Raw genomic sequence first — 113,253 nt, 5'->3', positions numbered from 1 at the left:
TGCGTGCAGGCCTGCCCGACGGCGACGCTGCAGGAAAAGAGCGTGATCGAGATCGGCACGCCGGAGCGGGCCGTGGTCACCACTTGCGCCTATTGCGGTGTCGGCTGCTCGTTCAAGGCGGAAATGCGCGGTGACGAGCTGGTGCGCATGGTTCCCTACAAGGACGGCAAGGCGAACCGGGGCCACAGCTGCGTCAAGGGCCGCTTCGCCTGGGGCTATGCCCAGCACAAGGACCGGATCCTGAAGCCGATGATCCGCGAAGCGATCACCGATCCCTGGCGCGAAGTCTCCTGGGACGAGGCGCTGAGCTTTGCCGCCGGCCGCATGAAGGCGATCCAGGCCAAACATGGCCGCCAGTCGGTCGGTGTCATCACCTCGTCGCGCTGCACCAACGAGGAGACCTACCTCGTCCAGAAGCTGACGCGCGCGGTCTTCCGCAACAACAACACCGACACCTGCGCCCGCGTCTGTCATTCGCCCACCGGCTACGGCCTTGGCCAGACCTTCGGCACCTCGGCCGGCACGCAGGACTTCGACAGCGTCGAGCACACCGACGTGGTCATCGTCATGGGCGCCAACCCGACGGACGGACACCCGGTCTTCGCCAGCCGCCTGAAGAAGCGTCTGCGCAAGGGTGCCAAGCTGATCGTCATCGATCCGCGCCGGATCGATCTGGTGCAGTCGCCGCATATCAAGGCGGCGCATCACCTGCAGCTGAAGCCGGGCACCAATGTCGCCGTCATCTCGGCGATCGCCCACACGATCGTCACCGAGGGCCTGTTCGACGAGACCTTCATCCGCGAACGCTGCGACTGGGACGAGTTCCAGGACTATGCCGAGTTCATCGCCGATCCGCGCCACAGCCCGGAAGCGACGGCCGACCTCACCGGCGTGCCGGCCGAGGAGCTGCGGGCTGCAGCTAGGCTCTATGCCCGTGGCGGCAACGGGGCGATCTATTACGGCCTTGGTGTCACCGAGCATTCGCAAGGGTCCACCACGGTCATCGGCATTGCCAACCTTGCCATGATGACCGGCAACATCGGCCGCAAGGGCGTCGGCGTGAACCCGCTGCGCGGTCAGAACAACGTGCAGGGCTCCTGCGACATGGGCTCGTTCCCGCATGAGCTGCCCGGCTACCGCCATGTGAAGCATGATCATGTGCGCGAGATTTTCGAGAGCCTGTGGGGCGTGGAACTGGACAAGGAACCGGGCCTGCGCATCCCCAACATGCTGGACGCGGCCGTCGAAGGCACGTTCAAGGGCCTCTACTGCCAGGGCGAGGACATTCTCCAGTCCGATCCGGACACCAAGCACGTCGCGGCAGGTCTTGCCGCCATGGACTGCGTCATCGTGCATGACCTGTTCCTGAACGAGACCGCCAACTACGCCCATGTGTTCCTGCCGGGCTCTACCTTCCTGGAAAAGGACGGTACCTTCACCAATGCCGAACGACGCATCAACCGCGTGCGCAAGGTGATGGCGCCGAAGAACGGTTATGCCGACTGGGAGATCACCCAGATGCTGGCCAATGCCATGGGGGCGAACTGGACCTACACGCATCCGTCTGAGATCATGGCGGAAATCTCGCTGACGACGCCGTCCTTCGCCGGTGTCAGTTACGAGCGGCTGGAGGAACTGGGCTCGGTGCAGTGGCCCTGCAACGAGAAGAACCCGGAAGGCACGCCCCTGATGCACATCGACGGCTTCGTGCGTGGCAAGGGCAAGTTCATCCGCACGGAATATGTGGCAACGGACGAGCGCACCGGCCCGCGCTTCCCGCTGTTGCTCACCACCGGCCGCATTCTCAGCCAGTACAATGTGGGGGCGCAGACGCGGCGCACGGCCAACACCGTCTGGCACGAGGAAGACGTGCTTGAGATCCATCCGCATGACGCGGAAAACCGCGGCCTCAAGGACGGCGACTGGGTGCGGCTGGCCAGCCGCTCCGGCGAGACGACCTTGCGCGCGAAGATCACGGAGCGCGTTTCGCCGGGCGTGGTCTACACCACCTTCCACCACCCGACGACCCAGGCGAACGTCATCACCACGGACTTCTCCGACTGGGCGACCAACTGTCCGGAGTACAAGGTGACGGCGGTGCAGGTAGCGCCCTCCAACGGGCCGAGCGCCTGGCAGGAGGACTATGCGGCGCAGGCCGAACTGTCACGGCGCATCCTGCCGGCGGCGGAGTGATCGGCATGGGCACAGGAGCCTGGACCACGCCATGAGCCTCGCCACCGCAGCGCCCCGGCTGCGCCTGCGCGTGCGGGCGGGAACGGCCTGGCAGGAGGACGCCCTCCTGCCGGTGGAAGTGCCCGTGGCGATCGGCTACAACGGCACGACGCAGGCCGTGATGATGGCAACGCCTGCGGACCTCACCGACTTTGCGCTCGGCTTTTCGCTGAGCGAGGGCATCGCAACGCCTGAAGATATCCGCGAGATCGAGTCTGTCGACACCGAGGCCGGCATCGACCTCAGGATCTGGCTGAAGGACGAGGCCGGCAGCAGGCTCATGGCGCGGCGGCGCAGCATGACCGGCCCCGTCGGCTGCGGCCTTTGCGGTCTCGACAGCCTTGCCGAAGCCAAACGGCACCTGGATCCCGTTCCGCCCAGTCCGCTGCACCTCAAGCGCCAGGACATTGCCGAGGCGATGGCATCGCTGACACAACACCAGCCGCTGCATGACGTAACGCGCGCGGTGCATGCCGCCGGCTTCTGGCAGGACGGCAAGGGGCTCATCTGCGTGCGTGAGGATGTCGGGCGTCACAATGCACTCGACAAGCTCATCGGCGCGCTGGTCGGCGCTGGGACCGTCGTCCCCGGTCAGCCGGTCAATGGCGCGGTCGTGCTCACTTCGCGCATCTCGCTCGACATGGTGCAGAAATGCGCTGCCCTTGGCGCGCCCGCCATCCTGGCCGTCTCGGCGCCGACACTGGCGGCCATCGAGGCGGCGGAGGATGCAAACATTACGCTGATTGCCCTTGCCCGCAGCGAAGGCTTCGATCTTTACACCCACCCAGGGCGGATCACACTCGATCCCGCCCGCCATCCCGTCGCAGAGACCACCGATGTCCCCTGACAAGCTCGTCTATATGGCCAACCAGATCGCCCGGTTCATGGAAACCAAGCCGCATGCCGAGGGCGTTGCCGGTGTGGCCTCGCACATCAATGATTTCTGGGAACCGCGCATGCGCAAGCAGTTCTTCGAGATCCTGGAAACCGGAGGCGACGGCTTCCGCCCGCTCGTGCGCGAGGCGGCAAAGCAGATCCGCCGGCCAGTCTGATCCGGGCGACAAAAAAGCCCCGGAAGCAAAGAGCTCCCGGGGCAGCTGTGAACGAAGACCGGCTTCCTGAGGGTGGGCAGAAACCGGCCCGCACAGAAACTCGAACCAGATCCTTGCTGCCTCAGACGAAGCTGCGGATGGTCTGGAGCGCGCCGTCGAGCGCCTTGCCCTCCTCGTCCTTCAGCGCCGCCTCGCGCAGGCGCCGCGTCCAGTCGGCCGCATCAGGACGGCCTTCGACCATCCGGGCACCGTCCAGCACCTTGTCGAACTTGCTGAGACCGCGCGCGTGCGTGTCGGAGTAACCCTTCACCAGCCGGCGGCAGCGGATCACCTCCACGGCAAGGTCGTAGTCGCGCGGGGCGAGCGCCAGCGCGCGGTCGAGCCACACGACCAGATGCGCCATCTCCTGCGCATGACGCAAGGTGCGCCGGCGCCAGCCCTTCATGCCGCCCAGGACATAAAGCTGGAGGAAGGCGGTGAGACTGTCGGAGCGCAGCCGCTTGCCCTTGTCGAACAGCCGGCCGAGCAGCGCCATCCGGTCGGGATTAGCGGCCCAGCGGGCGCCCATGCGCGCGGGAAACAGCGAGACGATTTCCTCTGCACGCGGATGCAGGAACTCGGTCACCTGCAGCAGATTGCCGGACTTGGCGCCCATCTCCTTGGCAATACGGTCACGACGCCCGGCCTTGGTCTTGGCATCGGCTACGCGGATGATGTCGTCATAGGCCATGGCGTTGGCGATGTATTTGGCCGCCTCGCGGGTCAGGTCATGCGGCGGCCGGTCAAGACCGGCAACGCGTTCGAGCCGGTCCAGATATTCCCCGCCATAGGCAAGGTCCTGGAAGTCGACGACCTTGCGCAGGCCTGCGCAGGCCAGTTCCTGAGCGGGTTCAGGCAGACGGGCAATCCGGGCTTCAAGCGCTTCAAAGGCTGCCACCAGCTTTTTGGGTCCGCGCAGGCGCGGTTTGGCGGCCTCAGGCTGGGCAGGCGCCTCGGGAAGCGCTTCGCCGCTTGCTGCTGCATAGCCGGCGTTGAAGGCACGAAGCGAGCCCTCGACGCCCTTGCCGGAGCGGCGAATGGCGTCCTCGAAGGCTTGCTTGGGGAACGGCAGCGCCCCGCTTCCGGCCAGCGCACCGAAGAGACTTGCCGAGATCACCGACCCGTTACGGATCGCCAGCTGGTCGAAGTCGGCATGGATGAAGCGCTGCGCGGCGATATCTGCCGCCGCCAGAACTTCCTCGCTGGAGGCGATGCCGTCACCCGGCACCATCTTCTCGCTGACGGCCAGCGCGCGGTGGGTGGAGGCGATCAGCGTCGTGCGGTCCGGGGTAACGAAGCCGCGCATGATCGACCGGCCTGCTTCCATCAGTTCAGCCGCGATCATGATGTCGACATCACCGGCTGCCGGCATCAGCGAGAAGACCGGAGTACCGTCGCCCTTCGGCGCCATCTCGACGTAATAGACCGTCGCTCCTGTGCGCTGCGCGACGCCGGCAACGCTGGTCGCCTGGGCGTCATAGCCATTCGAGCGGGCGACATCCTCGATCCAGCTGGTGAGCACGCCGCCCCCCTGCCCGCCAACGGCCAGGGCCGCGAGCTTGATGATGCCGCCGAGGCGCGGATCCGCCGCGCGCCGTTCCAGAAGCCCGGCCATCGTCATGCAACTCCTCCAAAATCAAGACGGCGCGCCGTGCGGCGGCGAACCAGCCAACCGATGACGGCGGAACGTACGCCCGCCCACCAGGCTTCAAATCCGCCAGGATTGTGCACCACGTCGGCGCGGTAGAAACTCGGGCACAGGATCGCGGCATCGGCGACTTCACCGCAGTTGCCGCAGCCGACACAGCTCTGGTCGATCGAGGCCACAGGATCATCGCGCAAGGGATCATCCAGCCGCTTCAGCGACAACGACGGGCAGCCCGAGAGACGGATGCAGGCGTGATCGCCGGTGCAGACCTCCTCGTCCACGCCGAACTTCGGTGCCTCGACACGCCGGCCGGCCTTGATCGCCTTGGCGACCAGCGGCTTTTCGCGCCGCTGACGGTTCAGCATGCATTCCGACGAGGCGACGATGACCTTCGGCCCCTTCTCCGGCGTCGTCAGCGCTTCGCGGATCGTATCGCGCATCCGCGCCACGTCATAAGTGCGGTCGATCTCCCGCACCCAGTTGATGCCGATGCCCTTCAGGGCGCGGGAGATCGGGTTCTTCGTCGACTTGGTATCGTTGTCGGCCCGCGAGGACATGATGTCCTGCCCGCCGGTGGCCGCCGAATAGAAGTTGTCGACGACGATGGCGACGCCATCCGACTTGTTGAAGGCCATATTGGTGAAGGAGGAGGACAGGCCGTTATGCCAGAATCCGCCATCGCCGATGATAGCGACAGGACGGCGCTTGCCACCACCATCAAAGGCCGCGTTGGCAGCCGGCCCCAGGCCGTAGCCCATGGTCGCGCCGCCGATCTCGAAGGGCGGCAGCGAGGCAAACAGATGGCAGCCGATGTCGGCCGCAATCTGGTGCTTGCCGAGTTCCTTCTCCACCAGCTTCATCGCAGCAAAGATAGGACGTTCCGGGCAGCCGGTGCAGAACCCGGGCGGGCGGATCGGAACGGTCTTCGACAGGTCCGGGATCTCAGGGCGTTCCTGGTTGGGCGCGCGCACGGCCGCTGGCAGGGTCTCAGGAGCGACCTTGCGCAGGAAGGCCTCGATGGCATCCAGCATGACCGTGCCATTGTAATCGCCGGCCAGCGGGAACAAGCCCTTGCCATGCAGCTCGACCGAGGACCCGGCACGGTAGAGATAGGAGCCCAGCTGGGTCTCGATGAACTCCGGCTGGCCTTCCTCCACGACAAGGACGTGATCCTTGCCGGCGCAGAACTCCAGGAACTCGCCGGAGAGCAGCGGATAGGTGACATTCAGCACGTAGATCGGAATGTCCGACTGGCCATAGATATCCGCAAGGCCGAGGCGCTGCAGGGCACGGACGACCCCATTGAACATGCCCCCCTGCACGACGATGCCGATGCGCGGTCCGTCCGGGCCGGCAGCGGGGCCGAAGAACTCGTTCAGCTTGCGCTCGCGGATAAAGCGTTCGGCCGCAGGCCAGCGGTTCTTCACCTTGTCCTGCTCATGGGCAAAGGACATCGGCGGCAGCACGACACGGGCAAAGTCCGAGCGCGGATCGGCCAGCGCATCCTTGACCGTGAAGGCCGGAGGACGGTTGTCTCGGCAGGTAAAACTGCCCGTCACATGGCACGAGCGGATGCGCACCATGAGCATGACCGGGGTATTGGAAGCTTCTGACAAATCAAAGCCATCCGATACCATCTTTACAATTGAAGTGAGATTGGGGCGCGGGTCGAGCAGCCAGAACTGCGACTTCATGGCAAAGGCATGGGTGCGCTCCTGCATGATGCTGGAACCCTCGCCATAGTCCTCTCCGACGATGACCATCGCCCCGCCGGTGACGCCGGACGAGGCGAGGTTCGCTAGGGCGTCCGAGGCGACGTTGACACCGACGGAGCCCTTGAAGGTCACGGCGCCACGGATCGGGTAATGCACGGAAGCGGCCAGCATCGCCCCGGCGGCGGCCTCGTTGGCATTGGCCTCGAAACGCACGCCCAGCTCCGACAGCAGCTCCTCTGCGTCGGCCAGCACGTCCATCAAATGCGAGATCGGCGCGCCCTGGTAACCACCGACGTATCCGACGCCGGATTCCAGCAGGGCCTTGGTGATGGCAAGGATGCCCTCCCCGGTAAACACCTCGCCCTCCCCAAGGCGCAGATGCTCGACTTCGGCCTTGAAACTGCGTTCGGCCATTTCCCTCTCCTCCTCACCGCTCCGGCCCATGGGCCTGGCGAAAGACAAAGCTTTCCCGTTCCCGCCGGAAGCACCGGCAGGCTCAGTCACCCATTGCGCTTGTCACGTCCTAGATTTCGTGTTTGCGAATATTCGCCAGCATTTTCTGCAAGGTCGCCACGAAGGCGCGTTGCTCCTCGTCTGGTATGCCCTTGAACAGCCGTGCGGCCGAAGTCGCCATATGCGGCCACAGCGTCTCGAAGGTGGCGCGTCCGGCATCCGTCAGGAACACCCGCACGGCGCGGCTGTCGCTGGCGTCGGCCTCGCGCCGGATCAGCCCCTCGGTCTGCAACTGATCCAGAGCACGGCTCAACGTCGACTGCTCGACGACCGTATAGACGGCAAGCTCACGGATCAGCGGTCCCTCGACCACCGACAGCACTGCCAGCGTCCGCATCTTCGGCGTTGTCAGGCCGACATCTGCCATTTCCTCCCGGATCATCGCGTTGTACCGGCCCATGATCCGGTTCATCAGATAGGGGGCAAAATTGGTCAGGCCAATTTCGCCAAGCCTTGCATGGGTTTCGGTGTCTTCACTCATGCACCAAGCCTCTTTGCGGCGTTGAACCCGGATCCTCCTCCAAGACCCGGCCCAGGATGGGTCGAAGCACCGATATGGATAAGTCCTTTGACCCTGCCAAGACCATTGGTCGAATGGGCAAGAGGCCGCCAGATGAAGAACTGGTCGAGGCCGCAATGGCCGCCGTAAGGATCACCGCCGACGAGATTGACGTTCATCGCTTCAAGGTCCTTGGGCGAATAGGCGCGGCGGGCGAGCCGGATCGCGGCAAAGTCGCGGATGTGACTGGCAAGAATGGCCTCGATCCGATCGGCAAAGGCCTCACGCGTGGCCACATCCCAGCTTCTGCCGCCGATCTTGCCGGCCGCGTCGCCCTTGATCGACCGCGGTGCATCCGGGATCTGCAGCCAGAGGACCGCCTTGCCATCAGGGGCGCGCGAAGGATCCAGCGCGCTCGGCTGACCGACACAGATCGTCGGCACCTCCGGCAACATGCCACGCTCAGCCTCGTTGGCGGATTTGGACACGGCGTCGATGCCGTCGCTGAGATGGATCAGGGCCACTTTTTCAAGCCCGTCCGCAATCCAGTCTGGCGCGCGGTCGAGCGCGTAGTGCAGCTGGAAGTCGCCGCGGCCATGCCGGAACGTCTTTGCAGCGCCTGCATCCTCGGGCGGCGCATCCGACCCCAGCAGGCGTCCAAAGAGCTGTCCCGGCGCGACGCTGGCAAGCACGGAAGGTGCGGCGATTTCCTCGCCCGTGGTCAGGCGGACGCCGGTGACGCGGCCATCGCGCACCAGAATGCGCTCGACATCGGCACCACAGCGCATGACCCCGCCGCGTTCCTCGATCAGCCGGCGAAAGGCGTTCACCGCCGCCCCTGCCCCGCCCCGGACCACAGGTGCACCTGCAGCCTCGAGCGCGAAGGCGATGACCTGGCCCATCTTCGCCGAATAGGCGCTTTCCGGCGTCAGGCCGCAGTGCAGCACCCACGGCGCCCACAGCGCCTGCACCAAGGGGCTCTGGTAGCGGGTCTCGAGCCAGCCGCGTGCCGGGGCCAAGGCCTCGCCCATCCAGGCCGCAAGCCCGCGCAAGCCCCGCCGGCGAACCTGGCCGAACATCAGGCGGGCAGTGGCAAAGGACCACAGATCACCGCCGAGCAGCGAAAACAGGAACGGCGCCTCGGCACCGATTGCTCCGACATCGCGTCCATGCTGGTCACCGTCGCCGGCGGCCAGGGCGTTGAACGCTGCAACGTTACGGGCCTGATCGGTCGACAGCACCAGCGCCGACCCATCAGGCCGCAGCACGGCTGTCGGATGCGGCGTGTGGCAGTATTCCATGCCATGGCGGGCGAGATCCGGGGCAAGCAGCGCCCCGGCTGGCGACGTCATGAACAGGACGAAGGTGGCGGCCATCACATCATGGCTGAAGCCCGGCAGAGTGACCTCACCGGTGCGCATGCAGCCGCCGAAGTCTGCCTCGCGCTCGAGCACGAGCACGCGGCGGCCTTTTGCGGACAGCATCGCCGCTGCGACCAGGCCATTGATGCCTGAGCCGATGATGATGTGATCGACCGCCATCGGATCAGCCCCGCGGGACCAACGCCAGGGCGCGGATCGGCGATCCCGTGCCATTCTTGATCTTCAGGGGTGCCGCGATGAGGATCGCGCCCTTCGGCGGCAGCTTGTCCAGATTGGCAAGGCTCGCCAGACCATAGCGATTGTGCTTGTGCAGGAGGTTGTGCGCCGGGAACGGCGGCGTCATGCCACCGGCCTGCCCTGCGTCGGTGCCGATGCACTGGCTGCCCCAGCCGACAATGCCCTTGCCGATGAGGTACTCGATGGTCTCTGCCGTCGGTCCGGGCGTATGTGGTCCGGTCTCGTTGGCGTTGAGGAACAGGGCCTCGTCATGCGCACGGGCGTCCCAGTCGGAACGCAGCACGACCCATTCGCCGGCCCCAATCGCCCCGTGACGAGCCTCCCAGGCCTTCACGTGCTCGACGGTCAGCAGGAAATCCGGGTCAGTTGCGCATTCAGCCGAGAAATCCAGCACATTGACCGGCGCCACGAGCTTCTGGACGGGAAGCGTATCGGTGTAGCCGTCCGAATAGTCCTTGCCGGTGATCCAGTGATGCGGTGCATCGAAGTGGGTGCCTGAGTGTTCGCCCAGTTCCAGCCAGTTCCAGGCCCAGAACGGCCCGTTCTGATCGTACTCGCTGATGCGGTGGATCTTGATCGGCGGCGTGTCCTTGGCGAAGTCCGGCGGCAGCTTGATGAGGGGCGTCTCTGGCCCCAGCACGCCGGAACAATCCACCACTTCAACCCCTCCCGAGGCGAGCAATTGCCCGAGGTCCGCCAGCAAAGCTGCAGATGTCATGTCTCTCTCCCTTGATCGAGGTCCTCCAACCTCTGAAATCACTCTAGACAGAATTAAATGCAAATGCAAATATCCTTCTGTCATTGGGAGGTGGCAAAATGTCAGACAGTTTCGACGCGGTGCTGATCGGTGCGGGCCACAATGCCCTGGCTGCCGCATTTCATCTTGCCAAGCGCGGCTGGAAGGTCGCCGTCTATGAACAGGCCAAGGTGGCAGGCGGCGCGGTCAAGACGCAGGAACTGACCCTGCCCGGCTTCCGCCATGACTGGGCCGCGATGAACCTGTCGCTTTTCGCCGGAAGCGCCTTTTTCAAGACACATGCATCCGACCTGACCGCCCAGGGCGCAGCATTCGTTCCGATCAACCGACCGTTCGCCTCGGCGTTTTCAGGCGGCAGATGGTGCGGCGTTGCAACTGACATCGCGGAAACAACGCGCAACATCGCCCGTTTTTCAGCCCGCGATGCCGAGACGTGGCAGCGGCTGGTCAACGGCTTTGCCAAAGAGGCACCGCATCTGTTCGGCCTGCTCGGCAGCCGGATGAATTTAAGTGCATTTGCATATTTTATTCTCAAAACGCTGCGCGGCAAGGGCGTGGCCGGGTCGCTCGATCTCGCACAGTTCCTGCTGAAGTCGCCGCGCGCCTATTTGACCGAGACCTTCGAGGCGCCGGAAGTCCGCGCCATGCTGGGTGCCTGGGGAATGCATCTCGACTTCGCTCCCGATGTTGCGGGTGGCGCGCTGTTTCCCTACCTCGAGGGCATGGCTGGCCAGGCCTTCGGCATGGCCATCGGCCAGGGCGGCGCTGACACGATCATCCGTGCCATGGTCAAGGGGATCGAGGCCCATGGCGGGCGTGTCGAGACGGGTATCGCAGTCGCGCGAATCCTGAAGGATGGCGACAAGGCCAGCGGCATTGAACTGGCGGATGGCCGGCGGATTGCGGCCAGACATGTCATTGCCGGAGTTGCCCCGTCAGCCCTCGCCCGCCTCACCGGCGGGACAGAGCCGGCTTTCGACAAGGCAATGCAGGACTTCCGGCACGCGCCGGGCACCATGATGATCCATCTGGCCCTGGACAGCCTGCCCGACTGGGCGGCTGGCGATGCGCTGAAGTCCTATGCCTATGTGCATCTGGCCCCGAGCCTCGACCAGATGGCCCGGACTTACCAGGAGGCTGAGGCGGGACTGCTGCCCAGCGAGCCGATCCTCGTCGTCGGTCAGCCGACCGTGTTTGACCCCTCCCGCGCACCGGCGGGCAAGCATGTGCTGTGGGTTCAGGTCCGCATGGCACCCGGCACGATCCATGGTGATGCAGCCGGCGAAATCACGGCGACAAGCTGGCCCGAGGCCGCTGAGCCCTTCACTGAGCGCGCCCTGACGCTGCTCGACCACTACGCCCCCGGCATCCGGTCAAAGATCCTCGGCCGGCACGTTGTCACGCCGACGGACCTCGAAACGGACAACCCGAACCTTGTCGGCGGCGATCAGGTCTGCGGATCGCATCACATCGCCCAGAATTTCCTGTTTCGCCCGGCCCGCGGCCACACGGACGGGTCGACACCAATCAAGAACCTCCACCTCACCGGGGCAGCCGTCTGGCCCGGCGCGGGCACGGGGGCAGGCTCAGGCTTCCTGCTGGGCCAAAAACTCGCTGGCAAATAACAAATAATCCAAAGGGAACAGAAACATGGAACTGACACGCCGTACACTCCTGCAAGGGGCCGCCGCCGGCGCGCTGCTTGCTGTCTCGGGCCTGCCCACACTCGCCGCCATCGACGAGCTGGTCATTGCCTACAACGTCAACCTGCCGAGCTGGGATCCGACCGTCGGCCCCTCTGCCGTCAACCCGACCATCCAGGGCCTGTACCAGTCGGTTTTCGACCAGTTCATCCTGCAGCAACCGGACCTGAAACCCGCCCCCGGCATCCTGACCGAGTGGGGCTGGAACGAGGACAAGACCCAGGTCTGGATGATGGTGCGCGAGGGCGTGACCTGGCATGACGGCTCGCCGCTGACGGCCGAGGATGTGGCCTGGTCGCTGGCGCGCGCGGCCAACCCGGACAGCGGCAACCCGATCAACTTCATCTGGAGCACGCTGACCAACCACCGCACCGAAGGCAACATCGTGATGGCGGACGTGAAGCAGTTCGACCCGACCATCTTCAAGTGGATGTATTTTCTCACCGGCTATGTGATGCCGAAGGCCTATTTCGAGAAGGTCGGCGCGGACGGGTTTGAAGCCGCCCCGATCGGCAGCGGCCCCTACATGGTCGACAAGTTCGAGCGCAACGCCTTCGTCCGCCTGAAGGCTTATCCGAACTACTGGGGCACCAAGCCGGAGTTCGAGACGGTGACGATCAAGTTCGTCACCGATGCCACGGCCCGTGTCGCGGAAGTGGAATCTGGCTCGGCCCATGTCACGCTCGAAATGCCCTACGAGGAATACGACCGGCTCAAGGGCAAGCTCAACGGCGTTGCCGCGCCGATCTCCGACATCGGCATGATCTTCCTCAACGACACTGACGTGATGAAGGATCCCAACGTCCGCAAGGCCGCTGCACATGCCATCGACAAGCAGACGATCATCGACCGTCTGATGTCGGGCTACGGCGTCAAGATCGATACCCTGCAGACGCCGCAATACGACGCCTACGATCCCTCGATCACGGTCGCCTATGACCCCGCGAAAGCCGTCGAGCTTCTGGCCGCGTCCGGCTACTCGTTGGACAAGCCGGTCAAGTTCAAGATCCAGACCACGAAAGGCTTCAAGCCGAAGGACTACGAGGTCATTCAGGCCATTGTCGGTCTGTGGCGCAAGGTCGGCATCGAGGCAGAAATCGAAGTCTACGAAATCGCCAAGCATTACGAGCTGCGCGCTGCCGACACCCTCGCCCCGGCCGCCTTCTACAACTGGGGCAATTCGGTCGGCGACCCGACCACCTCGACCGGCTTTGCCATGTTCGGCCCCTCGCCGCACTCGGTCTGGGATGGCGAGGACCTGATCGCCAAGATCGCGCCGCTGTGGGGCGAGAAGGACGAAGGCAAGCGCATCCTCGGCTGGCAGGAGGTTGACCGGACCATCGCAGAAGACGCGCTGGTGATCCCGCTGCTGCAGTATGTGCAGCCGATCCTGTCGGCCAAGGGCGTCACTGTCACGCCGCATGCCTCCGGCGCCTTGTTGCCGCAGCTGATGAAGCGCGGCTAACCCTGCGCCACGAGGTTCGGCCGGCACGAGGAGAGCCGGCCGGACCTGCCATTTCGCGCTGGGGGACACGGGCGCATGCAGATTTTTCGGACGCTACTCTTGCGGCTTGCGACGACGGCGGTGACGCTTGTCGGAGCTGCCGTCATCGTTTTCTTTGTCATCCGCGTGGTGCCAGGCAATCCGATTGCCATGATGCTGCCGCCGGGGGCAACAGAGGACGACATCCGCCGGCTTACGGCTCTCTACGGCTTTGACAAGTCGATCCCGGAACAATTCGTCATCTGGGCCGGCGGTGTGCTGAGCGGTGACTTCGGCATGTCGATCACGGCGCGCCAGCCGGTGCTGGACCTTGTTCTCGGCCGCCTGCCGGCGACGCTGGAACTGTCGCTGATGGCCCTGGTCATCGCCGTGTTCATTGGCGGTGTCAGCGCCCTGACCGGAACGCGCGAGCGCGGCACCCGGATCGAGGCGGCCATTGACGTGTCGAACGGCATGGCGCTGTCGGTGCCGGACTTTCTCTGGGGCCTGATCCTGGTGCTTGTGTTCGGCGTTGCATTCCCGATCTTCCACATCTCCGGGCGGATCACGCCGTCGCTCGACCTGCCGTTTGCCACGAACTTCTATCTCATCGAAAGCGTTATCCGGCTGCGCTTCGACCTGTGGCTGGATCTTGTCAGCCACATGCTGCTGCCGGCCCTTGCGCTTGCGATCCCGCTGGCGGCGATCATCAGCCAGCTGCTGAAGCAGAGCCTCAAGGAAACGATGCACCTCGACTATGTCACCCTGTCGCGGACCAAGGGCTATGGCGAGACGCATGTGATCACGCGCGAGGCCCTGCCCAATGCCATCCTGCCGACGCTGACCCTGGTCGGCGTGCAGTTCACCTTCCTGATCGGCGGCACCGTCATCATCGAGCGACTGTTTTCCTATGAAGGGCTCGGCAACATGGCCATCGACGCGGTGATCAACCGCGACCTGCCGCTGATCCAGGGCATCGTGCTGCTGTTTGCCTTGATCTTCACCGGCGTCAATCTCGCCGTTGACCTCCTCTATGCCGTCCTGAACCCGAGGCTGCGCCATGCTTGACGGACGTTCCCTGATCAAACGGCGGGCCGGCGCGCGGCTCTGGCTTGCCGGACTGTGGCTGGGCGGGCTGTTCGCCGCCGCCCTCGCCGCGCCCCTGATCGCGCCGCAAGACCCGCTGGCGCAGGACCTGTTCCTCGGCCGGATGCCCCCCTTCTGGATGGCCGGCGCGGAACCGGGCTACTATCTCGGTACGGACAGCCTTGGCCGCGATGTGCTCTCGCGCATTCTGTACGGTGCCCGCATTGCCTTCCTCGTCGCAATCGTCGCCGGCAGCCTGACCTGTCTCATCGGCGCTGGCCTCGGCCTTGCCGCTGGCTTCCTGCGTGGCTGGGTCGACCTTGCCGTGTCGCGCCTGATCGACATCTGGATGGCGTTTCCGCCGGTGCTGTTCGCGATCCTCCTGATCGCCGTGATGGGACCGGGGCTGTTCTCGATCATCCTCGCCATCGTCGTCATCGACTGGACGCGCTTTGCCCGGGTGGTCCGGGCCGAGGCGATGGCCCAGGGGGCGATGGACTATGTCGCCTCGGCCGAAGTCGCCGGCCGCAGCCGGTTGTCGACGATGATCGTCGAGATCCTGCCCAACGTGCTGCCGACCATCGTCGTGCTGCTGACGCTGGAGATGGGCATTGCCGTGATCGTCGAGGCGATCCTCTCCTTCGTCAACCTGTCGGTCTCCACGGATGATCCGACCTGGGGCGGCATGATCGCCGAAGGGCGCACCTCGATCCATCAGGCCTGGTGGGTGATCGTGTTCCCGCTGATCACCCTGTTTCTCACCGTCCTGTCCTTCTCCCAGCTGGGCGAAGGCCTCAAGGACCGTTTCGATCCGGTGCTGCGATGAGCTTTCTGACACTTGAGGGCCTCTCGGCGCGGCTGAAAGGCACGGACCATCGGCTGTTGCGCAAGGTCTCGCTGTCGGTTGCGGCAGGAGAAGTGCGCGGTCTCGTGGGCGAGAGTGGCGCAGGCAAGTCGATGATCGGCAAGGCCATCCTCGGCATCCTGCCGCGTTCCGTCGAGATCGTGGCCGGCTCGATCGTGCTGGACGGTGTGGATCTTCAGTCCCTCTCCCCGCGCGAGCGCCGGCGGAAGATCGGGGCAAGTTGCGCCCTGATCCCGCAAGATCCGCTCACCGCGCTCAACCCGTCACGCCGCATCGCGCCGCAGATCACGGACCGGCTGGTGGACATCCTGGGCTGGGAGCGTAAGCGTGCCGAAGACCGGGCGCTGGAGCTTCTGGGCGAGGTCCATATCGCCGAGCCTGAACGGGTGCTGCGCTCCTATCCGCATGAGCTTTCCGGCGGCATGCGCCAGCGCATCCTGATCGCCTCGGCCTTTGCCGCCGAACCGAAGCTGATCGTCGCCGACGAGCCGACAACGGCGCTGGACGTGACCGTGCAGAAGCAGATCCTGAAGCTGATCGGCGAAATGCAGCGCCGGCATGGAACGGCGCTGCTGTTCGTCACCCATGACCTCGGCGTGGTGTCAAAGGTCTGCCAGACGCTCAGCGTGCTCTACGGCGGCATGGTGGTGGAGGACAGCGATGTGCGCTCCTTCTTCGCAGCGCCCGGTCACGCCTATTCGCGGGCCTTGCTGGCCGCAAGCCCGAAATACACCGACCCGGACGGCAGCCTGACCCCGGTTCCCGACGCCGTCATCGAGGCCGTTCGGCAGGAAGTCGCGGCAGCAGACAGGACATGGTCCCATGGCTGATCTTTATGAACTGACGGACGTGCGGCTTGCCTTGCCGGACATGACACGCAAGCCCTTTCTGGGTGCAGCGCCCCGTACCGAAATCCTGAAGGGTCTCAGCTTCTCCATCGGCCGCGGGGAGATCCTTGGCATCGTCGGCGGATCAGGATCCGGCAAGTCGACGCTCGGACGCTGTCTTGTACGCCTGCTCGAGCCGACCGGCGGACAAATCCGGTTTGACGGCGTGGACATCACGCATCTGGATGCTAGCCAGCTCAGACCGTTGCGGCGACGCTTCCAGATGATCTTCCAGGATCCGATGTCATCGCTGAACCCGCGCCACAAGGTGGGGCAGCTGATCAGCGCGCCGCTGCGCCTGCATGGTGCCCACCAGCCGGATCGCGAAGCCGTCCTGGCACTGGAGCAGGTCGGCCTGCCGCGCAGCTTTGCTGACCGCTATCCGCATGAACTGTCCGGAGGACAGCGCCAGCGGGTCGGCATTGCCCGGGCGATTGCGCTGAAGCCGGAATTCATTCTGGCCGACGAAATCGTGTCGGGCCTCGATGTCTCGTCGCAGGCGCAGGTGCTGAACCTGCTCGCTGAGCTGGTGCGGGACCTCGGACTGACCCTCGCCTTCATCAGCCATGACCTGTCGGTGATCCGCAGGCTCTGCAGCCGGGTGCTGGTGCTCTACAAGGGCGAGATCGTCGAGAACGCAGCCACCGCTGACGTCTTTGCCGCGCCGAAGGCCGACTACACCCGCGCCCTTCTCGACGCGATCCCCCTGCCCGACCCGGATCAGGTCTGGGCTTGATGGGAGTGGGACGCCGCCCGGGCGGAAGCGGCATTACACTTTCGACAAGTCCATCGGCGTCACCCCGGGCGCAGCGCAGCGGAGACCCGGGGCCTACTCGTTCGCAGAGCGGAAGGAACATGGGCTGCGCTGCAACTCGCTTGACGATGGTCTTGCTTGGGCAAGGCAGCGCGGTGCCCGCGTCAACGCTCTGCAAGCGAGTAGGCCCGGCTCGCGCTACGCTTGGCCGGGGTGACACGGAACACGTGTCAGTACACCCACACGATCTGCCGCCAACAAAAAAAACGCCGCCCTGAGGGCGGCGTTTTCATTTCACAGCAGATGATCAGGTCAAGCGACGGCGCGGGCCAGGGCGCAGCGGGACCACAGGTCGTTCAGCGCGCCGACCAGATGATCGATGTCCGCATCGCTGTGGAACGGCGTCGGCGTGATGCGCAGGCGCTCGGTGCCCTTGGGCACGGTCGGATAGTTGATCGGCTGGACATAGATGCCGTAGTTGTCGAGCAGGATGTCCGAGATCCACTTGCACTTGGCAGCGTTGCCCACCATCACCGGCACGATGTGGCTCGGGTTGTCCATGTGCGGGATGCCGCGGCGATCCAGAAGACTGCGCACGCGGGCGACACGATCCTGGTGCTGCTGGCGCTCAAATGAGCTGGCCTTGAGATGGCGGATCGCCGCCGTGGCACCGGCGGCAAGAGCCGGCGGCAGCGCGGTGGTGAAGATGAAGCCGGAGGCAAAGGAGCGGACGAAGTCGCACAGGTCCTTCGAGCCGGTGATGTAGCCGCCCATGACACCGAAGGCCTTGCCGAGCGTGCCTTCAATGACATCGATCCGGTGCATCAGGCCTTCGCGCTCGGCAATGCCGCCGCCGCGCGGACCATAGAGGCCGACCGCATGGACTTCATCGAGATAGGTCAGTGCGCCGTGCATCTCGGCGACGTCGCAGATCTCGGCGATCGGGGCAATGTCACCGTCCATCGAATAGACGCTTTCAAAGGCGACCAGCTTCGGGCGTGACGGGTCATCGGCCGACAGGAGACGGTCGAGATGCTCGGGGCTGTTGTGCTTGAACACACGCTTGTCAGCGCGGCTGTGACGGATGCCCTCGATCATCGAGGCATGGTTGAGCGCGTCCGAATAGACGATGCAGCCCGGGATCTGGGCCGCGAGAGTGCCAAGGGCAGCCCAGTTGGACACATAGCCCGAGGTGAAGATAAGAGCACTGTCCTTGCCATGCAGGTCGGCGAGCTCACGCTCCAGCGCGACATGCGAATGGTTGGTGCCGGAAATGTTGCGAGTGCCACCAGCACCGGCGCCGCAGCGGTCGATTGCCTCCTTCATGGCAGCGACCACATCGGGATGCTGGCCCATGCCGAGATAATCGTTCGAGCACCAGACCGTCACATCATGCGACGAGCCATCCGCGCGGTAGCGAGTCGCACGCGGGAAATTGCCGGAATGGCGTTCGAGATCGGCGAACACCCGGTAGTTACCGGCCTCCCGCAAGCCATCCAGCGCTTGCGCGAAGAAGCTGTCGAAGTTCATGCCCTCATTCCCTCTCATTCACGGCTGCAATCACCGCCCTCATCCGCCCACTTAAGGGGCCCTGCCCCGGCGCGGCCATGATCTCGATCAAATGATCCGATCCTCATGGAACTGCCACACCCGGCCTTTCAAGGAAGCGAGCTGCGCCATTGGGCTGCGAGAGCCCTGTCGCGATGACCGATACCGTATGCGTCCGACACAACACATAGTGTAAAACGCCGCAGGCTGTCATTATTCTAATTTCGAGTTTCCGAATTCTTTTTGGCGGCGCAGAATCTCGCTCCAGTCGGTGCCGCAGGCCCCGGCAACGTGCAAATCCGGACATTTCTTGTCATTGCATCCAGGAAACCTGCCAGCTTCATCGCTGAAGCGGAACCGTGTCCGGTGCGCCGCGTTAAACATTTGGCAAGACGCTCGCATAGCCGTGATCACGAAAGTATGAATGCAGGAGATCACCCCTGTCATTTTATCGGATCCCCAACGGAAGCCCCTGATTTGCTTTGATGGTTCCTGCAGTCCAACAAATCAACAGTAATAAAAATGGTTAAAACTTGAATGTTCACAACGCCAAAATGTGATGTGGACTACAGGTTTATTAGGAACTGTGGTGTAATGATGGTCCTCGCCAGGCGGCAAGGAGGCAAGGGGCCGGATACCAGCCCGGGACCATAACCCGGACAATCAGCTCCAACGCTGGAAACCCAGCGCAAGCAGACCCACCGCCACCTGGCAAGCCGGACGTGAATGTCATGCCGTGGGAGGCACAAATGACTGGTCCCATTCGAATCGCCGCGCTTGCGGCAACCGCATCGCTTTTCCTGTTCGCAAGCGCGGCACATGCCGGGCTCGCGGAAGAACGCCACATGCTGCCGGACGACAATCTGGCTGTCACCGTCGCCAGCGCCACGGCAACGGTTACGGAGGGTGAAGACCTGTCGATCTGGGTCGGGGAAGTCGAACTGGCGGGCCGATCGGCCATCTGGGTCGAACTCATCGATGCCGAGGGTGAGGTCATCTACAACGCCGAGATCGGCCAGAACGAGACCCATCTTTTGCCGGACGGGCGAGCGATCATGGTCACTGCGCTGAACACCGAGACGACCGTCGCCAAACAGGATGCTTCGCGCGTTCCCAGCGAAACCTCGATCCTCGTGACGCGGCGGATAGTCGATGACAAGGGCGACAAGACAGCTGTGGAGTTCATCGAGGAAACGCCGCGCGACACGCAACCAAAGCTGATTGAGGTCGCACATGTGGGCGAGGCGATCTGGGCGACCGTTGTGGCACTGTTCACTGGCGCTGCTGAAACTATGCGCGTTGCCTGGTCCTGGCTGGTCGAGACCCTGCAGGCCTGAGCGCGCACCCCGCCCCCTTCCACGCTGCCCGACCGTGGCCGCGGCCTTCTGGCTGCGGCCTTTTTGCTGTCCGCAGACCGGGGCAGAAGGGCTTTCAGAAAAGGTGCGACAAAAAGCTCGCTCCGTCTGATCCGGGCCCGGAGCTGTCGCGTAAGATCCGAAAATGCAAGGATATTCGGCGACGCTCCGCAGGCCGGACCTATCCGGACCGCTTAGAAGGACCATACATGCGCATTGCCATCATCGGCTCCGGCATTGCCGGCAACAGTGCCGCCTACGCCCTTTGCGATCAGTATGAGGTGGTCCTTTACGAAAAGCGCCTGCGCCCAGGCGGCCACAGCGCCACCGTCGACATCGACTATGACGGCGTGGAGATGGCTGTCGACACCGGCTTCATTGTCTATAACGAGTTGAACTATCCCAACCTGACCGCCCTGTTCGCCCATCTTGGCGTGAAGACGGAGGCCAGCGACATGAGCTTTGCCTTGTCGGTCGATGGCGGGGCGCGGGAATGGGCCGGAACCAACCTCGACACCGTCTTTGCCCAAAGGTCCAATCTCGTCTCGCCGCGCTTCCTCTGGATGCTGCGCGAAATCCTGCGCTTCAATCGCATCAGCCCCAAGGACCGGGCAGCCGGTGTCGTGACAGGGCTGTCGCTTGGGGACTACATGGCGCTGCGCAAGTTCTCCCGCGCCTTCATCGACGACTATCTCGTGCCGATGGGCGCGGCCATCTGGTCGACGCCGCCGAGCCAGATGCTGGCCTTCCCGGCGGAATCCTTCATTTCCTTTTTCGAGAATCATCGACTGATCAACTTTAACCGGCCGATCTGGCGCACTGTGTCGGGTGGCAGCCGGAACTACGTGCAGCGGCTGATCGATCCGCTGAAGGGCAATGTCCGGCTCGGAACGCCGGTGGCCGGGGTGCGCCGCGAGGGCGGCAAGGTGCATGTGCGCGATGTCTCGGGCCACACGGATGTCTTCGACCAGGTGATCCTGGCCAGCCACACCGACCAGACCCTGGCCATGCTGGAGGACCCGAGCGAGGACGAACGCCGGATCCTTGGCGCGATCCGCTATCGCCCCAATGCGGTCTACCTGCACCGGGACCTTGCCCTGATGCCGAAGCGCAAGCGGGTCTGGTCGTCATGGAACTACATGGCGCGCACGGATGCTGAAGCGAACACGGATGTGAGCGTCAGCTACTGGATGAACCTGCTGCAAAACCTCGACCGGAACCGGCCGCTGTTCGTCAGCCTTAATCCACCCGAGGCACCGCGCGAGGATCTAACCTTCGCCCGCTTCACCTATGATCATCCGCAGTTCGATGCCGCCGCACTGGCTGCTCAGACAGAATTGCCGCAAATCCAGGGCGTGAACCAGCTCTGGTTTTGCGGCGCATGGGGCGGACATGGCTTCCATGAGGACGGTCTTGTCTCCGGGCTCAAGGTCGCCCAGGCCCTCGGCGCAGTCTTGCCTTGGGACACCGTTACGGGCACGCTCGATCCGATGCGGGATGGCGCACCGGCTTCGGTGGCCGAAGCCGCAGAGTAAGGCGGCCCTGTGCCATGGCAGACACGTCTCATCATCAACGGGCAGGAAACGGCCCGCCGCCCCTTGTACCGGTCACGCTTTACACCGGACAGGTGATGCATGCGCGCATGAAGCCGGTGCCGCATCGGTTCACCTACTCCGTATTTTCGATGCTGATCGACCTAGACCAGTTGGACGCGGCCAACGCGACGTCCGCGCTGTTCTCCGTCGGACGGTTCAACCTGCTGTCGTTCCACCAGCGCGACCATGGTCCGCGCGACGGCAGTTCGCTGCGGGCTCATGTCGACCGGCGGCTAGCAGAGGCGGGTCAGGAACGGCCGGCCCGGGTGCTTCTGCTCGCCTATCCGCGGCTGCTTGGCTACGTGTTCAATCCGCTGGCGGTCTATTATGCCTATAATGGCGACGGAGCGCTCTCGGCTGTTATCTATGAGGTACGCAACACTTTCGGTGACCTGCATACCTATGTTGCGCCCGTCTCCGACGGACAATTGAGCGAAGCGGGCCTGCGTCAGGACCAGGTGAAGGCCTTCTATGTCTCGCCGTTCCTGGACATGCAGCAGCATTACCATTTCCGCCTGCTGCCGCCGGGACGCTCTGTCCGGATCCGCATCCTGGAAACAGATCCTGAGGGGCCGATCCTGTCGGCAACCTTCAACGGTACGGGCGAGGCGGCAACGAGCGCCGCAATTGCCAAGGCCTGTCTCCGGTTCCCGCTGATGACCCTCAAGGTGATCGCAGGCATTCACTACGAGGCCCTGAAGCTGTGGCTGAAGGGCATCCGCTTCCACTCCCGGCCCCGGACGCCGGAGATCGGCCCGGCCAGTCGGGCGAGCCCGGTCGCCCCAGACAGAAAACCCATGCCAAGCCCCCGCCCTGAACCTTACGGGCATGCCTGATGGAGGTTCCAATGACCCATGTTGCCGAAGCCGCAGCCCCGAGCGCGGCCCGCGCCGCCCCGCTTTCTTCCGCCATCAAGGTCACAGCAGACAACGCCAGGCAGGTGCTTGCCGGCCTGCCACGCTTCGTGCGCATGGGCATGCGCATCGTGCTGGGACTGGAGTATGGGCGGCTGACCATCACCACGCCGGATGGGCGCTGCTTTCTGATTGAAGGCAAGCACCCCGGCCCGGACGGGGTGGTCAGCGTGCATGACTGGCGCTTTGTCCGCATGGCGGTCGAAGGCGGCGATGTCGGGGTCGGCGAGGCCTTCATGCTGGGCTACTGGTCGAGCCCTGATGTGACGACCTTTCTGGAGCTGTTCTGTGTCAACCGGGATGCGACAGAGAAAAAGTTGCAAGGCAGCGCGCTGTTCCGCATCGCCATTTCGTTGCGCCACTGGTTCAACCGCAACACCCGCAAGGGCTCGCAGCGCAACATCTCGGCGCATTACGATCTCGGCAACGCCTTCTACCGCGAGTGGCTGGATCCTTCGATGACCTATTCGTCAGGCCTTTATGAGGGCCGCGCGGCGACACTCGAAGAGGCACAGACGCAGAAGTATCGCGCCCTGGCAGAAGCCGCAGACATCCGGCCCGGACACAAGGTGCTGGAGATCGGCTGCGGCTGGGGTGGCTTTGCCGAATTTGCGGCGCGGGAAGTCGGCGCGCATGTGAAGGCGCTGACGATCTCGCGCGAGCAGTTCGATTATGCGCGCGAACGCATGTTCAAGGCCGGGCTCAACGACCGGGTCGAGGTGGTGTTCCAGGACTATCGCGACGAGAGCGGCGTCTATGACCGGATTGCCTCGATCGAGATGTTCGAGGCCGTGGGCCGCGAGTACTGGCCGACCTATTTCGAGAAGCTGGCAACCTGCCTGAAGCCAGGCGGCATGGCCGGGCTGCAGATCATCACCATTCAGGACCGGATGTTTGCCGACTACGCCCGGCGGCCGGATTTCATCCAGCGCTACATTTTCCCAGGTGGCATGCTGCCGCCGCCGGGCAAGCTGACCGAAATCGGCGGCAAGACCGGACTGGACCTGAAAGCCCAGAAGATCTTCGGGCAAGATTACGCCCGGACGCTGGCCGAGTGGCGCGACCGGTTCCGCGAGGCCTGGCCGCGCATTTCCCCACTCGGCTTCGACGAACGCTTCAAGCGGCTCTGGGAGTTCTACTTCCATTATTGCGAGGCTGGCTTCCGCGCCGGGAACATCGATGTGCGCCAGATGGTCTATGTGAAGGCGGGCTGAGCCACTGGCTGCGCACTGACAGACACACAGGCTGAGGGACCGCAGGCAAGAGACTGCTTTCCTGCAGCCCTTCGCCTTGCAACCGACAGGGCGGCCAGCTAACAGTGACGGACATTTCGAACCTCACGGGAGTAGAAAATCCATGCGTCTTGCCTCCTCCTTTTTCCGTCTCGCCGGCGGTCTTGCAACCGTCCTCCTGCCCGTTCTCGCTGGCGGAGCCATGGCTTCCGAAGTGCCGGACCTGAAGGGACGCGAAGTGGTGGTGGTGACAGAGAACGCCTATCCGCCGCTGCAGTTCATGGACAAGACCGGTCAGGCGGTTGGCTGGGAATATGACGCGATGGCCGAAATTGCCAAGCGGCTCAACATCAAGGTCACCTACCAGAACTCCAGCTGGGACGCGATGATCCCGGCCGTGTCGGCCGGCGAATACGATATCGGCATGACCGGCATTACCATCCGCGACGACCGCAAGGACAAGGTGGATTTCTCCGAGCCCTACATGCGCTCGGAAATGATCATGCTGGTGCGCGCCGACGAGACACGCTTTGAAGATGCCAAGGGCTTTGCCGCCAATCCTGACCTGCTGATGGCGGCCCAGCCGGGCACGACGCCGTTCTATGTCGGTGTGTATGAAGTGCTGGACGGCAACGAGGCCAATCCGCGCATCAAGAAGTTCGAGACCTTTGGCGCCGGCGTTGCTGCCCTGCGCGCCGGCGATGTCGACCTGGTGCTGACCGACGGCACTGCCGGGCCCGGCTATGTCTCGACCTCGAACGGCACGCTGAAGATCGTCGGCGAGAAGCTCGGCACCGAGGATTTCGGCTTCATCTTCAAGAAGGGCTCGGACCTCGTCACCCCGGTCAATGCCGCCATCGCGGCCATGCAGGCCGACGGCACCATCGCCGCGCTCGATAAGAAGTGGTTCCTCGACTACAAGATGGGCCAGTAAGGTCGTAGCCTCAGAGGCTGCCGCATCCCGCCTTGAACATGCGCAGGGCGCGCCTGGGCTGAACCGGAACCCGATGGGAAACACCCGTCGGGTTCCGGTCTTTCGTGCAACAGCCCCTCTCCAGCCCCTCCGGAGCGCTTAAGCCATGGGCCCGTCCCGCAAGACATCAACGACCGATTTCCCCTGGTGGCTGGTGGTGCTTGGCCTGGCCGGTGCCTATGCCTTCGGCCAGGCGCTGACCAGTGAGGTGCATGCGCAGGTGCTCAGCGTGCTGTCGCAGGGCATCGGCATCACGTTGCTCGTCACCGTATCGGGGTTTGCGGGAGCCTCCGCGCTTGGACTGCTGCTCGCCGTCGGCGGGCTGTCGCGGTTCCTCGTAGTCCGTCAGGTGGTGAAGTTCTACATCGAGGTGATCCGCGGGATCCCGATCATCGTCCTGCTGCTCTACGTCGCCTTTGCCGGTGTGCCGTTGATGGTGGAGGCGTGGAACGCACTGACCGGGCCGCTCGGACTGGATCCGGTCAGGACACGGGACATCTCGCTGTTGTGGCGGGCGGTGACCGCGCTGGTGCTGGCCTATTCGGCGTTTCTGGCGGAAGTGTTCCGGGCCGGGATCGTCGCCGTCGACCCGGGCCAGATCGAGGCGGCCAAGGCGCTGGGGCTGAATGGCTGGCTGCGCTTCCGGCTGATCGTGGCACCGCAGGCCTTCCGCACCATCCTGCCGCCCTATGGCAACGACTTCATTGCCATGGTGAAGGATTCGTCGCTGGTGTCGGTGCTTGGCGTCACCGACGTGACCCAGCTCGGCAAGGTGACGGCGGCTGGCAATTTCCGCTATTTCGAGACCTACAATCTGGTGGCGCTGATCTATCTGACGCTGACCGTGACCCTGTCGCTGGGGCTGAGCCGGCTGGAACGGCACCTGCGCCAGAGCAAGGACTGAACCACCGGAAACCATGTCCGGCTCCACCCGCCCGGACAGGCTCCGGCTACCAGGGCGTCCGGGCAAACCCAATCGGGCGCAAGGCGACCCGGGTTCTGGCATCTCCGCAGCAACCGCCGTGCATGGCACCGCGGCCCGACCGGCGCTCCCTCCCTGCGCCTCAAGCGGAGAAATTGACGTGATCCATCATCGCCCCGTCCTCACCGGCCTTGCGCTCGGCCTTGGACTAAGCGTCCTTGCCCTGCCCGCCTTTGCCGCCGACCTTCAGGAGCCGGCGCAGCAGGGCTTTCCCGAGCTGACCATCGACGCGCCCAAGCCGGACTGGACGGTCACCGTCGGCGGCGGCGCGCTTTATGCGCCGGCGTTCCTCGGCTCCGGCAAGATGAAGGTCGTGCCAGTCCCCTATGTCGCGGTCAATTGGCGCGACACACTCCTGCTTGATCCGAAGGGCCTTACCATCAATGCCCTCAACACCTATGGATTCCGGGCCGGACCTGTCCTGCGCTACAGCATGGGCCGCGACACCAAGGATGACCGCAAGACGCTGAACGGCCTTGGCGACCTCGCGCCGACGCTCGATGCCGGCGGGTTCATCGCCTATGAGCCGCTGCCCTGGCTTGAGGCCGCAGTGGAACTGAGGCGCAGCGTCCTGAAGCTTAAGGACAGCCGGGACAAGAGCCTCAACCGCTTTGGCCTCAACGAAAAGATCAAGGCGGCCGAAGGCTGGACCGGTGACTTCACCCTCGGCGTCAAGGCCCCGCCGCTGCTGGACCACCGCCTGATGCTGGGCGCGGCCGCCAAGGCGACCTGGTTCGACGAGAGCTACATGCGCTCGGTCTTCGGGGTCAGCGCCGCCCAGTCCGGGCGCAGCGGCCTCAAGACGTTCAGGCCATCCGGCGGCATCGCCAGTGTCGGTATCTCGGCGGATGCGACCTATCTCCTGACCGAAAAGGCGGCCTTCACCCTGACCGGATCCTATGACCGGCTGGTGGGCGAGGCAGCCAAGTCGCCGATCGTGACCGGTGGCCGAGGCTCGAAGAACCAGTACTCGGTCGGTGCTTTCGTGACCTATCGCTTCGGCGGCTGACTTCGCCGTTTCCGCCCCCAGAGGTGTCCGGTCGGGCCCGTCCGGACGCCAGAAGCCTCTGGACATGGCACATCGGTGCCTGCTCCCGTCCCGTGTTCCTCAGCACGCGCCACAAGGCCACGGCCCCACCCGGCCTTGACGGGACCAGACCGCGCATGCGCAGATCACCCTGCGCATGCGCGCCTATTTTGCTGTTGCGGGGCGAGCCCCTGCGGAGTGCTGATCCTGTATACGAACGATCTCTTCATTCTTGCCCTTGGACTGGCAACGCATCTGGTCTTTGTCATCGGGCTCCTGCTGACCCGGCGCGAGCCGCGCAAGGATCATTCTCTGGCGATCTCCGCCTTCCTCGGACTGGTGCTGGCGATGGCGCTGGGTGACCTGACCGAGGTGATGTACAGCATCGGCGAATGGACATTGCCTGGCCCAAACCATGTCGTGGCGGTGATGACGCCGCTGCTGCTGCTGGAAGGCCCGGCGCTTTACTTCTATGCGCGGGCGCTGGCCAGCAAGGACCCGCTGACCTTCAATCGCAAGGACATCTGGCACCTAGCACCCTACGCGGCCATGCAACTCCTGACTATCCTGCTTTACGCGCTATCGCAGCCAGCCCCCCTGCATGGCCCAAGCCTGCACGACATTGGCACGACCCTGTCGACGCCCCTGCCGCCGGAACGCCTCATCACCATGCTGGTCTACCTGCCGGTGATGACGCTCTATGTGGCCATGAGCATCCGCGAACTGGGGCGGCACGAACGGCAGAAGCTCGACTATTTCTCAAACCTGGAAGGCAGCAGCCTGCGCTGGCTGCACTGGAACATTCCTCTGATGGGACTGTCCTGGGGCATCAACCTGGTGCTGCTTGGCGACAACCTGCTGTTCAACCAGCTCAATCCTTCCCCGATGGTCAGCGTGCTGATCTTTGCCGCCTGGATCTATCCCCTCACCTTCATGGCGCTATGGCAGCAGCCGATCTACGCCCCCGCCCGCCGCAGCCCGGCCGCCGAGGCTGAAATGGACGCCGGTGTCGTGCTGAAGGTGCCGCATGAGGTTCTGCAGATGAGCGGGGAGGCTGTGCCCGTGGCATTGAGCGAAGCGCGCTATCAACGCTCGGCGCTGGACGGCGAACGGATGAAGCGGATCGCCGGCAAGATCGAGCGGGCCATGGCGGAGGACAAGCTCTATCGCAACCACGCTCTCAACCTGCGCAATCTCTCCGACCACCTGAAGGTGTCGGAGAATTATCTGTCACAGGTGCTGAACGACTACATCGGCAGCAATTTCTACGAATACGTCAACCACTGGCGCGTGCGCGAGGCTTGCGAGTTGCTGACCAACACGACGAACCGGATCATCGACATCGGCGAGGATGTCGGCTTCAACGCCCGCTCGACCTTCAATGCCGCGTTCCGCAAGGAAATGGGCCAGACGCCGTCCGACTATCGTACTGCGGCCATGCGGGGGACTGCAGACCAGAACACAGCTCTCCTGCGCTTTCCGGCAGCGGACGGCTCAGGGTGAAGGCCCGCGGCCGGGTTCACAGCGGCTTTTTTGCCCATCCGGTGGCCCGGGCGACGAGCGGGAAATACAGGCTGTAAGGCAACAGACGCAGGAACTTCAGCTGACGGACAAAGGCGCGCGGAAAGGCAATCTCAAAGGCCTTGCCTTTCAGGCCCTCGGCGATGGCCTTTGCGGCCGCCTCGACCGACATCAAATGCGGCATCGGAAACGGATTGTCGGCGGTGGCCGGTGTGTCGACAAAACCGGGCGAGACCAGCTGGACGCGGATCCCGGCACGGTCCAGGTCGAATTTCAGGCTTTCGGTCATGTTGATCAGGCCGGCCTTGGTCGCACCATAGGCAGCAGAGGTTGGCAGGCCGCTGTAGCCGGCCACCGAGGCCACGACGGCGATCTGGCCCTTGCGCCGTGGCGTCATCGCCGCGATGACCGGCAGCAGCACGTTGATGGTGCCCTTGAGGTTGACGTCGATGGTCTGGGAAAAAGCTTCAGCAGACCCTGCAAGGCCGTCCTGTGGCAGGTAGATGCCGGCATTGGCAACACAAAGCGCAACGGGCGCAAGTTCGGCCTCAATGCGCGCGGCCATCGCCGCCATGGCGGGGGCGTCAGTGACGTCGCCAGGCATCGGCACGATGCGTCCGGCAAGATCCCTGGCGCCAGAGGCAAGCGTTTCGAGCGCTCCAGCGGAGCGGGCGGTTGCAACAACCGTCCAGCCGGCGCCGGCCAGTTCAAGCGCCAGGGCGCGTCCGATGCCGGAACTGGCTCCGGTGATCCAGGCAGCTCCATCGGCGGGGGTGGCGACATAAACGGTCAAGGCAACTCTCCTGCGGTTTCATACGTTTACGCAGGAGAGCCATCGACGGATTTCGTCACATGCGCATGAAGGGCTGGAACAGGCGCCCGACGGGGCCCGTCAGGCGCAGATGCCCTTCGGTGACGGCAAAGCAGATGCAATCCTCGTCGCGGTCGGCAATCGGCTTGTGGTCGATGTGATCATCGGCAATGGCGATGTCACCGCGCACGTAATGGCCATCCGCATCGGCAAAGCCACCCTGCAGCACCAAGGTCAGTTCGGTGCCATCGTGAGTGTGCGAGGGAACAGCCCGGCCTGCGCGGATCCACAGGAGGCTGGCGGAACAGCCATCGATCTCGCCCATGCGGTATTCCTTCACCCCCGGCATCAGGCCGCGCCAGGCAAGCCCCTCGAGCGAGGAGCGGCCCATCATGCGCCGAAGGCTGGCGGGAAGGCGCGGATCGAAGGATTCTTCCGGCTGCGGCGCGCGAACCGGCGTTACGCCCAGTCCGAAAATGGCAGCGAGGCGGGCGTCCCGATTAGTCAGGGCGACCGGCTTTGTCTGTTCCAGTTCCAGACCGCCAAGGGTTTCGAGCTGACGCACATAGGGCCGGTTGCGATCGGTCAGTTCCAGATGCGCGCTGACAAGGACGCGGGCCGGCTCGGCCAGCGTTCCGGCGACATAGCCCGCAAGCAATTCATCCAGTCCAGTGGTGTGTTCCATGTGTGTGCCCGACAGTCATTTTTATGGAGCGCGCTCTTTGTCGCGCTGTCGTTTGAACGGTCTTACGGCGATCAACACAAACCGGATCACGCCCATGTGTATTCCGCGAAAATTAGACAAGCAGACCGCTTCCGGCAAGAGTTCGCCCAGACAGATAAGGGCGGTTTCTGTTTCTGATTTGGCAAAGATCATCGCCGAGCGGACAAGGCACCATGGCTTCGGCTTGATCCTTCTGCCAAGGGCGTTTAGCGTCCGCACAAGGACGCCTCCCCCGCTTTTCTGCAAGATCGGACTTTTTTCATGACCCGCACCGCTTCTGTCGTTGAGTGCATCGGCAACACGCCGCTGATCCGCCTGAACCGCCTGTCGGACGAGACAGGCTGCGAAATCCTGGGCAAGGCCGAGTTCATGAACCCGGGCCAGTCGGTCAAGGACCGCGCCGGCAAGCAGATGATTCTCGAAGCTGAAGCCCGCGGCGACCTGAAGCCTGGGGGGCTCATTGTCGAAGGCACCGCCGGCAACACCGGCATCGGCCTTGCCCTTGTTGCCAGTGCCCGAGGCTATCGCACCGTCATCGTCATGCCGGACAGCCAGAGCCAGGAAAAGAAGGACATGCTGCGGCTGGCCGGTGCGCAACTCGTCGAGGTGCCGGTGAAGCCCTTCTCCGACCCGAACAACTACCAGCACGTCGCCCGGCGCCTTGCCGAACAGTTGGCTGCGCAGGAGCCCAATGGCGTGCTGTTTGCCGACCAGTGGAACAACCTCGACAACCGCAAGGCCCATTACGTCGGCACCGGACCGGAAATCTGGCGCGACACGGAAGGCAACGTCGACGCGTTCATCTGTGCGGTCGGCACCGGCGGCACGCTGGCTGGCACGTCCGGCTATCTCCGGGAGCAGAAGGCAAACATCGTTATCGGCTGCGCCGATCCTCACGGCGCCGGCATGTATTCGCTCTTCACCACCGGCAAGGCCGAAATGTCGCCGGGCGGGTCCGTTTCGGAAGGCATCGGCCTTGGCCGCGTGACGCCGATCATCGAGACCGCCAAGGTCGACAAGGCCTATATGATCCCGGACGAAGAAGCGCTGCCGCTGCTGTTTGACCTTGCCGAGCATGAAGGCCTGCTGCTGGGGGGATCCAGCGCAATCAACATCGCTGGCGCGCGGCGGCTGGCACGGGACCTGGGGCGTGGCCACACCATCGTGACGATCCTGTGTGACCACGGCTCGCGCTACCAGTCGAAGCTGTATAACCCGGACTTCCTGCGCGGCAAGTCGCTGCCGGTTCCGTCCTGGCTCGAGCCGAGGGCCGCTATCGCAGCGCCCTTCGCGTGATGACTGCGCCGCTCGCGGACGTCGCTCAGGCCGCACTGCCCGGTGGCACGCAAAGCGCCACCACCTTTGCCGGTTCCCTCGTCCGCGATGCGACGCTGGTCGACGTGATCCTCAACAACCTCGGCATCATCGCCGGCATCACGGCGCTGCTGTATCTCATCGCCGGAATCTGCGCCGTGCGGGAGGTCATGAACAGCCGCTCGGCTCAAGGCTCGATTGCCTGGCTGCTGTCGCTGTTCTTCCTGCCGTTCCCGACTGCGTTTCTCTATCTGGTGTTCGGCTGGAAGCAGTTTGACGACTATGCCGACGTGCAGCGCAAAATGGGCCGGTTCGAGCGACGCCTGCGCGCAGCCGAACTCGGGCTGGGTGACCGGGACGCCACCGACGACTGGCCGGTGCTGTCGAAGATTGCCAACCTGCCGTTCCTGTCCGGAAATGCCTGCGAGCTGCTGATTGACGGTGAGGCGACGTTTTCCTCGATCCTGAAGGGCATTTCGGACGCGCAGGATGTGGTGCTGGTGCAGTTCTTCATCATCCGCGATGACGTTCTGGGCCGGACGCTGGCCGATCTCCTGATCGAAAAGGCGCGGCAAGGCGTGCGCGTCTATCTGCTCTATGACGAGATCGGCTCCAAGGGCCTGCCGAAATCCTATATTCGGCGGCTGCGGCGCGGCGGCATCGCGGTTTCGGGTTTCAACGAGACCCACCACTACCTTCGGCTGCTTGGCCCGATGCGGATCAACTACCGCAACCACCGCAAGGTGGTCGTGGTCGACAACCGCCATGCCTGGGTTGGCGGACACAATGTTGGCGATGAGTATCTCGGCAGGGACCCGGCGTTCGGACACTGGCGCGACACGCATGTGAAGGTGTCCGGCCCGGCAGCCCTCGCCTGCACGCTCTCCTTTGCGGAAGACTGGCACTGGGGCAGCGGCCAGGCGCTGGACATCGTCTCGCCCGGCCCGTTTGAGCCGCAGGGCGACGAGCCTGTACTGGTGATGCCGACCGGGCCGGCGGATCCGCAGGAGGATTGTTCCATCGCCTTTACCGAGGTGATCTCCCGCGCCCGCCAGCGCTTGTGGGTCGTCAGCCCCTATTTCGTGCCGGGACCGGAAGTCCAGACCGCGCTTTATGCCGCAGCGATGCGCGGGGTCGACGTGCGGGTGCTGCTGCCGGAGAAGGCCGACCATCGCCTCGTCTGGCTGGCCAGCCACGCCCATGCAGATGATCTCGTCAATCGCGGCATCAAGGTTTATCGCTACCTGGACGGGTTCCTGCACCAGAAGGTCGTGCTGGTGGACGAGGACCTCGCCTCTGTCGGCACGGTGAACTTCGACAATCGCTCGTTCCACATTAACTTCGAGATCACGCTGTGGTTCACCCACAAGCCGTTCATCGCCAAGATTGCGGCGATGCTGGAGGCGGATTTCCGGCTGGCGCGGCGTACCGCGCCCGATGATCTTGACCAGCGGCCCTATCTGTTCCGTGTGCTGGCACAAAGCGCCCGGCTGCTGTCGCCCATCCTCTAAGCGGTGATTTCGGTGAGCTGGCGTAGTGGCGCCGGTCCTCGCGGCGCGATATATCTGTGTCCATCCTGTCGCAGCCGGAGCGCCGTGCGATGTTGTTTGTGCCCGATTTTGCCGTTCTTGCCAGTTTCACGCTGGCCGCCATCGTTCTGATCATCACTCCAGGCCCCGACATGACCTTGCAGTTGTCGAAAACGCTGGTGCATGGCCGCGTTGCCGGTTGGGTGTGCTTTGCCGGTGCCGTCGCCGGCATTGTGGTTCATACCGTTCTGGCTGCCATTGGCGTCTCGGTGCTGCTGGCAACTTCTCCGTCCGCCTTCCTGGTGCTCAAGGTTCTGGGTGCAGGTTATCTGGTCTGGCTCGCGTTCGACGCGATCCGCAACGGTTCGGCCCTGTCGCTGGAGGAAGGCACAGCACCGCACGTGCCCTTGCGCAAGCTGTTTGCCCAGGCAGTCCTCACCAACCTTCTCAATCCGAAGGTCGTGCTGTTTTTCGTAACGTTCTTGCCGCAGTTCGTCAGCGCGAGCGATCCGGCCGCAACCGGCAAGCTGTTCTTCCTCGGGCTCTATTTCGTGATCCTGTCGCTGCCGTTCGGGATCGGCATGGTGGCGAGCGCCGGAGCGATCTCCCGGGCGCTGAAGCGATCTCCCCGCGCGGTGCGCGCCTTTGACTGGCTGTTCGCCGGCGTCATGGGCACCTTTGCAGTCAAGCTGCTTGCCGCTCGCGCCGCAGTCTGAGGCGTGCCCGGCCGGTTGCGCTTCGGGCTGGCCATGCTAACGTCACTCCCCCGCCGCTTCGGTTCATGAGTTGAGGAGCACAGCATGACGGAACCCCTGTTCCGCGATGACGCCTATTTGCGCAGTTGCGAGGCCCGCGTGATCGAGATCACCGGCGACGGCGCCATCGTCCTGGACCGCAGCGTCTTCTACGCCACCAGCGGCGGCCAGCCTGGTGATACCGGCCATCTGGAGCGCGCTGACGGCAGCCGCATTGAGATCGCCGCGACCGTCTATGCGGACGGCAAGACCGGACACAGGCACCTGCCCGCCCCCGGCTCGCCCATGCCCGAACCCGGTGAGCTGGTTGTTGCCCATGTGGATTGGGCCCGGCGCTACAGGCTGATGCGCATGCACACGGCGCTGCACATCATCTGCGCTGTCCTGAAAACCAAGATCACCGGCTGCCAGATCGGCGAAGAGGAAAGCCGGATCGACCTCGACATGCCGGAACCACCGGAGCGCGAGGCCATCGAGGCGGAGATCCGCGCCGCCGTTGCGCGTGACATGGAGATCTCGACGTCGTGGATCACTGACGCCGAGCTCGACGCCAATCCTGGCCTCATCAAGTCGATGAGCGTGTCGCCGCCGCGCGGGACGGGTCAGGTGCGGCTTGTGCGCATCGGCGAGGACTTCGACCTGCAGCCCTGCGGCGGCACCCATGTCAGCCGCACCAGCGAAGTTGGCCGCATCGACATCACCAAGATGGAAAAGAAGGGGAAGCTGAACCGGCGGATCCGGATCCATCTCGCCGATTGATCCTCATCCCCATCAGCCCCTTTCCCACTCTGGAGTTTCCCGATGACCTCCCCGCTCGTTTCCACCGAATGGCTTGCCGCCCACATGTCCGCGCCGGATGTGCTGGTTCTGGATGCCAGCCTGCATCTGCCAGGCTCGGGCCGCGATGCAAACGCCGAGTATCTCGCCGAGCATATTCCCGGCGCCGTACGCTTCGACATTGAGGCAATCAGCGACACAGCCAATCCGTTGCCGCACATGATGCCGGCACCGCATGTGTTTTCGTCGATGATGCGCAAGCTTGGCGTGGGCGATGGCATGACCTTGGTGGTCTATGACAGTGCCGGCCTGTTCTCGGCCGCGCGCGGATGGTGGATGCTGAAGACCATGGGCGCCACGCGGGTCTTTGTGCTTGATGGCGGATTGCCGAAATGGAAGGCGGAAGGGCGGCCCGTCGAGGATGGCGCCGTGCGGCGGCCGGAGCGGCACTTCACCGCCCGGATGAACAACGGTGCCGTCGTCGACCTTGCGGACATGCGGCAGATCGTCGACAGCGGCGCGCGCCAGGTGGTCGACGCGCGCTCGGCCGAACGATTTGCCGGAACGGCTCCCGAGCCGCGTGCAGGCCTGCGCTCCGGCCATATGCCGGGTGCCTTCAACACGCCCATCAGCCGCCTTCTGAACAGCGACGGAACGGTGAAGCATGAGGCAGAACTTCGGACCGTCTTCGCTGAGGCCGGTGTCGATCTCGACAAGCCGGTGACAACCTCTTGCGGCTCCGGTGTGACGGCCGCCGCAGTGACGCTGGCGTTGACACTCCTCGGCCACAAGGACCTCAGCCTTTATGACGGGTCCTGGTCCGAATGGGGCGCCCTCGCTGACGCCCAGGTCGTGACGGATTGAGCAGGGACCCGGCGGGACTTCGCCGCCGGGAGCTGCATCTCACATCAATGTCAGGGTAACGACCGGTTCGGACTTAGCGTCCAGGAGGATCAGTTTGCCGCGTTCACTGCGATAGTCGGTGGCCGCGTTGAGGGCATCGACGAACTTGCGCTCCTGGTCCATCACGGCCGGCGGGCAAGCCTTGCGGGTGACCGCGAGAGGACCGATCTTCAGGACACCAGCGCCCTGCCGGATCTGGCCGAACATGGTGTTGCAGCCGGTCGAGCCGGCAACTGTGCCCGCTTCCTCGATTTCCAGAACGCTCTGGGCATAGTCAATGACGCCCTTGCCACCGATGTCCTCGGCCAGCCACTTGCCAACGAGATCCGCTGGCAGGCTGGCATCCTGGGCACGGGCCGCAAAGCCGAGCAACAGGAACACGGCCAGCGCCAGCGGCAGGCTCATGGCGACGAAACGGGCCAGCGCGCCGGGGGCTGTGTCGCGCGCAACGCTTCGGGCACATGTGACGGGCGCAGGAGTTGCGGGCAGCGCCGGGTCGGAAATGGTGACGGAACTCAAATTCATTTCGTGGGCGGATCTCAAATCGGGCCTCCTGGGCTTTCGCTTCGCCAGACGGAAGCAACGCTTAGCAGAGGAGCCGATAACGTTACGTGAATAGGGTCAAAGAAAGACCGCCACGTCTCGTGCCGACAAAAAAACGCGATGCCTGTGACACATCAAAAGGCGCGGGAGTTTCCTCCCGCGCCTCGAAGATGCTTGGCTGGCCGCCCTGTCAGTGATGCAGGATCTGGCTGAGGAACAGCTTGGTGCGCTCGTGCTGCGGATTGAGGAAGAACGGTTCCGGCTCGTTCTGCTCCACGATCTGGCCGGCATCCATGAAGATGACGCGGTTGGCGACCTTGCGGGCAAAGCCCATCTCGTGGGTCACGCAGAGCATGGTCATGCCTTCTTCAGCAAGGTTGACCATCACGTCGAGCACTTCCTTGATCATTTCCGGGTCGAGCGCCGAGGTCGGCTCGTCGAACAGCATGATCTTCGGGCTCATGCAAAGTGCGCGGGCAATGGCCACGCGCTGCTGCTGGCCACCGGACAACTGGCCCGGGTATTTGTGCGCCTGCTCCGGGATCTTCACGCGCTTCAGATAGTGCATGGCGATCTCTTCCGCCTGCTTCTTCGGCATCTTGCGCACCCAGATCGGGGCCAGCGTGCAGTTTTCCAGGATCGTCAGGTGCGGGAACAGGTTGAAGTGCTGGAAGCACATGCCAACCTCGCGGCGGATCTCGTCGATCTTCTTGAGATCGTTGGTCAGTTCGATGCCATCGACTGCGATCTTGCCCTTCTGGTGCTCTTCCAGGCGGTTGATGCAGCGGATCATGGTCGACTTGCCGGAGCCCGAGGGGCCGCAGATCACGATGCGCTCGCCGCGCATCACCTTCAGATTGATGTCACGCAGGACGTGGAAGTCGCCGTACCACTTGTTCATGCCGACAATCTCGACCGCCACATCCGTGTCGGAAACGGTCATCTTGCTGCGGTCGACCGCGATTTCAGTGTCGGAGACTGCGTTCTCAGTCATGGGTTTACTCCAGAATACGTCTTTTCAAGAGGCGGCGCGGACAGACCGCGCCTGCTGTGCGAAAGGCGGCGCGGATCGGCCGCGCCGGCCATTTGGCTGAAGCTAACGTTTGTGCCCGGTATGCAGCAGGTTCTCCATGTAGATGGAGTAGCGTGACATGCCGAAGCAGAAGGTGAAGAAGATCATCGAGGCGAAGAGATAGCCTGTATGTCCGGTGACAGGCGTCGCCCAGGTTGGATCCGAGAAAGCCGACTGGATCTGGCCGAGCAGGTCGAACATGCCGACGATCAGCACCAGGGTCGTGTCCTTGAACAGGCCGATGAAGGTGTTGACGATGCCCGGAATGACCATCTTGAGAGCCTGTGGCAGGATGATGAGACGCATCATCTGCCAGAAGCCAAGGCCAAGCGCCATTGCCCCTTCATATTGACCCTTCGGGATCGCCTGCAGGCCGCCGCGCACCACTTCTGCCATGTAGGCGGCGGAGAACAAGGTCACGCCGATCAGTACGCGCAACAGCCGGTCGAAGGTCATGCCGTCAGGCAGGAACAGCGGCAGCATCACCGAGGACATGAACAGCACGGTGATCAGCGGCACGCCGCGCCAGAACTCGATGAAGATCACCGAGAACATCTTGACGATCGGCAACTGCGAGCGGCGGCCAAGCGCCAAAAGGATGCCGAGCGGCAGGGACGCCGTGATGCCAGTGACCGCAATCACCAGGGTGACCAGCAGACCGCCCCAGATGCGCGTTTCTACGATCGGCAACACCACTTCGCCGCCAACCACCAGACCGGTCAGCAGGAAATAGGCGACAATCGGGAAAACAACCAGGAACAGGGCTGCATTCAACCGCTTGAACGGAACCTTCGGTATCGCCAGCGGGATCAGCAGCAAGGCGAAGAGCGCATAGACGATGTTGACCCGCCAGACTTCCTCCGCCGGATAGCGGCCATAGATGAACTGCGGGAAATAGGCCCGCACGAACGCCCAGCAGGCGCCCACATGTTCGCCGGAGCCTTCCGGGGCGAGGCAGGCCTGACGGTCTTCACCGGTCCAGACCGCGTCGATGAGCGCGAACTGCACCAGCGGCGCCAGCAGCAGCCAGGCCAGATAGAGACCGATGAGGGTGAGGACCGTGTTGCCGATCGAGGAGAACAGGTTCTGCCGCATCCAGCCGACGGCACCGGAGGTGGAAACCGGAGCCGGCAGTTTGGGTGCGTCCTCGGTGCGGATCTGAAAGACAGAGCTTTGAGCCATTGTAATCATCCTTACCGCTCCACCAGCGCCATTTTCTGGTTGTACCAGTTCATGAAAGCCGACGTGATCAGGCTCAGCGAGAGATAGATTGCCATCCAGACCGCTATGACCTCAATGGCCTGGCCGGTCTGGTTCAGCACCGTTCCGCCCATGGACACCAGATCAGGGAACCCGACGGCAACAGCCAGCGAGGAGTTCTTGGTCAGGTTGAGATACTGGCTGGTCAGCGGCGGGATGATCACACGCATCGCCTGCGGCACGATGACGAGACGCAGTGTCGGAGATGAACGAAGCCCCAGCGCACTCGCTGCCTCGGTCTGGCCGTGGCTGACGGCCTGGATTCCGGCGCGGACGATTTCGGCGATGAAGGCCGAGGTGTAGATCGTCAGCGCTAGGGTCAGGGCCAGGAATTCCGGGATCAGCGTCATGCCGGTGCCAAGCGTGAAGCCCTGACGCAGCAGCGGTCCCGTCTCGACAAAGACTGGATGCTCAAGCGTGATGGGCATACCAGCGGCCAGGAATGCGATCACGGGCAAGCCGATGATCAGCCCGATCGCGGTCAGGAAAACAGGGAACTGCTGACCCGTGGCTTCCTGGCGCCGACGCGACCAGCGCCCGATCCCCAGCGACGCGACGATGGCGCCAATGAGCGCGAAGCCCACGATGCCGGCGCCCGGGGCATAGATCGGTTCCGGCATCCACAGGCCAGCAACATTGAGATGGAATGTGTCGAACAACGACCACTTGCTGCGCTTGTCCGGAACGGCGCGCAGAACAGCGAAGTACCAGAAGAAGATCTGCAGCAGCAGCGGAATATTGCGCAGGATCTCCACATACCAGTAGGCCAGCTTGCCGATCACCCAGTTCTTCGACAGGCGAGCGACGCCGATGACGAAGCCAAGCAGTGTCGCCAGGCTGATGCCGATGACGGCGACAAGCAGCGTATTGAGAAAGCCGACCACAAGCGCATCGCCGTAAGTCGAGGATTCCGTGTATTCGATCAGGCTTTGGGATGTGCCAAAGCCGGCAGTCCTGTCAAGGAACCCGTAGCCGGAAGCAATATTCTGGCGCTGCAGGTTGCCGATCGTGTTGTTCACGATCGTCCAGCCGACGAAAATGATAATCGCCAGCAACAGCACCTGGAAGAAAATGCCTCGCGCACGCGGGTCGTTGACCAGCGATACCCTTGCTTCGGGCGCCGCTCCGTCGTTATCCCGAATTGTCATGTACCCTCGCCAAACACAAGCGGCATCGGCGCGTGATTGATGTCCGCACCCGTCATGCCGCCGGCCGTTTCATTTCCCCGTCGACGCGGAAACGGCCTTTGTCCCCTGAAAGCAAGCCCCGTTGTTGTTTTAGTGGCCTGCCTTATGACGCTCGTCCCGGCCGGTTTTATCGACCGGCCGGGACGGCGAGACGGAACCCGGACCCGGATGGGCCCGGTTCACCAGTCAGCAGCCCTTAGCGGACCGGCGGAGCGTACTGGATGCCACCCTTGGACCACAGCGCGTTCAGGCCACGGGCGATGCCCAGCGGAGTGTCCGGGCCGACGTTACGGTCGAAGGCTTCGCCATAGTTGCCAACGCCCTTGACGATGTTCACGACCCAGTCGTTGGACAGGCCGAGACCTTCACCAAAAGCACCGTCAACGCCGAGCAGACGCTTGATTTCCGGGTTGTCAGAGCCCTTCATCTCTTCGACATTGGCCTGGGTGATGCCCAGTTCTTCAGCGTTGACCATCGCAAACAGCGACCACTTGACGACGTCGAACCACTGGTCATCGCCATGACGGACGACCGGGCCAAGCGGCTCCTTCGAGATGATTTCCGGCAGGACGATGTGGTCACCCGGGTTGGTGAGCTTCAGACGCTCGGCATAGAGGCCCGAAGCGTCAGTGGTGAACACGTCGCAACGGCCGGCGTCATAGGCCTTGACCACTTCATCGGCCTTTTCGAAGGCGACGATTTCATACGGCATGTTGTTGCTGCGGAAGTAGTCGGCGACGTTCAGCTCGGTGGTGGTGCCGGTCTGGGTGCAGACGGAAGCGCCCGACAGTTCGAGAGCGCCGGCAACGCCGAGCGACTTGCGAACCATGAAGCCCTGGCCGTCATAGTAGGTGACGCCGGCAAAGTTCAGGCCGAGCGAGCTGTCGCGCGACGCGGTCCAGGTGGTGTTGCGCGACAGCATGTCGATTTCGCCGGACTGGAGGGCAGTGAAGCGCTCCTTGGCGTTCAGCGGCGAGTACTTGACCTTGCTGGCATCGCCAAACACGGCAGCTGCAACGGCACGGCAGACGTCGACATCGAGGCCGGTCCAGTTGCCCTGCGCGTCCGGATTGGAGAAGCCCGGCAGGCCCTGGCTCACACCACACTGGATGAAGCCCTTGGCCTTGACGTCGTCAAGGGTGCCGGCGGACGCGGAGGTCGCGGCAACGCCCATCGCGGCGCCGAGCAGAAGCGGAACGAGATTAGCTTTCATGGATTTGCAGCCTTTATTGTTACCCATCTGTATTTTTTCATCGGTCTTGCCGCCGCAACCACGTCACGCCCGCCTCCGGACCCCCTCCCCGGCCGTAACCGGGTCCCGGTCCTCCCGACAGCACTTCCGGCTGCCTTGCGGGGGACATGATTGAACGCCAATCCAATGAAGGCCATTCGATGGCATTTGACGGGGCGGGTCAAGGGGTTGCAGTTTGGTCTGAGGAAAATTTCCATTGGCGATTCCCCTGTTTCGGACAGAAACGCAACTGTGACGGTGAACATGAGCAAGAAAACGGCACCAACTGATCAGAAACCAGACACAATTATTGTCCACGCCGGACGGCATCCGGACGCATTTCATGGTTTCGTCAATCCGCCGGTCGTGCATGCCTCGACGGTATTGTTTCCCGATACCGCACATATGGCGCCGGGTGCCCAGAAGTATAATTACGCCAGACGCGGCAATCCGACAACAGATGCCCTTGAGGAAGCTCTGACAGCACTGGAGGGCGCCTCGGGGGCAAAGCTTGCCACGTCAGGGCTCAATGCAGTGGCGATAGCCTGCCTGTCCTGTTTGAAGGCCGGGGATCATTTTCTGGTCGCCGACACGGTCTATGGCCCGACGCGGCATTTCTGCGACACCGTTCTGCCACGCTATGGCGTTGAAGTGGAATACTATTTGCCGGACCTTGCCGGCGGAATCAGGTCGCTGTTCCGGCCCAACACGGCCGCCATCTATACCGAGGCGCCTGGCTCGCTGACGTTCGAGATGCAGGATATTCCGGCAATCACGGCGGCGGCGAAAGAAATTGGTGCCTTCGTGCTGATGGACAACACATGGGCCACGCCGCTTTTTTTCAAACCGATCGCGCATGGGGTGGATCTCTCCATCCAGGCAGGAACGAAATACATCGTCGGCCATTCCGACGTGACCATCGGCACCATCGCGGCCAGCGAGCGCGCCCTGCCCGGCCTGACCGAGTTGCACGGCACGATGGGCGTGCATATCGCCCCCGACGATGTCTATCTGGCGCTGCGCGGCCTGCGGACCATGTCGGTGCGGCTGGAACGGCACTACCGCTCGACACTGGCGGTGATCGACTGGCTCATGGCCCAGCCGCAGGTGGCGGCGATCCGGTATCCGGCGTTGCGACAGGACCCCGGCCATGCGCTCTGGGCCCGGGATTTTTCCGGAGCCAGCGGGTTGTTCGCCTTTGATTTCGCGCCGGACGTCACCCGGGCCCAGGCCAGCGCCTTCCTGGACGGCCTCAGTCTGTTTGGCCTCGGCTATTCCTGGGGCGGTTTCGAGAGCCTTGCGATCCCGGTCAAGCTGGCGGGCATTCGCAGTGCCGGTACACCGCTGCCGGGCGGCGAGAGCATTCGCCTCAACATCGGGCTGGAAGACCCGGAGGACCTGATTGCGGATCTGTCGCGCGGGTTTGCGGCAATGGCAGGATAGGCAGCAGTATGGGCGGGCTGCTGCAGCCCGCCCTCAGACGACTGACAAACCCTTCATAGTCCTCGCGGACGCAGCGAAGCGGAGATTCGGGACCGGAGAGCCAAGGTCTCTCCCGGGTTAGCTGATTGAAATATAGAGGCCTCGGCTCTCCGGTCCCGGCTCGGCGCTGCGCTTGGCCGGGATGACCGCGGTGAGGTCGAGGCTTGTCATGAACCTCTGGGCGGGCTGAAACACACCGTCCCAAACTCGGTCGGGTATGTCGGAAAAGCCTGTCAGATCGTTGGATCCTGACGCTTCTCCTTAAAGATCAGCCAGAGATTGCGGAAATAGATGATCAGGCCGAGCGCCTGGCCGGCGATGAAGACAGGATCCTCGCGCTGGATGGCATAGACCAGCAGCAACGAGCCGCCGCCAATGGAAAAGAACCAGAAGGCAACCGGCACGATCGACCGGCCAACGCGTTCCGAGGCGATCCACTGCACGATGAAGCGCATGGAGAACATGAACTGGGCGATGAAGCCCAGGATGACCCATAAATCGATCTGCTTGACGAAGACGTCGTGCAGCCACTGAAGCAAGTCAGTCATATCAGGTTTCCCGGCAAGAGCCGTCTGAAGGACGCGGTCAGGCGTTGTGGTCCGGCGCGGGCGCGATCTCGGACACCGCCGGAATGGCCTTGCGCCGGCGGCGCAGCCACCAGACACCAAAGAGATCAAGGGCGCCGATCAGCGCCCGGTCGAAGATGCCATACTTCGAGGTGCCATGCCGACGCTGCCGGTCGAGCACATCGACATGCACCACGCCATAGCCCTCGCGGATGACCAGCGCCGGCAGGAACCGGTGCCAGCTGTCAAAATAGGGCAGTTGCAGGAAGACATCGCGGCGCAGGGCCTTGAGGCCGCAGCCGCTGTCACGGGTGTTGTCCTGAAGCAGCGCGCCGCGCAGGCGATTGGCAAGCCTGGAGGCAAGGCGCTTCGCACGGCTGGCCTTGCGACCGATGCGCTGGCCGGCCGCGAGCGCGACCGCCGGTCCGCCGTCCTCGAGCGCTTTCAGCAGTTCGGGAATGTAGGCCGGGTTGTTCTCCCCGTCGCCATCAATCGTCGCGACGACACGTCCGCGCGCATTGAGAACGCCGGTGCGCACGGCCGCGCTCTGGCCGCAGGCGCGGGCATGGCGGAGCGGCCGGAGCCAGGTATGGGCGGCAGCATAGGCCGCCAGGACCTGGTCTGTGCCATCACTTGAGCCATCGTCAATGACCAGAACCTCGAAGGGGCGCCCCTCAAGCGCGGCCGCGATCTCGTCCAGCAGGATCGGGAGATTGTCCCGCTCGTCCTTGGCGGGAACGACGACAGTGACATCTGGCGTGTCGGTCATTTGGCGGTCTCCGCATCTGCTGCCGGGCGCAGGGCCGAGCGGCGGCCTGTCACGACCTGCCACAATGCCCGCAGGCCGGTCTGAGCCGAGCGCTGGCTGATGATCGGCACAATGCTGCCATTGGCGGACAGGGTGAAGCCCAGCCGGCGCCGGGCCATCCAGCGGGCGCAGAACAGGGTCACCGTCATGCCGAGCAAGGTGCCGGCGACGACGTCTGAAGGATAGTGTGCGCCGACCATGATGCGGCTGAAGGCGGTCCAGAAGGCCAGGACGATGATCAGCCAGCGCCAGGTCGGAAAAATCAGGGCAAGCGCCGTCGCCAGAGCCGCCACGGTCGTCGAATGGCCGGAGGGAAAGCTGGTGTAGGCCCCATGCAGGATGAAGGGATCGAAGGCGACGGGGCCGACTTCCTCATAGAGTTTTGGCCGGGCGCGGCCGAGGATCCACTTGAACACAAGTGCCAGAATGCCCGTCAGCGCAACGCTGTAGAAAACAAAGGCTGCATAGGTCCAGATCATCGCAAGGGTCAGCCGGACCCGACCGCAAAGCCGGTCAAAGTCGGCAAAGGCCAGATAGCCGAGGCAGAACAGGCCCGTCGACCACAATATCCAGTGCGACTTGCCGAAATCGGTGATGCTGGCGAAGAGATCACGGTAGCCCGGCGGCAGCGAGCGCAGCCAGGGATAGGTTGGAATATCAGCCAGAATCAACGCAATGCCGACTGTCAGCAACAGGATTGCCAGGATGTCCTGCGGCCTCTGGCCGGCCGGCAGCGGATCATGCAGCCGCTCGGCCCGGTGGCGGCGGTTGGCGACAATCGAGCGCACCTGCCGCCAGTTGCCGAGAAACCGCGCCTTGACCGCCGCAAGCCGGGATTTCCAGCCGGAGCTGTCCGTCTCATCCTTGTCCGTCATTGTGCTGCTGGTCCTGCCACATAGAGCCCGAGGTCGAGGGTGCGACCGCCGTTGATGTTGACGCCCTCTACCCTGCCCCGCAGTTCCGGCACAAGTCCGGTTGCAGCAGCGGCGGCAAGAAAGCTCTCCTCCTGTCGCTTCTCGATCACGGCAATACGGCAAGGATTGGGCATCTGAGCCGTCTCGGCGAGGAACCCCGCTGCCGCATCTCCGGGGATGAGCCGGGTTTGCGTGCCTTGCAGGAAGACAAAACTCGGCTCGCTGAAACCGCTGGACGCCACGTCCGGCGTCTCGCAAGAGGAGACTTCCGCAATGGCAGCTGCCAGGCGAGGGCTGACCCATATCGTTTCAAGGGCCGGGCCGGAAAAGCCCCAGACGCCACCGGTCATCAACACCATTGCGGCCACGGCACGCGGCAACGCCGCCAGCGCTTCGCCATGCGCAAGACGGATGGCGGCCCACAGGCCAAGCAGCGCGGCAAAGGCACAGAGCACAACGCCCGGAGGCGACGGCCACAGGCCGAGGGCAAACGGACCGGCGATCACAGCGCCAAGAACCGCCACGGGCAACAGCGCAACCAGCGCGGCTGATATCCAGCGCAGGGCGCGACCAGCGGTGGCCCCGGCGCCATCCACCAGCGCCGCTGCGGTGACCAGCGCCAGGGCCGGCAGCAACGGCATGGTGTAGTGCGGCAGCTTGGTCGCCACCAATTCGAAGACGATCCAGGACGGCAGGAACCAGGCGATGGCGAAACGTGTCAGCCGGCTGTGTCGCTCGGCCCAGATGCGCGGGGCAGCCAGCAGCAGAAAACCCGGCAGAGGCCAGAACACGGCCAGCATTGCCGTCAAATGGGTCAGCGGCGGCGCGCCGTGGCTTTCCTGGCCTTCGGATACCTTGCCGAGCAGATCGCGGCCGATGGCCTCCTGAAAGAAACTGCCTTCGGTGGCAATCCAGATCGCCACAAACCAGGGCAGGATCAAGAGCAGCATCCAGGGCACGCCAAACAGCGGCGCGGCGGCACGAAACCATGCGGCGCTGCGTGTCATCAGCATCAGGGCGGCAACGGTCAAGCCGACCACCATCAGGATCACCGGGCCCTTGACCAGCACGCCGCCGGCCATCGCGGTCCAGAAGACGAGGGCAAGGCCCCAGCGTGGTGCGGGACTGTTCGCCAGAAACAGGCGAGCAAGTGCGCCTTGCGCCAGAACGATCGTTGCAAACAGGGTTGCATCCGTCTTGCCGAGCCGCGCCTCGACGCCGAGAATCAGGGCGAGGGCCACAAGAAGACCGGCGACAAAGGCAACCGGCGGGCCGGCGAAGGCGCGGGCGGTCCAGTAGGTCAGGAGAACCACCGCAAGGCCGGCAATCAGGGACGGCAAACGGTAAACCCACAGCGGCGCTTCTGCGCCGTAGCCGGTCGCCTTGGCCGAAACCACCTGGAGCCAATAGATGCCAATGGGTTTCTTGTAGCGCGGCTCTTCCTGCAGGCGGATGTCGAGGTAATTGCCGGTCTCCAGCATCTGCTTGGACGCCTGGGTGAAACGGGGTTCATCCCTGTCGAGCGGCGGCACCGTCCATTGTCCGGGCACGAACAGGATGAGCGCAAGAAGCACGAGAACAGCCGGCGCAATCAGATCGTGGCCCAGAAGCCGCAACCAGACAGGACGCTTCACAGGCGCAGGGGCTGCGGAAACGGGAGACGGGCCATCGGCCGGGCTGTGCTGGTCGCTCATGCTGCTCATGGTTTGCCTGACGCATCGGGATGAACGCGGGCGGGCTCCCCAGGCCCGGACGCGTCTGCTCATTCAATCGCGCTTCCTACAGGAGTGCAGCGAAAAGGGAAACGGAAGACTTCCGCTTGAAGGGCCATGTGGCGGATGCAATGCCGGGCGCAAGAGCACAAAAGACCGGTAAAAGCCGCCCGACACCGCTTGGCCTTGCCGCTAAACTGTCCTACTGCGAAACGATCCGATCCGGACCGCCAGATGAGACCGCCGATGCAGACCCGTCGCCTGTTCCTTGCCAGCCTTGCCCTTGGCCTTGCCCTTGCCGGCTGCGCCGGGCTGGAACCAACGAAGCTTGGCCCTGCGACGGTCATCGAGCCCGTGCCGGTGAATGAACCGGCCATGCTGGCACAACTGAATGCCTATCGGGCCAGCAAGGGCGTGGCCCCTGTCTCGCTGGACCCTCGGCTGACGCAGGTATCGGCCGACATGGCCCGCTACATTGCCGAGCGCGACAGCATGAAGACGCGGCAGCACAGCGCCGAAGGACTGTCCGGGCGGCTCGATGCGGCCGGCTACCGCAATTATGCCGGAGCGGAAAACCTCGGCGCGGGCTATGCCTCGCAGGAGGCGGCTTTCGCCGGCTGGCAGGGATCGGCCGGGCACGACCGCAACCTGCTCAATCCCTATGTCACGCGGATGGGCCTTGCCCGGGTCCGGCGCTCGGACGGAACCTGGCGGCATTTCTGGGTGATGACCCTGTCGCGGCCGGAGGCTGATGGCAGGCCGGTGCTGGTGAACCGCTGACGGGCACAAAAAACCCCGGTACCTGGCCGGGCTGGGGTTCAACATGAACCTCGGGATTCGACAGTCTGCCGTCATTCCAGACAAGGTGAGCGTTCAGCGAACCGCAGATCCGGAATCCAGCACGTCTGTGCGAGCGCAAGCGAGCCCAAAGACAAATCAAAGCGATACAGCTCGAGTATGATCGGTCATGTCGCGCTTCGCGCGGCTGATGTCTGGATCCCGGCTCGGCGCTTCGCTCACGCTCAGCTGGGCCGGGATGACGGTGAGTTGGTCTGCCAACAGCCTGAGCCCGGCACCTGGCCGGGCTCCGCTTCATTGCACGCACGCTGGATCAGGCAGACACGCCCTGGATCGCGGAGAGTTTCCAGTCGCCGCCGCGCTTGCGGGCGAAGGTCCAGATCTCGGTGCTTTCCGTCGGCTCGTCCGGATGACCATCCACAACCGCGCCGGTCTCACGGTCGAGCATCACGTCGATGCTCTCGTAACGCATGGCAACGGTGGCATAGTCGGTGCCATCCTCATGCCAGGCTTCGGCAAGATCGCCCTGCAGCAACTTCACCTCGGTGACCTGGTTACGGCGGCCTTCGGTTGCCAGTTCGCCCAACTCCTCTGCGAGGTAGGACATGGCTTCCGGGGTCGCGAGACGGCGCAGCGCAGCAAAATCCTCGCGGCCGTAGGCTTCCTGCACTTGCGTCAGCATCTGCTCGAAGTGGTCGAAATCCGCCCCGTCGATCTCGATTGGTGTCCCGGTGGGCTGGGCAGCAGCTGCGCCGGACGACCCGCCGGAAAACAGACCACCAGCCAGGCCGGCAAGGCCACCGCCTGCCGTTGCGGCAGTGTTTGCGCCGATGTCGGAGCGGGCGTTCATTTCATTAGACTGGCCATTGAACTGGTCCGCGCCCGGACGCGGCCTTGCACCGCCGGCAGATGCATAGGCCGGCGCCGGGGTCGGCTGACGCCGGCTGGCCAGAAAGCGCATCACGAGCATCGCGATCAGGGCGATGATACCGATCTGCAGCAGCAGGCCGAAGAAGCCGGCCATGCCGCCAAGCCCCTGCCCCATCAACATGCCGATGAGACCGCCGACCATCAGGCCGCCCAGCATCGAGCGACCGAAGCTGCCGAAGAGGCCCGGCTGCTGTGCCGCCGGAGCCTGTGCGCCCGGGCGGGCCGCCTGGTTGACACCCGGATTGGTCGGGCCGGGGTTGGGAGTCATGGAGCGCTGGATCGGCGCGGCGGTGCCGGGCGCGGTCGGGGTTGCGGGGGTCGACTGGTAGGTGCGTGTGCCCCGGCTGCCGAAGCCGCCGCCACCACCCGCGCGGCGCGCTTCGGCATAGTCAGCGGCAATGAGCAGGGCAGCAAACCCGAGAATGGCAGCAGTCGTCGTACGGGTAAAACGGCGGGACACGGATGGCATTTCCTTCTCCGGTGACGGGCTCCGGTTGACGGGCTCCGGTTGATCACGGGCTTTTACAAACGGCCCTTTGGAGTGGATATGGAGTTTCCCGTAGGAGATTAAAAGACGCGTGGCGAAGGATTGGGAGAAATATTTCCGGACATTTCCCGACGGGCGCCCAGGCGGCAAAAAAGAGGCGGACCCGAAGGCCCGCCGTAAAGTCTGGTTTCCAGAGACCCCAAGAGGGGAACCGGCGAGAGCCGGTGAGAACGCCGCTCCAAAAGTGGAGTTTCAATCTCATCTTTTTTCTAGGCCGGCCGAGGCAGCGTGTCAAGCGCACAACGTCGCGAGGGCGGCGCCATCAGAACGGAAACGGCCGGCTGGAGAAATCCTTCTCTCTTTCAATGCCTTGCAACCTGCTTTCAGCCCCAATCGAGCCCTTGAGGCGGCAGCTTCCGAAGCGCGGCTGCCAGTCGATCAGGTCGGGACTGACAACTTTGGAACAGGCAAGGCCAATGTCCGGGCGGGTCAGGTCCAGGACATAAACCTTCATGCCCCGGTCCAGCAGACTGGTGGCCAACGCATCCGCTGTGAAGGCCTTCGGAAGGCTCGTCGCCGCCGCAGAACCGTCACGGTCAAGCCGGAACCCGGTTCGTATGTCCCGGTTGAGCGCCAGATCCAGCGCAGGCGGCAGGCCTTCGGCGCCGGGCATCTGGCCGGAAAGGGCTGCAAGCCGGAGATCGAGCATCCGCTCGCCCTGGACCAGTTCGGCAAAGGCCGAGCGCAAGGCTGCGGCCGCGTCGGGTGCGGCTGCAAAGCCGCCGACACCCATCCGCCCCTCCCCTGTCCAGGACAGGGCCATCACAACATGCTGCGCCAGATCGCTCGGAAGCAGGAAAAACCGGGTGGCGCGCTGACGGGCAGATATCCAGTTTGCACAAATTTCAGGCAAGACCTCCTCTGCCACCCCCATGGCAAGCGGAGTTATCCCCAGCCGGTTGTACCACCACAGGCCCACGGCGTCGCGCTCGCCGGCTTCGGCAAGGGCTCTGCGGCAGGCCCCCTCCCGGTCCCCCCAGACCGCTGTCCCGACCGAGGACGCCAGAGGCAGACCGGGCAGACCCGACCAGGCCCCTTCCCCGATCAGTTGCCCCAGGGCCGGAAGCTGAACGGACTTGCCTCCGTCAAGCGGCACCGCAGCCAGACGGCGGGGCGACAGGGCGTTCCAGTCAATCGCCGTGCCGGTCCAGTGCCGGGCAAGAACCGGGTAAGTGCGCACCAGAGCCTGCTCCTGCCCTGGGCTGAAGCGCAGCAAGGCGCCGGCCGCAATTTCGGCAAGCCCCTGATCATGAACATGAACGAGCGGATCCGTCAGGCCACGGGACACGAGACTGAGGCGTTCGGCCATCTCCCCGAGACAGGATTGCAGCGCTTCCAGCCGGCTTTCCCCCTGCCCGCCGCTGACAAGTGCCTGAAGGGTGTTCAAGGCATTGGCCCGCCAGCCATTTTCCGGTGCGGCCGTGGCACTGTTGGCCGGCGCATCCAACATCGCAGTCACCAGATGCAGACCGCTGCCGTCTTCAGGAAGTGCCCGGATTACCAGCGGCCAGGCCGCCAGAAGCGGCAGGAAGGACACGAGATCCGGCGGCAGCTGCGCGGTGCGGGAGACTGACCCGAAGACGCTTGGCTCCGTGTCCCGCAGACCCAGAACCTCGCCGATCTGAGCAAGATTTTTCCGGAGGCAAGACGAGGCTGTGCTGTCCGGCGCAAGCGGCCCACCCCCTCCGCTTAAGACAGTGTTAATTTTTTCCACAGCCCGGGACCATCCGCCAGTTGCGTTGGCGGGGAGCCTGACAGCCCCCCTTGCTGAACGCAATCGCGGCGATGAAGGTAAAGGGGCTAGGACGGGGACCAAGTGGTGCCAGCCCGGCAGCAAGGCCCTGAACTGCCGCCATGGACTGGTCCACCGGCATTGGCCAGGGCTCAACAACCAGACATCCGTTCCAACACCGGCCCGCAACGGGCCCAAAGACCTCACGGCAAACCGCGGCGCACCCTATGCGCCAGCGGCAAAGGGACAGATATGCCCGCCGCCTGGTCTTTGCGACTGACAGAGGTTCGACATGCGTCAGGAAATCACCCGTGACTCGCTCGTCAGCTTTGGCGCCCGCATCGGTCAGCTGGTCAACACCGGTGAGGCCAGCGAAGCCGCCGCGCTCGTTGAAGCCGCAACCTCCGGCACCACCGTGCTGGCTGACGGTGTCGACAGCGTGCATCTCGTCGTCCCAGCCGATCTGGACGCAGCCCGCGTGGAAGCTGGCGACGCGGCCTATTTCGCCGAACTCGGCCGCAAGGCTCTGGGCATCTGCTTCTACGAAATCCTGCCCGAGTAACCGAAGGCCGCGCCAGGACGCCCCGCTTTCCCAAGCGGGGCTGATGGCCAGACCTCATGCCAGGCCTCGTGCCCGACCTCAAGCCCGAACTCAAGGAGGAAAAGCGATGGCGCGCTTCCCGATGCCTGCCAGCAAAGTCGCGGCGCTCGGACGTGTCCTTGCCGAGGCCGGTACGGATCCGTCCAGGCGCCAGGCCCTCATCGACAACCCGAAGGCCGTACTGGCCAAGGCCGGGGTTCCGGCAGAAGTCATCGCACTGTTCGACTTCACCGTCGTCTGCGACACGTCCGCGAAACGGCACGTGGTGCTGCCCTATCGCTACAACCCGGCCAAGCTCGACCGGGTCGACGAAGACTATCTCAACGGCATCGCAAACAGCACCCTTGGAACGGCAACCCCGCCGGCTTCAGCTTGCGGGCGCAACTGATGCTGCCCGTCTGGCGGCGGTTACATCCGGCGCAAACCGAGTGTCTCGCGCAAGGTGTCGAGCGCCGCGTTGAATGTCGCCCGGTTTGCCGGTGCCTGGAACATGTTGACCTGCTCGAGCCAGGCCGTCAGTTCGGCTGAATGGGCCGACGGATCAAGCCGGCCGAACTGGGTTCCGATCCGCTGGATAAGCATGGCCCGTGTCGCCGCCGCCTCCTCCGTCAGACCGGCGCCATGCTGGGCGGCAAGACGGGTAGCAAGGACATGGATGTTGTCAATCGGCCCACGGCGGGAATACTCGGCCGCCTGGTCAAAGTCGCCCGAGGCAAAGAAGATGTTGGCCAGATAGCCGTAGACGATGCGCGGTGTCGTGGTCAGGCCCTCGAAGGCGCGCATGGCCAGATCGGTCGCCTTGCCGATGTCGCCAATATGCGCCAGAGCCTCGGCGGCGGAAATGGTGTTCATCGGATCGAGCGGGTTGAGCGCCAGAGCCTGCTTGAACGCCCGTGCAGCGTCATCAGCGCGGCCAGACTGGATCAGGGTCCAGCCGTTCATGCGGTGGTTGACCACCTGCCAGGGGTCCAGGGCAACGGCCTTTTCTGCAAGCGTCAATACCGCTTCCTGATCGAGGCTTCCGATGCCGGGATAGGGATAGCAGAGCGCCTGTTTCATCAGGATCGAACAGCGGCCGGCATAGATCAGGCTGAAATTGCCATGCGACTGCTCGAGTTCACTGAGGATCTGCAGGGCTTTCCTGTCCGAGGCGAGATTGAACTCCCAGATCAGCGCCTCCGCCTGACACCAGCGCGAAAACGCAGAGCGACCGGGACGCTGGCGCAGCCGGCCGATGATATGACCATAAACCCGGCTCACCGTGCGGTAGACGGCCTCGATCCGCTCGGAGCGCGACTGTGTGAGAGTCAGGTCGAGGACTTCGTTGAAGGCGATCTGGCCGCTGCTGCGGTTCTCAAGCTGGACGTAGATCCGGTTCAGCATACGGTCGCGGCGAAAGCGCAGCAGAAAACTGCCCAGTTCGCCGCCATCCACCCGCATCGGCGCCGTTCCGTCCTCGCCCATCCAGTAGGCCGCCTCGAACAATTCGAAACAGCGGTAGGCCGAAAGGCCGGCGACAATGTCGTCACGCAGCGACAGGGCAACATGATCGGCCTCGCGCTCGAAGGACAGGCTGGCGATGGACAAGACCGGCAGGGTGATGTCCCGGCGCAGCGCCGGAAAATCAACCATGGAGTCCGCCATGGATTGCCCGGAGGTGATCGTTGCGGCAGACGCAGTCAGGGACGCTGCGTCGGCCGGAAGATCGACCGGCGGCGGCAAACGCCCCGGATCCGCCACGACTTTGCCCTCCCCGGTCGACTGCTCCAACAGTTGCAGCGTCGCCGGATCCGGTTCCTCGTCCAGGAGATTGCGCAGTTCTCTCGTGCAGTCGCGCAACTGCTGCATTGCCCGTTCCCGCCGGCCCTGATCGAGAAAATGCCGGATCAAGGTCTGGTGGGCGAATTCATTGGCCGGATCGAGCCCAAGAAGAAATCCGGCTATGACCTCGCGCTGAGTTGCCGCGCCAGTGTCCGTCAACCGGCGCAGCCCCTCGAGCGCACTCACGGCCTTTTCGATGACGCTTGAGCGAACCCGCTCCTGCTCCAGCCCGAGCCATTCGGCAAAGGCGGGGTCGATCACGTCAAAGCCGCTGAGAAAGTCACCGCCCCAGAGACGGGCAAGCCGATCGCCGTCGAAGGGAACCTGGCCGGCGAGCAGTTGCTGCAAGAGGTCGAGGTCCGTCGTCAGGGAATCACCGAGCAGGCTGATCCCGGTAGGGGTTGCCTCGATCAACGGGATACCGCAGGCCGCCTCAGCCTGGCGGACATGCGAGACGGCCTGGCGCAAAGACACTGTAGCCCGATTGCGGTCGCCCTCGCTCCACAACAGCGCGGCGATTTCGGACCGGGTGGCAGAAAGACCCGGACGACGCAGGAGAAACCCGATCAACGCCAGCGACTTGCGCGTCTTGAACGACAACGGCTCGCCCCCCGGCGCGAACATGCGCACCGGGCCAAGGCTTTGCAGGAAAAGTCGTCCAGGCATTGTCACAGTGTTGCTGAGGCCCCGAATCCCCGGATGAACTTCAGCCTCCGGATCGCGCGGTGACAGCTTGACTCGCGCCCGCGTCCTGTCACCGTATCACGCAAGTTTCACGCTGCGAACGGATGATCGCGCCGCAGGATGCAGATGGTAGCCCTATCGGGGCGCGCCAAGCGGTCCAGTGAGGCCCAGTAGTAGAACGGTAGGATCCAGATGTCGAAAGCTGCCGATATCACCCACAGCCCGAGCGCAATGGCGGGCCATGACAGCGACCTGACGAATGAGTCGCTGAAGCGCATGATCTATTTCACGCGCCGGGAGGCGGAAAAGGATGGCCGCGCCTTCTGCGCCTATCTGCTCAGCCTGGCCCTGAAGGCCCTCGACGAGGAATCCGAGGAAATCAACGCGGCCATCAAGTCGAAATTCACGCCCGTCGACCGGGTGCAGGACATGACCGCGAACTGATCAACACCAGCTGAAAGCCTGCCATTTCGCGCGTCCCCGCCGCGATGGCAGGCTTTTTGCGATGGAATGCGGCCACCAGCCGCAGTGTCCTGCTGACATGACTTGCCGCGCCCGCCATCGCCCCGGTCTCCAGGTGTCTCCGAGCTGACCACAGCGGCACGTCACGCTCCCTGTTTATTGATCCCTCTTCCTGGGTGGTTTACGGCTGCGGTTGACGCGACAGGTCTCAGTCCCCACCTGCCCTGATCCGCTACGCTTGTCCTGGACGCGAACCGCCACACATCCCTGACAACCAGACACATCACCCGAAATGGTGCCCTAGTTCCTGCCGCTGCTCTGCGAAAAGTTGGCGGATGGACGCAATCAAGCGGGCCAGAGCTTCGCTTCAGACGAATCAAACCGGACACCAATCGAGCCTGACCAGACCAGATCTGTCGCAAGGTCATCTTTTGAATGAGGCGGCTAATTTGGAAATTCAGCTGTGGATAACAACGCACTGAACGATCAATGGATGTGGAGGTTCAGCGCGTCCCAACACTGGGGACCATGCACTTGATCGAGGCGGGCGCAACCGCAACTGAAGCGGTTTCGGCCTTACGCGCGCAGTTCGCAGAAACAGTCGAGAACAATCTCCAGTTTCTGTGGCTTGAGCACTTTGCGCGCTGTCGGTTGTAAGGCCCTGAGGCAACTGAGGCTTTCCCCGAAGCCTGCGTTCGCCATAGGTCTGCCCCGGGCATCGGCCGGTTGTAGCCGATGCCCCCAGCGGCGGAATGACCAGAGTGCCGCCCGCACAACGCGCGGACCGGCCACACCAACAATCAGATGCCAGATCACTCAGGCCCCGAGAGTGCCCGCGATGTAGGCTTCGAGGGTTGCTTCGGTGCCTTTGTGCCAGAGCGAGGACAAGGCGGCGGCAAACGCGCCCTGCAGTCGCGTGTCCTCGCCGAGGCGTCCGAAAATGTCATGCTGCGCCAGGAAAGCAGTTGGCTTTTCTCGGGCGGCCATTGCTGCGGCAGTCAGGCTGTCAGCCCGTTCGTCCGCAATCCGGATCGCCTCGCCTGCGTCCGTTGTCGCGGCGCAGTAGCGGCACCAGAGAGCCAGCTCCAGCGCCAGGCCTGTGATGCCTTTGCCTGCCGCGAGACGATCCGCAAGGGTCGGCAGGATGAACTTCGGTTGCCGGTTGGATCCGTCCAGGCAAAGCCGCGGGATCGTGTCGCCAACGGCAGCGTTGGAGAACCGGTCCTCGATCAGGGTCAGATAGTCGGCAAAGTTCACGCCTCGGATCGGCGCGAGCGTGGGAATGATTTCCTCGGTCTCCAGCTTGTGCAGATACGCGCGGATGAGTGGATGGGCCATCGCGTCATGCACGTAGTGGATGCCAAGCAGTCCGGCAGGATAGGCAATCGCCGCGTGACCGCCGTTGAGAATGCGCAGCTTCATCAATTCATAGAGGGCAACGTCCTCGACAAATTCGACGCCGACCTTCTCAAGCGCCGGGCGGCCTGCGGGGAAGTGGTCTTCCAGCACCCACTGGCGGAACGGCTCGCATGCCACCGGCACCGGATCGTCCAGGCCGAACTGCTCCTTCACCAGGGCACGCTCCCGGTCAGACGTCGCGGGCGTGATGCAATCGACCATGCCATTCGGGAAGGCAACCGTCGTGGCGATCCAGCTGGCGAGGTCGGGATCCAACGCCTCGGCAAGACCCAGGACCGTGCGACGGGTCACGGCCCCGTTCTCCGGCAGGTTGTCGCAGGACATGACGGTGAACGGAGCAACACCTGCCGCCCGGCGGCGGCGGAGGCCGGCAATCAGGAGGCCGAAGACGGTTCGGGGGGCGTCCGGATTGGCGATGTCGGCAAGGATCTCCGGATGGCTCCGGTCAAAGCCACCCGTCCGGGCATCGACGAAATAGCCACCCTCGGTGACGGTCAGCGAGACGATGCGGATTTCCGGCCGTGCCAGCGCCTCGATGAGGGCTGCAGGGTCAACGGCAAGAAAGTCGATCATCGCGCCGGTGACGCGGGCATTCAGGCCCTTCGGATCCAGTTCGACAACAGTGGTCAGGCAGTCCTGGGCCACCAGCTTCTCGCGCATGGCCGCATCATAGGGCTTCACCCCGGCGCCGATGATGGCCCAGTCATGGTCGAGGCCCATCGCAAACAGACGATCCAGATAGACCGCCTGATGGGCGCGGTGAAAGTTGCCGACACCGATGTGCAGGATGCCTGCCGAAAGGGATGCCCGGGCATAGCCGGGGCCGTTCACGCCGGCCGGGAGGGCGGCCAGCGCGCTGTCACTCAGTCTGATGGACATGCTCAGCTCATCCAGTTGCCGCCGTCGACGTTGTAAGTCTGCGCCACGACGTAGTCGCTCTCGCGGGAGGCGAGAAAGATTGCCATGCCGGTGAGGTCTGCGGCGGTGCCCATGCGCCCGAAGGGCACGGCCTCGCCAACCAGCTTCTTCTTTTCACCGATGGGGCGGTTTTCATATTTGGCGAAGAGGGCATCCACGCCATCCCAGTGCTCGCCGTCGACCACGCCGGGGGCGATGGCGTTGACGTTGATGCCATGGGAAATCAGGTTGAGCCCGGCCGACTGGGTCAGGCTGATCACGGCGGCCTTGGTTGCGCAATAAACCGCGACCAGCGCTTCTCCGCGGCGCCCTGCCTGGCTCGCCATGTTGATGATCTTGCCGCCACGCTCACGCTTGATCATGACGCGGGCGACGGCCTGCATCATGAACAGCGTACCGCCGACATTGATCGAAAACAGCAGGTCATAGCTCTGGCGCGAAATCTCGGTGAGCGGGGCAAGATCGAACAGGGCCGCGTTGTTGACGAGGATGTCGATGCCCCCGAAGGCCGCATCTACCTCCGCGACGCAGGTCTCGATCGAGTCCTGCGAGGTGACGTCGAGTGCGACCGCGATCGCCCCTTCGCCCAGTTCCGCGGCCGTCTGTCTGGCACGGGCGATATCAATGTCTGCAATGGCAACCCGCGCGCCTTCGCCAAGATAAGCCTCGGCAAAGGCCCGTCCGATGCCGCGCGCGGCTCCGGTGATGAGGGCGGATTTTCCCTTCAAGCGTCCCATTTCCATGTCCTATGCGATGGCGAGGCCGTTGGCGTTGAAGCGGTGGATGCGCTGCGGATCGGCCGAGAGATAGACGGTGTCCCCCGCCTTGAGCGCTGCCTCGCCTGTCAGGCGAACGGTCATGCTGTTGCCGGTGTCGATGTGCACGTGCAGAAAGGTGTCCGAACCAAGATGCTCGGCAACGCCGACCCTGCCCTTCCAACGGCCTTCGGTCGTCGACAGGCTGAGGTGCTCCGGACGCACGCCGATGGTCGCCGCGCCCACGGCAACCGCATCCGGACCGGTGAGAAAATTCATGCGCGGCGAACCAATGAACCCGGCGACGAACTGGTTGGCCGGTGCCCGGTAGAGGTCCAGCGGCGAGCCGACCTGTTCGATGCGTCCAGCCTGCAGCACGACGATCTTGTCGGCCATGGTCATGGCTTCGACCTGGTCGTGGGTCACGTAGACCATGGTCGTCTTCAGGCTCTGGTGCAGCTCCGAGATTTCGAGGCGCATGTTGACGCGCAGGGCGGCATCGAGGTTAGACAGTGGTTCGTCGAACAGGAATGCCTTCGGCTCGCGCACGATGGCGCGGCCAATGGCGACTCGCTGGCGCTGGCCACCCGACAGCTGGCCGGGCTTGCGCTCGAGGTAGGGGGTGAGGTTCAGCACCTTCGCCGCCGCCTCGACCTTCCGGTTGCGCTCGTCTTCCGGCAAGCCTGCCATTTTCAGCGGAAAGGCAATGTTCTTGCGCACCGACATGTGCGGATAAAGCGCATAGGACTGGAACACCATCGCAAGGCCGCGGCGAGCCGGCGGCAGCTGCGTCGCGTTGATCCCGTCGATGCGGATCGCGCCACTGGAGACATCCTCAAGCCCGGCGATGAGGCGCAGCAAGGTGGACTTGCCGCAGCCGGAGGGGCCGACGAAGACGACGAACTCGCCGTCATTGATCTCCAGGTCGAGCGGCGGGATCACTTCCGTGGCACCGAAGCTCTTGGTCACCTGTGTGAGTGAAATCTGTCCCATGGATCTGTCCTATTTCACGGCGCCGAACGTCAGGCCGCGGACGAGTTGCTTCTGGCTGAACCAGCCAAGGATGAGGATCGGAGCGATGGCGAGGGTCGAGGCCGCCGACAGCTTGGCGTAGAAGAGACCTTCCGGGCTGGAATAGCTGGCGATGAAGGCGGTGAGCGGCGCAGCTTTGGCGGCCGTCAGGTTCAGCGTCCAGAACGCCTCGTTCCAGGCGAGGATGATGTTCAGCAGCAGGGTCGAGGCGATGCCCGGCACGGCCATCGGCGTCAGGACATACAGGATCTCTTGCCGGAGTCCGGCCCCATCCATGCGGGCTGCCTCGAGGATCTCGGACGGGATCTCCTTGAAGTAGGTGTAGAGCATCCAGACGATGATCGGCAGGTTGATCAGGGTCAGGACGATCACCAGACCAATGCGGGTGTCCAGCAGACCGAAGTCCCGGAACAGCAGATAGATCGGGATCAGCACGCCGACCGGTGGAAGCATCTTGGTCGACAGCATCCACATCAGCACGTCCTTCGTCCGCTTGCCCGGCACGAAAGCCATGGACCAGGCGGCCGGGATCGCGATCACCAGTCCAACCAGCGTCGAGCCGACGGAGATGATCACTGAATTCAGAAAGTGCCGGAAGTAGTTCGAGCGCTCCTGAACCTCATGGTAGTTCTCCAGGGTCCAGTCGAAGAACAGGAACGAGGGCGGCATTGCCACGGCCTCGGCCTCGGTCTTGAAGCTGGTCAGGATGGTCCAGAGGATCGGGAAGAAGATGGCGATGCCGATGCCCCAGGCGATGAGGGTCACGGCAAGCTTGCGGCGAGTGGATACGGCGCGGGCCATGTCATGCCTCCAGGTTCTTGCCGATCATCCGCATCAGGAAGAAGGCAACGATGTTGGCAAGGACGACGGCGACAATGCCGCCGGCGGAACCACCGCCCACATCAAACTGCAAGAGCGACTGGGCGTAGACGAGGTAGGTGATGTTGGTAGACGCTGTGCCGGGTCCGCCGTTGGTGGTAACAAGGATCTCGGCGAAGACGGACAGCAGGAAGATCGTCTGGATCAGCACCACAACCGTGACGGCGCGGGCGAGATGCGGCAGGACGATATAGAAGAAGCGGCTGAGACTGCCGGCACCGTCCATCTCGGCGGCTTCCAGCTCTTCAGGATTGAGAGACTGCAGCGCGGTCAGAAGGATCAGCGTCGCGAACGGCAGCCAGCCCCAGGCCACGATCAGAATGATCGACAGAAGCGGGGCATGGGCGAGGAAGTCGAAGGGTGCCAAGCCGAGAAACTTGGCGAGATAGGCGAAAAGGCCGTTCACCGGGTTCATGAACATGTTCTTCCAAACCAGTGCCGATACCGTCGGCATGACGAAGAACGGCGCGATCACGAGGATGCGGACGATGCCCTGGCCAAAAAACGGCTGATCCAGCAGAAGCGCCAGCAGGATGCCGCCAACGACGGTGATCAGAAGTACCCCACAGACGAGCAGCAACGTGTTGCTCAACGCCGCGAAGAAGGCCGGATCCGTCAGGAAGTACTCATAGTTGGTCAGACCGATCCAGTCTTCCATGCCCGGCATCAGCAGGTTGTAGCTGAGGAACGAGAAATAGACCGTCATCGACAGAGGCACGATCATCCAGCACAGGAGCAGGAGGACGGCCGGCGAAATCATCGCCTTGGCGGCGGCGCGTGAATGGGCGGTCGACATGGGACACCGGATCGGTCTGGACAGATTGGGGCTGACGCCACTCTTGCGGGCAGCATGTCCCGGAGCCGGCCTGGCCGACCCCGGGACTGCAGGGCTTACTTGATGTAGCCAGCCTTCTGCATGGCACGTTCAGTCAGCTGCTGGGCATTGGCAAGCGCCTGTTCGGCTGTTGCCGTACCGGCGAGGGCTGCAGAAAACTGCTGGCCGACCGCGGTAGCGATGCCCTGGAACTCAGGAATGGCCACGAACTGGACACCGACGTACGGGACCTTGTCCACCGCCGGGTTGTTCGGGTCAGCCGAGTTGATGCTGTCCAGCGTCATCTTGGCGAACGGAACCTTGGCATATTCCGGATTTGCATAGAGGGACTTGCGGGTGCCGGGGGGAACGTTGGCCCAGCCTTCCTTCTCGGCAACGAGTGCGAGGTAGTCCTTCGAGGTTGCCCAGTCGACGAACTTCTTGGCCGCTTCCACCTTCTGCGACCCGGCCGGGATGGCGAGGCTCCAGGCCCACAGCCAGTTGCCACGCTTGCCGAGACCTGTATCCGGCGCCAGCGCGAAACCGACCTTGTCGGCTACGCTGGAGTCCTTCGGGTTGGTGACGAAGGAGGCTGCGACCGTGGCATCGATCCACATGCCGCACTTGCCGGACTGGAACAGCGCGAGATTCTCGTTAAAGCCGTTCGACGAGGCTCCCGGAGGGCCGGCGTCCTTCATCAGGTCGAGATAGAAGGTGAGCGCGTTCTTCCAGGCTTCGCCGTTGAACTGGGGCTTCCAGTCCATGTCGAACCATTTGGCGCCGAAGGAATTGGCCGTGGCCGACAGGAAGGCCATGTTTTCGCCCCAGCCTGCCTTGCCGCGCAGGCAGATACCGTAGACTTCCTTTTCCTTGTCGGTCATGGCGCGGGCGGCCTTACCGATGAACTCCCAGGTCGGGGCGTCCGGCATGGAGAGACCGGCCTTCTCCATCAGGTCCTTGCGGTACATCACCATGGAGCTCTCGCCGTAGAACGGCGCGGCGTAGAGAGTGCCGTCGACGGTCAGGCCACCGCGGATGGCCGGCAGCAGGTCATCGACGTCGTAGGATGCGGGCAGGTCATTCAGCGACACCAGCCAGCCCTGCTTGCCCCAGATCGGCACTTCATAGGTTCCGATGGTCATGACGTCGAACTGGCCACCCTTGGTGGCGATGTCGGTCGTCACCTTCTGGCGCAGGACGTTTTCTTCCAGCGTGACCCACTCCAGCTCGATGCCGGGGTTCTTCTTCGTGAAGTCCTCGGTCAGCTTCTGCATGCGGATCATGTCACCGTTGTTCACGGTGGCGATGGTCAGCTTCTCCGCCAGCGCGGGCATGGCGACGAGGGACATCGCAGACGCGCCAAGCAAGGCGCGAACGAAACGGTTCATTGGGCTCCTCCCGATGCTCTAATGAGCAAATGCTATGTTAGCGGGCAAAAACTCACACAGCGACATACGGGAGTCAATGGCAGTCCCTTTCCGGAACGCAGCAATTCGTTGCTGCATAGCGGTAACGCCCTGCCAAAGAAGGAAAACTTACTGTGATATTTTGCTCAGTCGTTGAGCAATAGCTCTGCGGTGTGTTCGTTGGTAATCAGACTGTTGATCAGCCGACCTGTCATCGCCCCGCGAATGGCCGCAACTTTTGCCTCGCCTGCGGCGATGCCAACCACGCTGGCCGTGGTCGCAGGGCCGAGCGGCGCGCTGGCGACACGGTCGTTGGTCAGCCCGTCGATAAGGGCGCCATGGCGGTCATAGACCCAGCTGGTGATTTCGCCGACGCCACCGGCCCGCTGCAAGGCGCGAATCTCGTCCCGCGTGACGAAACCGTCCACGAACAGAGGTGCCGTCTCGCCAATGTTGCCGACGCCGACGAAGGTGACATCGGCCTGCCGCGCCAGCTCCAGAATGTTGCGGACCGGCTCGAGATTGTGCAGCAAGCCCCGTTCCTCAACGGAACGGGAGAACACTGGCAGCGGCATCGGATAGTGCCGGGCGTTGACCCGGTCGGCGAGGCGGATGATGACGTTGTAGGCCGAGGCCGAACCGTCCGAGTTCATGTTGCCAAGACGCGAGACGATGCGATGCTGCGGACAATCCATCTGCGGCAATTGTTCGACACAGGCGCGCAGCGACCGGCCCGTGCCGATGGTGATGATCTTGGGATGGTTCGACTTGAAATGCCGCTCCATCTCCGCGGCCCCCGCCTGGGCAAGGCCGACTGTGGACGATGGCTGGTCCGGATCACTCGGAACGACCTCGCAGGTCCGCAAGCCGAAGCGGTCAATGAGCCGGTGGCTCAATTCCATGCAATGGGCGATCGGGTGATCGAGCCGGACCTTCACCAGCTTCTCGCTGACGGCCAGAGAGACAAGCCGCTGCGCTGACTGCCGCGAGACGCCTAGCTTGCGGGCGATCTCGTCCTGGGTGTTGCCGGCGACGTAGTAGAGCCAGCCCGCGCGGGCGGCATCGTCAAGGCGCGTGGATTCTGTGTCGCCTTTTCCGGCCATGTCAGTCGGTCTCCCCGATGTGCGCCCCGATGCTGCTGCCGGCCAGCGCCGGACAGAGGTGGAAGAATAGCCGCCATTCGGTCAATTGCGGAATACCCGCAAGTTCGACCGGCAGTGGGTCGGATCCATCGCGGTAGTGGCTGCCACCGGTAAAATGCAGCACGGGCATGCCGGCAGCGCGGGCAGCGGTAAGGCCCGGCAAGCTGTCCTCGATCACGAGGCAGCGCGCCGGATCAACGCCCATGCGGGACGCAGCGTGCAGGAACAGGTCTGGCGCCGGCTTGCCGTTCGCCACTTCGGACGCGGTGAAGACCGCGCCGGGAAAGCGCGGAGCAAGATCCGTTATGGCCAGCGAACGGGCCGCGCGTTCCGGACTGCTGGAGGTCGCGACGCAGCGGCGGACGGCAAGGCGATCAAGCACGTCGCCTATCCCGGGAACCCGCGACAGCCGCGTCTCGAAGGCGGCAAGAAGATCGCGGCGGTAGGACATCTCGAAGTCGTCCGGAAGGGCGACACCGAAGGCCTCCCGGATCGACTGGGCGACGCGAGGAAAGCTTCGGCCCAGAAAATGGCGGGTGAAATGCGCGAAGTCGACCTTGATGCCCAGCCGCTCCAGCGCCCCGAGCAGGATCTCGGCGCTGATCAGTTCGCTGTCGATAAGAACCCCGTCACAGTCGAAGATGACGAGTTCGACAGGCTCGATGAAGGACAGCGCGGTCATGACGGGCAGGTTCCGGTGGTGAACTGGGCTGCATCGGGAATTAAAATTTACGAACAAGCTCAATAATTTATTGGACCAGTACGGACTGCTGGAGACTGGTAGAGACTTGTCCGAAAAAGAGGACTGGCGACCCCGGCAGGATTCGAACCTGCGACCATTCGCTTAGAAGGCGAGTGCTCTATCCAGCTGAGCTACGGGGCCGATTGTCGCCCGTTAAGAAACGGACATGGCTCCGGACTGTACCGGAGCCAGAATGCGCGAACCTTCGACCGCAGACAGAGAACGGGACCAACCTGGCCCCGACCGGTCAACGCGGTTCAATGGGTCCAGGGCGCAGACCGGTCAAAGCGGAAATTGTCCGAGTAGGAGGCACCACGAACGATGCGGTCCTTCGGCTTCTCGACGCGGTAGGCAACCCCGAGGCGCGACGCGCAGGCCACAGCCTCCTCGACGGTCTCGAAATACAACCGGACCTGCTGCTTCATGTCCGATGACGAGGTATAGCCCATCAAGGGCTCGACGGTCCGGGCCACTTCCGGTTCATATTCGAGCACCCAGCGCTGGGTCTTGCCCTTGCCCGACTGCATGGCCGTCTTGGCCGGACGATAGATGCGCGCAACCATGTCGCGTGTCCTGATGTTGACTGTGTGTCTCGCGCGTCCCGGAAGCCTTTGCCAGCCAAAGCCTGGCAGCGCCAGCGCGCCAGCCCCGAAACATGCCCCGTTTTCCGCGTGTTTGACATCAATGTCAACATGATGCTGCAGATCGCGACACGCACTCCCCCAGATGACCACAATCACGGCAAGCCGGCGTATTGCGAGACTGAAGAAGCAGGAGAGAGCCGCAGTCTGATCAGCCTGCCCTCTGGAAAAACCGGCCAAAGTCTGCCAAATACAATCGGCCTTGCACCGACGATTGCTTTCGCATTGGCGAAATTGGATTTACGTTCATCAGACAATTATTCGGTCGGACATCTGGCGTCCGCCCCATTGCCCTGACGCCAGCAAAACCGGCCTTCCAGGACCGACGCCCAAGATGATACCGCTGCGCATGAGCCAGTACCAGCATGAGCACAGCATGCCTACGAATGCCCGGCTCATCCGCCTGAGACAAGCTGTCGAGGAAAAGGGCCTGTCCGACATGTGGGACATGATCCTCAGCATCGATTACCAGGTCTCGCATGTCGGCGACCTGCTGCCCGAGATGCGGGAGCAGTTTCTTGACGTGATCGATCTACTCGTGCGCGCATTTGCGCGAGAAACCTGAGCGGTGGACCATGCGGATGGCCATACGGATGGCCATGGGGCTCGTGTTGAGGCTGCCGCGCTGTGATCGGGTCTCATCAAAAGATGAGCGCGGTCTGGAGATAGGCGTGTCCTGTCAACTAATCGCAATCGCCTTGAAAAAAGAATGCGGCACTTTGGGATCTAGCTCGCTATGTCTGAAGCCGGGCTATCCGATTCCAAATGACTGCACTCGACATCATGCTGGCGCGTCCGAACTACATGTTTGCTGACCTGGGACTTGATGCCATCGACCGGGGTCTTGCCGATCCGCGTCTCGCGCGGTTCCTTGAGGATGCGCGCGCGTCGGGCGGCATTGCCGACAACCGGCTGCGGCTACACATGCCCTATCTGAGCCTGTGCTCCGACAAGGTTGCCGAAGGCGTGCCGCCACCGATTTTCTACGTCGGCCAAGATTGTTCGCAGCGCCAGCTGTTTGGCGACGACTGGACGCGATCGCCTGACTCCGGCCTGCGGACACCGGATGCGGAGCTTGAGGCGGCTGCGGCTGACGGCTATCGAATCGCCCTGGAACGGGGCGCCTATTATGGCTACGCGCGCACCCGGCTGCATCTGAACGGTGCCCCGGTGGAAGTCGCCTTCGAGCGGCTGATTGTTGCCCTGCGTCCCCGGGCCGGCGCGCCGACCCGGTTCTGCGCCTATTACGGCCTCATTCAGTCGATCGAGCGCTGATCGCACGCGCCAGCGTGACAAGATCGGCGCGGCTCGACCAGACCAGCCAGTCATCCGGCCGGATATGCGCCGGCGGCAGGATCCAGTGGGTGCCGCGCGGAGCGAACCGTCGGTAACCAACCCGCAGGCCAAATCCCTTCAGGGCGTTTGTCTCGGCCATCAGGCCGTAAAGCCAGTCGGGCCGCCACTTCAGCAGGGCAACAAGAAACCCGGTCTGGGTCAGTTTCTCGGCGAGACCGCGGCCACGCAGGTCCCGGCGCAGCCAGAGATTGCCATGGTAGACAATACGGCCGCGGAGTTCAAAAGCGTCGGCGGCGTGGGCGCTGCCGAGCCGGGCGGTGCCGTCTGCGGGATCGGCGAATATCCGGCGTTGCTGCTGCTGCCAGAACGCGGCCAGCGGGCGATCGCGCAGATCCTCCACCTTTGCAGCCTGCAGCGAGGCGATCTTGCCGTCCCCGTCCCGTACGCCGATCCAGAAGGCATTGCTGGCGTGCAGGTCGAAAAACCGGGAGGAGAAATCCTCCATGAGATACCGGTCCTCGCTGGCCTCAGCCGCCTGTTCAAAGGCGACAAAGTCAGCGCTTTCCTCAAGCGTCAGGCCAGCGGCCCGGATCTCGCCCGTCAGGCGGCCCAGGGCCTCGGCGGCAACAAGGGTGGATGTGTCGAAACTGTCCAGAACCATCTACGTCCCCAACATGTTAAGCCGCGTGAAGTTACGCGGCGCGGCAACAGTGGAACGGACGCGGGGTGGTGGAAACCCAAAGCCGCAGGGCAATGCAGCGTTGTGCCGAGGCCGGGTCGACCTGGCAAGGCAAAGGGAAGCAAGGGGATAAGGCGGCGGCCAACGACCAGAAGCTGCCGGGCGGGCATGCTCCCACAGCGCTCCCACAGGTCGGCTTTTTTTGCGGCACCAGACGCCGCCAAGTGCTTGAAAAGATGGTCGGGGCAGCAAGATTCGAACTTGCGACCCTCTGCTCCCAAAGCAGATGCGCTACCAGGCTGCGCTATACCCCGATGTTGCCGGCCCGAGCGATGCGGCGGCGAAGTGTTCGATACATCTATTGCTGCGGCGGCGCAAGCCTCAGCGGCGCAGGATGCTGGGGGCAGTGACACTCTGGCCAGGTTCGATGCCGAGCCGGGCCGAGGTTCCGGCAACCACCTCCAGCACATAAAGCGCCGGAGCCCCGGAAGAGATGATCTTCTGCGACAGCGGCGTGGTGTCCGGCGCGATGGACACGATCTTTCCATCCGCGGCGATGAAGATCATGTCGAGGGCAACATAGGTGTTCTGCATCCAGAAATGCCGCTCGCCTTCGCGCTCGAAGACAAAAAGCATGCCGGCGTCGGCCGCCAGTTCCTTGCGGTTCATCAGCCCGATGGCACGCTGCGCCTCGGTGGATACGACTTCGGCAACAAAGGACACGGGGCCCGTCGCTGTTGCAATCGCCACGGTTTCGACCGGAAGGCCGGCCGCTGACACAGTGTCGGCGCGGGCGGCACGGGTAGCAAGAACGCCGAACAGGACAATAACGCCGATCAGGGCGGCACGGGCAAGTATCGCCGCCGCTTCACGCCAAGACGCCGCCGGAGCCGGGCGGCCACGGACGGGAAGAGCGCGCGACGGCGCCGTGAAATGGGTGATACGCATGACAAAGTCCCCCTGGACAACGCAAACTCAACTTTACAGATGATGCCGGACTGAACCTGCATCGGGGCCTGCTTACAGAAGCCCCCTGCCCCTTCCAGCGACTGCCGCTTCTGCGACCGCTCCCGTCAGGGCCAACCTGTCTGGCCGCCTGGCCAAACACGCCAGACAGCGAACGCAACAGGTCATTGGCTTGCGGCGAACCGCAAACCTTCAACTTCGCCGGAAAACTGTCCCGGCGGCTCATCTCCTGACTGATCAAACGTCCCGTCTAACTCGACAACTCAGTGCGAGGACGGAATATGTGTGCCAGAGCCTACCGGCCTGATTTCCGCAGCCATGCGGCCTTTCGGGCCCATACCGAACCGGACCAGAACGTCCTGGCCCGGACGAAGCTCGGTGATACCAAAGCGGCGGAGTGTCTCCATGTGAATGAAGATGTCCTCCGATCCCTCGCCCTGTGTCAGGAAGCCGAAGCCCTTGACCCGGTTGAACCATTTCACGCTTGCGCGCTCAAACCCGGTCTCCGGCACCACCTGGACGTGAGTGCGGGAGGGCGGCAGCTGCGAAGGATGCACGGCGGTGGATTCGTCCATCGACAGGATGCGGAAGGCCTGTAGCCCCCGTGCCTTGTCGAGCACTTCGCAGATGACCCGCGCGCCTTCGTAGGCGGTCTGGAACCCGTCGCGGCGCAGGCACGTGACGTGAAGAAGAATGTCCGGCATGCCATTGTCCGGCACAATGAAGCCGTACCCCTTGGCGATGTCGAACCACTTGATGGTTCCCGCAACCTCGATCACGTCGACGCCGACATCGTCGGCCATCGCCTCGATCAGTCGGGGATCCTGTGCCGCTTTTCCCCCCATCGTCCAACGCCCCATCATCTACGCCGCATCAGCCAGCGGGCAAAAGTCTTGTCCGACTCACGCACCCCCTGATTCCTAACAAAAGGATAACACCAGCTTGCCCCTCCACCAGAGGATTTTGTTAACTAACCACAGCTGCATCTGCTGCAATGCATCAGCAGTCGGATGAAAACCGTCCGAAGGTCTGCGAAAGCGGCGTCAGGATGCGACACTCAGCGAGGTCATCCAGGGGCGTTGGATCCCTGTTAACGATGATCAACTGTGCGCCGGCATCAACCGCGATCTCTGGCAAGGCGGCAGCAGGATGGACCACGAGCGAGGATCCAAGCACCAGAAACACATCACAGCGACGGGCGGCAGTGACCGCGCGAGCCATCTTCTCCTGTGGCATGGCCTCGCCGAAGCTGATGACGGCGGCCTTCAAAAGGCCATTGCAAGCCTGGCAGCGCGGGCTTCTGCCTGCCGCGACGACCGCCTCCTGATCCTCGATCCGGGCTTTGGCCCTGCAATCGAGGCAATGGGCATAGGTACCGTTGCCATGCAGTTCGACCAGCCGGTCGGCAGAAAGTCCCGCCCGCTGGTGCAGCCCGTCGATGTTCTGGGTGATGACGAGATCGACCTGTCCCCGGTCAGCCAGTCGGGGGCCAGCCAGTCGGGCCAGCGCCTGATGCGCTGCGTTGGGAATGGCAGACGTGAACTCAGCCAGAAAATGAAACCGGCGGCGCCAGTCCTCGAGCCGGGACGCCTTGTCTGAGACGAAGGCCTGGTATTGAATAGGGGTCGTGCTGGCCCATATGCCTCCCGGTGAGCGGTAGTCGGGAATGCCCGATTCGGTCGAGATCCCGGCACCGGTCAGCACAACCACCCGCCCTTCCCGGGCAAACACCTCGGCCAGCATGGCGCTGGCCTGGTCCACATCCCCTATCTGCCGCGCGTCCGATTGGCGTGTCATGGTGCCACCGTCCTGTCTGAGATCTCGTCAGCTGCCCTGACTCCGGGCCTGTCCGAACAGTTTCTGTCGCACATCGAGGTCCATGCAAGCCCGCCGGTGCCGCCACGTTGATTGAAGCCCGCTGATTCAAGCTTTCCGAAAGGACACTATGCGCTACCTGCACACGATGGTCCGCGTGACCGATGTCGAAGCTTCGCTCGATTTTTACTGCAACAAGATGGGCATGACCGAAGTGCGCCGGATGGAGCACGAGGCCGGCCGCTTCACGCTGATTTTTCTGGCCGCGCGTGACGACGTGGAAAACGGTCGCGCCAACGCCGCTCCCCTCCTCGAACTCACCTACAACTGGGATCCGGAGACCTATTCCGGCGGCCGCAACTTCGGTCACCTCGCCTATGAAGTCGACGACATCTACGCCTTCTGCGCCGACCTGATGGCCAAGGGCGTCACGATCAACCGCCCGCCGCGCGATGGCCGCATGGCCTTCGTCAAGTCGCCGGACGGCATCTCGATCGAACTGCTGCAAAAGGGCGAAGCCAAGGCCCCGGCTGAACCGTGGAACTCGATGGCCAACACGGGCAGCTGGTAAGATCACCTTATAAGCCCTTCTAACCATAAGAGGAGTTCGGCCACGGCCGGGCTCCCAAGGTTTTCCGCCAAAGCACCCGATCCGGCCGATGAAAATTTTCGAGCCTGTGGAAAACCATGCAAATACCCTCTTGCAGCCTCCAATCATTCTGCCTATAAGCCTCCTCACACGACGCGGCCCACACGGACCGCACCGAGTAAGCGCCCATCGTCTAGCGGTTAGGACGTCGCCCTTTCACGGCGAAAACAGGGGTTCGATTCCCCTTGGGCGTACCACTCCACAAGTGGTCGTGGTTTCTTCCCTGAAAACCAGTTTGCGCATACCCGGTAGTTGAGCCGGGATTTTTTGGCGTCTTTCATAGCTGCGGACCCGGCACCGCACCTGAATGCAGGGTGCCAGGCGATATGGGTTGGAACGGGTCAGGGTCAGTCGTCACCCTGCGCCTCTGCCGGTCCCAGGCAGTTCACCAGGCGGTCCAACTGATCCATCAGGCTTTCGAGTTCCGCCCCGCCGCAACGCGTTTCCAGCATCTGATAGACCGCTGCGCTCTCGGGCCGGATCCTCTCGATCAGAGCCAGACCTTCAGGGGCAATACGCACCAGGGTCCGCCGGCCATCATCGGCGTCCTTGCGGATTAAAATCAGCAGCCGCTTCTCCAGAAGGCGAATCATCCGGGTCAGGCTTGGCGCAAGGATCAGGGCCTTGGCTGCCAGCTGGGTCGCGTCCATCTCGCCTTCCTCGGCCAGCACACGCATGACGCGCCATTGCTGCTCGGTCAGGTCATACCGCGACAACATGGGACGAAAATGCGCCATCACGCTTTCCCGCGCCCGCAACAGGGCGATTGGGAGTGAACGGCGTGTTGTCCGCAAGTGCCCTGAGGCAACCTTGTTCTCCGGCTCCTGATCCCCGATTCCGTCCGATCCCATGCAATCCTCGCTGTTGCGGCACGTGAGGAGCGCCCCTCGACGCCTTCAGTGTTGCCTATAAAACATTTGACGGCCACGCGGATTTATATTTAACATGTTAATTACCAACAGGGATAACGGCCATGCCACATTTGACAATCCAGTATGCCGGCCCGGTCGAGGCCGCCGTTGACATGACGGCAGCCTGCCGAGAGCTGCATGCGGCCATGCTTTCAACCGGCTTGTTTGAACTCGGCGCAGTGAGGGTGCGGGCCCTGAAGGCGGACCATGCCGCCATTGGCGACCTTCTGCCCCAGAACGGCTTTGTCGATCTGATCCTGCGCATCGGCGTGGGTCGCAGTGCTGACGAGAAGAAGATCGGCGGCGACGCGATCTTTGCCGCGGCCGGCGCAATCTTCGCCCCGCTGCTTGCCGAGCCGCATTTCGCCCTGTCCCTCGAAATCATCGAAATCGATCCGGCCCTGAGCTGGAAGCGCAACACCATGCACCCGCGTCTGCGGAACGCCGAGAAGGACCGTCCATGAGCGACCTGCAAAAGAACCTGGCCCGTGCCGAAGACTATCTCGCCCGCTTTGCCCGCGATGGCGTGCTGAACCATATCGGCGGCGTTTCGGTTCCGGCCGACAGCGGCAAGACCTTCGAGACCCGTTCTCCGGCCGATGGCCGGCTGCTGGCCAAGGTCGCCAAGGGCGGCGCCTCCGACATCGACAAGGCGGCCAAGGCGGCCAAGGCGGCGTTCAAGAGCTGGGCCGCCCTCTCCGGCGCAGACCGGCGCAAGATCCTGCACAAGATCGCTGACGGCATCGTTGCCCGCGCAGACGAGATTGCCTTCACCGAATGCATGGACACCGGCCAGGCGCTGCGTTTCATGTCCAAGGCAGCGCTGCGCGGAGCGGAAAACTTCCGCTTCTATGCCGACAAGGCGCCGGAAGCCCGCGACGGCCAGTCGATCCAGGCGCCGGGACAGGTGAACATCACCACCCGCCATCCAATCGGACCGGTCGGCGTCATCACGCCGTGGAACACGCCCTTCATGCTGTCGACATGGAAGATCGCGCCGGCGCTCGCTGCCGGCTGCACCGTCGTCCACAAGCCGGCCGAATTCTCGCCGCTGACCGCCCGTCTGCTGGTCGAGATCGCCGAGGAGGCAGGCCTGCCGAGGGGCGTCTGGAACCTCGTCAACGGCTTCGGCGAGGACGCCGGCAAGGCACTCACCATGCACCCGGACATCAAGGCCATTGCGTTTGTCGGCGAAAGCCGCACCGGCTCGATGATCATGCGTCAAGGCTCCGACACGCTGAAGCGCGTTCACTTTGAACTCGGCGGAAAGAACCCCGTCGTGGTCTTCGCTGATGCCGATCTGGAGCGGGCTGCTGATGCCGCCGTCTTCATGATCTATTCGCTGAACGGCGAGCGCTGCACCTCCTCCTCCCGCCTCTTGGTGGAAGAGAGCATCCATGACGCTTTCGTCGCCAAGGTTGCCGAGAAGGCCGCCCGCATCAAGGTCGGCCATCCGCTCGATCCGGACACCGTCATCGGCCCGCTGATCCACGAGGTGCACGAGAAGAAGGTTCTCTCCTACTTCGACATCGCCCGTGAAGACGGGGCCACCATTGCCGTCGGCGGCCAGAAGCTCGGCGGTGAGTTCGCCAGCGGGCATTATGTCAGCCCGACGCTGTTCACCGGTGCCACCCAGTCCATGCGCATCGCGCAGGAGGAAATCTTCGGCCCGGTCCTGACGGCGATCCCGTTCAAGACGGAAGAGGAAGCCCTCACGATTGCCAATGACGTCGAATACGGCCTCACGGGCTACATCTGGACCAATGACGTCACCCGCGCCTTCCGTTTCTCCGAAAGCCTCGAGGCGGGGATGATCTGGGTGAACTCTGAGAACGTCCGCCATCTTCCGACCCCCTTCGGCGGCGTCAAGAACTCCGGCATTGGCCGCGACGGCGGTGACTGGTCCTTCGATTTCTACATGGAAACCAAGAACATCGCGTTTGCGACGCACGCCCACTCCATCCCCAAGCTCGGCGGCTGATCCCCGCTAAACCCAGACCAGAACAATCCGGCCAAGTCTCCGGGAGGACCCGATGCCCATTCCTGCCCCCAATCTCTATCCGCCCTTCAACATCGTGCGGCTGAGCCACGTGGAATTCACCGTGCGCGATCTGGCTGCATCCCGCGCCTTCTACGTCGACATCCTCGGCCTTCAGGTCACCGACGAGACCGACAGCGAGATCTACCTGCGTGCCATGGAAGAGCGCGGGCACCACTGCATCATCCTGAAGAAGGGCGAGACGGCGACCGCCAACCTGCTTGGTTTCAAGCTCTTTGACGAGGATGACCTTGCCAAGGCCGAGCGGTTCTTCAAGGCCAAGGGTCTGCCGGTGGAGTGGGTCGAGCGGCCCTACCAGTCGCGCACGCTGCGCACGCAGGATCCGCACGGCATTCCGCTGGAATTCTACACCCGCATGGACCGGCTGCCGCCGATCCATCAGAAATACGCCCTCTACAAGGGCGTGAAGCCGCTGCGCATCGACCACTTCAACTGCTTCACCCCGAGCGTGGACGAGAGCGTCGCCTTCTACAACGAGATCGGCTTCCGGGTGACGGAATACACCGAGGACGAGGTGTCGAAGAAGCTGTGGGCCGCCTGGACGCACCGCAAGGGCGGCGTGCATGACATCGCCTTCACCAACGGCCGGGGTCCGCGCCTGCACCACACCGCCTTCTGGGTGCCGACGCCGCTCAACATCATCGACCTGCTCGACCTGATGGCCACCTCCGGCTATCTCGCCAACATCGAGCGCGGCCCGGGCCGGCATGGCATTTCCAACGCCTTCTTCCTCTACATCCGCGACCCGGATGGCCACCGCATCGAGATCTATTGCTCCGACTACCAGACGGTCGATCCGGACCTGGAGCCGATCAAGTGGGACCTGAAGGACCCGCAGCGCCAGACGCTCTGGGGTGCGCCCGCGCCGAAGTCCTGGTTCGAGGAAGGCAGCCTCTTTGCCGGCGTCGAGCCCGTTGCCGCCAAGCTGGACGCCCAGCCGATCGTGGCCCCGTGAGGAGATGACGACATGACCATCGCCCTGCCCTCATCCCGACTCGTCGGCTTTCACAAGAATGGCCAACGCCGCTATGGTCTGGTCAACGGCGATGGTGTCGTCGACCTCAGCGCCCGGTTCGGAGCCCGGTGGCCGACCCTGTGCAGCGTGCTCGCCGACGGCGCACTGTCCCGACTGGTTGAAGAGGCCTCAGGCCTGCCAGCCGACCTGGCTCTCGACGGTCTCAGCTTCGACCTCCCCGTCACCGACGCAGACAAGTACATCTGCGTCGGCGTCAACTTCCCCGACCGCAACGAAGAGTACAAGGACGGCCAGGCCGCGCCGTCAAACCCGTCCCTGTTCGTCCGCTTCGCCTCGTCCTTCACCGGCCACACCGCGCCGCTGGTCCGCCCTCCGGAATCGCATCAGCTCGACTACGAGGGCGAGATCGTCATCGTCATTGGCAAGCCGGGCCGCCGGATCGCCGAGAAGGATGCCCTGTCCCACATCGCCGGCCTCAGCCTTGCCAACGAAGGCACGCTGCGCGACTGGGTTCGCCACGCCAAGTTCAACGTGACGCAGGGCAAGAACTTCGACCGCTCCGGGTCGCTTGGCCCCTGGTTCGTGCCCTTCACCGGCGAGGCGCAGATTGCCGACATCGCGCTGGAAACCCGGGTGAACGGCGAGCTGCGCCAGTCCGACCGCACCAGCCGCATGATCTTTTCCTTCCGCAAAATCATTGCCTACATCTCGACTTTCGCCACGCTGCTGCCGGGCGATGTCATCCTGACCGGAACGCCGACAGGCGCCGGTGCGCGCTTCGATCCGCCGATCTGGCTGAAGCCGGGCGATGTGATCGAGGTCAGCGCCGACGGGCTCGGCACCCTGACCAACCCTGTTGCCGACGAGGTGATCTGATGCTGAGTGCCGCCGAAATCGACGCCGCCGCCGCCGCCCTCGATGAGGCCGAGCGCAGTCGGGTGCAGACCGGGCTCCTGTCCCTGAAGCATCCCGGCATGACCATGGATGACGCCTATGCGGTCCAGGCCGCCTGGGTGAAGCGCAAGCTGGCGGCCGGGCGCAAGGTGACCGGCTGGAAGATCGGGCTCACCTCCAAGGCGATGCAGTATGCGCTCAACATCAACATCCCGGATTCGGGCGTGCTGTTCGACGACATGGCCTTCGAGGACGGCTCGGTCATCCCCGAGGACCGTTTCATCCAGCCGCGCGTCGAGGCGGAGATCGCCTTCATCCTGAAGGCCCCGCTGAAGGGACCGGATGTCACCGTCTTCGACGTGCTGAACGCGACCGACTACATCACCCCCTCGCTGGAAATCCTCGACACGCGCATCGTCCGGGTTGATCCTGAGACGAAGCAGACCCGCACCATCGTCGACACGATTTCCGACAACGCCGCCAACGCAGGCTACGTGCTGGGTGGCCGGCCGATGCGGCCCGATGCGGTCGACATGCGCTGGATGGGGGCGATCGTCTCGAAGAATGGCGAGGTCGAGGAAACCGGCCTTGGCGCCGGCGTTCTCAATAACCCGGCCCGCGGAATCGCATGGCTCGCCAACCGTCTGGCCCAGTATGGCATGGGCCTGTCAGCGGGAGAGGTGGTGCTGGCCGGATCCTTCATCCGTCCGGTCGAAGCCCCGCACGGCTCGTCGATCCACGCAGATTTCGGGCCCTTTGGCAGCGTAAGTTGCCATTTCCGCTGAAAAGCCCCGCTTTGTGATATGCACGACGGACAGGCCGCGTCATCTAACCAATGATGCGGCCTTCTTGTATGAGGACGCGACCCGTGGCAGAGATTTGTCTAACGTTGCGTCGCTCATTGTCCGCCGGAGGAACACGAAGATGCTTGCGCGCGCCCTTGCCGTTCTGGTCGTCCTGATCGCCGGAATCTCGCCGGCGCTTGCCAAACGCGTTGCTCTCGTCATGGGCAATGGCGACTATGCCCATGCGGTCACCTTGCCCAACCCCGCTAATGATGCACGCGCCATGACGGCGAAGCTGCAGCAGCTCGGCTTTGAAGTCGTCTCGGGCTATGACCTCGATTACCAGGGCATGCGCCGCACGGTCGCCGATTTCGCCAGGACGGCACGCGGTGCGGACATCGCGCTCCTGTTCTATGCCGGGCATGGCATGCAGGTCGGCGGCGTCAATTACCTGATCCCGATCGACGCCAAGTTTGCCGATGAGACTGCGCTCGACTTCGAAACCATCTCGGCGGATTTCGTGCTGCGCCAGATGTCGAATGATGTGAAGGTGCGCATGGTGTTCCTCGACGCCTGCCGCGACAATCCGCTGGCACGCACCCTCGCCCGCAGCATGAGCCCCAGCCGGTCGGCTGCGGTGGGCCTTGGCCTTGCCGAGATCAAGATGGAAGATGCTGGCGCTGAAGGCTCGGTGATCGCCTTCGCCACCTCGCCTGGCGATGTGGCGCTGGACGGCTCGGGCTCCAATTCCCCCTTCACCACGGCGCTGCTGCGCCACATCGATGCGCCGGACACGCCGATCCAGAACGTCATGACCCGCGTCACCGGCGACGTTTACCGCGAAACCGGTGAACGCCAGCGGCCCTGGGTCAATGCCTCGCTGATTGGCGAAGTGTTCCTGAATCGGTCGACGGGCCAGGCCGCGACAGCCTCCAGCGCGACCAATGCGTCCGAACCGGCGCCGACTGCAGTCTCCGGCACTGTTCCGGCCGCAGCCAGCCAGATTGCCTGGGAACGCGAAAAGGCGCTCTGGGATGCAGCCCAGGCCGCCGGCACCGTCGGCGACTACTCCGCCTATCTCGCGGCCTACCCGAACGGGACTTTCGCTGAAGTTGCCCGCAACCAGGTCACCCGCCTGTCCGGCGGCACCACGGCGCCGGCCCAGGCGCAGATCCAGGCCACCGCCGCCGCCCCAGTTGCGCCCGAGCCGGCAGCAGCCGGACAACAGGTCGCCGCATTGACGGAAGGCAACAGCGCCTCGCGGACGGCGCCGGGAGAGGCAATTGCAGCGGCGGACAGCATCACGGCAGCGGAGCAAGGCTGGAGCCAGATGCGCAAGCGGGAGGTCCAGCTTCGGCTGAATATTGCAGGCTTCGATGTCGGCATGCCGGACGGTGCTTTCGGCGCACGCACCCGCAGCGGCATTCGCGCCTGGCAGGCCGCCGCCGGCCAGCCCGTCACTGGCAGCCTGAGCGAACCGCAGTATCAGATGCTCGTGGCCCAGACCCAGGCAGCCTATGTGGTGGTTGCCGAGAAGCTGAAGCAGCAGCAGGCGCAGCGGCGCGATGCCCGCAGCGCCCAAAGGCTGCAGCCGCTGCCGGATGCTCCCGGAACCCCTGGCCCCGAGCGTCTGCCGCCGGCTGATCAGAGCGGGATCGACGGCGCTGCCGGTGCCGCCTTCATCGGTGGCGTGCTCGGCGGTGTTCTTGGCGGGGCGCTGGGACGGTAAAGGCCCATCAAGGGCGCGAACTCGCCGTCTGGCGGGACTGGGCAGCGTCTGCGGCAGCGGCAGGCTCGACATTTTCCGGGACCAGCGAGAGAGCCGGTCCCTGCCCATCCATCCACAGCCGGGCGTCATCAAGCGTCAGGACGACGGTTTCAGTCGTGAGACCGCGCAGTTGTCCGCGCCACAACAGACGCTGCGGCACGCTGGCCGGCAAGGCTTCTCCCACCGGGCCGGTGAAGGCAAGGCGCACTGCCGCGTCCTTGGCAATGGATTCGATGCGGCTCGCCGCGTTGACTGTCGTGCCCATCACGGTGAAGGAGCGCCGCGTCTCACCGCCGATGTCGCCCACCAGCGCCGGTCCGGCGTTCAGCGCGATGCGCAGGTCAAGCTCGGGCTGGCCTGTCCGCTGGCGCAGCCTTGGCAAGAGATCGATGACCGCCAGTGCACAGGCCACGGCCCGTGCTTCCGGGTCCTCCACGTCATTCGGCGCGTTCCAGACCGCCATGACGGCATCGCCGATGTATTTGTCGATATAGCCTTCCGACCGTGTGATCTCGGCGCCGATGGCATCGAAGACAGTGTTGACCACCTTGACCACCTCGCGGTCAGGCAGGCGCTCCGACATGCGGGTGAAGCCGACGATATCGATGAAGGCGATCACGACCTTGCGCGTCTCTCCGCCGAGATCCGACAGACGCTCTTCTTCCGCCATGGCCCGGATCACCTGCGGCGACAGGTAATGGCCGAACAGCCGAACCAGTTCGCGTTCGCGCCGTTTCAAGACGGCCACCTGGGCAACGCCGGCCACCATCAGTGCAATGAAACCGGCCGTTGGCGGCGCACCGGCCGGCAGCATCCAGCCGGACATCAACACGACATAGGCAAGCCCGATCCCGGCCAGCACAAGACCGACGACAACCAACGGCAGGCTTGGCAATGGCAGATTCAGCCCGGCAAGTGCGCCAACCAGGGCAAAGGCGACAATCGACAACCCGACCAGAGCAAAGGGCGCTTCATGCACCACGCGGCCAACCAGGGGCGAGCCGATCAGATCTGCCAGGATGAAGACGCCACTTGTTGCCGTGCGCACGGGCGGACGCCCGGCCGGCCCGGCCCCCTCGCCCAGTGGCGTCTCGCGTGGCAGGAACCGGTCGAGATAAAGATGCTCATCCTCGTTCGGCAGGGTCGAACCGAACAGGATGACACGACCTTCGGCAAACTGCTTCAACTTCTCCGTGCCGTCCGCCGCGTCCATCAGGTCAAGGACATCGAGCAGCGACAGATAGGGCACTGACGTCGCCAGCCGGGCGCCGGGCACCGCGATGTAGGGCCTGTCGACTGATGCCTCTGCATGGCCCAGCATTGCATCGACAAAGGCCGGGGAGGTCTCCAGCGGCAGCTGCGGTCGGTGCCGGCGGACGACGCCGTCATTGTCGGTCAGGATCTCGGTCGAGCGCACGCCGTCGCTGCCGGCAGCAGCTGAAATCGAGCGGTGCGGAATGCCGGTCGACGTCCGGGCGACGACCACCCTGCCCCGGTTCTCATAAAGAAAACGCAGGAACTGCCGGTCATAGCCCTTGAGGCGGGCTTCGCCCGTCTGCGGATCGGCAAAGGCATCAGCGGAAAAGGCGAAAACGAAATCGAGCCCGATGGCCTTCGCCCCGGCATCAAACAACGCGGTTCCGGCCTTGGCGAAGGCCTGCGACATGAACACACGCGGGATTGCTTCAAGCCGTTTCGACGTCAGGGACGCCTGGTCAAGACCAACGACGGCGACGGGAAACCGGTCCTGCGGCAGGTCTGTGACCAGCGCGCGCACCTGCAGCAACCGGTCATTGATCCAGCCTTCCCAGAGGGCGCGCGTTGCGCCAATGCCAGCCAGAACGCCAGCGATGACCGCGATGACAATCACCGCGGCCTTCAGTCGCCTGCGCTCCCTGGCAGCAGACGCTGCCCGCGCGGCTTCGCTCATTTCACAACGACAACCGCCGTTTCCCGGCCCACTTCAAGCGGATCCAGCGTGAACTGGCGGATTTCGGATTCCCCCGTACCGGCACGCGGCTTGAAGGTCAACTCGATCGGCACGCCGCTTCCCTTGCCATCGGCAGGGGACATGAGACCCGGCATATCAGCGAGAACCTTGTCGTCCAGCTTGTATTCCTGGGGGGTGCCGCCGTCGACGGAGACAAAGACGCTGTCATAGCGTTCCTGCAAATCCTCGCCGAACCGCAGCATCAGGGACGCCGCCACCTTGTTCTCGGGCACCAGTCCGCGCATGGTGACCGCAAGGCCCTTGCCGCCATCCGTGCCGGCATTGCCGACTTCCTGCTTCAGACAATTGCCCGGACGCAGTTCCTTTTCCTCGCCTTCAGCGATGACCAGGCCGGACGACGTGGCCGTGACGCTGCCACCAGTGATCCGGACCTCGCGGCAGGCGGTATAGTCAAGAAGGTCGACGTAACCACCGGTGCCGAGGGCAATCTCGTCGCCCGGAACCAGTTCGGCGAAGGCTGTAGCATTGACGCCCTCGGACCGGTCCAGCACCATCGCCACCGGGTCGGCAGCCAGCGCCGTCGTCGCCGTTACGCTCACCAGGGCGGTCAGCAGCACAAGGCGCCGGGCTGCGGCAGCTCCGCGGCCTGCAAGGTCAGGGATACTCAAGGTGTGACGGGCCATCTCATGCTCCTTAAGTGTTTCAGTCAGCCCCAGGCGCCAGGCACAGGGTCGAATCTCGTTGTCATGTGCCAAGCTAGCGGCAAATCCGTTCCGAACTGTGGCGACAATCACATGATATCTGGGTTTTTCGGTGCCACGCTTGCCCAGATCGACAAGCAAGGCGGCAACCTGATCCAGCTTACCGGCCGGACCTGCAGCCCCGCCGGCGAAACGACGAGAGCCCGAACAAGCCGGGCTCTCCAAACTCAGCGCGCCTCTGACCAGCGTCAGTTACGATAGGATTCCTGCGGCAACGGCTGGCCAGGATTCGATCCCTGGAACTCCGGCCCCGGGATTGACGGCTGCAGGGAGCGTCCGCCGCCTTGCGGCCGATAGGGCTCGGGACGGTACGGTTCCGGCCGGTAGACGGGCGGGCGGTAATCCGGCGGCCTGTACTGGGGCGGCCGGTGATGCGGCGGACGATAGACCGGAGGCCGGTAGACAGGTGGGCGATAGACCGGGGGCGGAACCACGATCACCGGCGGCGGCATTACGACCGGCGGCGGGGGCACGTAACCGCCGCTGACCGGTATCAGATAGCGGCCGCTGACAAATCCGCGATATCCGGCATAAAACACAGTGCACCAGGCATTGCAGGCGCCGACCTCGACCAGAGCGCCGCGCGGGATGACCAAAATCGGCGCATAATTCGTTCCCGGCCCGGTCCGCATGTTGAGATCTGCCGAGGATTGGGCGGTCCAAGCGAAAGCAGCGCCGGAAGACAGAAGCCCTCCAAGAAGAACTGCATTGAATAAAATCTTGCGCATTTCACCACCTTGCTCGAACGGGGTGAGGGATAAAAAATACTTCACAATCCATGACGCCACGCGCCAAAGAAAACAAGACGACAGAAGGCTTGCCTCTGCTTCACGTCTGTTTCACGCAAGCTAGAAAGGCAATTGGGCGTTATTGTGTCGCAGCCCCGCCGCTCAACCTGCTTGCCCCTCATAGGCGAGGATCGCGCCCGCAAGGTCCTCAAGCGCAGCACCAACCGACTTGAACAAGGTGATCTCGGTGTCCGACGTGCGGCCCGGCGCGGTGCCTCGCGTCAGGTCATGAAGATCACCGGCAATGGCCTCCGCAGTCAGGACCCCCGACTGCAGCGGAATGACGATGTCACCGCCCTCCTTCATGGCCCCCGCCCGCGTATCGACATAAACCCGTGCCCGGCGAATGGCGTTGTCGTCGCTTTCCCGCATGGTCGGCTTGTAGGCGCCAACCAGATCGACGTGGCAGCCCTCGGGCAACCAGTCGCCCAGGATGATCGGGGTCTGCGACATGGTCGCTGCGCTGACGATATCCGCCGTGCGCACGGCCGCTTCCAGATCAGCGGCAGCAACCACCTCGACATCGAGGCAGGCGCGCAGGTCAGCCGCCACGTCCTCGGCAGCGGCAAGACGGCGGCCCCAGATCGTCACCTTCCGGATCGGCCGCATCGCGCAATGGGCTTCCGCGAGCGGCCGCGACAGGCTGCCCGTTCCCGCGATCACGAGATGGCCAGCATCCTTGCGGGCCAGATAGTCGGCGGCCAGCGCCGAGGCCGCCGCTGTCCGGCGTCCCGTCAGCATGGCGCCATCGATGAGCGCAAGACCAGCCCCGGTGCGCGCATCCGAGAGAATGTACTGACCGGAAATGGAGGGCAGCCCGCGCGCCGCGTTGCCCGGCACGACCGTCACCAGCTTGACCCCGAGATACTGCCCCGGCGTCCAGGCCGGCATCAGCAGCAGCGTCGCGTCCGCCTCATCCGGCACACCCATCGTGTGATGATGGCGCACCGGCATCTCGCAGCCAGCCTTGAACATCGCCCTGAGCGCCTCGACAAGCGCCTTGTAGGGCAGCGCAGCCGCCGTCTCGATGTCGTTCATTACCCGCATGGCCTGGCTCCCGCCCAACTGTCGTCTAAGGTCTGGCCAGACTAGACAGGACGGAACCGATTTCAAGGCCAGCCCCTGCAGTTTCTACTGGTACTGAACCTATCCCGGGACTACGGTTTTTTGGCATTGCCCTCCTTCCGGATTGCCCCCTCGCCATGACCATCCTGAACAGCGTTGATCAGCTCGAAGCCATCTATGGCACGACCGGCCCCACCTCCACCGTCAAGGAAAGCCCGCGCCTGACGCCAATGTATCGCCGGATGATGGAGGCAGCGCCCTTCTGCGCGCTGGCCACCAGCGGTCCCGAAGGGCTCGACTGTTCTCCGCGGGGCGACAAGGGCATGTGCGTCGTCATCGAGAACGACACGACGCTGATCATGCCCGACCGGCGCGGCAACAACCGCATCGATTCGCTGCGCAACATCGTGCGTGACCCGCGCGTGGCGCTGATGTTCCTGATCCCCGGCTCCGGCAACGCGCTGCGCGTCAACGGCAAGGCCGTCGTCAGTGTCGATCCGGCCCTGCTGGCCCGCCTTGCGATGGAGGGCAAGGAACCGCGCTCGGCCATCATCATCACCATCGAGACCATCTACTTCCAGTGTGCCCGCGCCATCATCCGCGCCGGCCTGTGGGACGAGGCTGCGAAGGTTGACCCGAAGACACTTCCGACGCCTGGCGACATCCTCGCCGACCTGTCGAATGGCACGATTGGCGGCAAGCCTTATGACGAGGAATGGCCCGTCCGCGCAGCCGCTTCCATGTGGTGAGGCCGACCATGTCGCTTGAGCCTCTGCTTGCCGCCGGACCTGTGGTCTACACCCACGCCTTTGCCGCCATAGCTGCTGCCGTTCTGGGCGTTGTTCAGTTCGCAGCTCCCAAGGGCACCCTGCCCCACCGCTCGCTCGGCTATCTCTGGGCGTTCCTGATGCTGTGGGTCGCCGGCTCCAGCCTGTTCATCCACGGCATCCGCATGATCGGCCCCTTCAGCCCGATCCATATCCTCTCGGTGGTCACCCTGATCGGTGTGCCGATGGCCGTGTGGGCCGCGCGCAAAGGGCGGATCACAAGCCACGCCAAGGCCATGAAGGGATACATGCTCTGGGCGCTGCTGGTGGCCGGGATCTTCACGTTCTACCCCGGCCGGTTGATGTATCAGGTCGTGTTCGGTCCCTCGGACTGAAACTGACAATCCGTTTGGCTTCAGCGCTTCGACAGCCCGAAGACAAAAACAAGGCTGACGACTGCCGGCAAGATTGCTGCGCCGAGCAAGGCAGGGCCAAGCAGACGGCCTTCCCAGGTCATGGCAGCGATGACAATCAACACAGCGCCGCTGAGCGCAAAGGCGATCCCGGCAAAGCGGTTTGCCTTGCGCCAGATGGCCGGGTCACGCAGCGTGGCCGGCGTTCTCAGCCCGGCATAAGGATTGGGCCGGGTTTTCGGCAGGACATTGCCAAGCAGCATCAGGAACAGGCCCAGCGCGACGCAGATCAGGCGCGGCACATTCACTTCAAGCCCTGAGCCGGCGGAGAGGATGATGGCCTGACACAGGGCAAACAGCCAGATCACGCCGACGACGGCCACCGCCATGGTCGCCCGCCCTGCCTTCACCGCTGCAACTGGGGCAAGCCGCGTCAGCGCCATGGCACCAATCGTCAGGATCAGGCTGATTGCAGGCAGCAGCAGCAAGGCGATGTCCCGACCGAGAAACGAATCCGCCTCACCGCTCAGATCGAAATGCACCGGCAGGGATGTTTCGGCCGGCAGCAACAGGAACCCTGCCAGGGTCAGGCCAGCAATCAGGCCCAGCCCCACAAATCCGGCCGCCCCAAGCGCTTCGGGGCGGGATGTGTCAGCCATCAGGCTCGGATGCTCGCTCATTCGTGCTTTCCTTTTGTTGAGGTGCCGCCGTCGGCCGCACCTCTGCCATCCGTCAACGTCAGGACACCCGCCAGCGCCTCTTCCAGCAACGACATGTTGAGCTGATAGATCAGGCTCGTTCCCTGCCGTTCGACAGACACCAGATCCGCCTCGCGCAGCTTCTTGAAATGGACGGACATCGAAGGCTTCGTCAGATCGAACCCGTCGGCAAGGTCTCCCGCCGACAAGGGTCCGGATCTGAGCCGGGCCAGAATCTCGCGTCTCACCGGATGGGCAAGCGCCTCGAACACCTGGTTGAATGCCATGCGGGCTCCTCTTGGATCTCTAATTAGACAATCTTCTAATTAAAGACAAGTCTAAACTCTGGATCGACACCCGGTCAGAGCATTTGGAAAGTGGCAACGGCTTGCCCATATGACAGGATAGGAAACGGATGGCTGACAGCAGCCATCTCCCGCCCTGCCTTTTCGCCATCCAAGGTGTTTTGACCCATGTCCGACAACCCGCTGCTTTCTGCCTGGTCCACGCCGTTCGGCCTGCCCCCGTTCGCTGACATCCGGCCGCAGGACTATGTCGCAGCCTTCGACATCGCCATGGCCGAGGCCCGGGCTGACATCGACGCCATTGCCGGACAGGCCGACGCGCCGACCTTCGACAACACGATCCGCGCCATGGAGACGAGCGGCGAGGCGCTGACCAGGGTCTCGCGGACGTTCTACAATCTCACCGGCGCACACACGAACCCGGATCTGCAGGCAATCGAGCGCGAGATGGCGCCGAAGCTCTCGTTGCATGGGTCAGAGACGTTGCTCAACCCGAGGCTCGCCGCGCGCGTGTTTGCGCTTTGGGACCAGCGCGCCGGGCTTGACCTCACCCCGGAACAGGCCCGGGTGCTGGAGCGCTACCAGCTGATGTTCACCCGCGCCGGAGCAAGGCTCGACGATGCGGCCAAGGCCCGCATGGCCGGGATCAGCCAGCGGCTGGCGACCCTTGGCACCCAGTTTGCGCAGAACGTGCTCAAGGACGAATCCGACTATCAGCTCGTGCTCGAGACCGAGGAAGACCGGGCCGGCCTGCCGGATTTCCTGCTCGCGGCCGCCGCAGCCGCCGCGAAGGAGCGCGGGCTGGAAGGCAAGCATGTCATCACCCTGTCGCGCTCCTCGATCGAGCCGTTCCTGCAGTTCTCCACCAACCGCGCCTTGCGCGAGGAGGCGTTCAAGGCATGGTCCGCGCGCGGCGAGGCTGAGGGTCCGACAGACAACCGCGGTATCATTGCCGAGACGCTGGCCCTCAGGGCCGAACGCGCCCACCTGCTCGGCTACCCGAGCTACGCCGCCTACAAGCTTGATGATGCCATGGCCAAGACGCCGGATGCGGTGCGCGGCCTGCTGACCCGTGTCTGGGGTCCGGCCGTGGAACGCGCGCGCGAGGAAGCCGACAAGCTCGCCGAGGTCGCTCGGGCGGAAGGCAACAACGCCGCCATCGCCCCCTGGGACTGGCGTCATTATGCCGAGAAGGTGCGCAAGCGCGATCATGACCTCGATGAAACCGAGCTGAAGCCCTATCTGCGGCTGGACAAGATCATCGAAGCCGCCTTCGACACCGCGACCCGCCTGTTCGGCCTGCGCTTTGAGGAAAAGCACGGTCTGCCCGTCTATCATCCGGACGTGCGCGTCTTCGAGGTGAGCGATGCCCAGGGCAATCACGTCGGCCTGTTCCTCGGCGACTATTTTGCCCGCTCCTCCAAGCGCTCCGGCGCCTGGATGAGCGCCTTCCGCGCGCAGCACAAGCTGGACGGCGAGGTTCGCCCGATCATCGTCAACGTGATGAACTTCTCGAAGGGCGCGGACGGGGAACCGGCGCTCCTCACCTTCGATGACGCCCGCACCCTGTTCCACGAATTCGGTCACGGCCTGCACGGGCTCCTGTCCGATGTCACCTATCCGATGATCTCCGGCACCAGCGTGGCGCGGGACTTCGTCGAACTGCCCTCGCAGCTCTACGAGCACTGGCTGAGCCAGCCGGAGGTGCTGTCGCGCTTTGCCGTGCATTACAAGACCGGCGAGCCGATGCCGAAGGCCCTGCTCGACAAGGTGCTCGGCGCGCGCAATTTCAACCAGGGTTTCGCAACGGTCGAATACACGGCCTGCGCGCTGATCGACCTCGCCCTGCACGAGATGCCGGATCCGTCCGGCATCGACGTGACCGCCTATGAGGCGTCAGTCCTCAAGGATCTCGGCATGCCGTCGGAGATCACCATGCGCCACCGGCTGCCGCATTTCGCCCATGCCTTTGCCGGCGAGGGCTATTCCTCCGGCTACTACAGCTACATGTGGTCGGAGGTGATGGACGCGGACGCCTTCAGCGCCTTCGAGGAAACCGGCAACGTGTTCGATCCGGCGACGGCGGAAAAACTCTACCGCCACATCTATTCCGCCGGCGGCCGCCAGGACCCGGACGCCGCCTACAAGGCCTTCCGTGGCCGCGGCCCGGACATCAACGCCCTTCTGGAAAAGCGCGGCCTCAAGGCCGCGTGAGGCAGCGGGGTCGCCGCGAACCTCTCCTCCCCGCAACGGTCATCCCCGCCTCGTGCGGGGATCCAAATGTCAGAGACCCTGGCGGCTGGCTTACGTTGTCCTGCGTGCGGGGCGCGATCCCCGCACAAGGCGGGGATGACCTCCGAGACGGGGCCGATGCCGTCTCCGCTCAGCCGGCGTCCTTGCCCGACACGCCGGCCGAGGCGAAGGTCGCCATGCCGGCGTGCACGCTGGCAGCAGCCTTGACGATGCCGGCGGCAAGTGCCGCACCGGTGCCCTCGCCGAGACGCATGCCGAAATCGAACAGCGCGGTCTTGTTCATGGCCGCCAGGGCCCGGCGGTGCGCCGGCTCGGCCGAGACATGGCCGAACAGGCAGTGGTCGAGCGCGCCCGGGTCCATCTTGTAGAGCACGGCCGCTGCCGCCGTGGTGACGAAACCGTCGACAATGACCGGCGTGCGCTGCAGACGCGCGGCGAGGATGGCTCCGGCCATGGCGGCAATCTCGCGCCCGCCGACCTTGCGCAGCACTTCCAGCGGATCATTCGCGGCGCTGCCGAGCCGGGCGACGGCCTTTTCAACGGCGACGCGCTTGCGCTCCAGGCCCGCGGTGTCCACGCCGGTACCCGGTCCGACCCAGTCAGCCGCCGTGCCGCCGAAGAGACCGTTGAACACGGCCGCCGCGATGGTGGTGTTGCCGATGCCCATCTCGCCAAGGCAGAGCAGGTCCGTGCCGCCGGCCACCGCTTCCATGCCATAGGCCATGGTGGCGGCGCAGTTGGGCTCGTCCAGCGCGTCCTCGTCGTCGATGGACGGCGTCGGCATGTCGATGGCGAGATCGAAGACCTTGAGGCCGAGGTCATTGGCGATGCAGATCTGGTTGATCGCTGCCCCGCCAGCCGCGAAGTTCTCCAGCATCTGCCGGGTCACGCTCTGCGGGAAGGCGGAGACGCCCTTGTCGGCGATGCCGTGATTGGTGGCAAAGATCGCGACCAGCGGCCGGGTGATCTTCGGCGGCGCCTTGCCCGACCAGGCAGCGAGCCACTCGGCGATCTCTTCCAGCTTGCCGAGCGAGCCGGCCGGCTTGGTCAGTTCGGCATCGCGGGCGCGCACGGCAGCAACAGCTGCCTCATCCGGTCCGGGCATCTGGGCGACCAGATTGCGGATGTCGTCAAACGGCAGGGCAGATTCGGAAAGGGACATCGCGGCTAGGCTCCGGACGGGCTGGGATCATGGGCGCTCACCCGATTGGCGGCGCGGGGTCAGCCGTTCTATAACCCTCGACAGACAAAAGACAACCAGGACAGGCGACAGTTCCATGCAGCAGAACGACACGGGCGGCGGCTTGCCCGTCCCCCCGGCTCTGGCTCGGCTGGCCGCCGACACGGCCGCCTGCCTGCGCTTCTTTACGAGGTTGCCGGTGCCAAGCGTGGGACCGCTGGATGATCCGGCCGCTGCGCCGGACTTCCGGGTGATCGCACGCGCCATGCCGCTGGCTGGCGCCGTGCTGGCAACCGGTCCGGCCCTGCTCTGGCTGGTGCTGCAAATGACCGCCCTGCCGCCGATGGCCAGTGCAGCGCTGGTTCTGGCCAGCCTGATTGCACTAACTGGGGCGCTGCACGAGGACGGCCTTGGCGATATCGCCGATGGGTTCTTCGGCGGCGCGACGCGCGAGCGGCGGCTGGAGATCATGAAGGACAGCCGCATCGGGGCCTTCGCCGCCATTGCGCTGGCGCTGTCGCTGATCCTGAAGGTGGCGCTGCTGGCTGCCCTGCCGGAGCGCTTCGGCGTTGTGGGCAGCCTGCTGCTGCTGATCGGGATGGAAGCGGTGTCGCGACTGCTGTGCCTGTGGCAATGGGCCCAGCTTCCGTCTGCCCGTCCCGACGGGCTTGCCGCGCGCTTCGGAATTCCGGGCATGGACGCAGTTCTGAACGGCTTGGGCCTCACAGCGCTCGTGCTGCTTCCGCTCGTCTTTGTGCTTCCGTTTTTGTCACTCGTCTGCGGGCTTGCCGCCGGCGCACTGGCAGCGCATGCTGCAGGCCGGTTGGCGTGGGCTAAGATTGGCGGCTTCACCGGCGACGTGATCGGCGCCGTGCAGCAGCTGTCAGCGCTGGCGTTCCTGTTGGGAGTTCTGGTGCTGGCATGACACAGCTGGGTAAGTATCTCGTCCGGTTTGCTGCCCTTGCCATCACGGCAGCACTGCTCGCAGGGTGCGGCAGCCGCCCTGTGACTGGTGCGCTAGAGCCCAACACCGTCGCCGCAGAAGGAGCCTCGGTCGAAAACCTGCTCGTGGTAACAACCCGCAGCCGTTCTGACGTGCCGGGCACCCTGTTTTCCGGCGAGCGGGCCAACCAGCGCGACTTTGCGGAAATTGCCATTTCCATCCCTCCGAACCACGCGTCCGGCCAGATCGAATGGCCAGACAGCATGCCTGGCGACCCGGCTCGCCACATGGTCACGCGCAAGGCCAGCTATCTGAACGGCGATAACGGCTTCCGTGCCGCCGTCCGCCGCGAACTGGCCGCCCGCCAGCCCAAGGATCGGCAGGTGTTCCTGTTCATCCACGGCTACAACACCCTGTTTGCCGAGGGCGTCTACCGCTTTGCCCAGGTGATGCACGATTCCGATGCGCCCGGCGTGCCAGTGCTGTTCACCTGGGCCTCGCGCGGTGACCTCACCGACTATGTCTATGACCTCAACAGCGCTGCCGTTGCCCGCGACGAGCTGGAGCAGACGCTGGAGGACCTGGCCAACAGCGGCGCCCGCGAGGTCAACGTACTCGCCCATTCGATGGGCACCTGGCTGATGATGGAGACCCTGCGCCAGATGCCACCGGAGCGGCGCAAGAAGCTGTCACAGAAACTGAAGCGCATCGTTCTGGCCGCACCAGATATTGATGTCGATGTGTTCAAGGACCAGATGCGCCGCATCGGCCGTCTCGACCCGCCAATCATCCTTTTGCTGTCCAAGGATGACCGGGCGCTCAACGTGTCCAGCATCATCGCTGGTGGCAAGGACCGGGTCGGCCGCTATGGCGACGACGCGGAACTCGCCGCACTTGGCGCAGTTGTGATCGACCTGACCAATCTGGAAGGCCCGGATTCTGCCCGTCATTCCAAGTTTGCCGCCTTCGCCTCCATCGCTCCGCGGCTGACGGAGGTCTTGCAAAAGGACAAGCTGACCGTCTCCGGCAATGACGCGGCCGGCAGCCTGGGAGCCGCCGGCAAGGACCTCGGCTCCTTTGTCAGCAGCACCGTGCAAGTTGCCGTAACCCTGCCCGTGACTCTTGTCACCGCTCCCATCCTGCTGGTGACCGGAGGCCGCTGAACGGCTCCCTGCTCACCATCCCCTTGTGTTCCGTCCGGATCCCCTTACATGGCAAGCATGGAAAGTCCCTGTGTCCACATCTGTGTCATGGATCCTGTCTCCGGCCTCTGCCGGGGCTGTGCCCGTACGCTCGACGAGATCGTCGCATGGAGCACCATGACGCCGGACAACCGCCGCACAATCATGCGCGAGCTTGACCAGCGGATGGCGCGGGGCGCAGCCGTGGAGACCAGCCAATGAATGCCAAGGCGATTCTGCGCGGCCTTGTCGTCGGCGCGCTGCTGGTCGCCATGGCAGGCGGTCTGCTGGCCTACTTTTTCGATATCGGCCCCATCGACGAGACCTTCACCGCCGATGATGAGGGGCCACGCATCGTCGCCCTGTCGGCGATTGCCTTTGTCATGCTGGCCAGCCTCGTGTTCGGCCCCCCGCGCCTTCGCGAGGTTCTCACGGCTGTCGCCACCTGGGGCACGCTCGGCCTGGTTCTGGTGGCCGGCTACACCTACCGCTTTGAGCTGGCCGGCGTCGGCTACCGGGTTCTGGGGGCTCTCGCCCCCGGCATGGCCGTCAGCCAGGGCGATGGCAGCGTCATGGTGGTGCGCGACCCGAGCGGCCACTTCCAGATCGAGGCAGCGGCCAACGGCGCGCAAATCCGGTTTATGGTCGATACCGGCGCGTCCGCCGTGGTCTTGACCCACGACGACGCGGCACGCGCCGGGATCGACGTCAGCGCGCTGGTCTATAGTGTGCCGGTCTCCACTGCCAATGGCCGCACAATGGTTGCCCCGGCCAGGATCGAGGATCTGCGCCTGGCCGATATCCGGCTCGGCGATGTCCGCAGCTTCATCGCCCAGCCGGGAAGTCTCGAAACCAGCCTTCTTGGCATGAGCGCCCTCTCCCGCCTGCGCAGCTGGACGGTCGAGGGCGACCGCCTGGTCCTCAATCCCTGAGTTGGTTGCCTAGTCAAACAGGCTGAAGGCAAAGCGCGCGGCGACAATCAGCAGGAAGATGCCAAATCCAAGCTCCAGCCGGCGCTTGGGCCAGGCGTGGGCCATGCGCACCCCGATCGGCGCGGCAAGTGTCGACACCGGGATGATGAGCGCAATCCCCGGCAGGCTGACGTAACCCAGCGAAAACGGCGGCAGATGCTCCGCCCCCCAGCCTGCCCAGATCATCCCGATTACACCCGGCACCGAAATGAGCACGCCAACGCCGGCAGAGGTTGCAACCGCCTGATGGATCGGCCGCCCGTACAGCGTCATGAAGGTGTTGTTCATCACGCCGCCGCCAATTCCCATCAACGTCGACAGGAAACCGATCAGGGCACCGCACAGCGGACGGATCGGAAAGCCCGGGATGTCGTCGCCAAGGCGCCAGCTTGCCCGGTTGAACAGCATCCGCAGACCGACAAGAAGCGCGATCACGGCAAAGATGCCCTTCAGTCCGTCACCGGAGACATGGGCGGCCACGATGGCGGCAAGAGCGACGCCCAGCGACAGCGGAATCAGCCAGCTTTTCAGCAGCGCCTCATCGACCGCCCCTCGGGCGCGATGCGACAGATACGAGCGCAGTGACGTCGGCACGATGATCCCGAGCGACGTGGCAACCGACACATGCATGCGGACGCTTTCATCGACACCGAGCAGCACCAGGAACTGATAGAGGACAGGAACAAGCACCGCGCCTCCTCCAATTCCAAAGAGGCCCGCCAGCAGGCCGGCAATGCCGCCGGCCGCCATCAGCGCCAGCACAAGACCAAGGGTTTCGAAAGACAGCAGATCAGGGGTCATGAAAATGCACTCTGGCCCGGACGGGCAATTGGCAGGACGTAGCCCCTTGCTGCCATAGGCAATCTGTCCTGTCACGTGGCTTGAAGGATGGATGACAAGCCTGACCGTCAGCACGAGAGGTCAGGCATGGGCCAGGGTTGCGACGGTTTGCCCCTACCCGTCCGGTCGACTTCGGCTAAGATCGCCGCATCTTGCCGGACATCAGATCCCCCATCTGACCGGACATTGCCAGAACCGGACAACCTGCCATGATCAAGCTTCAGACCCCGACACCGTCGGCCACCGTTCCCCTGTTTCGCATCGGCCTGATCATGGGCGGGGTCAGCGGTGCCTTGGGGGTCGCCTTGTCGGCGCTGGCTGCACATGTCGATACAACCGGACTTCTGGCGACGGCCGCGGACATGCTGATGTTCCATGCCCCGGCGTTCCTCGCGCTGGCTGCCCTGGCGCAGGTTCGCCGTGTGCCGCTGTTGCCGCTGGCACTTGCGCTGATCGGCATCGGCCTCATGCTGTTCTGCGGCGATCTGGCGAGCCGCGCCTTGCGCGATGCGCGCCTGTTCCCGATGGCCGCGCCGACCGGAGGAATGCTGCTGATCGTCGGCTGGGCGGCAACGGCCCTGTCGGCTGTGCTCGTTCGACCGCGCCTGACGGAATAATTGCCGTATTGCTGCGGCGCAAGATGGAGTAAAGAGGCGCCAATCGGCAGCGCCCCTCCTCCCATCGCGCGCCATTCCGAGGACTGATCTTGGACCAGAGTGCTCCTGTATCCACCGCCCAAGCCGACCCGATTGTTGGCGGCTGGCCGGCGGACTTTATTCCCCCGTTCCCCTTCCGCCATGAGCGGACCCCGCCGATCCTTGAACTGATGGGCCTTGCCCGCCGCAACTTCCTGTCGATCTGGACGAGGGGCAACTTTTCGTCGCGCATGATGACGCAGCAGGTGCTGCGGCGGATGATGGTCATCTGCAACAGCCCTGACGTGGTGCAGGAAGCCTTCCAGGCACACCATGTCGAGTTGCAGCGCAAGAGCCCGCAGATGCGGCATGCGCTTGCCCCGCTGATTGGCGACGGACTGTTCATTTCCGACAGCGAGACCTGGGCGCGCCGGCGCAAGGTTGTCGCGCCGATCATCCATGGCTCGCGTGTCCCGGGCTTTGCCCCGATCATGATCGACACGATCAAGGAACAGCGCGAGACCTGGGCCAACCGGGGCGACGGCGCCGAAATCGACGCCCTGGCCGACATGGCGCATCTGACGGCGGAGATCATCTGCCGGACGATTTTTGGCCGTCAGCTCGGCAAGAACTACGCCCATGAAGTCGTCGAAGGCTTTTCCGAGTACCAGCGCCACATCGACCAGGTCGACCTTCCGGCCATGCTGGGCCTGCCGGAATGGCTGCCCCGGTTCCGCAAGCCGGCGGTGCGCAGCGCCACAAAACGGATCCTCGGCGTTCTGGACGAGATCATCGACAGCTACCAGGCACAGAAGGATAACGGCGAAGCGTCGGTGATAGGCGGCTTGCTGGAGGCCCGCGATGAAGACGGCAAGCCGCTGACCCGCGAGGCCATCCGCAACGAGGCGGCCGTTATTTTCATGGCCGGGCACGAGACGACTGCCAATACACTCGCCTGGACCTGGTTCCTGCTGTCCCAGTCCCCGCGCGTGCGCGCCCGGCTGCACGAGGAACTCGACACGGTTCTGGCCGGTGCAACCCCGACGTTCCGCGATGTTGCCCGCCTGCCCTACACCAAGGCGATCATCGAGGAATCGCTCCGCCTGTACCCACCGGTGCCGATCCTTGCCCGCGAGGCCATGGACGACGTGATGGTCGGCAGCCGCAAGCTGCCGAAGGGCACGATCCTGATGGTCGTTCCCTGGCTTCTGCACCGCAATCCGCTGCTGTGGGAAGACGCGGATGCGTTCAACCCGGACCGGTTCCTGCCCGGAGCCGCAGCCCGCCCGTCCAAGTATGGCTATGTGCCGTTCTCAATCGGGCCGCGCATCTGCGCCGGCCTGCAGTTCGGCATGACCGAGGCAATCCTCAGCCTGGCCATCCTGGCCCAGGGCTTTGACCTGCAGCTGAAGCCGGGAACCGATGTCCAGCCGGCCTGTCGCCTGACCCTGCGCCCCGGCGACAGCCTGCCGATGATCCTGACCCGGAGGGGCTGAGGGCAGGTTTATCAAGCGCCGCTGACGGGGCAACAGGATGTCGCCCCGACCGTCGTTGTTACGTCTTGCAGATGGAATTGCCGCCATCGGCGAACATGGCCGAACCGGTGACGAAGGACGCGTCGTCGCTGAGAAGGAACGCGGCGGCGGCGGCGATTTCCTCCGGCTCCGCGATGCGCTTCAGGGCATGCAGGCCTGCAATCCATTTGAGCGCGCCGGCATCGCTCGGCGCCATTTCCGTCATGGTTCCGCCCGGCAGCAGCGCATTGACCCGCAAGCCCGCCGGTCCGTGCTCTGCAGCAAGAACCTGCGTCAGGCCGATCAGGCCGGACTTCGCCGCCGCATAGGCCGCCATGCCGGGAAGTCCGATGCCGTGACCGACAAAGGTCGACGTGAAGACAATCGATCCCTTGCCGCCATTGGCCAGCATCGCCGGGATCTGGTGGCGGGCGAGATGGAAGGCGCTGGTCAGGTTGACCTCCAGCACCCGGTTCCAGTTCTCCGTGGTCATCTGCGGCAGGGGAACCATGTCACCGACGATGCCGGCGTTGTTGAAGGCCCCGTCGAGGCGGCCATAGGTGGCGACTGCCGCAGCCACCAGCGCCTCGGCATGGGCGTCCTCTGCAACGTCGCCCGCCACGCTGACGGCCTGACCGCCGGCGGCCGTGACCTCGGCGGCGAGCGCCTCCAGCCGTTCGCGGCGCCGCGCGCCGAGGACAAGTTTTGCCCCGCGTGCCGCAAAGAGCCGTGCGGCTGCCGCGCCAATGCCGCTGCTGGCTCCAGTGAGGATGATGACCTTGTCGGTGAGTTGCATGTGTCCGGTCTCCGGTTGGGAATACCGGCGGACCTTATGCGGCGCCCCTTAGCGACTCGACCCGAAACGCGAGCGGCAAGGCTTTGTTTTTCTGTTGTTTTTTGTGACTTTGATCGGGTTTCGGGTGGTCAGGTGGCTGTTGGCTCGCTGGGTACGGGAACAGCAGCCACCCACTCGGGCGTCACCCCGGGCGCAGCGAAGCGGAGACCCGGGGCCTACTCGTTTGCAGAGGGTCAGAGAGGCTCGCGGGGCTGCAAAGTCAGCAGTGGCAACGGCGTGCGATCGTCACAGCTCTGGGAACGAGTAGGCCCCGGCTCGCGCTGCGCTTGGCCGGGGTGACGCCGAACGGGATGCGGACCATAGGAGGCTTGTCAGCGGTTCAGTCCCTCCCGCTGGCCAGCCCCCTTCTGTCCTCCACCCCGTCTTAGTCCTTCAGCCGCTCGGCGTGCCAGGCGACATGATCGCGGGCGAAGGTGGCGACGAAGTTGTAGGAATGGTCATAGCCGGCCTGCAGCCGAAGGGTTCCGGCAGTGCGGGTGGTGGCAAGGGCCGTGGCCAGCGCCTCCGGCTTCAGGAGGTCGAGGAACTGGTCTCCAAGCCCCTGATCGACCAGCATCTCCCCTTTCCAGCCTCTGGCAGCCAGCAACAGCGCGGCATCGTGCTCCTGCCATTGCGTCTCATCGGGGCCGAGATAGGCACCAAGTTGCTTGCGCCCCCAGGTCGATGCGGTCGGATGGGCAATCGGGGCGAAGGCCGACAGTGTCCGGTACAGCTCCGGGTGACGCATGGCCAGGGTCAGGGCGCCATGCCCGCCCATGGAGTGCCCCGTGATGCCGTGAAGGTCCGTGACCGGGAAGGTCGCCATGACCAGATCCCGAAGCTCCTGGACAATATAGTCCTCCATCCGGAAATGCGGCGCCCAGGGTGCCTCCGTGGCATTGACGTAGAAGCCGGCGCCCTGGCCAAGGTCATAGGCGGCGTCATTGGCAACGCCCTCGCCGCGCGGGCTGGTGTCGGGAAACACCAGCGCCAGCCCGAACTCCGCCGCATGGGCCTGCAGCCCCGCCTTGGTCATGGCATTCTCATGCGTGCAGGTGAGGCCCGAGAGATACCACAGGCACGGCACCGGGCCGCGGCTTGCCTGCGGCGGCAGGTAGACCGCGAAGGTCATCGGCACACCGCAGGCCGCGCTGTCATGGCTGTAGACGCCCTGCACGCCGCCAAAGCTGCGGCTTTCGGAAACGGTCTTCATCACGCGCGACCTCAGTAGACCACGACCGAGCGGATCGATTCGCCCGAATGCATCAGCTCGAAGCCCTTGTTGATGTCTTCCAGCGGCATGACATGGGTGATCATCGGGTCGATCTCGATCTTGCCGTCGAGATACCAGTCGACGATCTTCGGCACGTCGGTGCGCCCGCGCGCGCCGCCGAAGGCGGTGCCCATCCAGGTGCGACCGGTGACGAGCTGGAACGGACGGGTGGAGATTTCCTGGCCGGCGCCGGCAACGCCGATCACCACCGACTTGCCCCAGCCGCGATGCGAGGCTTCCAGCGCCTGACGCATCACCTTGGTGTTGCCGGTGCAGTCGAAGGTGTAGTCCGCGCCGCCAATCTGGTCCGCACCGCGCTTGGTCAGGTTGACGAGATAGGGAACCAGATCCTCGCCCACTTCCAGCGGGTTGACGAAATGGGTCATGCCGAAGCGCTCGCCCCAGGGCTTCTTGTCGATGTTGAGGTCAACGCCGATGATCATGTCGGCGCCGGCCAGACGCAGGCCCTGGATCACATTGAGACCGATGCCGCCGAGGCCGAAGACGATGGCGGTCGCGCCCATTTCCACCTTGGCCGTGTTGATCACCGCGCCGATGCCGGTGGTGACGCCGCAGCCGATGTAGCAGATCTTGTCGAAGGCAGCGGCCGGGTTGACCTTGGCCAGCGCGATCTCCGGCAGGACGGTGTAGTTGGCGAAGGTCGAGCAACCCATGTAGTGGTGCACCTTCTCGCCGTTGATCTTGAAGCGCGAGGTGCCATCCGGCATCACGCCCTGGCCCTGGGTCGAGCGGATCGCGGTGCACAGGTTGGTCTTGCGCGACAGGCAGGACGGGCATTCGCGGCATTCGGGCGTATAGAGCGGGATGACGTGATCGCCCGGCTTCAGGCTGGTGACGCCCTTGCCGACTTCGACCACAACGCCCGCGCCCTCATGGCCGAGGATCGCCGGGAAGATGCCTTCCGGATCGGCGCCGGACAGGGTGAAGTCGTCCGTGTGGCAGATGCCGGTGGCCTTGATCTCGACCAGCACCTCAAAGGCACGCGGGCCCTCCAGCTGCACGGTGGTGACTTCCAGCGGCTTGCCTGCGGCAACGGCAATGGCGGCGCGAACGTCCATGGGGTCGATCCTCTTTCAGTGGAATGGATGGGAGATCTATCAGGCTGCTGATGAACTGTCTTGCATGTGCGGATCCACAAGCGCCCTCTCCCCCTTGAGGGGGAGATGTCTGCGAAGCAGACAGAGGGGGGTATTTGCATCTCGGCATACTCGACACTGCAACCCTGGAAACGGCCGTTACCCCCCTCTGCCCCCTAGCGGGGGCATCTCCCCCTCAAGGGCGGAGAGGGGAGACCGGAATTCCGGCCAGGGTCTCACCAGTTGCGCAACGATCCTTTGAAGCCTGTTTGGTCGAGACAATAGCCGAACCATGCGCGGCAGGGCCAGCCCGTGCTGTCGGCCAAGCGCCCGACCTGCCGCGAAATGCGACAGGCTGGGGATGAATTCAAAGGCTTGCCAATGTCAGGCCAGTGTCAGGCCAGCGTCAGGCCAGTGTCAGGCCAGCGTCAGGCCAGTGTCAGGCCAGCGTCAGGCCAGTGTCAGGCCGCTATCAGGCCGGCGCTGGCAACAGCCGGTCCTGCCGGCGCAGATGCAGCGCCAGCATGACCAGCACGATCGGGGCGAGAAACAGGTTTGCCGCCGGGATCGCCAGCCAGATGCCATCGGTGCCGAGGAAACGGGGCAGGATGGCGAGGAAGGGCAGCTGCACCAGCATGTTGGCGGCTGCGATCATCAAGGCCCGGCGCGCGTCGCCGATGGCCTGGAAGTAGGTAGCAACGATGATGATGAGGCCTTCCAGCATCATCGTGAAGAGATGCAGGCGGATGCCATGCTCCGCCGCGCCCGACAGCACCGGGTCCCCGGTGGTGAACAGGGCGACGAACACCTCCGGCACGATCAGCAGCGCCGCCACCAGCGCACAGCCGAGGCCGAAGATCGACATCATGGCGAGACGCAAGGTTCCAAGCACGGCCCGGCGCTCCCCTGCCCCGTGGAAATAGCTCACCAGCGGCTGCATGCCGCCGCAGATGCCTTCGCCCAGGAGGTAGTAGAAGGCCATGTAATAGTCGGTGATGGCGAAGGCGGCGACCTGCACTTCCGAGCCGAAGCGCATGAACAGGTAATTGTGCAGCATGATCACGAAGCTCATGTAGAGATACATGATCATGCTGGTGAAGCCGGTGACGAGGATCTGGGCGATCCGTCCCAGCCGGATGCGGAAGTCCTTGAGGCGCGGCCTGAGCGCCGTCGGGCGGCCGAACAGGAACCACAGGCAGGCGATGTCCGACACCGCCTCACCGGCAACCGTTGCCGCGGCCGCCCCCGACAGGCCCCAGCCGAATTCGACGATGAAGACATAGTCGAGCACCAGATTGACCAGCACCCCGGCGAACATGGCCAGCGTGGCGCGGACCGGCGCGCCGGTGTTGCGCACCAAGAGCGGCAGGACGGCGGCGCCCATGACCGAGATGCCGCCAAGGCCGCGCACGAACAGGTAATCCATGCCATGGCGGACCACCTCGTCCGGGGCCCCCTGAAACGACAGGAAGGCCTCGCGGCACAGGATCAGGAATATTCCGCCGACGAGGCCGAGGACCACGACCAGCAGAAGCGACAGGCCGAGATAGCGCCGGGCCAGCGGCAGACGGCCGGCGCCATTGGCCATGGAGAGCTGCGCCCCGCCGCCAATGCCGATCATGGTGCCAACCGCCAGCACCACGCCCACCAGTGGCCAGGCCATGTAGATGCCAGCGAGGCCGGGCGTGCCCATCACGTGACCGATGAAGATGCCATCGATCATCATGTTCAGCGCCTGAACCACCAGCGCCGCCACGGCCGGCAGCGTGTAGATCAGGAAGGTCCGGGGAATGCGCGTGCTGTCCATGGGGCGTCTCAATAATCGGTCGTCAGATTGCCCCGCGCCTTGGCGAGAAGGCGGGAGAGTTCAGCCAGCTCTTGCGGCTCGAGCATGGCGGCAAGGCGTGACGCAGTGTCGGCGTAGATCGTCTGTTCCTCCGCCTCCAGCGCCTGACATTTCGGCGTGGGTGCAAGAAGCACCGAGCGGGCATCCTCGCCGCTCGCACTGCGGCTGATGTAGCCGCGCACTTCCAGCTTGCGCACCATGGCGCTGGCCGAGGCGGGCGTCACCTGCATGCGGGCGGCCAGCTCGCCCAGACGGATCGGCCGGCCGGCGCCCAGCAGCGCATAGAGATAATCCAGCTCGTTCGGCGTCAGCTCCATGGACCCGCTGCGGCGCGATTCTTCGCGCCAGCGGAACCACATGTGCCACTGCAGGCAGCGCAGGCTTTCCTCGAGATCCATGATATGGCCTTTTGTTAGTTTGCCTAACTAACATGATTGAGGCGACGTTTTCAAGCCATGCCCGTCTTTGGATTCCGGCCCTCCCCTCTCCTTCGTCAAACCCTCTCTTTCGTCATGCCATGACTTGATCATGGCATCCATGCCGTTGCGGTGCGGACCATGCGGCGCCGGGGGCGTATGCCACGCAGACGCTCCCCGGGTGGAGAGGGCACGGCATGGATGCCATGGACGAGCCATGGCATGACGAAAGCGGTGAGGAATGGTCGTGGGGATGGGCCGTTGCGGCGGCGCGGCGCGTGTTGCGGGCAGAAGGGCCTCCCCTCTCGTCCGTCAAACCCTCTCCTTCGTCATGCCATGACTTGATCATGGCATCCATGCCGTGGCGGCGCGGGACATGCGGCTTGGGTGGCGGTGCGGGCCACGCAGACGTTCCCCGGGTGGAAAGGGAACGGCATGGATGCCATGGACGAGCCATGGCATGACGAAAACGGAAAGTTTGGTCGTGAGGATAGGCCGTTGCGGCGGCGCGGCGCGTGTTGCGGGCAGTAGGGCCTCCCCTCTCTTCCGTCAAACCCTCTCCTTCGTCATGCCATGACTTGATCATGGCATCCATGCCGTTGCGGTGCGGGCCATGCGGCGCCGGGGGTGTCAGCAACGCAGACGCTCCCCGGGTGGAGAGGGCACGGCATGGATGCCATGGTCGGGCCATGGCATGACGAAAACGGAAAGTTTGGTCGTGGGGATGGGCCGCTGGCCCTCCCCTCTCCTTCGTCATGCCATGACTTGATCATGGCATCCATGCCGTGGCGGTGCGGGCCATGCAGCGTGGGTGGCGTCAGCAACGCAGGCGCTTCCTGAGTGGAGAGGGAACGGCATGGATGCCATTGACGAGCCATGGCATGACGAAAGCGGTGAGGAATGGTCGTGAGGATGGGCCGCTGGCTCTCCCGTCTGCTTCGTCATGCCATGACTTGATCATGGCATCCATGCCGTGGCGGTGCGGACCATGTGGCGCTGGGGACGTAAGCCACGCAGGCGCTTCCTGAGTGGAGAGGGCACGGCATGGATGCCATGGACGAGCCATGGCATGACGAAAGCGTTGAAGTGGCTGCGTGGAACCAGCGGCTGGTGTCGGCGACACTTTCTTCTTCTGCGACGCAGCATGTCGGATTCAGACCATCGGCTGACCGATCAGAAAGCCCCCTTGACGGCAGGGTTGGCGATGATGGCACCCTGCCTTGTCAGCTGCCGCACACGGTGCCGGAGAGCTGGCAGGATCCATTCACGGCATCAGACCAGGGGCAAAAGCGGCGGCCATGACGCGCTATTCCTTCCTCGAAGTGGCGAAAAACGCCTTCAGCGCCCACAAGAACTGGGGCCGGCAGTGGCGTTCGCCCGAGCCGAAGCCGGCCTATGATGTGATCATCATCGGCGCAGGCGGCCATGGCCTCGCCACCGCCTATTATCTGGCCAAGGTGCATGGCATCACCAATGTCGCCGTGCTCGACAAGGGCTGGCTTGGCGGCGGCAACACGGGCCGCAACACCACCATCGTGCGCTCCAACTATCTCTGGGAGGAGAGCGCCAGGCTCTACCAGCACGCGCTCGATCTGTGGGACGGGCTGTCGCAGGAGCTGAACTACAACGTCATGTATTCGCAGCGCGGCGTGATGATGCTGGCGCATACGGTGCATGACATCCAGGTGTTCAAGCGCCACATCCATGCCAACCGGCTGGCCGGCGTCACCAACGAGTGGCTGAGCGCCGAGGAAGCCAAGGAATTCTGCCCGCCGCTCAACATCGACAAGAACATCCGCTATCCGGTGATGGGCGCGGCGCTGCAGCGCGTCGGCGGCACGGCGCGGCATGACGCGGTCGCCTGGGGCTACGCGCGCGGCGCAAGTGCCATGGGCGTCGACATCATTCAAAACTGCGCCGTCACCGGCATCCGCCGGGCCCCGACGGGCGAGGTGACGGGCGTCGAGACGACACGCGGTTTCATCGGCGCCAAGAAGATCGGCTGCGTCGCCGCCGGCAACACCTCCGTCGTCATGGCGATGGCCGGGCTGAAGCTGCCGCTGGAATCCAATCCGCTGCAGGCGCTGGTGTCGGAGCCGGTGAAGCCGGCCTTCCCTTGCGTGGTCATGTCGAACACGATCCACGCCTACATCTCCCAGTCGGACAAGGGCGAGCTGGTGATCGGCGCGGGCACGGACCAGTTCGTGTCCTATTCCCAGGCCGGTGGCCTGCACATCACCACGCACACGCTCGACGCCATCTGCGAGCTGTTCCCGATGTTCCGCCGCATGCGCATGCTGCGCAACTGGGGCGGCATCGTTGACAACACGCCCGACCGTTCGCCGATCATCGGCCTGACGCCGGTGCCGGGCCTTTATCTCAACTGCGGCTGGGGCACGGGCGGCTTCAAGGCCACGCCGGGCTCGGGCCATGTCTTTGCCCACACCATTGCGACCGGAGCGCCGCATCCGGTCAATGCCCCCTTCTCGCTCGACCGGTTCCGCACCGGACGGCTGATCGACGAGGCGGCCGCGGCCGCCGTGGCTCACTAGAGCATGAGGCCGAAAAGTGCGTAGCGGTTTTCGGAAAACCTCATGCTCCAACCTGTTAGATGCGATCACGATGAATGTTGGTCGCCTCAACCAACATTCATCGTGATCTAGAGGCTTCGCCATGCTGCTGATTTCCTGTCCCTATTGCGGCGTCGAACGGCCCGAGACCGAGTTCCGCTACGGCGGCGAGGCGCATATCGCCCGCCCCGCCGATCCCTCGCAGCTCAATGACGAGGAATGGGCCCAGTTCCTCTACATGCGCACCAACACGCGCGGGCTTTATGCCGAACGCTGGCGCCATGCCCATGGCTGCGGCCGCTTCTTCAACGCCGTGCGCGACACGGTCAGCGACAAGTTCGTCTGCACCTACAAGGCTGGCGAACCCAAGCCCGACCTCGACGCCCTTGCCCGCGCCTCCCAGGAAAAGGACGCCCGCTGATGAGCGCCCATAGCCAGAATTCAACCCAGAGCACCCGCCTGGCCCATGGCGGCCGCATCGACCGGTCGCGGACGCTTCAGTTCAGCTTTGACGGCAAGGTGATGCAGGCGCATCCGGGCGACACGCTCGCCTCCGCGCTGATTGCCAACGGCGTGCATCTCGTCGGCCGCTCGTTCAAGTATCACCGCCCGCGCGGCATCCTGACGGCCGGATCGGAAGAGCCGAACGCGCTTGTCGGCGTCTACCGGCACGGCGACCAGACCCCGAACCTGCGCGCGACGCAGGTGGAGGTCTACGAAGGCCTGATGGCGATCAGCCAGAACCGCTATCCCTCGCTCGATTTCGACGTCGGGGCGATCAATGACGTGCTGTCGCCGCTGTTCCCGGCCGGTTTCTACTACAAGACCTTCATGTGGCCGAAGGCGTTCTGGGACAAGGTCTATGAGCCGGTGATCCGCGCTGCCGCCGGTCTCGGCAAGCCGCCAAAGCTGGCCGATCCGGATCACTATGCCAACCTCTATGCCCATTGCGACGTGCTGGTCATCGGCTCCGGTCCGGCGGGTCTGGCGGCTGCGCTCTCGGCCAGCGAGACGGGCGCGCGGGTGATCCTGTGCGACGAGCAGGCGGAAATGGGCGGCTCGCTGCTCAGCGAAACGGGCTCCACCATCGAGGGCCTGCCGGCCGCCGACTGGGTCGCCGCCACGCTGGCGACGCTCGCTCAGCGGGACAACGTGACGCTGCTGCCACGCACGACTGCATTTGGCTATTTCGTCCAGAACTTCATCGCGCTGGCCGAGCGCGTCACCGACCATCTGGCACAGCCGGATGCAAACCTGCCGCGCGAGCGCATGTGGCAGGTGCGGGCCAGGCAAGTGGTCATTGCCGCCGGAGCGCATGAGCGGCCGATGGTGTTCCCGGAGAACGACCGTCCCGGCATCCTGCTGGCCAGCGCCGGCCGCACCTATCTCAACCGCTATGGCGCCGCCGCCGGCCGCCGGGTGCTGGTGACGACCGCCTGCGACAGCGCCTGGGCTGCTGCCTTCGATCTGGCAGATGCCGGGGTCGAGGTGGTGGCGATTGCCGACATGCGCGCCACTCCGCCGGAGCCTCTGCGCGAGGCGGCCGCACGCCGGGGCATCCGGGTCGAGGCGGCCTGCGTCGTCACCGGCACCAGCGGGCGGCTCAGGGTGTCGAAGGCGATGCTCGGCCGGCTGCGCAATGACGGCAGCGTGGTCTCTGCGGGCGATGTGACCTGCGACGCCATCCTGATGTCCTCCGGCTGGACGCCTTCGGTCAGCCTCTATTCGCAGTCGCGCGGCAAGGTCGTGTGGAATGCCGAGCATGAGGCGTTCCTGCCCGGCGCCAGCGTGCAGCGGGAACGCTCTGCCGGCAGCTGCCGGGGGGTGAACGGTCTGGCGGCGGTGCTGGAGGACGGCTATGCCGCCGGTGAACAGGCGGCGGAGGCCGCAACCGGTGCCGCGCGCAAGGGTGGACGGCTCACGGCTACAGGCGGCGAAGCCTCGACGGGCGGGTATCTCGGCGCGCTGCCGCATGACCGCAACGCCGGCCGGGTGAAGGCCTTTGTCGACTACCAGAACGACGTGACCGCCAAGGACGTGCAGCTGGCAGTGCGCGAAGGCATGATGTCGATCGAGCATATCAAGCGCTACACGACCACCGGCATGGCGACCGACCAAGGCCGCCTGTCCAACATGAACGCACTGGCGATTGCCTCGGGCGCGCTGGGCGCGCCGCTGCCGCAGGTGGGTCTCACCACGTTCCGCCTGCCCTATTCGCCGACGACCTTCGGCACCTTTGCCGGCTCCTCGCGCGGCGATGCCTTCGACCCGGTGCGGCGCACGCCGTCACATGACTGGGTGGTGGCGAAGGGCGGCGTCTTCGAGGATGTCGGCCAGTGGAAGCGCACCTGGTACTTCCCACAAGGCTCCGAGGACATGCATGCGGCCGTGGCGCGCGAATGCCGCGTCACGCGGCAGTCGGTCGGCCAGTTCGACGCCTCGACGCTCGGCAAGATCGAGGTGGTGGGCAAGGACGCGGCCGAATTCCTCGAGCGCTTCTATACCAACCCGTGGAAAGGCCTGAAGCCCGGCCGCTGCCGCTATGCGGTGCTGCTCAACGAGGCCGGCTACATCATTGATGACGGCGTCGTCGGGCGGCTCGCCGATGACCGGTTCCACGTCACCACCACCACGGGCGGCGCGGCGCGGGTCTTTGCCATGATGGAGGATTTCCTCCAGACCGAATGGCCGGATCTCGACGTCTGGATTACCTCGACCACCGAGCAATATGCGGTGATTGCGGTGCAGGGCCCGAAGGCGCGCGAGGTGATTGCCCCCTTCGTCGAAGGCATCGACCTCTCCAACGCGGCCTTCCCGCACATGAGCGTCGCCTCGGGCCGCTTCGCCGGCCTGCCCTGCCGCCTGTTCCGGGTGAGCTTCACGGGCGAACTCGGCTTTGAAGTGAACGTGCCGGCGCGCCATGGCGCCAAGGTGTGGGAGCTGATCAACGCGGAAGTGGTGAAGCAGGGCGGCTGTGTCTACGGCACCGAGACCATGCATGTGCTGCGCGCCGAGAAGGGCTACATCATCATCGGCCAGGAGACCGACGGCACGGTGACGCCCGATGACGCCGGGCTCGACTGGGCCATCGGCAAGAAGAAGTTCGATTTCGTCGGCAAGCGCTCGCTGTCGCGTCCGGACCTCGTCGCCAAGGGCCGCAAGCAGGTCGTCGGCCTCCTGCCGGTCGACCCGAAGCAAATGCTGGAAGAAGGGGCGCAGATCACCGCCGAGGCCAATCCGGCCAAGGGCACCCCGGCGCTGGGCCATGTGACCTCGGCCTACTGGAGCGAGGCGCTCGGGCGGACCATTGCACTCGCCATCGTCAAGGACGGGCGCGCCCGCCACGGCGAAGTGCTGAACGTGCCGATGCCGGCCGGCGCGGTCCCGGTGAAGGTGGTTGACCCCGTGATGTATGACCCAGAAGGAACCCGTCTCAATGGCTGAGATCTACACCCCCGCAGCTAGCCTGGCGCCGGTGCTGCGCCAGGACGCGGTCAGCATCCAGAAGACCGCTCCCCTCGCCCGCCTGTCGTTCCGTGGCCGCGCCGAGGCGCAGGCCGCAGTCGCCGGCGCGCTGGGCTTTGCCCTGCCGCAGGCTCCGCTGTCGGCGGCCACTGGCGCAGGCAAGGTTGCCCTTTGGCTCGGGCCGGATGAGTGGCTGCTGCTGGCCCCCGAGGCCGAGCTGGAGGCCTTCGAGGCCGCCGTCAACGCCGCGGTCGCCGGGCTGGCGGCTTCCGTCACCGACATCTCGCACCGGCAGGATGCGGTGCTGGTGAGCGGTCCGCGCGCGGCCTGGCTGCTGAACGCCGGCGTGCCGATCGATCTGGCGCTGCCCGCCTTCCCCGTCGGCATGGTCACGCGCACGCTCTGCCACAAGGCCGAGGTGATCCTGTGGCGCAAGGCAGAGGACCAGTTCGTGCTGGAATGCTGGCGCAGCTTCCAGCCCTATGTGCTGGAGCATCTTCTGGACGCCGCCCGGGAACTGTCGACCGCCTGACGCCTCAGAAGATTGCGGCAAGAACGAAGTGCACCAGCCCGGCAATCACGGCTGCCGCCGGAACTGTTACCATCCAGGCTGCAAGAATTGTCATCACATGGGAGCGGCGCACCAGAAGGCGCCGCTTCTGCTCTTCACGGCTGCGGATCGGGCGCAGCCGCATGCCGGCCTTGCCGGAGGAAGCGTCGGCCCGATATCCGACGCGCTGTGTTTCCCACTCACGAAAGAACCCGACGCCAAACACGGCGCCAACCGCCACATGCGTTGTGCTGACAGGCAATCCGAGTGCCGACGCAAGGATCACCGTGAATCCTGTTGCCAGCGCAATGCAATAGGCACGCATCGGGTTGAGCTTGGTGATCTGCTGGCCGACGAGGCGGATCAGGCGTGGGCCGAAGAGGATCAGCCCTAGGGAAATCCCCACGGCTCCGATGGCCATCACCCAGAGCGGAATGCGCACCACTTCACTGATTGCGCCGGATCCAAGCGCATGGGCGATGGCGGCAACCGGACCGACCGCATTGGCAACATCATTGGCGCCATGGGCAAAGGACAGCAGCGCCGCCGCGCCGATCAGCGGCCAGGCAAACAACTGACGGACGGACTGGTTGCGATTTTCGAGCCCGACGGCCTGGCGCGCGATGACGGGCCGGACAAGCGCATGGGCAGCAACGCCGACAATCAGGCCGGCCAGCAAGGCATGCCCGAGTTCGAGCGCCACAACACGGGACAGCCCCTTGAAGGTCAGATAGGTGGCGAATGTGCCGGCCATCACGCCGATCAGCCGTGGCACCCAACGCCGGGCCGCATCGATCTTGTCGAACTGATAGACAACCTTGCTGCGGATGAAAGCGAGGATCGCAGCGGCAAGCACGGCGCTCAGCAACGGCGAGGCAAGCCAGCCCGCCATGATGAAGCTGACCACCGACCAGTTTACCGGCCCGAAGCCGAGCCCGGCAATTGCCCCGCCCAGGACACCGCCGACAATCGACTGGGTCGTCGAAATCGGCGCGCCAATCCAGGTGGCAAAGTTCAGCCAGAGGCCAGCGGCCAGCAGCGCCGAGAGCATCACCAGCGCGAAGTCATCCGGGGTTTCGGCGTCGAGAGGAGTGATGATACCGGCAGAAATGGTCTTGATCACGTCGCCGCCGGCAATCAGCGCACCCGCACTTTCACAGACCGCGGCCATGATGAGAGCCGCTGGCAGGCTCAACGCCCGCGCCCCGACGGCCGGGCCGACGTTGTTGGCAACATCGTTGGCGCCGATGTTGATCGCCATGTAGCCGCCGACTGCAGCGGCGGTAATGATGAGGATGCCACCTTGCAAGTTCGGCACATAGGCGATGGCGAAGACAGCGCAGAACACCAGAAACAGGAAGGCAAGGCCAGGCGCCACAAGCTTGCGGCCCGTGTAGCCGGCGGCGTCCTCGATATAGGTGAGCTTGTCGAGATCCTTGTCGAGGATCGACTTCTGGTCTGTCTTCACGTGGTGCCGCCTGTTGGCCTCCCGAACATGCCCGCCGATACGGAGCTTCTGCCGGACATGTACGGCCCCGATGCGCCGCTTCCGTTATTGATTATGTCTGCGACCAGATCGTGACGTCACGGCACATGCGGGTAAGAAGCCGGGCAACATCGGCTTCGTCGGCAAGGCTTGCGGCGTCTTCGACCGGCAGCCAGCGCAATTCGCGTTCGCCGCGTTCCGGATACTCCTCCGCCTGAGCTTCCGCCTTGAGCAGATAGACCAGAACGTCGGTGGGGACACGCAAGCCGCTGTCGAGACCCTTGGTGGAGCGGATCCTTGCATAAGGCAGGCGCCGAACGCGGCCGATCACACCGGCCTCCTCGAAAGCCTCGACTTCTGCCGTGCGCTCGGAGGCCCGGTCCAGCAACGGCCAGCCCTTGGGCAGGATCCAGCGGCCCGTGCCGCGCGAGGAAACCAGCAGGACTTCACGACGGCCATCACGCACCCGATAGCACAGGGCCGCGATCTGCAACCGGGCCGGACGCAGGAATATCGCGCGCAAAGCCAGCCAAAGGCGGTGCAGCGGCGAACGGGACGTCACAACCGGGTCCGGGTATGAAAGCGGGGCGTCCGTCATGGCACACGCTTCCGATAAAAAAGAGGAAAATGCTCGCGGCGAAACACCCGCTCATTTGAGCATCATTACACTTGAAAAACGTTCATATGAACCGCCTGTCAAGGTAGCTAGAGACAGAATACGGCTGAAATCCGGCTTTTGCGTTAAACAAGCGCCGAAACCTCAAATGAGTTGTGAATTGGCAACTGTGTCTGGCAACCAATGCACAATCTTTAGCTGGCTTATTAACGCCCTGTCTATTGGCGACAGATCTCGATCCCGGCCGCGCTCCAGGCACCGGGCCAGACCTCGGCGGCGCCAGCGCGCATGCGGCGAACCGCGTCAATCGGGGGATGAACCACCACATAGGGCTCTTCACCCTTCTCGCCACCCGTGGGCGTCAGGCTCACGGCCGTGCCGGTGTAACCGAGTTCGGCCTCGCAAGGGACATAGAGCGCGGCTCCCGAGAAGTTGGTGTCGTTCTGCGTCGTGCCCGTGGCAACGCCGGTACAGCCACAGAGGGCAACCGAGGTCAGAAGCTCCACCGCCCTTGCCTTGGCGCAATCATAGACGCGGTGATAGCCGGAGAGTTTGCCGGTCATGGAAGGGACGAGCAGCAGGTCGAGGTGCTCTTTCGCGAGCAGGCACGACAGCGCCGGCATTTCCACATCGAGGCAAATCAGCATGGCGATGCGCACGCCCTCGACTTCGAACACAGTCAGCTTCCGGCCCGGCGTCAGCACCCAGGGTTCGGGCGCTTTCTCGAACGGGGTCAGCGACAGCTTGTCGTGAACATGGCGGCAGCCATCGGGGGTGAAGAAGATCGCGCGGTTGGTGTGCCCTCCCCCTTCATGTGGCCACGGCATCGACCCGGCCAGAAGCGAAAGGCCGTGACGCGCAGCCAGAGCGGCAAGCTGCGGCTCGATGGCGACGGCAACCTCGGACAGAAAGGCCATTTCCGCCGTGGGCTCCAGGGCCTCCGGGCGAAAGGCAAGGCAGGCCTCGATGCAGTATTCCGGCAGCATCAGGAGACGCGCGCCATCGGCCTTTGCCCGCGCCATGCGCTGGTCAATCGCCGCGACATAGGCTTCGGGCAAAGCGGGAGCGAACCCGAGATTCAGGGAACACAGGGCAATCGGAAACTCGGCCATGACACACCTTGCAAGATCCGGACGGCGGACATGAACGTCCAGCTCCGCCTCAACAGGCGCGCAGTGTGGCCAAGATGGGACGAATGGGAAAGCGGAAAAGGGTCAGTTGCTGACAGAAAGACCGAGTTGCACCAGCATGGCAGCAAGGCCAAAGACGAGCCCGGCTTCGGCAATGAGCGGGATCATGGGGGATGGTGTTTCGGGGCGGTCAAGCATGGCATCTGCACGTACACGGTACAGGCCCGCAAGAGCGCGGTCCGTTGACCGGTCGAGTTCTGCGAAGATCGCCTTCACCTCGTCCTGAGCAGCCATGTTCTCCCCCCGCCGATTCCTTCAGCGACAAGATGAAGACTAGCGGCAGGATGTTGCGACATGGTTAACGGCGGTAAACCTTACAAGGGGCGGCCTGCTGTCCGGACCCCGGACTGTCCGTTCTCGTTCAGAGTCACCCCGGGCGCAGCGCAGCGGAGACCCGGGGCCTACTCGCTTCCAGAGCGGTGATGCGGCCGTTGCATTGCGTCAGTAGAGACATGCCGGCGTCTTGGCATTCTGCAGCTCCTCAAACCACTCTGCTGCTCTGCAAACGAGTAGACCCCGGCTCTCGCGTTGCTCGGCCGGGGTGACAACAGAGGGTTTGTCAGCAGTCGGCTTTACAAGGGGTTCTTCTGCGGGTCGGCGACATCGAGGATGCGCAGTTGCACTCGTTCCGCGCCCTGCCAGGTGTCGAGCGACAGGACGCCGGCGACGTGCATCGGCCGGCCGCGCGAGGCGAGCAGCGCTTCGCCGAAAGGCTTCTCGGCCGCCTTGAAGGCAATGCCCTTGAGGGTCTGGCCGTCCGCTCCGGCAAGGGTCGCCCGGACATGGCCGTTGCCGACCACATCGGCGAAGGAAATCCGGTGTGCGGGGAAGGCAAAGACCGGCTCGGGATGACCGGCGCCATAGGGCCCGGCGCGCTCCAGACCATTGACCAGATCCAGCGTCGCCCCGCCAGCTGTCAGGGCAGCGTCAATCTTCAATTCGCGATTCGAGGCAGCCACTTCGACGTCTTGCTTCAACATGTCGTTGAAGAAGGCGGACAGCTCGGCCTCGCGCTCGCGGCGCACCGTGAGGCCGGCTGCCATGGCGTGGCCGCCGCCCTTTTCCAGAAGCCCCTCCTCCACCGCCTTGCGCACCGCCCGACCGAGATCGACACCGGCGATGGAGCGGCCGGACCCGGTGCCCTTGCCAGTCTCGTCATAGGCAATGGCAAAGGCAGGGCGGCGATGGGCTTCCTTCAGGCGCGAGGCAATCAGCCCGACAATGCCGGGGTGCCAGCCATCGGAACCGGTGAGCAGCACGGCGGGGTCCTCGTTGGCGATCTTGATCACCGCCTGCGCGTCGCCCTCCTCGAGCATGATCGCTTCCATGGCCTGGCGCTCGGCATTGAGCGCGTTGAGCCGCTCGGCGATGGCGCGGGCTTCGGTGTCATCGAGGGTCGTCAGCAGCCGCGCGCCAAGCGCCGCATCGCCGATGCGTCCGCCGGCGTTGATGCGCGGCCCGATGAGGAAACCGAGGTGATAGGCGGCCGGCTTGCCGCCCACCCGGGCGACATCGCTCAGCGCCGACAGGCCGGGATTGCCCCGGCCATGCATGGCGATCAGTCCCTTGGTGACATAGGCCCGGTTGAGCCCCTTCAACGGCACCACATCGCAGACGGTGCCAAGTGCGACGAGATCGAGGAGTGCCAGCAGATCGGGAGCCTGCCGGGTCTGGAACGCGCCGCGGCGGCGCAGCTCGCGGTTAAGGCCGACGAGGAAGAGGAAGGTTACCCCGACGGCGGCCAGATGCCCCTGCCCCGACAGGTCATCCTGACGGTTGGGATTAACGAGGGCGGCAACGGCGGGCAGTTCGACGCCGCACTGGTGATGGTCAATGACCACCACATCAAGGCCGAGCCGCTGGGCGGTCTCGAAGGCCTCGAAGGAGGTGCTGCCGCAGTCGACGGTGACGAGCAGCCTTGCGCCGCCCTGGTACAGCGCCTCAATCGCCGGGCCATTGGGGCCATAGCCTTCGATGATGCGGTCGGGGATATGGATGGCCGGAGTGAGGCCGAGGGCGCGCAGGTAGCGCGCCAGCAAGGCCGATGAGGTGGCCCCGTCCACGTCATAGTCGCCGAAGATGGCGATGGAGACGCCAGCCTCGACCGCGTCGGCGATGCGGGCCACGGCGCGGTCCATGTCGACCAGCCCGGACGGATCCGGCATCAGCGCCTTAAGGGTCGGATCAAGAAAGCCTTCCGCGTCCTCAAGTCCGACGTCGCGCCCGGCCATGACACGGGCCAGCACATCTGGCAGCCCGAGCCGCTGCGCCATCGCCATGGAAATCAGGCTCTGCGCCCGGGTCTGGCGCTCGCGCCAGATTTGGCCGTTGGCGGAGCGGGTGACGCCAAGCACGAGCCGCCGACTGTCTTCGACCGACATGGCCGTGCTCACTCTCTTTCAATCATGACGGGCACGCCGGGGGCTGCCCGCCATCCGGACTGTCCAGTACGACGGGCGCCCATGTGGCCGCCCGTCCTCCGGATCTTCTCAGTCGAGGTGGAACTTCTCGAGCTGCGTGTGCTGGGCCTTGATGTAGCGCACCGTGCCGGTCGAGGAGCGCATCACCACGGTGTGGGTGGTGATGTGGTGACGGCCGAAGCGCACGCCCTGCAGGAAGTTGCCATCGGTCACGCCGGTGGCGGCAAACAGCACGTCGCCGCAGGCCATCTCTTCGAGTTGGTACTTGCGCTTGATGTCGGAGATGCCCATGCGGTGGGCGCGCTCGACCTGCTCGTCGCGGGTGATGACCAGACGGCCCTGCATCTGGCCGCCGATGCAGCGCAGCGCAGCGGCTGCCAGCACGCCTTCCGGCGCACCGCCGATGCCGGCATAGAGGTCGATGCCGGTTTCTTCCGGATCGGTGGTGTGGATGACGCCGGCCACGTCGCCATCGCCGATGAGGCGGATCGCAGCGCCGGTGGCGCGGATTTCCTCGATCAGGCGGGCATGGCGCGGACGGTCGAGCACGCAGGCGGTCACCTCATGCACCTTGACGCCCTTGGCCTTGGCGACCGCAGCGAGGTTCTCGGCGATCGGCAGGTCGAGATCGATGATACCGGCCGGGTAGCCCGGTCCGATGGCGATCTTTTCCATGTAGCTGTCGGGTGCGTTCAGGAGCCCGCCTTCCGGCGCCATGGCGATGACTGCCAGGGAGTTCGGCAGGTTCTTGGCGCAGATGGTGGTGCCTTCGAGCGGGTCGAGGGCGATGTCGACGCGCGGGCCCTGCTTGGTGCCGACGTTCTCGCCGATGTAGAGCATCGGGGCTTCGTCGCGCTCGCCTTCGCCGATCACCACCGTGCCGTCGATCGGCAGGTTGTTCAGCTCGCGGCGCATGGCGTCCACGGCAGCCTGGTCGGCCGCCATTTCATCGCCATGGCCACGCAGGCGTGCAGCCGAAACGGCAGCCCGTTCGGTGACACGAGCAAGTTCCAGCGTCAGGATACGATCCAGGGCGCTCTGGGCCGCTGCGGCTTCCTTTTTCGACATCGATGTCCCCCAAATCCTCAAGCAGGGTGGTCCCGTCAGGGACGTGTTCAGGCCAGTTTCTCGATCCGGATCATCTGCGGCGCATCCGCCACGACGCCCTTGGCAACAATTGCTTCCAGCGCTTGCTTCACCGCCGTCTCGGTCGTCTCATAGGTGATGAGAATGACCGGCTGCGGTTCACTGCCTTCGCTTCCCACGCGATCAGCAAGGCCCGGGGCTTCCGCCCGGCGCTGCACGATCGACTCTAGCGAGATGTTGGTATCCGCCATTGCCTTGGCGATGGTGGCAAAGGCACCGGGCCGGTCGAAGACCGACAGACGGATGTAGTAGCCGCCTTCATGCCGGCGCATGCCGGCGCGGGTGTAATCGGTCAGTTCGGCACTTGGCGCACCAAGCGCAGACGCGACGTCGCCGCGGGCGATGTCGGCGATGTCGGAGGCGACAGACGAGGCGGTAGCGTCGCCGCCGGCACCGGGGCCGACGAGCACGATCTCGCCGACGAAGTCGCCATCGACGGCAACCGCGTTCAGCACGCCGTCGATGCGGGCGATGGCGGAGGTCTTCGGCACCATGGTCGGATGCACGCGCTGCTCGATGCCGCTGTCGGTCTTCTGGGCAACGCCCAGGAGCTTGATGCGGTAGCCGAGTTCATCGGCGGCGCGGATGTCGGCCGTGGTGATCGAGGTGATGCCCTCGAGATAGATGTCGTCGGCAGCGATCTTGCAGCCGAAGGCAAGGCTCGTCAGCAGCGCCAGCTTGTGCGCCGTGTCGTTGCCCTCGATGTCGAAGGTCGGATCGGCCTCGGCGTAGCCCAGGCGCTGTGCATCGGCAAGGCACTCGGCGAAGGACAGGCCCTCGCGCTCCATCCGGGTCAGGATGTAGTTGCAGGTGCCGTTGAGGATGCCATAGACGCGGGCGACCGAGTTGCCGGCCATCGCCTCGCGCAGGGTCTTGACGATCGGGATGCCGCCGGCAACCGCCGCCTCGTAGTTGAGGCTGACGCCAGCGGCCTCTGCGAGGGCCGCAAGCTCGACGCCATGCTTGGCAAGCAGCGCCTTGTTGGCGGTCACGACATGCTTGCCGGCCGCAATGGCCGCCCGCACGGAAGCTTCGGCCGAACCGGACGCGCCACCGATCAGCTCGACGAACACGTCGATGTCGGGCGAAGCAGCGAGGTCGGCCGGATTGTCGAACCAGGTGTAGCCGGAAAGATCGACGCCACGGTCACGAGTTCGGTCGCGGGCGCTGACGGCAGTGAGGACGACCGGACGGCCGCACTTGCGGGTAAGCGCCGCACCGTTTTTCGACAGAAGGCGGACGAGCGAAGCGCCGACCGTACCCAGTCCCGCTACACCAAGTCTCAATGCAGAAGCCATGCGATCCGAGTTCCCGTTTTCATTTGCCCTTGCCGGACGACGTCCGGCAAGACGCTCAGGTGCCGCGCGGGCCTGTCCCTTCCGGCCGAAAAGACAGGCTCGCCGACCGGAAGATGTCCACCGTCAGCGCGAGGCGCTGATCGGGACGACGTTGTGCAACGTTTCGTCGGCAGTTTCAAGGAAACGGCGCAGATTGCGGGCCGCCTGACGCAGGCGCTGCTCGTTCTCTACCAGACCAATACGCACGTAATCATCGCCATACTCGCCAAAGCCGATGCCCGGCGAGACGGCGATGTCCGCCTTTTCCAGCAAAAGCTTGGAGAATTCGAGGCTGCCCAGCGCCTTGAACTTCTCCGGGATCGGAACCCAGGCGAACATGCTGGCCTCCGGTGCCGGGATTTCCCAGCCGGCGCGGCCGAAGCTTTCAACGAGGACGTCGCGGCGGCGCTTGTAGGTGGCGCGCATCTCGGCGATGCAGTCATCCGGGCCGTTGAGGGCTGCGGTGGCGGCCACCTGGATCGGCGTGAAGGCGCCGTAGTCGAGGTAGGACTTCACACGGGCAAGCGCGGCGATCAGACGCTCGTTGCCAACGGCGAAGCCGACGCGCCAGCCCGGCATCGAGAAGGTCTTGGACAGGGAGGTGAACTCCGCCGTCACCTCGATCGCGCCCGGAACCTGCAGCATGGACGGCGGCGGGGTGTCGCCGAAGTAGATTTCGGAATAGGCCAGATCCGACAGGATGAAGATGTCGTGCTTGCGGGCGAAGGCCACGACATCCTTGTAGAACTCGAGGTCGGCGACATAGGCGGTCGGGTTGGCCGGGTAGCACATGATCACGGCGATCGGCTTGGGAACCGAATGGATCACGGCGCGCTCGAGCGCGTGGAACACTTCCGGGCCGGGCTTGGCCGGGATCGAGCGGATCGCGGCACCGGCCATCAGGAAGCCGAAAGTGTGGATCGGATAGCTCGGGTTCGGGCTCAGCACCACATCGCCCGGGGCGGTGATCGCCTGGGCCATGTTGGCAAAGCCTTCCTTGGACCCGAGCGTCGCGATGACCTGGGTGTTCGGG

General features: G+C 64.3%; 106 protein-coding genes and 3 tRNA genes (2 of these 109 running past the window's edge). 52 read left to right on the top strand and 57 right to left on the bottom strand.

Features of this window, described 5'->3' with window-relative positions:
* The 3 genes in view from fdhF to C8348_RS06070 are tightly spaced (at most 31 nt apart) and all read left to right on the top strand, a layout consistent with a single transcriptional unit that may run on beyond the window.
* On the top strand, positions 1-2,193 hold the 3' portion of the coding sequence (fdhF, locus tag C8348_RS06080; protein WP_106752373.1) for a formate dehydrogenase subunit alpha. The gene continues 687 nt to the left of window position 1, outside the view; only the last 2,193 of its 2,880 coding nucleotides appear in the window; the start codon falls outside the window, past its left edge; its stop codon occupies positions 2,191-2,193.
* A gap of 31 nt (positions 2,194-2,224) precedes the next feature.
* Entirely contained in the window at positions 2,225-3,079 is an 855-nt protein-coding gene (gene fdhD, locus C8348_RS06075) for a formate dehydrogenase accessory sulfurtransferase FdhD (RefSeq protein WP_106752372.1), read from the top strand.
* Positions 3,069-3,284, top strand: coding sequence for a formate dehydrogenase subunit delta (locus C8348_RS06070; RefSeq protein ID WP_106752371.1), 216 nt, complete (start codon positions 3,069-3,071; stop codon positions 3,282-3,284). Before fdhD ends, C8348_RS06070 begins: the two co-directional genes overlap by 11 nt.
* 121 nt (positions 3,285-3,405) lie before the next feature.
* Here the strand turns inward: C8348_RS06070 and C8348_RS06065 are convergent, their stop codons facing one another.
* The 5 genes from C8348_RS06065 to C8348_RS06045 form a co-directional block, all read right to left on the bottom strand.
* A complete protein-coding gene (locus C8348_RS06065; protein WP_106752370.1) occupies positions 3,406-4,944 on the bottom strand; it encodes an indolepyruvate oxidoreductase subunit beta family protein in 1,539 nt (512 codons plus the stop codon).
* Entirely contained in the window at positions 4,941-7,100 is a 2,160-nt protein-coding gene (locus C8348_RS06060) for a thiamine pyrophosphate-dependent enzyme (protein WP_106752369.1), read from the bottom strand. The genes C8348_RS06065 and C8348_RS06060 overlap by 4 nt, the downstream gene beginning before the upstream one ends.
* A 109-nt stretch (positions 7,101-7,209) precedes the next feature.
* Positions 7,210-7,680 (bottom strand): MarR family winged helix-turn-helix transcriptional regulator, encoded by a 471-nt coding sequence (locus tag C8348_RS06055; protein WP_106752368.1) that lies wholly within the window; start codon positions 7,678-7,680, stop codon positions 7,210-7,212.
* A complete protein-coding gene (locus tag C8348_RS06050) occupies positions 7,677-9,239 on the bottom strand; it encodes a phytoene desaturase family protein (protein WP_106752367.1) in 1,563 nt (520 codons plus the stop codon). Before C8348_RS06050 ends, C8348_RS06055 begins: the two co-directional genes overlap by 4 nt.
* Before the next feature lie 4 nt (positions 9,240-9,243).
* Positions 9,244-10,035, bottom strand: a complete 792-nt coding sequence (locus tag C8348_RS06045) for a cyclase family protein (RefSeq protein WP_106752366.1) — start codon at positions 10,033-10,035, stop codon at positions 9,244-9,246.
* A gap of 98 nt (positions 10,036-10,133) precedes the next feature.
* On the opposite strand from C8348_RS06045, the gene C8348_RS06040 reads away from it, so the two are divergent.
* The 6 genes from C8348_RS06040 (at position 10,134) to C8348_RS06015 (ending at position 16,834) form a co-directional block, all read left to right on the top strand.
* Positions 10,134-11,699, top strand: coding sequence for a phytoene desaturase family protein (locus C8348_RS06040; RefSeq protein ID WP_106752365.1), 1,566 nt, complete (start codon positions 10,134-10,136; stop codon positions 11,697-11,699).
* 25 nt (positions 11,700-11,724) lie between these two features.
* Positions 11,725-13,242: an ABC transporter substrate-binding protein gene (locus C8348_RS06035; RefSeq protein ID WP_106752364.1), complete on the top strand. Its 1,518-nt coding sequence runs from the start codon at positions 11,725-11,727 to the stop codon at positions 13,240-13,242.
* Positions 13,243-13,317: 75 nt separating this feature from the next.
* Positions 13,318-14,328, top strand: coding sequence for an ABC transporter permease (locus tag C8348_RS06030; RefSeq protein WP_106752363.1), 1,011 nt, complete (start codon positions 13,318-13,320; stop codon positions 14,326-14,328).
* Positions 14,321-15,172, top strand: coding sequence for an ABC transporter permease (locus tag C8348_RS06025; RefSeq protein ID WP_106752362.1), 852 nt, complete (start codon positions 14,321-14,323; stop codon positions 15,170-15,172). The genes C8348_RS06030 and C8348_RS06025 overlap by 8 nt, the downstream gene beginning before the upstream one ends.
* Entirely contained in the window at positions 15,169-16,041 is an 873-nt protein-coding gene (locus C8348_RS06020) for an ABC transporter ATP-binding protein (RefSeq protein WP_106752361.1), read from the top strand. The genes C8348_RS06025 and C8348_RS06020 overlap by 4 nt, the downstream gene beginning before the upstream one ends.
* On the top strand, positions 16,034-16,834 hold the full coding sequence (locus tag C8348_RS06015) for an ATP-binding cassette domain-containing protein (RefSeq protein WP_106752360.1): 801 nt from the start codon (positions 16,034-16,036) through the stop codon (positions 16,832-16,834). The genes C8348_RS06020 and C8348_RS06015 overlap by 8 nt, the downstream gene beginning before the upstream one ends.
* A 330-nt stretch (positions 16,835-17,164) precedes the next feature.
* On the opposite strand, the gene hemA is transcribed toward C8348_RS06015, so the two are convergent.
* Complete coding sequence (gene hemA, locus C8348_RS06010) at positions 17,165-18,382, bottom strand: 5-aminolevulinate synthase (protein WP_106752359.1); 1,218 nt, start codon at positions 18,380-18,382, stop codon at positions 17,165-17,167.
* Positions 18,383-19,149: 767 nt separating this feature from the next.
* Between hemA and C8348_RS06005 the strand changes: the two genes are divergently transcribed.
* The 8 genes from C8348_RS06005 (at position 19,150) to C8348_RS05970 (ending at position 27,981) form a co-directional block, all read left to right on the top strand.
* A complete protein-coding gene (locus C8348_RS06005) occupies positions 19,150-19,737 on the top strand; it encodes a hypothetical protein (RefSeq protein ID WP_106752358.1) in 588 nt (195 codons plus the stop codon).
* Positions 19,738-19,964: 227 nt separating this feature from the next.
* On the top strand, positions 19,965-21,290 hold the full coding sequence (locus C8348_RS06000) for an NAD(P)/FAD-dependent oxidoreductase (RefSeq protein WP_106752357.1): 1,326 nt from the start codon (positions 19,965-19,967) through the stop codon (positions 21,288-21,290).
* 14 nt (positions 21,291-21,304) lie between these two features.
* Entirely contained in the window at positions 21,305-22,186 is an 882-nt protein-coding gene (locus tag C8348_RS05995) for a DUF1365 domain-containing protein (RefSeq protein WP_106752356.1), read from the top strand.
* 11 nt (positions 22,187-22,197) lie between these two features.
* Positions 22,198-23,478 carry an SAM-dependent methyltransferase gene (locus C8348_RS05990; protein WP_106752355.1) on the top strand — a complete coding sequence of 427 codons (1,281 nt, stop codon included), beginning with the start codon at positions 22,198-22,200 and terminating at the stop codon, positions 23,476-23,478.
* A 142-nt stretch (positions 23,479-23,620) separates the two neighbouring features.
* Positions 23,621-24,430, top strand: a complete 810-nt coding sequence (locus C8348_RS05985) for a transporter substrate-binding domain-containing protein (protein ID WP_106752354.1) — start codon at positions 23,621-23,623, stop codon at positions 24,428-24,430.
* Between the two features lie 145 nt (positions 24,431-24,575).
* On the top strand, positions 24,576-25,373 hold the full coding sequence (locus C8348_RS05980) for an amino acid ABC transporter permease (protein ID WP_106752353.1): 798 nt from the start codon (positions 24,576-24,578) through the stop codon (positions 25,371-25,373).
* Positions 25,374-25,551: 178 nt separating this feature from the next.
* Entirely contained in the window at positions 25,552-26,460 is a 909-nt protein-coding gene (locus C8348_RS05975) for a MipA/OmpV family protein (protein WP_157950391.1), read from the top strand.
* A gap of 216 nt (positions 26,461-26,676) precedes the next feature.
* Positions 26,677-27,981: a helix-turn-helix transcriptional regulator gene (locus tag C8348_RS05970; protein WP_106752351.1), complete on the top strand. Its 1,305-nt coding sequence runs from the start codon at positions 26,677-26,679 to the stop codon at positions 27,979-27,981.
* Positions 27,982-27,997: 16 nt separating this feature from the next.
* Here C8348_RS05970 and C8348_RS05965 read toward each other — a convergent pair whose 3' ends face one another.
* Both C8348_RS05965 and C8348_RS05960 read right to left on the bottom strand, forming a co-directional pair.
* Positions 27,998-28,792 (bottom strand): SDR family NAD(P)-dependent oxidoreductase, encoded by a 795-nt coding sequence (locus C8348_RS05965; protein ID WP_106752350.1) that lies wholly within the window; start codon positions 28,790-28,792, stop codon positions 27,998-28,000.
* Between the two features lie 55 nt (positions 28,793-28,847).
* A complete protein-coding gene (locus tag C8348_RS05960; RefSeq protein WP_106752349.1) occupies positions 28,848-29,495 on the bottom strand; it encodes a ChrR family anti-sigma-E factor in 648 nt (215 codons plus the stop codon).
* Positions 29,496-29,795: 300 nt separating this feature from the next.
* On the opposite strand from C8348_RS05960, the gene C8348_RS05955 reads away from it, so the two are divergent.
* The 5 genes from C8348_RS05955 to sseA all read left to right on the top strand — a co-directional run bounded on the left by C8348_RS05955 (position 29,796) and on the right by sseA (position 34,773).
* Positions 29,796-30,830, top strand: coding sequence for a cysteine synthase A (locus C8348_RS05955; protein WP_106752348.1), 1,035 nt, complete (start codon positions 29,796-29,798; stop codon positions 30,828-30,830).
* Positions 30,830-32,359, top strand: coding sequence for a cardiolipin synthase (gene cls / locus C8348_RS05950; RefSeq protein WP_106752347.1), 1,530 nt, complete (start codon positions 30,830-30,832; stop codon positions 32,357-32,359). The genes C8348_RS05955 and cls overlap by 1 nt, the downstream gene beginning before the upstream one ends.
* 89 nt (positions 32,360-32,448) lie before the next feature.
* Entirely contained in the window at positions 32,449-33,093 is a 645-nt protein-coding gene (locus C8348_RS05945) for a LysE family translocator (RefSeq protein WP_106752346.1), read from the top strand.
* 84 nt (positions 33,094-33,177) lie between these two features.
* Positions 33,178-33,891, top strand: a complete 714-nt coding sequence (locus tag C8348_RS05940) for an alanyl-tRNA editing protein (RefSeq protein WP_106752345.1) — start codon at positions 33,178-33,180, stop codon at positions 33,889-33,891.
* A gap of 42 nt (positions 33,892-33,933) precedes the next feature.
* Positions 33,934-34,773, top strand: a complete 840-nt coding sequence (sseA, locus tag C8348_RS05935) for a 3-mercaptopyruvate sulfurtransferase (RefSeq protein WP_106752344.1) — start codon at positions 33,934-33,936, stop codon at positions 34,771-34,773.
* 39 nt (positions 34,774-34,812) lie between these two features.
* Here sseA and C8348_RS05930 read toward each other — a convergent pair whose 3' ends face one another.
* The 5 genes from C8348_RS05930 to C8348_RS05910 all read right to left on the bottom strand — a co-directional run bounded on the left by C8348_RS05930 (position 34,813) and on the right by C8348_RS05910 (position 40,087).
* The gene (locus tag C8348_RS05930; protein ID WP_208983585.1) at positions 34,813-35,337 is read right to left on the bottom strand and encodes an META domain-containing protein; all 525 of its coding nucleotides are present in this window, start codon (positions 35,335-35,337) and stop codon (positions 34,813-34,815) included.
* Positions 35,338-35,545: 208 nt separating this feature from the next.
* Positions 35,546-36,349 (bottom strand): amino acid ABC transporter ATP-binding protein, encoded by an 804-nt coding sequence (locus C8348_RS05925; RefSeq protein WP_106752343.1) that lies wholly within the window; start codon positions 36,347-36,349, stop codon positions 35,546-35,548.
* Positions 36,350-36,451: 102 nt separating this feature from the next.
* The gene (locus C8348_RS05920) at positions 36,452-37,609 is read right to left on the bottom strand and encodes an amino acid ABC transporter permease (protein ID WP_106752447.1); all 1,158 of its coding nucleotides are present in this window, start codon (positions 37,607-37,609) and stop codon (positions 36,452-36,454) included.
* 11 nt (positions 37,610-37,620) lie between these two features.
* Positions 37,621-38,835: an amino acid ABC transporter permease gene (locus C8348_RS05915; RefSeq protein WP_106752342.1), complete on the bottom strand. Its 1,215-nt coding sequence runs from the start codon at positions 38,833-38,835 to the stop codon at positions 37,621-37,623.
* Between the two features lie 235 nt (positions 38,836-39,070).
* Positions 39,071-40,087: an amino acid ABC transporter substrate-binding protein gene (locus tag C8348_RS05910; RefSeq protein WP_106752446.1), complete on the bottom strand. Its 1,017-nt coding sequence runs from the start codon at positions 40,085-40,087 to the stop codon at positions 39,071-39,073.
* Between the two features lie 282 nt (positions 40,088-40,369).
* Here C8348_RS05910 and metC point away from each other — a divergent pair, with 282 nt between their 5' ends.
* Positions 40,370-41,548, top strand: coding sequence for a cystathionine beta-lyase (gene metC, locus C8348_RS05905; RefSeq protein WP_106752341.1), 1,179 nt, complete (start codon positions 40,370-40,372; stop codon positions 41,546-41,548).
* 272 nt (positions 41,549-41,820) lie between these two features.
* Here the strand turns inward: metC and C8348_RS05900 are convergent, their stop codons facing one another.
* The 4 genes from C8348_RS05900 to C8348_RS05885 are packed head-to-tail and all read right to left on the bottom strand — an operon-like array spanning position 41,821 to position 45,569.
* Positions 41,821-42,135 (bottom strand): lipid-A-disaccharide synthase N-terminal domain-containing protein, encoded by a 315-nt coding sequence (locus C8348_RS05900; protein ID WP_106752340.1) that lies wholly within the window; start codon positions 42,133-42,135, stop codon positions 41,821-41,823.
* Positions 42,136-42,172: 37 nt separating this feature from the next.
* On the bottom strand, positions 42,173-42,922 hold the full coding sequence (locus C8348_RS05895; protein ID WP_106752339.1) for a glycosyltransferase family 2 protein: 750 nt from the start codon (positions 42,920-42,922) through the stop codon (positions 42,173-42,175).
* A complete protein-coding gene (locus C8348_RS05890) occupies positions 42,919-43,836 on the bottom strand; it encodes a phosphatase PAP2 family protein (RefSeq protein ID WP_106752338.1) in 918 nt (305 codons plus the stop codon). The genes C8348_RS05895 and C8348_RS05890 overlap by 4 nt, the downstream gene beginning before the upstream one ends.
* Entirely contained in the window at positions 43,833-45,569 is a 1,737-nt protein-coding gene (locus C8348_RS05885; RefSeq protein WP_208983583.1) for an ArnT family glycosyltransferase, read from the bottom strand. Before C8348_RS05885 ends, C8348_RS05890 begins: the two co-directional genes overlap by 4 nt.
* 264 nt (positions 45,570-45,833) lie before the next feature.
* Between C8348_RS05885 and C8348_RS05880 the strand changes: the two genes are divergently transcribed.
* On the top strand, positions 45,834-46,367 hold the full coding sequence (locus C8348_RS05880; protein ID WP_208983581.1) for a CAP domain-containing protein: 534 nt from the start codon (positions 45,834-45,836) through the stop codon (positions 46,365-46,367).
* A 331-nt stretch (positions 46,368-46,698) separates the two neighbouring features.
* Here the strand turns inward: C8348_RS05880 and C8348_RS05875 are convergent, their stop codons facing one another.
* Positions 46,699-47,784 carry a Tim44 domain-containing protein gene (locus C8348_RS05875; RefSeq protein ID WP_106752335.1) on the bottom strand — a complete coding sequence of 362 codons (1,086 nt, stop codon included), beginning with the start codon at positions 47,782-47,784 and terminating at the stop codon, positions 46,699-46,701.
* A 340-nt stretch (positions 47,785-48,124) separates the two neighbouring features.
* Positions 48,125-49,399: a YcaO-like family protein gene (locus C8348_RS05870; RefSeq protein ID WP_106752334.1), complete on the bottom strand. Its 1,275-nt coding sequence runs from the start codon at positions 49,397-49,399 to the stop codon at positions 48,125-48,127.
* Between the two features lie 487 nt (positions 49,400-49,886).
* Here C8348_RS05870 and C8348_RS05865 point away from each other — a divergent pair, with 487 nt between their 5' ends.
* Together C8348_RS05865 and C8348_RS05860 are read left to right on the top strand one after the other, a co-directional pair.
* Positions 49,887-50,156: a hypothetical protein gene (locus C8348_RS05865; RefSeq protein WP_106752333.1), complete on the top strand. Its 270-nt coding sequence runs from the start codon at positions 49,887-49,889 to the stop codon at positions 50,154-50,156.
* Between the two features lie 106 nt (positions 50,157-50,262).
* Complete coding sequence (locus tag C8348_RS05860; RefSeq protein WP_106752332.1) at positions 50,263-50,583, top strand: hypothetical protein; 321 nt, start codon at positions 50,263-50,265, stop codon at positions 50,581-50,583.
* 20 nt (positions 50,584-50,603) lie between these two features.
* On the opposite strand, the gene C8348_RS05855 is transcribed toward C8348_RS05860, so the two are convergent.
* The gene (locus C8348_RS05855; protein ID WP_208983579.1) at positions 50,604-52,682 is read right to left on the bottom strand and encodes an AfsR/SARP family transcriptional regulator; all 2,079 of its coding nucleotides are present in this window, start codon (positions 52,680-52,682) and stop codon (positions 50,604-50,606) included.
* A 210-nt stretch (positions 52,683-52,892) separates the two neighbouring features.
* Between C8348_RS05855 and C8348_RS05850 the strand changes: the two genes are divergently transcribed.
* The gene (locus C8348_RS05850; RefSeq protein ID WP_106752330.1) at positions 52,893-53,144 is read left to right on the top strand and encodes a hypothetical protein; all 252 of its coding nucleotides are present in this window, start codon (positions 52,893-52,895) and stop codon (positions 53,142-53,144) included.
* Positions 53,145-53,978: 834 nt separating this feature from the next.
* Here C8348_RS05850 and C8348_RS05845 read toward each other — a convergent pair.
* From C8348_RS05845 to C8348_RS05800, 10 genes are all read right to left on the bottom strand, one after another.
* Positions 53,979-55,460, bottom strand: coding sequence for a mannitol dehydrogenase family protein (locus tag C8348_RS05845; protein WP_106752329.1), 1,482 nt, complete (start codon positions 55,458-55,460; stop codon positions 53,979-53,981).
* 2 nt (positions 55,461-55,462) lie between these two features.
* Positions 55,463-56,236 carry an L-iditol 2-dehydrogenase gene (locus C8348_RS05840; protein WP_106752328.1) on the bottom strand — a complete coding sequence of 258 codons (774 nt, stop codon included), beginning with the start codon at positions 56,234-56,236 and terminating at the stop codon, positions 55,463-55,465.
* A 9-nt stretch (positions 56,237-56,245) separates the two neighbouring features.
* The gene (locus tag C8348_RS05835) at positions 56,246-57,247 is read right to left on the bottom strand and encodes an ABC transporter ATP-binding protein (RefSeq protein WP_106752327.1); all 1,002 of its coding nucleotides are present in this window, start codon (positions 57,245-57,247) and stop codon (positions 56,246-56,248) included.
* A gap of 9 nt (positions 57,248-57,256) precedes the next feature.
* Entirely contained in the window at positions 57,257-58,087 is an 831-nt protein-coding gene (locus tag C8348_RS05830) for a carbohydrate ABC transporter permease (protein ID WP_106752326.1), read from the bottom strand.
* 1 nt (position 58,088) lies between these two features.
* Positions 58,089-58,961 (bottom strand): carbohydrate ABC transporter permease, encoded by an 873-nt coding sequence (locus C8348_RS05825; RefSeq protein WP_106752325.1) that lies wholly within the window; start codon positions 58,959-58,961, stop codon positions 58,089-58,091.
* Positions 58,962-59,056: 95 nt separating this feature from the next.
* Positions 59,057-60,367 (bottom strand): ABC transporter substrate-binding protein, encoded by a 1,311-nt coding sequence (locus C8348_RS05820; RefSeq protein WP_106752324.1) that lies wholly within the window; start codon positions 60,365-60,367, stop codon positions 59,057-59,059.
* A 164-nt stretch (positions 60,368-60,531) separates the two neighbouring features.
* Positions 60,532-61,488: a sugar-binding transcriptional regulator gene (locus C8348_RS05815; protein ID WP_106752323.1), complete on the bottom strand. Its 957-nt coding sequence runs from the start codon at positions 61,486-61,488 to the stop codon at positions 60,532-60,534.
* Position 61,489: 1 nt separating this feature from the next.
* Entirely contained in the window at positions 61,490-62,209 is a 720-nt protein-coding gene (locus C8348_RS05810) for an HAD family hydrolase (RefSeq protein WP_106752322.1), read from the bottom strand.
* A 124-nt stretch (positions 62,210-62,333) separates the two neighbouring features.
* Positions 62,334-62,410 (bottom strand) — tRNA-Arg (locus C8348_RS05805).
* 116 nt (positions 62,411-62,526) lie between these two features.
* On the bottom strand, positions 62,527-62,832 hold the full coding sequence (locus C8348_RS05800; RefSeq protein ID WP_106752321.1) for an ETC complex I subunit: 306 nt from the start codon (positions 62,830-62,832) through the stop codon (positions 62,527-62,529).
* 108 nt (positions 62,833-62,940) lie between these two features.
* Between C8348_RS05800 and C8348_RS21905 the strand changes: the two genes are divergently transcribed.
* The 3 genes from C8348_RS21905 to C8348_RS05790 all read left to right on the top strand — a co-directional run bounded on the left by C8348_RS21905 (position 62,941) and on the right by C8348_RS05790 (position 64,185).
* Positions 62,941-63,207 carry a hypothetical protein gene (locus C8348_RS21905; RefSeq protein WP_157950390.1) on the top strand — a complete coding sequence of 89 codons (267 nt, stop codon included), beginning with the start codon at positions 62,941-62,943 and terminating at the stop codon, positions 63,205-63,207.
* Between the two features lie 79 nt (positions 63,208-63,286).
* Positions 63,287-63,475 carry a hypothetical protein gene (locus C8348_RS05795; protein ID WP_157950389.1) on the top strand — a complete coding sequence of 63 codons (189 nt, stop codon included), beginning with the start codon at positions 63,287-63,289 and terminating at the stop codon, positions 63,473-63,475.
* Between the two features lie 200 nt (positions 63,476-63,675).
* On the top strand, positions 63,676-64,185 hold the full coding sequence (locus tag C8348_RS05790; RefSeq protein ID WP_208983577.1) for a hypothetical protein: 510 nt from the start codon (positions 63,676-63,678) through the stop codon (positions 64,183-64,185).
* On the opposite strand, the gene C8348_RS05785 is transcribed toward C8348_RS05790, so the two are convergent.
* The 5 genes from C8348_RS05785 to C8348_RS05765 all read right to left on the bottom strand — a co-directional run bounded on the left by C8348_RS05785 (position 64,163) and on the right by C8348_RS05765 (position 67,648).
* Positions 64,163-64,867, bottom strand: a complete 705-nt coding sequence (locus C8348_RS05785; protein WP_106752319.1) for a hypothetical protein — start codon at positions 64,865-64,867, stop codon at positions 64,163-64,165. The two genes, C8348_RS05790 and C8348_RS05785, sit on opposite strands and share 23 nt — an antisense overlap.
* A 255-nt stretch (positions 64,868-65,122) precedes the next feature.
* A tRNA-Pro gene (locus C8348_RS05780) sits at positions 65,123-65,199 on the bottom strand.
* A gap of 67 nt (positions 65,200-65,266) precedes the next feature.
* On the bottom strand, positions 65,267-65,833 hold the full coding sequence (locus C8348_RS05775; RefSeq protein ID WP_106752318.1) for a DUF192 domain-containing protein: 567 nt from the start codon (positions 65,831-65,833) through the stop codon (positions 65,267-65,269).
* 281 nt (positions 65,834-66,114) lie between these two features.
* Complete coding sequence (locus C8348_RS05770) at positions 66,115-66,696, bottom strand: cold-shock protein (RefSeq protein ID WP_106752317.1); 582 nt, start codon at positions 66,694-66,696, stop codon at positions 66,115-66,117.
* Between the two features lie 154 nt (positions 66,697-66,850).
* Entirely contained in the window at positions 66,851-67,648 is a 798-nt protein-coding gene (locus C8348_RS05765) for an SIR2 family NAD-dependent protein deacylase (protein ID WP_106752316.1), read from the bottom strand.
* Positions 67,649-67,796: 148 nt separating this feature from the next.
* Here C8348_RS05765 and C8348_RS05760 point away from each other — a divergent pair, with 148 nt between their 5' ends.
* On the top strand, positions 67,797-68,237 hold the full coding sequence (locus C8348_RS05760; protein ID WP_106752315.1) for a VOC family protein: 441 nt from the start codon (positions 67,797-67,799) through the stop codon (positions 68,235-68,237).
* Between the two features lie 200 nt (positions 68,238-68,437).
* Positions 68,438-68,512 (top strand) — tRNA-Glu (locus C8348_RS05755).
* 150 nt (positions 68,513-68,662) lie between these two features.
* Here C8348_RS05755 and hpaR read toward each other — a convergent pair.
* Entirely contained in the window at positions 68,663-69,151 is a 489-nt protein-coding gene (gene hpaR / locus C8348_RS05750) for a homoprotocatechuate degradation operon regulator HpaR (RefSeq protein ID WP_341871590.1), read from the bottom strand.
* 137 nt (positions 69,152-69,288) lie between these two features.
* Between hpaR and C8348_RS05745 the strand changes: the two genes are divergently transcribed.
* The 6 genes from C8348_RS05745 (at position 69,289) to C8348_RS05720 (ending at position 75,669) form a co-directional block, all read left to right on the top strand.
* Positions 69,289-69,690 (top strand): 5-carboxymethyl-2-hydroxymuconate isomerase, encoded by a 402-nt coding sequence (locus C8348_RS05745; protein ID WP_106752313.1) that lies wholly within the window; start codon positions 69,289-69,291, stop codon positions 69,688-69,690.
* The gene (gene hpaE, locus C8348_RS05740; RefSeq protein WP_106752312.1) at positions 69,687-71,207 is read left to right on the top strand and encodes a 5-carboxymethyl-2-hydroxymuconate semialdehyde dehydrogenase; all 1,521 of its coding nucleotides are present in this window, start codon (positions 69,687-69,689) and stop codon (positions 71,205-71,207) included. Before C8348_RS05745 ends, hpaE begins: the two co-directional genes overlap by 4 nt.
* A gap of 52 nt (positions 71,208-71,259) precedes the next feature.
* Positions 71,260-72,240 (top strand): 3,4-dihydroxyphenylacetate 2,3-dioxygenase, encoded by a 981-nt coding sequence (gene hpaD / locus C8348_RS05735; RefSeq protein WP_106752311.1) that lies wholly within the window; start codon positions 71,260-71,262, stop codon positions 72,238-72,240.
* 12 nt (positions 72,241-72,252) lie between these two features.
* Positions 72,253-73,137 carry a fumarylacetoacetate hydrolase family protein gene (locus tag C8348_RS05730; RefSeq protein WP_106752310.1) on the top strand — a complete coding sequence of 295 codons (885 nt, stop codon included), beginning with the start codon at positions 72,253-72,255 and terminating at the stop codon, positions 73,135-73,137.
* Positions 73,137-73,940: a 2-oxo-hept-4-ene-1,7-dioate hydratase gene (gene hpaH / locus C8348_RS05725; RefSeq protein ID WP_106752309.1), complete on the top strand. Its 804-nt coding sequence runs from the start codon at positions 73,137-73,139 to the stop codon at positions 73,938-73,940. Before C8348_RS05730 ends, hpaH begins: the two co-directional genes overlap by 1 nt.
* A 139-nt stretch (positions 73,941-74,079) precedes the next feature.
* Positions 74,080-75,669 (top strand): caspase family protein, encoded by a 1,590-nt coding sequence (locus C8348_RS05720; RefSeq protein ID WP_106752308.1) that lies wholly within the window; start codon positions 74,080-74,082, stop codon positions 75,667-75,669.
* 7 nt (positions 75,670-75,676) lie between these two features.
* On the opposite strand, the gene C8348_RS05715 is transcribed toward C8348_RS05720, so the two are convergent.
* The 4 genes from C8348_RS05715 to lhpI all read right to left on the bottom strand — a co-directional run bounded on the left by C8348_RS05715 (position 75,677) and on the right by lhpI (position 80,255).
* The gene (locus tag C8348_RS05715; RefSeq protein WP_106752307.1) at positions 75,677-77,638 is read right to left on the bottom strand and encodes an adenylate/guanylate cyclase domain-containing protein; all 1,962 of its coding nucleotides are present in this window, start codon (positions 77,636-77,638) and stop codon (positions 75,677-75,679) included.
* On the bottom strand, positions 77,635-78,342 hold the full coding sequence (locus tag C8348_RS05710; protein WP_208983575.1) for a hypothetical protein: 708 nt from the start codon (positions 78,340-78,342) through the stop codon (positions 77,635-77,637). Before C8348_RS05710 ends, C8348_RS05715 begins: the two co-directional genes overlap by 4 nt.
* A gap of 266 nt (positions 78,343-78,608) precedes the next feature.
* The gene (locus C8348_RS05705) at positions 78,609-79,052 is read right to left on the bottom strand and encodes an SH3 domain-containing protein (RefSeq protein WP_157950388.1); all 444 of its coding nucleotides are present in this window, start codon (positions 79,050-79,052) and stop codon (positions 78,609-78,611) included.
* A 258-nt stretch (positions 79,053-79,310) separates the two neighbouring features.
* A complete protein-coding gene (lhpI, locus tag C8348_RS05700; RefSeq protein ID WP_106752305.1) occupies positions 79,311-80,255 on the bottom strand; it encodes a bifunctional Delta(1)-pyrroline-2-carboxylate/Delta(1)-piperideine-2-carboxylate reductase in 945 nt (314 codons plus the stop codon).
* Positions 80,256-80,410: 155 nt separating this feature from the next.
* On the opposite strand from lhpI, the gene C8348_RS05695 reads away from it, so the two are divergent.
* Positions 80,411-81,022, top strand: coding sequence for a pyridoxamine 5'-phosphate oxidase family protein (locus C8348_RS05695; protein WP_106752304.1), 612 nt, complete (start codon positions 80,411-80,413; stop codon positions 81,020-81,022).
* Between the two features lie 8 nt (positions 81,023-81,030).
* On the top strand, positions 81,031-81,435 hold the full coding sequence (locus C8348_RS05690) for a DUF2306 domain-containing protein (RefSeq protein WP_106752443.1): 405 nt from the start codon (positions 81,031-81,033) through the stop codon (positions 81,433-81,435).
* Positions 81,436-81,455: 20 nt separating this feature from the next.
* Here C8348_RS05690 and C8348_RS05685 read toward each other — a convergent pair whose 3' ends face one another.
* Both C8348_RS05685 and C8348_RS05680 read right to left on the bottom strand, forming a co-directional pair.
* Entirely contained in the window at positions 81,456-82,133 is a 678-nt protein-coding gene (locus C8348_RS05685; RefSeq protein WP_106752303.1) for an SdpI family protein, read from the bottom strand.
* The gene (locus tag C8348_RS05680; protein ID WP_106752302.1) at positions 82,130-82,438 is read right to left on the bottom strand and encodes a metalloregulator ArsR/SmtB family transcription factor; all 309 of its coding nucleotides are present in this window, start codon (positions 82,436-82,438) and stop codon (positions 82,130-82,132) included. Before C8348_RS05680 ends, C8348_RS05685 begins: the two co-directional genes overlap by 4 nt.
* A gap of 186 nt (positions 82,439-82,624) precedes the next feature.
* Between C8348_RS05680 and C8348_RS05675 the strand changes: the two genes are divergently transcribed.
* Complete coding sequence (locus C8348_RS05675) at positions 82,625-84,670, top strand: M3 family metallopeptidase (protein WP_106752301.1); 2,046 nt, start codon at positions 82,625-82,627, stop codon at positions 84,668-84,670.
* A 169-nt stretch (positions 84,671-84,839) separates the two neighbouring features.
* Here C8348_RS05675 and cobT read toward each other — a convergent pair whose 3' ends face one another.
* Positions 84,840-85,871 carry a nicotinate-nucleotide--dimethylbenzimidazole phosphoribosyltransferase gene (gene cobT / locus C8348_RS05670; protein WP_106752300.1) on the bottom strand — a complete coding sequence of 344 codons (1,032 nt, stop codon included), beginning with the start codon at positions 85,869-85,871 and terminating at the stop codon, positions 84,840-84,842.
* 115 nt (positions 85,872-85,986) lie between these two features.
* On the opposite strand from cobT, the gene C8348_RS05665 reads away from it, so the two are divergent.
* From C8348_RS05665 to C8348_RS05650, 4 genes are read left to right on the top strand one after another with little or no spacing between them, the layout of a single operon-like run.
* The gene (locus C8348_RS05665) at positions 85,987-86,814 is read left to right on the top strand and encodes an adenosylcobinamide-GDP ribazoletransferase (protein ID WP_106752299.1); all 828 of its coding nucleotides are present in this window, start codon (positions 85,987-85,989) and stop codon (positions 86,812-86,814) included.
* Positions 86,811-87,995 carry an alpha/beta hydrolase gene (locus tag C8348_RS05660; protein ID WP_106752298.1) on the top strand — a complete coding sequence of 395 codons (1,185 nt, stop codon included), beginning with the start codon at positions 86,811-86,813 and terminating at the stop codon, positions 87,993-87,995. Before C8348_RS05665 ends, C8348_RS05660 begins: the two co-directional genes overlap by 4 nt.
* A 48-nt stretch (positions 87,996-88,043) precedes the next feature.
* Positions 88,044-88,235, top strand: coding sequence for a DUF1289 domain-containing protein (locus tag C8348_RS05655; protein WP_106752297.1), 192 nt, complete (start codon positions 88,044-88,046; stop codon positions 88,233-88,235).
* Positions 88,232-88,945 carry a retropepsin-like aspartic protease family protein gene (locus C8348_RS05650; protein ID WP_106752296.1) on the top strand — a complete coding sequence of 238 codons (714 nt, stop codon included), beginning with the start codon at positions 88,232-88,234 and terminating at the stop codon, positions 88,943-88,945. The genes C8348_RS05655 and C8348_RS05650 overlap by 4 nt, the downstream gene beginning before the upstream one ends.
* 9 nt (positions 88,946-88,954) lie before the next feature.
* Here the strand turns inward: C8348_RS05650 and C8348_RS05645 are convergent, their stop codons facing one another.
* Positions 88,955-89,785 (bottom strand): sulfite exporter TauE/SafE family protein, encoded by an 831-nt coding sequence (locus tag C8348_RS05645; RefSeq protein ID WP_106752295.1) that lies wholly within the window; start codon positions 89,783-89,785, stop codon positions 88,955-88,957.
* A 248-nt stretch (positions 89,786-90,033) separates the two neighbouring features.
* Between C8348_RS05645 and C8348_RS05640 the strand changes: the two genes are divergently transcribed.
* The gene (locus C8348_RS05640; RefSeq protein ID WP_106752294.1) at positions 90,034-90,441 is read left to right on the top strand and encodes a DUF423 domain-containing protein; all 408 of its coding nucleotides are present in this window, start codon (positions 90,034-90,036) and stop codon (positions 90,439-90,441) included.
* An 89-nt stretch (positions 90,442-90,530) separates the two neighbouring features.
* Positions 90,531-91,955: a cytochrome P450 gene (locus C8348_RS05635; protein ID WP_208983573.1), complete on the top strand. Its 1,425-nt coding sequence runs from the start codon at positions 90,531-90,533 to the stop codon at positions 91,953-91,955.
* A gap of 58 nt (positions 91,956-92,013) precedes the next feature.
* Here C8348_RS05635 and C8348_RS05630 read toward each other — a convergent pair whose 3' ends face one another.
* The 5 genes from C8348_RS05630 to C8348_RS05610 form a co-directional block, all read right to left on the bottom strand.
* Positions 92,014-92,769, bottom strand: coding sequence for an SDR family oxidoreductase (locus C8348_RS05630; RefSeq protein ID WP_106752293.1), 756 nt, complete (start codon positions 92,767-92,769; stop codon positions 92,014-92,016).
* Positions 92,770-93,193: 424 nt separating this feature from the next.
* A complete protein-coding gene (fghA, locus tag C8348_RS05625; RefSeq protein ID WP_106752292.1) occupies positions 93,194-94,021 on the bottom strand; it encodes an S-formylglutathione hydrolase in 828 nt (275 codons plus the stop codon).
* Positions 94,022-94,032: 11 nt separating this feature from the next.
* On the bottom strand, positions 94,033-95,160 hold the full coding sequence (locus C8348_RS05620; RefSeq protein ID WP_106752291.1) for an S-(hydroxymethyl)glutathione dehydrogenase/class III alcohol dehydrogenase: 1,128 nt from the start codon (positions 95,158-95,160) through the stop codon (positions 94,033-94,035).
* Between the two features lie 490 nt (positions 95,161-95,650).
* Complete coding sequence (locus C8348_RS05615; RefSeq protein WP_106752290.1) at positions 95,651-96,985, bottom strand: MATE family efflux transporter; 1,335 nt, start codon at positions 96,983-96,985, stop codon at positions 95,651-95,653.
* Between the two features lie 8 nt (positions 96,986-96,993).
* Positions 96,994-97,422, bottom strand: coding sequence for a MarR family winged helix-turn-helix transcriptional regulator (locus C8348_RS05610; protein WP_106752289.1), 429 nt, complete (start codon positions 97,420-97,422; stop codon positions 96,994-96,996).
* Positions 97,423-98,484: 1,062 nt separating this feature from the next.
* On the opposite strand from C8348_RS05610, the gene C8348_RS21900 reads away from it, so the two are divergent.
* The 5 genes from C8348_RS21900 (at position 98,485) to C8348_RS05590 (ending at position 104,007) form a co-directional block, all read left to right on the top strand.
* On the top strand, positions 98,485-98,742 hold the full coding sequence (locus tag C8348_RS21900; RefSeq protein ID WP_157950387.1) for a hypothetical protein: 258 nt from the start codon (positions 98,485-98,487) through the stop codon (positions 98,740-98,742).
* Complete coding sequence (locus tag C8348_RS05605; RefSeq protein WP_106752288.1) at positions 98,739-99,992, top strand: sarcosine oxidase subunit beta family protein; 1,254 nt, start codon at positions 98,739-98,741, stop codon at positions 99,990-99,992. Before C8348_RS21900 ends, C8348_RS05605 begins: the two co-directional genes overlap by 4 nt.
* Before the next feature lie 121 nt (positions 99,993-100,113).
* Positions 100,114-100,431 (top strand): sarcosine oxidase subunit delta, encoded by a 318-nt coding sequence (locus tag C8348_RS05600; RefSeq protein ID WP_106752287.1) that lies wholly within the window; start codon positions 100,114-100,116, stop codon positions 100,429-100,431.
* Positions 100,431-103,454: a sarcosine oxidase subunit alpha family protein gene (locus tag C8348_RS05595; protein WP_106752286.1), complete on the top strand. Its 3,024-nt coding sequence runs from the start codon at positions 100,431-100,433 to the stop codon at positions 103,452-103,454. Before C8348_RS05600 ends, C8348_RS05595 begins: the two co-directional genes overlap by 1 nt.
* On the top strand, positions 103,447-104,007 hold the full coding sequence (locus C8348_RS05590; RefSeq protein ID WP_106752285.1) for a sarcosine oxidase subunit gamma: 561 nt from the start codon (positions 103,447-103,449) through the stop codon (positions 104,005-104,007). The genes C8348_RS05595 and C8348_RS05590 overlap by 8 nt, the downstream gene beginning before the upstream one ends.
* A 4-nt stretch (positions 104,008-104,011) precedes the next feature.
* Here the strand turns inward: C8348_RS05590 and C8348_RS05585 are convergent, their stop codons facing one another.
* The 8 genes from C8348_RS05585 to C8348_RS05550 form a co-directional block, all read right to left on the bottom strand.
* Positions 104,012-105,493, bottom strand: a complete 1,482-nt coding sequence (locus C8348_RS05585) for an inorganic phosphate transporter (protein ID WP_106752284.1) — start codon at positions 105,491-105,493, stop codon at positions 104,012-104,014.
* A gap of 91 nt (positions 105,494-105,584) precedes the next feature.
* Positions 105,585-106,073 carry an NUDIX hydrolase gene (locus tag C8348_RS05580; protein WP_244293941.1) on the bottom strand — a complete coding sequence of 163 codons (489 nt, stop codon included), beginning with the start codon at positions 106,071-106,073 and terminating at the stop codon, positions 105,585-105,587.
* Between the two features lie 272 nt (positions 106,074-106,345).
* Positions 106,346-107,239, bottom strand: a complete 894-nt coding sequence (locus C8348_RS05575) for a nitrilase-related carbon-nitrogen hydrolase (protein ID WP_106752282.1) — start codon at positions 107,237-107,239, stop codon at positions 106,346-106,348.
* 102 nt (positions 107,240-107,341) lie between these two features.
* Positions 107,342-107,551 carry a hypothetical protein gene (locus C8348_RS05570; RefSeq protein WP_106752281.1) on the bottom strand — a complete coding sequence of 70 codons (210 nt, stop codon included), beginning with the start codon at positions 107,549-107,551 and terminating at the stop codon, positions 107,342-107,344.
* Positions 107,552-107,889: 338 nt separating this feature from the next.
* Positions 107,890-109,698, bottom strand: a complete 1,809-nt coding sequence (gene recJ / locus C8348_RS05565; protein ID WP_106752280.1) for a single-stranded-DNA-specific exonuclease RecJ — start codon at positions 109,696-109,698, stop codon at positions 107,890-107,892.
* 108 nt (positions 109,699-109,806) lie between these two features.
* Positions 109,807-110,805 carry a class II fructose-bisphosphatase gene (gene glpX, locus C8348_RS05560; RefSeq protein ID WP_106752279.1) on the bottom strand — a complete coding sequence of 333 codons (999 nt, stop codon included), beginning with the start codon at positions 110,803-110,805 and terminating at the stop codon, positions 109,807-109,809.
* A 47-nt stretch (positions 110,806-110,852) separates the two neighbouring features.
* Positions 110,853-112,181: a homoserine dehydrogenase gene (locus tag C8348_RS05555; RefSeq protein ID WP_106752278.1), complete on the bottom strand. Its 1,329-nt coding sequence runs from the start codon at positions 112,179-112,181 to the stop codon at positions 110,853-110,855.
* A gap of 123 nt (positions 112,182-112,304) precedes the next feature.
* Positions 112,305-113,253 carry the 3' portion of an LL-diaminopimelate aminotransferase gene (locus tag C8348_RS05550; protein ID WP_106752277.1) on the bottom strand. Its footprint extends 269 nt past the window's final position, so the window shows 949 of its 1,218 coding nt (coding positions 270-1,218); its start codon lies beyond the right edge, outside the window; its stop codon occupies positions 112,305-112,307.

It is taken from the genome of Pannonibacter carbonis, from assembly GCF_003012935.1.
GTDB classification, from domain to species: Bacteria; Pseudomonadota; Alphaproteobacteria; order Rhizobiales; family Stappiaceae; genus Pannonibacter; species Pannonibacter carbonis.
The sequence above is the reverse complement of the archived record's forward strand: the minus strand, read 5'-3'. Positions and strand labels throughout refer to the sequence as shown.

Bases quoted from the DNA above. Each gene is read 5' to 3' on its own strand.
- fdhD (WP_106752372.1), top strand. From the start codon at position 2,225: ATGAGCCTCGCCACCGCAGCGCCCCGGCTGCGCCTGCGCGTGCGGGCG.
- C8348_RS06070 (WP_106752371.1), top strand. From the start codon at position 3,069: ATGTCCCCTGACAAGCTCGTCTATATGGCCAACCAGATCGCCCGGTTC.
- C8348_RS06065 (WP_106752370.1), bottom strand. From the start codon at position 4,944: ATGACGATGGCCGGGCTTCTGGAACGGCGCGCGGCGGATCCGCGCCTC.
- C8348_RS06060 (WP_106752369.1), bottom strand. From the start codon at position 7,100: ATGGCCGAACGCAGTTTCAAGGCCGAAGTCGAGCATCTGCGCCTTGGG.
- C8348_RS06055 (WP_106752368.1), bottom strand. From the start codon at position 7,680: ATGAGTGAAGACACCGAAACCCATGCAAGGCTTGGCGAAATTGGCCTG.
- C8348_RS06050 (WP_106752367.1), bottom strand. From the start codon at position 9,239: ATGGCGGTCGATCACATCATCATCGGCTCAGGCATCAATGGCCTGGTC.
- C8348_RS06045 (WP_106752366.1), bottom strand. From the start codon at position 10,035: ATGACATCTGCAGCTTTGCTGGCGGACCTCGGGCAATTGCTCGCCTCG.
- C8348_RS06040 (WP_106752365.1), top strand. From the start codon at position 10,134: ATGTCAGACAGTTTCGACGCGGTGCTGATCGGTGCGGGCCACAATGCC.
- C8348_RS06035 (WP_106752364.1), top strand. From the start codon at position 11,725: ATGGAACTGACACGCCGTACACTCCTGCAAGGGGCCGCCGCCGGCGCG.
- C8348_RS06030 (WP_106752363.1), top strand. From the start codon at position 13,318: ATGCAGATTTTTCGGACGCTACTCTTGCGGCTTGCGACGACGGCGGTG.
- C8348_RS06025 (WP_106752362.1), top strand. From the start codon at position 14,321: ATGCTTGACGGACGTTCCCTGATCAAACGGCGGGCCGGCGCGCGGCTC.
- C8348_RS06020 (WP_106752361.1), top strand. From the start codon at position 15,169: ATGAGCTTTCTGACACTTGAGGGCCTCTCGGCGCGGCTGAAAGGCACG.
- C8348_RS06015 (WP_106752360.1), top strand. From the start codon at position 16,034: ATGGCTGATCTTTATGAACTGACGGACGTGCGGCTTGCCTTGCCGGAC.
- hemA (WP_106752359.1), bottom strand. From the start codon at position 18,382: ATGAACTTCGACAGCTTCTTCGCGCAAGCGCTGGATGGCTTGCGGGAG.
- C8348_RS06005 (WP_106752358.1), top strand. From the start codon at position 19,150: ATGACTGGTCCCATTCGAATCGCCGCGCTTGCGGCAACCGCATCGCTT.
- C8348_RS06000 (WP_106752357.1), top strand. From the start codon at position 19,965: ATGCGCATTGCCATCATCGGCTCCGGCATTGCCGGCAACAGTGCCGCC.
- C8348_RS05995 (WP_106752356.1), top strand. From the start codon at position 21,305: ATGGCAGACACGTCTCATCATCAACGGGCAGGAAACGGCCCGCCGCCC.
- C8348_RS05990 (WP_106752355.1), top strand. From the start codon at position 22,198: ATGACCCATGTTGCCGAAGCCGCAGCCCCGAGCGCGGCCCGCGCCGCC.
- C8348_RS05985 (WP_106752354.1), top strand. From the start codon at position 23,621: ATGCGTCTTGCCTCCTCCTTTTTCCGTCTCGCCGGCGGTCTTGCAACC.
- C8348_RS05980 (WP_106752353.1), top strand. From the start codon at position 24,576: ATGGGCCCGTCCCGCAAGACATCAACGACCGATTTCCCCTGGTGGCTG.
- C8348_RS05960 (WP_106752349.1), bottom strand. From the start codon at position 29,495: ATGGAACACACCACTGGACTGGATGAATTGCTTGCGGGCTATGTCGCC.
- C8348_RS05955 (WP_106752348.1), top strand. From the start codon at position 29,796: ATGACCCGCACCGCTTCTGTCGTTGAGTGCATCGGCAACACGCCGCTG.
- cls (WP_106752347.1), top strand. From the start codon at position 30,830: ATGACTGCGCCGCTCGCGGACGTCGCTCAGGCCGCACTGCCCGGTGGC.
- C8348_RS05945 (WP_106752346.1), top strand. From the start codon at position 32,449: ATGTTGTTTGTGCCCGATTTTGCCGTTCTTGCCAGTTTCACGCTGGCC.
- C8348_RS05940 (WP_106752345.1), top strand. From the start codon at position 33,178: ATGACGGAACCCCTGTTCCGCGATGACGCCTATTTGCGCAGTTGCGAG.
- sseA (WP_106752344.1), top strand. From the start codon at position 33,934: ATGACCTCCCCGCTCGTTTCCACCGAATGGCTTGCCGCCCACATGTCC.
- C8348_RS05930 (WP_208983585.1), bottom strand. From the start codon at position 35,337: ATGAATTTGAGTTCCGTCACCATTTCCGACCCGGCGCTGCCCGCAACT.
- C8348_RS05925 (WP_106752343.1), bottom strand. From the start codon at position 36,349: ATGACTGAGAACGCAGTCTCCGACACTGAAATCGCGGTCGACCGCAGC.
- C8348_RS05920 (WP_106752447.1), bottom strand. From the start codon at position 37,609: ATGGCTCAAAGCTCTGTCTTTCAGATCCGCACCGAGGACGCACCCAAA.
- C8348_RS05915 (WP_106752342.1), bottom strand. From the start codon at position 38,835: ATGACAATTCGGGATAACGACGGAGCGGCGCCCGAAGCAAGGGTATCG.
- C8348_RS05910 (WP_106752446.1), bottom strand. From the start codon at position 40,087: ATGAAAGCTAATCTCGTTCCGCTTCTGCTCGGCGCCGCGATGGGCGTT.
- metC (WP_106752341.1), top strand. From the start codon at position 40,370: ATGAGCAAGAAAACGGCACCAACTGATCAGAAACCAGACACAATTATT.
- C8348_RS05900 (WP_106752340.1), bottom strand. From the start codon at position 42,135: ATGACTGACTTGCTTCAGTGGCTGCACGACGTCTTCGTCAAGCAGATC.
- C8348_RS05895 (WP_106752339.1), bottom strand. From the start codon at position 42,922: ATGACCGACACGCCAGATGTCACTGTCGTCGTTCCCGCCAAGGACGAG.
- C8348_RS05890 (WP_106752338.1), bottom strand. From the start codon at position 43,836: ATGACGGACAAGGATGAGACGGACAGCTCCGGCTGGAAATCCCGGCTT.
- C8348_RS05885 (WP_208983583.1), bottom strand. From the start codon at position 45,569: ATGAGCGACCAGCACAGCCCGGCCGATGGCCCGTCTCCCGTTTCCGCA.
- C8348_RS05880 (WP_208983581.1), top strand. From the start codon at position 45,834: ATGCAGACCCGTCGCCTGTTCCTTGCCAGCCTTGCCCTTGGCCTTGCC.
- C8348_RS05875 (WP_106752335.1), bottom strand. From the start codon at position 47,784: ATGCCATCCGTGTCCCGCCGTTTTACCCGTACGACGACTGCTGCCATT.
- C8348_RS05865 (WP_106752333.1), top strand. From the start codon at position 49,887: ATGCGTCAGGAAATCACCCGTGACTCGCTCGTCAGCTTTGGCGCCCGC.
- C8348_RS05860 (WP_106752332.1), top strand. From the start codon at position 50,263: ATGGCGCGCTTCCCGATGCCTGCCAGCAAAGTCGCGGCGCTCGGACGT.
- C8348_RS05855 (WP_208983579.1), bottom strand. From the start codon at position 52,682: ATGCCTGGACGACTTTTCCTGCAAAGCCTTGGCCCGGTGCGCATGTTC.
- C8348_RS05850 (WP_106752330.1), top strand. From the start codon at position 52,893: ATGTCGAAAGCTGCCGATATCACCCACAGCCCGAGCGCAATGGCGGGC.
- C8348_RS05845 (WP_106752329.1), bottom strand. From the start codon at position 55,460: ATGTCCATCAGACTGAGTGACAGCGCGCTGGCCGCCCTCCCGGCCGGC.
- C8348_RS05840 (WP_106752328.1), bottom strand. From the start codon at position 56,236: ATGGGACGCTTGAAGGGAAAATCCGCCCTCATCACCGGAGCCGCGCGC.
- C8348_RS05835 (WP_106752327.1), bottom strand. From the start codon at position 57,247: ATGGGACAGATTTCACTCACACAGGTGACCAAGAGCTTCGGTGCCACG.
- C8348_RS05830 (WP_106752326.1), bottom strand. From the start codon at position 58,087: ATGGCCCGCGCCGTATCCACTCGCCGCAAGCTTGCCGTGACCCTCATC.
- C8348_RS05825 (WP_106752325.1), bottom strand. From the start codon at position 58,961: ATGTCGACCGCCCATTCACGCGCCGCCGCCAAGGCGATGATTTCGCCG.
- C8348_RS05820 (WP_106752324.1), bottom strand. From the start codon at position 60,367: ATGAACCGTTTCGTTCGCGCCTTGCTTGGCGCGTCTGCGATGTCCCTC.
- C8348_RS05815 (WP_106752323.1), bottom strand. From the start codon at position 61,488: ATGGCCGGAAAAGGCGACACAGAATCCACGCGCCTTGACGATGCCGCC.
- C8348_RS05810 (WP_106752322.1), bottom strand. From the start codon at position 62,209: ATGACCGCGCTGTCCTTCATCGAGCCTGTCGAACTCGTCATCTTCGAC.
- C8348_RS05800 (WP_106752321.1), bottom strand. From the start codon at position 62,832: ATGGTTGCGCGCATCTATCGTCCGGCCAAGACGGCCATGCAGTCGGGC.
- C8348_RS05795 (WP_157950389.1), top strand. From the start codon at position 63,287: ATGCCTACGAATGCCCGGCTCATCCGCCTGAGACAAGCTGTCGAGGAA.
- C8348_RS05790 (WP_208983577.1), top strand. From the start codon at position 63,676: ATGACTGCACTCGACATCATGCTGGCGCGTCCGAACTACATGTTTGCT.
- C8348_RS05785 (WP_106752319.1), bottom strand. From the start codon at position 64,867: ATGGTTCTGGACAGTTTCGACACATCCACCCTTGTTGCCGCCGAGGCC.
- C8348_RS05775 (WP_106752318.1), bottom strand. From the start codon at position 65,833: ATGCGTATCACCCATTTCACGGCGCCGTCGCGCGCTCTTCCCGTCCGT.
- C8348_RS05770 (WP_106752317.1), bottom strand. From the start codon at position 66,696: ATGGGGGGAAAAGCGGCACAGGATCCCCGACTGATCGAGGCGATGGCC.
- C8348_RS05765 (WP_106752316.1), bottom strand. From the start codon at position 67,648: ATGACACGCCAATCGGACGCGCGGCAGATAGGGGATGTGGACCAGGCC.
- C8348_RS05760 (WP_106752315.1), top strand. From the start codon at position 67,797: ATGCGCTACCTGCACACGATGGTCCGCGTGACCGATGTCGAAGCTTCG.
- C8348_RS05745 (WP_106752313.1), top strand. From the start codon at position 69,289: ATGCCACATTTGACAATCCAGTATGCCGGCCCGGTCGAGGCCGCCGTT.
- hpaE (WP_106752312.1), top strand. From the start codon at position 69,687: ATGAGCGACCTGCAAAAGAACCTGGCCCGTGCCGAAGACTATCTCGCC.
- hpaD (WP_106752311.1), top strand. From the start codon at position 71,260: ATGCCCATTCCTGCCCCCAATCTCTATCCGCCCTTCAACATCGTGCGG.
- C8348_RS05730 (WP_106752310.1), top strand. From the start codon at position 72,253: ATGACCATCGCCCTGCCCTCATCCCGACTCGTCGGCTTTCACAAGAAT.
- hpaH (WP_106752309.1), top strand. From the start codon at position 73,137: ATGCTGAGTGCCGCCGAAATCGACGCCGCCGCCGCCGCCCTCGATGAG.
- C8348_RS05720 (WP_106752308.1), top strand. From the start codon at position 74,080: ATGCTTGCGCGCGCCCTTGCCGTTCTGGTCGTCCTGATCGCCGGAATC.
- C8348_RS05715 (WP_106752307.1), bottom strand. From the start codon at position 77,638: ATGAGCGAAGCCGCGCGGGCAGCGTCTGCTGCCAGGGAGCGCAGGCGA.
- C8348_RS05710 (WP_208983575.1), bottom strand. From the start codon at position 78,342: ATGGCCCGTCACACCTTGAGTATCCCTGACCTTGCAGGCCGCGGAGCT.
- C8348_RS05705 (WP_157950388.1), bottom strand. From the start codon at position 79,052: ATGCGGACCGGGCCGGGAACGAATTATGCGCCGATTTTGGTCATCCCG.
- lhpI (WP_106752305.1), bottom strand. From the start codon at position 80,255: ATGCGGGTAATGAACGACATCGAGACGGCGGCTGCGCTGCCCTACAAG.
- C8348_RS05695 (WP_106752304.1), top strand. From the start codon at position 80,411: ATGACCATCCTGAACAGCGTTGATCAGCTCGAAGCCATCTATGGCACG.
- C8348_RS05690 (WP_106752443.1), top strand. From the start codon at position 81,031: ATGTCGCTTGAGCCTCTGCTTGCCGCCGGACCTGTGGTCTACACCCAC.
- C8348_RS05685 (WP_106752303.1), bottom strand. From the start codon at position 82,133: ATGAGCGAGCATCCGAGCCTGATGGCTGACACATCCCGCCCCGAAGCG.
- C8348_RS05680 (WP_106752302.1), bottom strand. From the start codon at position 82,438: ATGGCATTCAACCAGGTGTTCGAGGCGCTTGCCCATCCGGTGAGACGC.
- C8348_RS05675 (WP_106752301.1), top strand. From the start codon at position 82,625: ATGTCCGACAACCCGCTGCTTTCTGCCTGGTCCACGCCGTTCGGCCTG.
- cobT (WP_106752300.1), bottom strand. From the start codon at position 85,871: ATGTCCCTTTCCGAATCTGCCCTGCCGTTTGACGACATCCGCAATCTG.
- C8348_RS05665 (WP_106752299.1), top strand. From the start codon at position 85,987: ATGCAGCAGAACGACACGGGCGGCGGCTTGCCCGTCCCCCCGGCTCTG.
- C8348_RS05660 (WP_106752298.1), top strand. From the start codon at position 86,811: ATGACACAGCTGGGTAAGTATCTCGTCCGGTTTGCTGCCCTTGCCATC.
- C8348_RS05655 (WP_106752297.1), top strand. From the start codon at position 88,044: ATGGCAAGCATGGAAAGTCCCTGTGTCCACATCTGTGTCATGGATCCT.
- C8348_RS05650 (WP_106752296.1), top strand. From the start codon at position 88,232: ATGAATGCCAAGGCGATTCTGCGCGGCCTTGTCGTCGGCGCGCTGCTG.
- C8348_RS05645 (WP_106752295.1), bottom strand. From the start codon at position 89,785: ATGACCCCTGATCTGCTGTCTTTCGAAACCCTTGGTCTTGTGCTGGCG.
- C8348_RS05640 (WP_106752294.1), top strand. From the start codon at position 90,034: ATGATCAAGCTTCAGACCCCGACACCGTCGGCCACCGTTCCCCTGTTT.
- C8348_RS05630 (WP_106752293.1), bottom strand. From the start codon at position 92,769: ATGCAACTCACCGACAAGGTCATCATCCTCACTGGAGCCAGCAGCGGC.
- fghA (WP_106752292.1), bottom strand. From the start codon at position 94,021: ATGAAGACCGTTTCCGAAAGCCGCAGCTTTGGCGGCGTGCAGGGCGTC.
- C8348_RS05620 (WP_106752291.1), bottom strand. From the start codon at position 95,160: ATGGACGTTCGCGCCGCCATTGCCGTTGCCGCAGGCAAGCCGCTGGAA.
- C8348_RS05615 (WP_106752290.1), bottom strand. From the start codon at position 96,985: ATGGACAGCACGCGCATTCCCCGGACCTTCCTGATCTACACGCTGCCG.
- C8348_RS05610 (WP_106752289.1), bottom strand. From the start codon at position 97,422: ATGGATCTCGAGGAAAGCCTGCGCTGCCTGCAGTGGCACATGTGGTTC.
- C8348_RS21900 (WP_157950387.1), top strand. From the start codon at position 98,485: ATGGATGCCATGGACGAGCCATGGCATGACGAAAGCGTTGAAGTGGCT.
- C8348_RS05605 (WP_106752288.1), top strand. From the start codon at position 98,739: ATGACGCGCTATTCCTTCCTCGAAGTGGCGAAAAACGCCTTCAGCGCC.
- C8348_RS05600 (WP_106752287.1), top strand. From the start codon at position 100,114: ATGCTGCTGATTTCCTGTCCCTATTGCGGCGTCGAACGGCCCGAGACC.
- C8348_RS05595 (WP_106752286.1), top strand. From the start codon at position 100,431: ATGAGCGCCCATAGCCAGAATTCAACCCAGAGCACCCGCCTGGCCCAT.
- C8348_RS05590 (WP_106752285.1), top strand. From the start codon at position 103,447: ATGGCTGAGATCTACACCCCCGCAGCTAGCCTGGCGCCGGTGCTGCGC.
- C8348_RS05575 (WP_106752282.1), bottom strand. From the start codon at position 107,239: ATGGCCGAGTTTCCGATTGCCCTGTGTTCCCTGAATCTCGGGTTCGCT.
- C8348_RS05570 (WP_106752281.1), bottom strand. From the start codon at position 107,551: ATGGCTGCTCAGGACGAGGTGAAGGCGATCTTCGCAGAACTCGACCGG.
- recJ (WP_106752280.1), bottom strand. From the start codon at position 109,698: ATGTCGGTCGAAGACAGTCGGCGGCTCGTGCTTGGCGTCACCCGCTCC.
- glpX (WP_106752279.1), bottom strand. From the start codon at position 110,805: ATGTCGAAAAAGGAAGCCGCAGCGGCCCAGAGCGCCCTGGATCGTATC.
- C8348_RS05555 (WP_106752278.1), bottom strand. From the start codon at position 112,181: ATGGCTTCTGCATTGAGACTTGGTGTAGCGGGACTGGGTACGGTCGGC.